Source organism: Ruegeria sp. AH12, assembly GCF_056541465.1.
Window position 1 is genome coordinate 171,130 of sequence record NZ_JBQFYL010000003.1, and the last position, 115,343, is coordinate 286,472.

Here is a 115,343-nt window from a genome sequence, read left to right on the forward strand (position 1 = left end):
CCACGATCTGGATGAAGCCTTCAAGCTGGGCGACAAGATCGCCATCCTCGAAGGGGGGCGCATCGTACAAAGCGGGACGCCAAAACAGATCTATACAGACCCCGCGAACGCGTATGTGACGGAATTTGTCAATCACATGAACCCGCTGGGCGTGCTGACGGCCGAAGATGTCATGGGGCCGCCCGGTCAGGCTGAGGGGCGCGAAATTCCGGCGGAGATGGCGGTGAAAGATGTCATGTCAATCCTGCCCGATGATGGAACACCTTTGATCGTCATGCGCGACGGATCGCGCCTGGGCGAGATTTCGAACACCTCACTGGTCAAAAACCTGTCCGAGCGGTGCTGAGCAACAGCCCCAATGACATAACGGAATATCAAGATGGACTTTCAACCAAAGGCCAGCCATTTCGTAAATGGCGCCTATATCGAGGATGCAAACGGAATCCCGATTTCCTGTGTCTTCCCTGCAAATGGCGAAGAGATCGCACGCCTGCATTCGGCCACACCCGAGATTGTCGAGCTTGCCGTCAAAACGGCGCGCGCAGCGCAGATTGAGTGGGCCAAACAAACCGGTACCGAGAGGGGCCGGGTTCTGCGGCGTGCTGCAGATCTGATCCGCGCCCGTAATCATGATCTGTCCTGGTTGGAAACGCATGACACGGGCAAGCCGCTGCAGGAAACGATCTGCGCCGATGCAACCTCGGGCGCGGATGCGCTGGAGTATTTCGGCGGGCTTGCCGCCAGCCTGACCGGCGAACATATCCCGCTGGGTGAAGATTGGGCCTATACAAAACGCGTCCCATTGGGCGTGTGCGCCGGTATCGGGGCGTGGAACTACCCCACTCAGATCGCGTGCTGGAAAGGGGCCCCTGCCCTGGCCTGCGGAAACGCGATGGTCTTCAAGCCCTCCGAATTTACACCGCTGAGCGCACTGAAGATTGCCGAGATTCTGATCGAGGCTGGCGCGCCTGCAGGTCTGTTCAACGTCATTCAAGGCTATGGCGATGTAGGCGCAGCACTGACACAGCATCCTGATATCGACAAGGTCTCACTGACCGGGTCGGCTGCGACCGGAGCCAAGGTTTATGCCTCGGCGGCAGCAGGCATGAAGCATGTGACGATGGAGCTGGGCGGCAAGTCTCCCTTGATCGTCTTCGACGACGCGTCGCTTGAGGACGCGGTTGGCGGCGCGCTGCTGGGCAACTTCTACTCGACCGGTCAGGTCTGTTCCAACGGAACGCGCGTGTTTGTTCAATCCGGGATCAAGGATCGTTTTCTTGAACGGCTGATTGAGCGCACATCCATGATCATCATCGGCGATCCCAGGGACGAAGAAACCCAGATGGGTCCAATGGTATCGGCCCGCCAGCTTGAGATCGTCGAAGGCTACATCGCCAAAGGTAAAGCCGAAGGCGCAACCCTCGCCTATGGCGGCGCACAGATCGACAGAGATGGGTTCTTTATTGAACCGGTCATCTTCTCGGATGTGCGCGATGACATGACCATCGCCCGGGAAGAGATATTCGGCCCGGTCATGTCGATCCTTGAGTTCGAGACCGAAGACGAGGTGATCACCCGTGCTAACGACACCGAATTGGGGCTAGCAGCGGGCGTTTTCACCTCGGACCTGACGCGCGCGCATCGGGTCATTGATAGCTTGGATGCGGGCACCTGTTTCATCAATTCTTATAACGACGCGCCGGTCGAAATCCCTTTTGGCGGGATGAAGAAATCGGGCGTCGGGCGCGAGAACTCGAAGGCAGCAATCGAGCATTATAGCCAGCTCAAGACAGTTTTCGTGCGCATGACACCGGTTGAGGCTCCTTACTGATCATGACCAAGCTGAATGCAGATTACATCATCATCGGCGCAGGCTCTGCCGGGTGTGCGATGGCCTATCGACTGTCTGAAAACGGCAAACATTCGGTGCTGGTGATCGAATTTGGCGGCTCGGATGTGGGACCCTTCATCCAGATGCCTGCGGCGCTGTCCTATCCGATGAACATGCCCCTATACGATTGGGGGTTCCAAAGCGAGCCGGAACCCCATTTGAACAACCGACGTTTGGCGACGCCACGCGGTAAGGTTATCGGAGGATCGTCGTCAATCAACGGGATGGTTTATGTCCGTGGTCATGCGCTGGATTATGACCATTGGCAGGATGCCGGCGCTGATGGCTGGGCCTACAAGAACGTGCTTCCCTATTTCAAACGGATGGAAACCTGGAACAGCGCCGGGCACGGGGGCGACCCGATGTGGCGGGGTACGGACGGGCCGCTTCATGTGACGCGCGGCCCGCGAAAAAACCCGCTGTTTCACGCCTTTGTCGAGGCTGGTCATCAGGCCGGATACGAGTTAACCGAAGACTATAACGGCGAAAAGCAAGAGGGCTTCGGCCCGATGGAGCAGACCGTCTACAAAGGTCGCCGTTGGTCTGCCGCGAATGCCTATCTGAGGCCAGCCCTGAAGCGCGAAAACTGCCGCCTTGTTCGCGCCTTTGCCAAACGGATCGTGATCGAAAACGGACGCGCGACCGGCGTCGAAGTGATCAACGGATCAAAAACCGAGGTTCTGCGTGCAAACCGAGAGGTGATTGTGGCGGCCTCGTCCATCAACTCTCCGAAACTGCTGATGCTGTCCGGCATCGGACCGGCCGCGCATCTGCAACAGCATGGCATCGAGGTCGTCGCCAACCGACCTGGGGTTGGGCAGAATCTGCAGGATCATCTGGAACTCTATATCCAGATGGCCAGTAAGCAGCCGATCACACTGTACAAACATTGGAACCTGATCTCCAAGGCGGTGATCGGGGCACAATGGCTGTTCTTCAAAAAGGGTCTTGGGGCGTCGAACCAGTTTGAATCGGCTGCGTTTTTGCGGTCTGATCCGTCAAAAACCTATCCAGATGTACAGTACCATTTCCTGCCCATGGCGGTGCGGTATGACGGCAAAGCCGCTGCCGAAGGTCATGGGTTTCAGGCACATGTCGGCCCCATGCGATCGCCGTCGCGCGGGTCGATCCAACTACGGTCGGCGGATCCGTTGGCCGCGCCGGAAATCCGGTTCAATTATATGAGCACTGAGCAGGACTGGATCGATTTCCGCAGGTGCATCCGCATGACACGCGAGATTTTCGCGCAGAATGCGTTCAAACCCTATGTGAAATCTGAAATCCAGCCCGGCGCGGCGCTGCAATCCGATGACGATCTGGACGGGTTCATCCGCGAACATGCCGAAAGCGCCTACCACCCCTGCGGCACCTGCAAGATGGGCCGAGCGGACGACAAAACAGCCGTGGTGGACCCAGAATGCCGCGTGATTGGAGTGGACGGGCTGCGCGTTGCTGACAGTTCGATCTTTCCACGTATTACCAACGGGAACCTGAACGCACCCTCGATCATGGTGGGGGAAAAAGCGTCTGATCACATTCTGGGCCAAACGCCCCTGCCGCCGTCAAACGCTAAGCCATGGTTGCACACGAGTTGAAAGTCAGAATGCGCGCCGACATCGGCACGCATAGAATGGGTTGGTAGAAGCAAGGTTACGATTGGATCAGGATAGGCGCGCAAGAAAGGCATCCGCAGTCGCAATGTATCGATCTCTTCTCTCTGGCTTCATTCGGGCCGCATTTCGGCACATCATAGCCCAGCGTGGATTTCGCCCGAGATTGTCCTGATGCTTAATTATGAACCGCCAATACAGGGCATCCCAGACCTCTGACCAAGGCCCTTTGGCCCAATGGCTCATTTTGCGGATGTAGTTTGAGCCACAGAAATAAGGTTTGGTCGTGATACGCCCGCCATCTGCGTGCTGGCTCATGGCATACGTATTTGGGACCATGACCCAATCGTAACTGTCCACGAACATCTCCATGAACCAGCGGTAGACGTCGTCTGGATCAATTTCACACAGAAACATAAACCCACCCAAAACCATCAGCCGTTCAATGTGATGGCAAAATCCGGTCTGAAGAACCCTCGTGATGGTATCGTCGATTGGGCCTATCCCTGTTGTGCCATCATAAAACGCTGTCGGCATCCTTCGGCTGTGTGCCCAATGGTTGGTCGTCCGCATACGTACGCCAAGGTCTTCATAGGTGGCACGCATAAACTCTCGCCAACCAATGATCTGACGAACAAAACCTTCTATGGAATTGAGCGGGACGTCTCGGGATTGCGCATAGTCAAGAGCTGCGTCGATTACTTGTTTTGGGGTTAACAACCCGATGTTCAGAGCGGGTGTCAGGACCGCGTGCCAGAGCCAGCTTTCGCCTTCGACAATTGCATCTTCATAATCGCCGAACCGATCAAAACGTCGCTCGAGAAATTGATTCAACCAAACCTCGGCGGCCTTATGAGATGTCGGGTAATACAGCCTGTCAAGCAAACCATAAGCATTTGGAAAATCTGCGTTTATACTATCCCTTGCAGCGTGATCCAGCGCGCCATGTTCCGGCCAGTCGATCCAAGGTAGACAGCCCAGAAGGGCTTTGGGAACTTTCTTGCGGTTGTCGTGGTCAAAGCTCCATTGTCCACCGATTGGTTCATCGCCATCCATCAAAACATCCAGCCGGCGCCGCTGATGCTTATAGAAGTCGGCCATGAACCAGCGTTTGTGACCACTTCGCCAAATTTCATTGTCTGCCTGAGTATTCAGAAATCCGGGAGATGGACGAAATTCGAGTTTGATACCCGCATGAAGCGCGGCCTTCTGTAGGCGCTTCTCTGCGATGAAGTCTACCGGGTCAGCCATCACAACCGAACTGACACCGTCCTGTGACAGCCCCTGGAACAAGAGACGGCACGCATCTGTTCGCATTTCATAAGAAAAGATTTTGGCATTCAGGCCTTTATCCAGCAGGTTGCGATGATACCGGGACATGCTTGCACGGTGCAACCAAAGCTTTTGCTTGTGCATCTTTGCCGGGTACTGCGCGTCGCCAAAGAACAGAGGATCCTCAAACAAGATCACACGCGCCGAAGCGTCGACTAAACCTGGATGGTCGACATAAAGCTGATTGGGAAGAATGAGTGTCGCCGCGGTCAATCCATATCTCCAAGCTAGAAAGTCAGTAGTCCCAGCTTATGAACATCTACACCGGAGCAGAAAGGTGTGTCAGTTCGCCAATGCCGTTGATAGGGCAAGAACCGAATCTTCGTAGCTGTTCACGAAATCTGCACCCTCCGGCCTATGGACAAGAGGTGGGAAGACCACATTCTGCATCCCCAACTCTTCAACAGCCCGCAACGCTGCCATTGGTGGATCTGCTTCCCAGATCAATACCTCTGCACCTGTCTGTTGTTTGAGATCAAGCAGTTCGGCCAATTGCTCCGAATTTGGAGCGGCCCCAGCCTCCCACTCAAGCGATGCGATTTCCAGACCGTAGCGGCGACCGAAATACTGATACCTTGGATGCGTCGCGATCAGAGTGACATTTGTGCCGCCCGCAAGCAGCGATTGGGCTGTCTGATCCAACGCCAGCAACTCAGCGCGGAGCGTATCGAGCCGTGCAGCAATTTCATCGGGCGGGGCAAGCGCACGCTGAGTTGCGGCCTTCGCAATTGCCTCCGACTGCGTAATTGCCAAAGTTGGATCAAGCCAGGTGTAGGATGCCAATCCCTCATGCGAGTGTTCTCCACCCTCACCATGGCTGTGGGTGATACTTTCGGTAGCGATGAATCGGTCCTCAAGCGCGGCAGAGGTGTTGACCAACCGGGATCGCGGCAGAGACACGCGATCAATCCAAGTGGCAAAGGCGGCACCGTTCAGCAGGATCAGGTCTGCCGATTGGATCATGCTGATATCGGCGATAGCGGGCCGCCAAAACGAAGGATCGACATCTGCGGGTACGGGAAACACCACATCTGCGGCATCCCCTAAAAGGCGTTCGGCAAAATACTGCAACGGATAGTTAACTGCTACAATTCTTGGCCGTTCTTGTGCGGTCGCAAACGTGGCCACCAGCAGGCCCAGAACCATCAGCGCACCACGCATGAGCATCCTATGCATGATCAACTCCCGCATTTCCGCGCTATATCTTCGGGCGTGACAATCCAGTAGTTATCGTGGCCCCCGGTATCAACCTCGATCACCAGACCAGTTGAATGATCAACACTGCTGAGGGGGATATGCGCCATGCCATCACTGTCAACCGAAAGGGTTTGCAGCAAAGCATTCTGCCCATTCAGTACGCGCACCTCACCTTTTTGGGCGGGTTTGCCGTTCGAAAACTTCGCTTCAACCGTCACCATTTTGCAATCGACCGAGGCGAAAACGACAAGTTTGTGCGCAGCCGCAGCCAAGGGGGCAGCGGCGCATAGGGCGGCTAAACCAAGTGTTCGGATCACTGACCTGTCCATTCCTCAAAATGCACCCACAGAACTGCGCCCAGTTCGACAGCCTTGTCTTCACCGTCCTGAGGCAAGGTATAGTCCGCCGTATTGAGCGCAGCAAAACCCCACCAACCATCGGATGGCGCCGCATAGGTAAAGACACCATCTGCGTCTGCCTTGACTGTCTGCGTGATCATCAACTCATCCGGCGCGGTTGCACCGGCGCCATTGTTGAAGAATTCTACCTCAACTTCGGCATAAGGTACGGGCGTCCCATCCATCTTGACGATACCCTGAAAGACATTGTGCTCCCACAGACCAAACGGTTTAGACAGGGGCACAATCTCGGTCTTGAGACCAAGCTCGGCATCCCAACCCTCATCATCTCCGTAAGCCGTTACATAGGTTTTCGTGTAGTGAATGATGAAAGCATCTTCAGCGGGTTCCCAGTAAGGTTTGGGTTCCATCGCAAAGATGTAGGTGCCCGGACGTTCAAGCGGAAAATCGAGCGTATACCCTCGTTCATCCATAACAGTGGCACCCTCAAGGCTGCTCAGGATGTCTGTTGTTTGCCCTTCATGTGTTACGGTAAAGGCTGCAGGTTGTTCCAGTGTCATCCCGTCCAGTTCAAACGGATGTGAGAAAGACATGGTCAAGGATAAGCTGCGGCCATCTTCCTGACTGATCATCGGATCATTCGGGATGATCATTCCGTAATGGGCAAGCGCAGGCGTGACGGCAACGCTGCCTGCCAATGCCGCCAGAAGAATGTTCTGTTTCATAGCCTTTCCTTTCTAATCATGTGCCGAGCGAGAGCAGCCAACCCACCCAGGTCTCAGCATGTCGTGACACCAACGCAACACCAAAGGCTGCGATACACCCTGAAATGAACAGCAGAGTGACTGTTTCGGCTGCCAGCAGACGCAAAACCATGCCCTGCCTAGCCCCCAACTTGACGGCTGTCGCAATCTCTTTTGCGCGCAGCCGATAGCTAAGGAAAACGGCCAGCCCAACGGCGGCAACCGCCGCCACAGCGATGATCGCCGTCACCACGTCCAATAGTGATTTGATCCGAAATATCCGATCGACCAGCCCTTGTATGACTTGCGACGGTTCAAACAATTGGCTGGGATTTTCGCTGTCCAGATACCGCCCTTTCAGGATCGTGGCCGATCGCCGGTCATTCGGGACCAAGATCACAGCAGTGGCCGGAAACTCAGCCTGTGCCCCATGAAAATGAAAGCTATCGATATTGTCCGGCGTGATACGCTGGTATTGCACCACAGCTGCATTCGCCAGCGCATCAGTCCCAGCTGCAATATCTGCGGCGGTCACCACATCCTCGTGGCCATGCCCAATCCCCTGAATCACCCAAGCCGTTTTGATATCAACAAAAATCGCTTGATCGTCTGGCGTGTTGGTCGGAGCCAACACCCCGACAATTGGCATCTCCAGAGGGTAAACGCCATCGAGGTCGAACAGATTCTCGGGCGCGGAGACTAACACATCGCCCACCCCCTTCCCCAAGTCTTGGGCCACTTGCGCCCCGATCACCGCTTCCCCCAGAAAGGACAGCCCCCTCCCATCTGCAAGTGCCAGACCCCTGAACTCAAAATAATCGAGTGTCGTACCTACGATCCGGTACCCGCCAGACGAAAACGCGGTATGGACTGGGATGGGAAGAGCCAAATTGCTGTCCCAGATCACATCCACCTCGCGCATTGCGATGGGATCAGGGCGTTCATCTGAGAAATAGAGGGCAGCCATTGTCAGATCCAACCGCGATCCACGATTGCCCAACAGCAGTGGCGTCGCCTCACCCCGCGCAACCAAGGCGGTCTGGCTTGTGGACAGTAAGATCTGCGTGGCTGCCGGCACAAACAGGATCAACGCCGTCGCAATCACTAGCACAAGACTGCGTGCCCAATGATAACGCAGATAGGAAAAGGCGAGGTAGAGCGCATTCATATCTCGGCCACCTCGCGATATTGCGCAAAGTCGATAACACGTTCAAAACGCGGTAAAAGCTCGTGATCATGGGTCACGGCCAGAACCGTTGTCCCTGCACTGGCGGCTTGCTCGAACAGCAAATCCAGGATGCGTCCTTTGCTTTCAGGATCCAGATTGCCGGTCGCCTCGTCAGACAGGATAAGCTTGGGCTGGGTCACCAAAGCACGGCAGATGGCGACGCGTTGCTGTTCCCCCTGGCTAAGGGCTTCGGGATGCCTGTCCAGCTTATCACCAATACCACTGGCCTCCGCCAAAGCCTCTGCCCGACCCCGCGCCGCGGAATCCAGTTTGAGCGCGGGTGTAATGCGATAGGGATATAGGATGTTTTGCCGTGCAGTCAGATAATCCAGCAAAGCAAAATCCTGAAAAACGAAACCGATATGACTGGCGCGAAACCGACGACGCGCCGCATTTGGCAACCCCGAGACATTTGTTCCGGCCACCTCGATACACCCTGTTTCAGGTGTCAGAATACCCGCGATCAGGTTCAGCAGGGTTGTCTTTCCACTGCCGCTTGGCCCAACGATGGCCAAACGTTCGCCCTCGGTCAGGGATAGCTGCGACACCCGCAGGCGAAACGCGCCGGAACTGTAACTAAAGCTAAGGTCTTCGACGCGGATCATTGATTTTCTTCCGAAACCTGAAAAACCTCACCTGCGCTGTCCCGGCTGACCTCAAGCAAGTCGAAATCTGTAATCCGCCATGCACCCTCAATCGGAGAGATCGACAAGGCGGCAAAATAGGTATTGCCGCGTACATGAAGGTGTTCAGCGTGACCGACTGTTCCTATAACCTGCCATGTTGCATCGACCTCAAGCGTCTCATCGCTTTGCGTCACGAGGCTGTCTAACAGGCTGATTTCGTGGATGGTCTGATCCGCTTGATCCAGCCCATTCCCTTCCATTGCACCAACCCGTTCGAGGTAAAGATACTCCAACGCGTCGCCATGCGTGACCTTTGCCAATTGGTCATAAATGGTGTCTTCTTGGGTCTGCGCGAAGGCCTCGTAGATCACGATCAACAACGCTGGTATCAACTCATCTGATAGCTCGTAGGCAACCGGAACCGTCATTCCGGGCATGTTTGGTACCGAATAAGCCCCGGGTGGCAATGCATCTGCCGATCTTTCGGACGATAGAAAAACAAATCCAGCAATTCCGCCAACGCCCAAGGCAAAAAATATGGCTAACAGAACGTTCTGACCCATGTATCCAAATCCCAGCTTAATCCAATTACGTTCCAGAACGTCGATTGGATCGATAATAAAAGCTCTGACCCGTATCGGGTATTGCACTGCTTGGCTTTCTTATCCACCGCCCTGCCCAGCGACCATCGAAGCGGCGCGCATCTAAGGCTGAGACCAGTCATTTGCAAAGCTGTGGCTGGGTCAAGTGGTTCTGATCAGCGACCTTCACCGCTGATCGAAGATTCCGTGACTCGTTAGACTGCGATCCTTAGCGCCAGCGTGTACCCTGTCTCAAAGACCGATTGTCTTGACGCGGTCGCGCAGTTGGAATTTCTGGATTTTGCCGGTTGAGGTCTTGGGAAGTGTTTCGAATACAACCGCTTTTGGCGCCTTGAACCCGGCCAGATGATCGCGACAGAAGGCGATGATGTCCTCGGTGGTTGCCTCGGCCCCGTCGCGCAATTCGACAAAGGCGCAGGGGACTTCGCCCCATTTGTCATGCGGCATTGCGACTACGGCGGCGGCCTGAACCGCGTCATGGCGATACAGCACCGCTTCGACCTCGACGGATGAGATGTTTTCACCGCCCGAGATGATCACGTCCTTCAGCCGGTCGCGGATCTGGATGTAGCCGTTTTCATGCATGACTGCACCGTCACCGGACCAGAACCAGCCGTCCTCGAAGGCGTTCGAGCTCGCCTCGGGGTCTTTGTAGTAACCGGCCATGACCGTGTTGCCCCGAATGGCAATCTCACCTTGTGTGGCACCATCGCGCGGTACCGGCGCGCCGCTGTCGCGGTCGATCACCGTGACCTCTTCGACCATCGGGAAGGCGATGCCTTGCTGCGCCTGCAACTCAGCCTGTTCCGCTGGGCTGAGGTCGTTCCACTCCTCCTGCCAGAGGCATTGCGAGATGTGGCCGTAAGTCTCGGTCAGGCCATAGACCTGCATGACGTCAAACCCCATCGCGCGAGTCTTTTCCAAGACCGAAGGGGGAGGAGGTGCGCCGGCGGTCAGCACCCGGATTGCGGGATCAAAGGCGGTAGCGTCGCTTTCGGCTTCGGCCAGCATTTGCAGAACGATAGGGGCGGCACCGAAATGGGTCACCCCATGGGTGTGGATAGCCTCCAGAATACGGTCCGCGGCGGGGACGCGTGTGAAGACAACCGTCCCTCCAAGCATCGCCATCAGCCAGGGATGACCCCAGCCATTGCAGTGGAACATCGGCACGACGGACAGATAGACCGGATAGGGCGGCATCTGCCACGCGGTGCCCGTACCTAACGCCATCAGGTAGGCCCCACGATGGTGATAGACGACGCCTTTGGGTCGACCAGATGTGCCGGAGGTGTAGTTCAACGCAATTGCATCCCACTCATCTTCGGGCAACTCGATGGGCAAAGGGGTGGCTGTGGTCAGTGCCTCATAGGTCTGGCCTCCGAGGCTTTGACCAGCGGCCGCAGGATCGGCGATTTCGACCACCGGTATCGTGCGGCCCAGCAGATCAAACGCTTTGGACAGAAGCGGGACAAGTTCCCGATCCACAATCACCAGCTTGGTGTCCGCATGATCCAGAATATAGGCGATGGTTTCGGGCTCGAGCCGGGTGTTGAGCGTGTTCAGCACCCCTCCGGTCAGGGGCAGGGCAAAATGCAGCTCAAACAGTTCCGGGATGTTCGGGCTGAGGACCGAGACCGTATCGCCCTTCTGCACCCCAAGCGCGGCCAACCCACTGGCCACCGCGCGAATGCGGGCGGCGGTTTCTGACCAGCTTCGTCGGATGTCACCATAGATAACGGCCGTGCGTGCGCCGTGCAGGGATTCGGCGCGGCGCAGGAAGGACAAAGGTGACAAAGGCACATGATTGGCCCCTGTCTTCTGAAGAGCTTCGAAATGGTGACGCATCCGGGTCCCGCCTGTCTTAGCTGTTGGGCCGCACGCGGGCGGCGGTCTTGTTGGCAAAGGCTTCCAACCGTTCGCGGGCGGCGGGCTGGGTGTTGACGACACCGCCGACTACGGCTTCGGCATAAGCTGCATCCATTCCGGACATGTTGTTCAAATGGCTGATCGCCGAGCAGATCGCAAAATTGGTCAAAGGCAGGTTCTGCGCGATTTGTTCCGCCAGTTCCATTGCCTTGGCCATGCTGCCGCCGTCCTCGGTGATGTACTGCGCCAGCCCCAGATCGACGGCCTCTTGCCCCTGATAGACGCGGCCGGTCAGGATCATATCGATCATGCGGTATTTGCCGATCATATCCGAAACGCGGATGGTTGCGCCCCCGCCCGTGAAAATCCCGCGCTGTCCCTCGGGCAACGCGAAATAGGTGCCGGGATCAATGACGCGGATATGGGCTGCGCTGGCAAGCTCTAGCCCGCCGCCCACCACCGCGCCTTTCAGGGCGGCGATGATCGGCACGCCGCCATATTCCATCTTGTTGAACGCCTCGTGCCAGCGCAGGCAGACATGCATGAAATCATCGGGGCTGCGGTCGGCCTTCCAGTGTTCAACCAGATCCAGGCCTGCGCAGAAGTGATCGCCCTCACCGGTCAGCACCACAGCCCGCACGCCAGCTATACGCGCGCCGCTAAAAAAGCGGATCAGTTCTTCGATCGTGGCCACGTCCAGTGCATTGCGCTTGGTCGGGCGGTTCAGGGTCACGACGAAGAGGCCGTTATCACGCTCGGAAATCGCGAGGTTCTCATAGCTGGCGGGGTTCACGACATCATTCATGTTGCGGATCCTTTTGGAAGCTTTATTCAGGGAAGGCCGCGTCAAGCAGGCTGCGCGCGCCGTGCAGGATACGGGTGTGTTCGGAACTGCAATCCGGCAGGATGTGCTGCGCAAAGAACAGCGCGGTGGCGATCTTCTGGGTCATGAACTGCGTGTTCTGCCCATCGTTCAACGCTGCCTGCGCGGGGATGACACCCTTTGCCAGTTTCCAACCTGCGGCAAGCGTACCTGCCAGCATCAGGAACGGGACCGAGCCCGCAAAAGCGGCGTCGATATCTTTGCGACTGTGTTCCAATAGCCATTCCAAGGCGGCTTCAAACGTGCCGCGTGCCTGCGCAAGGCTTGCGCCTATGGCTTGCGCGGTAGCATCGCCTTCTGCCAGCTCGGCCTCGGTCGCTGCGATGCGGGCGGCGAACCGGCGGGCGGTCTCGCCTCCGTCGCGCATGACCTTGCGACCCAGAAGGTCGTTGGCCTGAATGGCGGTGGTGCCCTCGTAGATCGGCAGAATACGAGCGTCGCGATAGTGCTGAGCGGCGCCGGTTTCTTCGATGAAGCCCATGCCGCCGTGGATTTGAACGCCCAGTGAGGCGACCTCGACCGCGCGTTCCGAGCAGAAGCCCTTGACCAGCGGAACCATGAACTCGGCAAGAGCGGCCATGTCCGGGTCATTCTGATGATGTGCGATATCCAGCAGCCCGGCTGTGGCTGCCGCCATTGCGCGCCCGCCTTCGGTGAGGCTGCGCATCCGCATCAACATGCGGCGCACGTCGGGGTGTTCGATGATCGCCACGGCATCTTTGACCTGACCATTTACGGGGCGGCTTTGGACCCGGTCCCGCGCATAAGCCAAGGCGCGCTGATAGGCCCGTTCTGAGGTCGCGATGCCCTGAACACCGACAGAAAAGCGCGCGGCGTTCATCATGATGAACATATATTCAAGCCCGCGGTTTTCCTCACCGATCAGGAAGCCCGTGGCGTCCTTGTATTCCAGAACCGCCGTCGGGCTGGCGCGCACCCCCAGCTTGTGTTCGATGCTGACACAGTTGACCGAATTCTCAGCCCCAACCGAGCCATCCTCTGCCACCATCTTCTGCGGGACGATGAACAGGCTCAGCCCCTTCGGTCCCGCAGGCGCGTCAGGGGTGCGCGCCAGAACCAGATGGACGATGTTTTCGGTCAGGTCATGCGCGCCATATGTGATGAAGATCTTGGTGCCGGACACGCCATAACTGCCATCCTCGTGCCGCACCGCCTTGGTCGCGACGCGACCCAGATCGCTGCCCGCCTGCGGTTCGGTCAGGTTCATCGTGCCCGACCAGCGTCCGGCAATCAGCGGCTCTAAGTAAGTGGCTTTCTGCGCGTCCGAACCTGTCAGCAACAACGCCTCAATCGCACCGTCGGTCAGTAGGGGACACAGGCCAAAGCTCATGTCGGCAGCGTTCAACATCTCGACCGCCGCCGCGCCGACTGTTCGCGGAAGCCCCATGCCGCCGTATTCCACAGGATGGGTCAGCGCCTGCCATCCCATTTCGACGAATTGTGCATAAGCTTGCGCATCCCCTTCAGGCATCGTTACCCGCCCGTTGTCGAACCGGGCACCCAATGTATCTCCGATATGAGATAACGGCGCGATTTGTTCACTGCAGAACCGGGCGTAACCATCCAAAGCAGCCCCAATGTCCGCCAGATCATAGTCCGAATACACCGCCAAGGAGGATACCTGATCCCAATGCGAGAGGTGTTCAATACAAAACATCAAGTCCTGCACGGGCGGTTGATAGGACATGACTGCCTCCTCCTCTCGGCAACTATGGTTTCACGTCATATATCTGTGCCAAGACTTGCAGATAAGCTCATATCTTGACAAGCTTGTATCCGATTGCGCCAAACTATAGTTGCTATGACTCGTCCCGACCCCATCTCTCTGACCACCGTATCGGCGGGTTTTATCCAAGATTGGCTAGACGCCCTGACATCGTGTTGCACCCCGCCGGAGATGTCCTCTCTGCTACGGCGCTCGGGCCTGCAACCCGGCCCGATGGCATCGACCCAGCGCGTTACGCTCTACGAGATCGCACAGCTCTATCAGTTAGCCGCGCCCGAGACCGGCGACGAGATGATGGGATTGTGGAGCCGCCCAATCCGCCCCCGCGCGTTGCAACATCTCGTGACCGTACAGCGTGAGGCGGGCAGTCTAACTTCGGCCCTGTATCGGTTTACGACATTCTGGAACCTGTTGCTTGATGATTTCCGGTTGGTCCTGGATACCGCACCCGATCAGGTGGAGCTGAAGCTGATCCCCTATCTGGATCACACCCGACCGCAGCGCTTTGGTCATATGCTGTTACTGAAACTGGCGCATGGACTTTTATCTTGGCTCAGCGGGGCAGAGACACCGGTCAAAGCTGTGCACTTTGCCTTTCCCCGGCCCGATTTTGCAGCCGACTATGCCGTGGTCTTCCCCTGCCCCGTCGAATTTGACGCGCCGTATACAAGCATTTTGTTTGACCCCTGTAAATTCAGCCGCCCGATTGCACGCAGTTCTGCCGAAGCTTCGGTTTTTCTTAAACGCGCGCCGCTTGATTGGATTTTCACCGGTTCGCGCGCGCATACCAACAGCCTGCGGGTCCGCGCCTTTCTATACAGCGCATCCTGGCAAACCTGTCAGCTACCGGATGCTGCCCTTGCCCTGCAAATGACACCCCGCACACTGAACCGGCGGTTGAGCGAGGAAGGCACATCTTTTCAGGATATCAAAGACGCTTTGCGCCGCGACATCGCCATACGTGCCTTGCAACAGGGACAGGATAGCATCGAGCAGATCGCCTATGAGACCGGCTTTTCTGCGCCAGCGAATTTTCACCGGGCTTTTCGGAAATGGACAAACCGGACCCCTGGGTCTTACAAGAAGCACACTCCTTAAAAGCACCAACCTTCAAGACCATCTGCCCCGAACCGAAGGCTTTGCAACACACGTCCTGATCACAGCGACACGGACGCGACGCTAAGTGCGTGACGCCTCGAACGCGGCCCATGCCGCTTCAAAGGCTTCAAAATCAAATCCTGCTGCGCGTGCAGGGGCAAGGATCAGTTTTTCGGTTTCAAGCAATTTGAGGATTGCCTGTTCGAGCTGGTCCACAACCTCGGGCGGGATCACCAACGCGCCGTGGCGGTCGGCGTGAACAAGATCTCCGTTCTGAATCTCCAGGCCGAATATCGACACCGGAGTACCGATCTCGCGCACATGCACGAACCCATGGCTGGGCCCGATTGACCCGGCAACAACCGGGAAATCATCGGGCAGATCACCAAGATCACGCATCACGCCATTGGTCAGCGCGCCGCTGATGCCGAACCCCTTATGGACGGTGGTATTTATCTCGCCCCAATAGGCGCCGATACAGTCGGGATAATCCAAGTCTTCAACCACCGTAACAGCCGGGCCGGTTCCGGTAGCCATATGCCGATAGTAATCCATCCGGCGTTTTCGGATCACCTCGGGCGATTCCGTAGGCGGGTTCACGGCGGCAATCTTTGCTGTTCGAGCGTACCCGACCATGGGTTTTGCATCAGGGTCCGAACACAGCATGGTTCCATGGGTAAATGCGTTGAACCCACGCTTGCCCTGCGCCACTTCGATTGCGTTGCAGACTGTCGGGGTATCGACCGATCTGAGCAGGTCCAAAAGGGTTTGTTTCATATCGCCTCCAACCAGCGGGTCAACGCCGCTGTTGTTCTCTCGGGTTGTTCCAGTGTGGGCAGGTGGCCCGCATCTTCGATGATCTCAAACCGGCTTTGGTGCATCAGACTATGCATCAGCTCGTGGCGTGATACTGGGCACAGAGTGTCCTCTCGCCCGCATAGCACCAGCGCCGCACCATCATAGGCCCGCAATGTCGCGCTTTGATCCGGGCGATCTCGGAGTGCATTGGACTGATTGACAAAAACCTCAGGGCCAAGATCGGTTGCCATCTCCATACACAGGTCCAGAATAGCCGCGCGATTTGGGCCATCGGTCAAATAGTTGGGTTTCATCTCCTCGGCCATAACGGCGCGCAACCGGCCACCCATGGCTGCGTCGATCTGAGGTTGGCGTCTGGCTTTGACCTCGTCTTTTTCTGCCAAAGGGTTGGTGTCCAATAGGGCCAGCCCACAAATGCGGTCGGGGGCCTGACGCAGAACCTCCATCGCAACGATCCCGCCCATGGACAGCCCCGCAATGGCAAAGCGCGGCGGGGCGTAGGATAGTACTTCGGCAGCCAGCGCCTCCACCGTGTCGCACGCGCCAATCGGGGCAGACAAGATAGGCCACTGCCCTGACAACGCCGCGATCTGTGGCGCAAACAAGCGCGCGTCGCACATCATGCCCGGCAATAGAACAAGCGGGGTCATTTGAGCAGGGATACCCCTTCGGACAGCGCCCCCAGCTTGGCATATGCGATGTCGGGATCAACCGCGCCGAACCCAGCGAAGGTGCCAAAGCCGCAATCCGACCCAGCAACCACACGATCAGCGCCAACGATATCAACAAAGCGTTGGGTACGTTGGGCGACCACTTCGGGGTGTTCCACGAAATTGGTCGTGGTATCGACCACGCCGGGCACCAGCACCTTGTCATCCGGTATTTCACCCTTGCGGTCGCGAAACACCGCCCATTCATGCGCGTGGCGCGGGTTCGAGGTTTCAAACAATACATAGCGCGATTTGGTGTTCATCAGCGTTGCGAAAACCTTGTCCATGCCGATATCGCAGCAATGCGGCCCTTCGTAGTTTCCCCAGCAAATATGCACGCGCACTTTGTCGGCGGGCACGTTTTGCAGCGCATGATTCAGGGCTTCGACATGCATATCGGCAACCTTGACGAACTCTTCGTCAGAAAGCTCGGTGAACAGCATATGGCGAGACAAGGCCAGATCGGGGCAGTCCAGCTGCAGGTCCAAACCGGCTGCGACAATGGTCTCGTACTCGTCCTTCATCGCATCGGCGAGCGCGGACAGATACGCCTCACGCGTGGGGTAGAAATCATTTTGCAGGAATAGCGAGATCACGCCGGGGCTTGCCGCATTCATGAACCCGCGATCAACCCCATGCTGCGCCATTGCCGCCTTAAGGTTGGCTATATCTTTCTGCAACTCTCCCTGCCCTTTCGAGCGCACCTCGCCCACACACATAGGGCGCGCATACTGCGGGGTGCCGCCATCAGCGGCCAGGCGTTTCAGAAAGCCGGGAAACATCTTCAGATCCGCTGGTGCGTTGCGAGGGCTATCCCCCGCAAATCCGGTGTAGCGGTCTTTGACATAGGTCGCGTATGAAATCTTCGAGGTTTCGCCATCCGACACGATGTCGACCCCGGCTTCGACCTGTTTGCGGACGGTTTCAGCCACCGCTGACGTCATGCACGCATCAAATGCGGCTTGGTCAAACTCTTTTTCATTCTCTCGGGCGAAGATGAAATCCACAACCTCCTGAGATCGTGGTAACGACCCAACATGTGTTGTTTTGACGGTCATGAAACCTCCTTAAATCTTGTGTGCCATCAGCACGGTATGGCTTTGGGTTTCCGGGTCTTTGGCCAGAAACCCGCTTAAGATCATCCCGTTATCTTCGAGACAGGCCGCATAACCAGCCGGAGAAAGCGAGGCGTGGTAAACCAGTTCACCACCAACGGTCCCTTGCGCCTCACCCGCGCTGTGCCCCACGGTCAGCATCAGCATACCGCCGCTGCGCAGATGGCGCGCCATTCGCACAATGCAGGCTTTTTGTTCGTCTGCGGTTAGGTGAAAAAAGCTGTTCCAGGCGATAATCCCGTCGAACCTTTGGCTCAGCTCAAAATCCCGCATGTCGGCCTGTCGCCAATCGCCTTCGGGCCAACGGCTGCGGGCTATGTCCAGCATGGCCTCAGAAAAATCAACACCCGTGACGTTAAACCCTTCGGCCATGAACCAACGCGCGATTGGCTCGCCCGCACCGCAGCCCAGGTCCAGCACATGACCACCGGGTTTCAGGTTGGCGGTGAAGCGCGCCAGCCAGCGCGCTTCGAACAGGGCCCGCGAGCGTTGCTCGTCATAGGCCCTGGCCTGCCGTTCATAGACGGCATGGGTATCGTCGGGGTTTACGGTCATCCGACCCAGGTTGCCCCAGCCGGATCGTCGGTGGCTGTGATCCGGTACAGGCCCGCCTGCCCGGTCATGGACGGTGCGACGCTGTAAGTTTCGCCGGGTAAGACCAGCGCGGTATCACCGTTGGACAATGTGGTCTCAACATCGTTGATCGCAATCCGCCAATGACCACTTGCGGGCATCAGAACCACCGGTTTTTTCGCATTCAACGGGTCGTTCACTGCCGATCCACGGGTCAGGAAATCGACCTCAAATCCCGGCCTATCTTTGATCAGGCCGTTTTCGCCAATCACCACCGCAGGATCGTTGGCCGCCAAAGCCATCAAGTCCCAATAGCGGGCGACGTATTTGCCGATCACATCCTCAACCGGAACCTCCGGGTAAGCCTTCAGTTCCTCTTCGGTCAGCAACAGCATGGGCTGCACGTTATGAGGAAGCTCCTCGCCTTTCTTGCTGTCATACAGAACGCCGTTGTTACCCAGCATCAAACCATGGGCTTGCGCATCCTCAATAACCTGCGGAGCCCAAGTGACACCGCCGCCCGCATCGTCGCCGCCAAGGATCGACATGATCATTCCGTAGTCCTGACCCACATTTTCAAACCCGCGGAAAATGCCGGTTGGAATGTTGAAGATATCGCCTTCCTCGGCGATGAACTCACCCGCCGTGCCATAACGGCCCCAGAAAAACCGCCAGCGGCCTTTGGCGACAAAGAACACCTCGGCCGTGGTGTGGCTGTGCAGCGAGTTGCGGCATTTCGGCGGTTGCCCTGCCGCGCCGATATTGAACCCGATCTTGTCGGTGATATGGACGTGCTGGTCCAGGCTTTCCGAGACACCACCGCCAACGATGGTAAAGTTCTCTTTCTGGTCCGAGCCCGGCGTGTGGGCGTCAATGAACGCGGTTTTACAGGGTTGCAACTCGCCATAGCGGACGATGCGGCTTTGAATTGTACTCATCTCTGTTTTCCTTGTGTTTGGGGTTTCTGGTTCAGAACCCCAAATCCGGGCGGGCGGTTGTTCAACCGCCGCGCACGCAGGCTGGCCCGATGGGCATGGTAGCGCCGCATCGACTGCCTGGAGTCCAGATTTGACATAAGATGTGGCATGTTACAGATCGCCGGTTTTCAGCAGGATTTGCTTCCAGACAGATGTTTCGTCGAACAGGGTGTATTCGCGGCGCAGACCCCAAGGGCCGAACTCTGCATGGCTGATGCCAAGGATAAAGACCTCGGCTCCGGTTGGTTTGCCGAACACACCCCAGCCGTCATGGGCGCCATGCAAGGTCCACCGGATCGCCGCACGCGGTGGCATCATGGGGTCCTCTCGACCAATCTGATGCTGAATGGCGAATTCGGCATTTGGGAACGAGGCGCGCAGCCCCATCCAGAACCGATCAACCGGGCCCCAGCTGTGTCCAGTTACACCACCGGGATATTCCGACTGCGCGGCCCGGTCATATTCGGCCTCAACTGCAGCCATGTCTGCGTTCATGATCCGGTTCAGGATATCGGCGTATTTCTCACCCCACTCGTTGTTATTGCCGGTACCCTTGTACGGTCCCGGCTGTTCATTTGACGGGGTATAGGGCTGCACACAGGCCTCGGGGCCGCCCTCACGCATGATCAAGTCGCGCGCATAGTCCTTGGGGTCCCAACCCATTTGCTGCACGATGGCGCTCTGATCCCGGATCAGCCATTCATCGTCGATCTTGTTGTTGATCGCGTGACAGTCGGCCAGGATACGATAGACCAGTTTCTTGCCCGTCGCGTTGCCGTAGACACCATTGCCCAAATGGGTCGCGGTCGAAATGATGCGGTGTGACGACAGCATCCCCTGTTCCGGGGTGCCCGACCAGATGACATCTTCGCCCAGAAGCGTGCGATCGGGAAACTCAGCCAAAGTTGCCATCGTGGCTGCAATCACGCCCTGATTGCCGACGACCACAGAACCGGGGGTGCGCACAACGATATCCGCACCATAATAGTCATGCAGCGTGGCAATGCCGCGATCTTCCCAGATCTCTTTGGTGATCCCGATAATATAGTCGGGAAAGTCTTTGAATTTGGGGTCAAATCCCTTCATGTCTTCCATCCTTCAGGTATGCGGGCAGACCCGCGAATGATAAGCGGTCCGTCAATCTCAAGCTGCCTGGGTTCTATCTGCGGATCGTCGATTTTGCTGAGCAATATGTCCACGGTTTCAGCCACCATGCGGTTGGCGGGCTGCCGGACAGTTGTCAGGTCATAGCTGGGCCAGGCGGCAACGGCGACATCGTCATACCCCACTACGGAAACGTCTTCAGGGATCTTCAAACCCAACTCGAACCTCAGCGTGTCCATCACGGCAATCGCCATATGGTCATTGGCGACAAAGACAGCATCGGGCGGGTCCGTGGCAAACATTCTACGGGCGGCTTCTTTGGATTCTTCAGTGCCAAAATTGCCGATCTCACGGCTGTGAAGTGTCACGCGTGCCTCGTTCAGAGCCGCGACAAACCCCGTCTCACGATCTCGCTGGGTCGAAGCCCCCTCCCACCCCGCGATGTAGCCGATTTTCTTGTGGCCAGCAGCCAACAGGAATTCGGCCACTTTCCGGCCCCCGGCCAGATTGTCCGATGTCACTGATGACATGGACGGATCGTCCTGCCCCCGGTTGAACAGAACCATGGGCACCCCGGCTGACTGGCAACGCGCAGACAGATCAGAGGAGAGAGCAACCGAGGCCGCGATGATCCCATCCACCTGAAAATCCAGAATTTCCCCAACAACCTTGTCTATGTTTTGGGCCGAGTTGGATGCCATGAACACCAACGCATGATAGCCGCGTTCCTGCAATGTGTTGGTCAGTTTTTCCAGCGCTTCCGGGTAGAACTGGTTGTTCAGATACGCGACCACAAGCCCGATAATCCGGCTTTTGCCTGACACCACTGCGCGGGCCAGAACATTGGGCCGGTACCCCAATTGGTCAGCCGCTTTGCGGACTTTCGCGATGGTTTTTGCGGAGGCAGATGCCCCAGGCGTGAACACGCGGCTGACGGCGGATTGGCTTACTCCGGCCAGTCGTGCAACATCCATCGAAGTGACTTTTTGCACTGCCATCAATCCGCTGTCCAACCTCCATCCACCATCATAGATGTTCCGGTCACCAGCCCCGATGCATCCGAGGCCAGATAGACAACCGCGCCCATGATGTCTTCGATTTCGCCCGGACGGCCCAGTTTAATCTTGTCGAGGATCCAGGCGCGCTTGTCCGGGTCATCGAAAGTCGGGCGCGTCAGATCGGTCAGAATGAAGGTCGGGCAGATTGTGTTGACGCGTATCTTTGCAGGTGCGAATTCCAACGCCATGGCTTTGCTGAATCCCTCGACCGCGAATTTCGATGCGCAATAGACCGCACGCTCGCGCCCGCCGACATGACCCATCTGGCTGGATATGTTGATCAGGGAACCAGGACGCCCTGCGGCCAACAGCCCTTTGGCCACAGCCTGCGTCAGAAAGTACGCGCCTTTGAGATTGATGTTCATCACCGCGTCGAAATCTTCGACATGTGTGTCGACCGCCTTGCTGTGACGCGCCGATCCGGCAGAGTTCAGAAGAATATCAAACGGGCCATGTTCAGCCACCGCAGACGCGGTCGCTTCGATATTGGTAACGTCCAGTTCGAGCACATTGGCAGACCAACCGCGAGAGGTCATATCTGCGGCGATCTCATTCAGGGCATCTGTGCGCCGCGCGGCAAGGGTGACCTCGGCCCCGTGCTCAGCCAAGGCCACGGCGCAGGCCATGCCGATGCCCGAGGACGCCCCGGCGACCAGCGCGTGTTTGCCGTCCAATTTGAAACTGGGTGTCGTGAGGAATTGCGCCATTTTAGATCTCGCCTACCGGGAATGGAATTTCACCCGGAACGCGGGCCTTGTTGAATTCGCGCAGACGCGCAAAGACGTCAACACCCAGCTGCCGATAGGCATCCAGCAGGTCGACCAGAACCCAGTTTTCGCGGATCAAGCCATTCTCAAGTCGCCAAAAGTCAAGCGAACGCAGGCTGATCCGCTTATCCGACGGCGCGATGCCCATCCATCCGTCATGGGTGACGGTCTGGATCATATTAGGCCAACCTGTCACGGCGGCGTAATCCGCGTCGCCGAAGAAATGATAGGTAATCTCACCGGCATGTTTTCCGCGGTCCGGCATTCCGTTGAGAAACGGTATCTGATGCCAATTGCGGAACCCGGCGATCCCGCGCCCCGTGCCGATTCCAGCGGGGCCGTACCAGTTCATACGTGGATGCCAGAACCGCTGCATCTCCATCACCCCTGGCCCGCCTTGGCTTGGGTGCTTGGTGAGGTATGCCAACATCTCCAGGACATGATCACACGAGACCTTTGACCGCGCCTCATCCCACGGGCCGGGTACCAACCCATCCTGCGTCGCCGGACCCGGCACGCAGAATTCCAACCCCAAGGACGGGGCCATCGGCCAGGCCTTGGCCTGCCTCATGACCTCAGGAATGTCCCAGAGCACCTGAACTTCGACCACCAGGCCATCTATGATCCGGTAGAATTCGTGGAACCGCATATGAGTCAGATGACCGGTCGGAGGGATGTCCAACCAGGGTGCAACAAGCGTGCCGTAGTAGTGGCCCGCGCACCCGATCCAATCGTCCCCGTGCTCGGTTCGTCCACCAACAACGATCCAATCCCGCCGTTCCAGATCGGGCATCGCCTTCAGCAACGGTGCATAGCAGGTCTGATACAGCTCTTGCGGGCCGCTCAGATCCCCAAACGGATGGGGCATATGAATGGTGGCGTCCGAGGCAAGCGCGCCATTCAACGCTGCCTGCACCCGAACATCGTCAAAATCGTGCATCGCCGCACGAAGCGGCGCAATCAGCGCTTTGTTCGCTGAATGCACATCACTCATTCTGCAGCCTCTCGATAGGGTGCGCCTTCGCCATAGGGCACATTGATCCCGCCATAGCGGCGTACCCGGATGTTGCATTGCTCGGCATGGCCCACAAAGCCTTCGAGCATACACAGGCGCGAGCCGAATTCGCCGATCATGGTCGCGGCCTCATCGGTAGTGACTTTCTGATAGCTGTGGGTTTTCATGAACTTGCCAACCCAGAGACCACCAGTATACCGCCCGGCTTTCTTGGTTGGCAGGGTATGGTTGGTGCCGATCACCTTATCGCCATTTGCCACATTGGTACGCGCGCCAAGAAACAGCGCACCATAGCAGGTCATGTTCTCAAGGAACCAGTCGTCTCGGTCGGTCATCACCTGAACATGCTCAGACGCGATGTCATCTGCCACTTGCAGTATCTCGTCATACGTGTCGCAGACGATCACCTCGCCATACTCATCCCAGCTGACCTGCGCAGTGCCAGAAGTTGGCAGGATACCCAGAATACGCTCAACCTCGGCCAACGTATCTTCGGCCAGTTTGCGCGAATTGGTGAGCAAGACGCAGGGGCTATTGTACCCGTGTTCGGCCTGCCCCAGCAGATCGGTCGCGCATAGTTCCGCATCAGCGGCGGTTTCATCGGCGATGACCATAGTCTCGGTCGGACCTGCGAACAGGTCGATGCCCACACGGCCAAAGAGCTGACGTTTGGCTTCGGCGACAAAGGCGTTGCCGGGGCCGACCAGCATATGCACGGGCTCGATCGTCTCAGTCCCGATGGCCATCGCGCCCACGGCCTGAATACCGCCCATGACATAGATCTCATGCGCCCCACCCAGATGCATCGCCGCGATCACGGCTGCATTTGGCTTGCCATTGAACGGCGGGGTGCAGGCGATAATCCGCGGCACACCTGCCACCTTGGCTGTGGCCACCGACATATGCGCCGAGGCGACCATGGGGAATTTACCGCCAGGCACATAGCAACCGACGGATTGAACGGGGATATTCTTATGGCCCAGAATCACGCCCGGTAGCGTTTCAACCTCGATATCCAGCATCGAATCCCGCTGCGCTTGCGCAAAGTTCGTCACCTGCTCTTGCGCGAACTTGATATCCGCCAGCTCGCGATCAGAGAGCGAGGCGATCAGGTCATCGATCTGCTGCTGGCTCAGGCGATAACTTTCGGGCGAGTAGTTGTCGAACTTCTCGGACAGCTCGCGCACGGCTGCATCGCCGCGCGTTTCGATATCCTTCAGCGTTGCCTCGACGACTGCGCGTGTTTTGGCGTCATCCTCTGCTCTGTCCGCCTCGGGTTTGCCGCGTTTGAGATATTCGATAGCCATTGTCCTGATCCTCAATTGTCGGGCCGGGGCGGAGTTCTCTCTCCCCGGTCGAATGTTTCCCAGCCCTGCCCGTTGAACAAATCAACGCCAAGCTGAGCAGCAACATGGGCGAAATCGACATTCACCCAATTGTCGACGATCTTGCCGTCGACGACTTTCCAGAAATCCATGTAGCGGATTTCAACCCTCTTCCCGGTTGGGGCTATCCCCAGAAACTCACCGGAATGGGTGGCTTCCTGACGGCCAAAAGCGGCAGCCCATTCGCCCATGTAAAGACGCGCCTCATCGATGCAGGTCTTGTCCGAGAACGCGGCCTGGAATGGGCGCTGCCAATTCTCCTGAAACTCCTGCAGGCCGGTCTTGGTGCCGCAGCCCTGATTGCCCATCCAGCGGAAGCCTTGGGCGAAGAATTCACCAATGTCGTCGATGCGATGGTCATTCAACCCGTCAACCATGCCTTCGATGACGGCGCGGGTTTCTTCAGTTTTGCTCAAATCCGTGTCTTTGGTCAGCACGGCCTGTTCGGGGCGGGAACCCTTCATGTTTCTATTCCTTGTTTGGTTGCCTGGGGGTTTTCTGCGTCGACTGGGAGGGTCAGCCGGCTGTCAGAAAATCCCTTGGCATCCGGTTGAGCGCCGGATGGCGCGCAACGGCGTTATGTCTGGCAGACCAGCTCATTGGGTCTGCTCAGAAATTTCGGCAAAAAGGTCGTAACCCAGTTGCAACAGCAGATGTGGAATATCGAGCATGCACCAGTTTTCGATGATCTTGCCGTCTGCGCAGCGCCACCAATCACAGTCACGCATGAAGACGCGCTTTCCCGTGGGCTCAAGGCCCAGGAACGGTTTGACGTGGACGCCGGTGATCTGCCGCCAGCCGCACAGGAATGCATAGTCGCCGTCGCCGGCCTTGCAGTTCGAACCGACGCCGGTGATGCCTGCATCCTGACCGTCGCCCCAGCCTTCGAACGTGTTTTCGAACGGGGACTGGAAACCGGCGAACGCGTCCACTGTCGCATAAGAGCCTAGCCCGCCGGGACCGTACCAGACCATTCGGTCATCCCAATAAGGTCGCCAGCTTTGGTCCTCGGTGGTCAGCTGAATTAGCATGCTCTCGACCAGATCTGCTGTGACGCGTGAATGCGCTGGATCTGATGGCCCAATGACGATACCGTCATGCGTTGCCGGACCCGGAACGACACCTTCATAGCCCTGCAGGTTCAACGGCCAGAGGCCGAGTGCGATGATCAGTTCTGCAAAACCGAGGAAGACATAGGATTCGACGATCTTGCCATCTTCCATTCGGTGGAACTCACCAAACCGCAGAAATGCCAGTTTGCCACTGGGTGGAATACCGCAAAGCGGTCGCGTGAAATGACCGTAGAAATACCCGGTCGAGGTGACCCACTCGCTTCCCAGGTATTCGCCACCCGTAACCACATAGTTCTGACGGGTGAGCCCTTCGAACGCCTCTGATATCGGCAAGATGACAGAGTTGACGTAGCCGTTGCCATCGGGGGCTGAATTGATCGGATGGCTTGTGTCGGTCGTGGCCGTAGCGGCGAAAATCTCGCTGGCGGTCGTCTCGATGGTCTCGACAGAGCCCTTATCGAAGCTTTCGAGAAACTGGCGATAGAGCCGTTTGTTTTCAAACGTTGTTTCGGTGGCAATGCCCATCGCTGGGCGATTTGCGCGCGTGTTCATGGCGCTTTCCTTTTTAGAACGTGTTCCTATTCGCTTTGACCATGTGCAGGCACGAGGGCCTGCGCGCATCAAAGCAAAAAGAATTCGTCCCGGTCGCCTGGCTCGGCGCGCAGCCAAGTTCAGGCTGGCTGCGCGTCCATGGGCAAAGATAGGCTGAGGATGCGTGCGTCCCATCGGTGTCAGCCTTTCACCGCCCCGGCGGTCAGACCGCCGACAATCTGGCGCTGGAAGAACATGACCAGGATGAATAGCGGCACGGTGGCCGAAACCACGGCAGCGACCGCAAACATCACATTGCCTTCGGTTTGCGTGGTCCCGAGGAACGCCGCGATGGCGGGCACCATGGTGCGATTGCTTTCAGACAGCAGCATCGCGCCGACAGCAAAGTCGTTATAGGCCAGCAGGAAGGAAAACAGCCCCGTGGTAATCACACCCGGCCACATAACCGGAATGATCACGCGGCGGAACGCCTGGAATTGGTTGCAACCATCAACCTTGGCACTTTCGTCCAACTCGCTTGGGATGTTCTTGAAGAAAGAATGCAGCATCCAGAGTGTGAACGGTTGGTTGATCGCCACAAGCACGATGATCGTGGTCGGTAGAATACCCCAGATGTTCCACTCAAAGAACGGCAACAGATACCCTGAAACCAGCGTGATCGGCGGCATAGCACGGAAGATCAAAGCGGTGATCAGCAGCCAGAACGTGTAGTTATAGGTCGACCGCGATAGGGCATAGCCCCCCAGCGTGCCGATGGTCAGCGAGATGGTGACCACAAAGAAACACACAATCCCGGTGTTCAGAACATTGCGCCAGAACTCCTCCTGGATCCATGCACCCTCGTACCCGGTGGTGGTGAAGGGCGAGCCATAGACGGCCTCGGTTCGGGCACCGGTCAGGGCATTGGTCCAGTCGGCGATCGAGAAGAAATCAAGCTCGACTTTGAACGAGCCCCAAACCGTCCAGAGGAACGGAAAGGCGGCCAGGACAAACCAAAGGAGCACGAACAGGGACGAGGCGACCCGAAGGCTGGTTGGCATTCTTTGTGCGCGGCTGGCCATGTTAGCGTGCTCCTTTAAAGTCGCGCCAGGTGCGGACAAGCACGGGCGACAGAAGAATGGCGACTCCGATGATTGTCATCACAGAGGTTGCGGCGGCGGATGACAGTTGGCGGGTCTCACCGCCAAGGTCGTCGAATATGAAGGTGCTGAGAGATTGCGCATGCGCCTGAGCGCTGAAGCCGATAATCGGTTCAAACACTTTGAAATTGTCCATCAGCTGGATCAGCGCAACAAATGTCACCAGAGGCATCAGGTGCGGGACGACCACAAACTTAACCTGTTGCCAGCGGGTTGCGCCGTCAATCTGCGCGGCTTCGATCTGGTCTTGTGGCAGTGTTTGCAGTCCTGCATAGAACACGACGAAGGCAAATGGGGCCGAGCTCCAAACGCCGTAGACCATCAGGGCCACCCACATCAGCCCGGTCGAAGCCTTGAGGCTGAAATTCGGATCTCCTGCCATGTACACAAGGGCGTTTCCGATGACACCACGACTGTCGATCATCCAGAACAGGATGAGCGAGCCGATCAGCGGCGTGACGATCATGGGCAGAAGCGAGAAGAAGATCATCAGACCTTTGAGGTGCCGATGCAGCGAATTCACGGCCAGAGCAATCACCAGACCCAGAAGGATCGTCAGCGGTGTCACAATGAAGGTGAACGTCAGCGTAAACGCCATCGCGCGATAGAATGGCAGGTTGCTCAGGTCCGAGAAAAAGCCACTCCAGCTTTCGTTGGCCGCCCACATCTGGTTGATTTCCTGTATCGCCAGATGGCCGCGGTCAAAATAGATGCCTAGTCCGACAAACCGACCCAAGGGCTGTGCCTCACGCAGGGCGGCGGTGGCCTGCTGGTCGATGGTTGTCTCGGTTGTGCAGCCGATCAGGGGTGTGCAGTTTTCTACTTCCAGCAGAACGGCGGGATGCGGTGCGAAGATCGATTGGATCACGACCGAGACGATGGGCATGGCGATGAACAGCAACATCGCAAGCCCTGTGGGCAGGAAGAACCAAAGAAAAGTCTTATGGCGCATGTCGCGATCCTTGCATCGGTGTGTTTGTGCGGGCGGCTACCAGCGGCGCCCGCACAAGGGGCGTCTTACTGCAGGTAGCCTTGCTCGATGGCGGCAGCGCGGTAGGCGGCCTCGACATCGGCAAGGGCCTGTTCGGCGCTTTCCTTGCCCTGCATGAAGTCGGCTAGTTCATTGCCAAGCGCACTGTGCATCAGGCCCATGTACGGCAGCATCGGATAGGCGGGTGTGCCCATTTTGGCGGCTGCAAATACACCTTCTGCATCAGCAGCGGGCTCGTAGCCTTCGATCAGCCAAACCGCCAGTGGTGTGGTCTCATCGTTCAGCATGTCCGGGCGGATACCGTGTTTCATGGCGATGAACGTGGCTTCGGCCTCTTCATCCGAGATGTTTTTGCCAACAGTCCAGCCATCCCACCACAGGGTCGATGCAGGAATTTCGCCGCCGCCAACGGTCAGCGGGGCGCCAATTGCGTGGCCATCGATCACCTCTTGCAGCACACCTTCGGTGGTCGTTTGCTGAGATGCGCGCGACCCCCACATGTTCATGATCGCGACGTTGCCCGCACGGTATTCGGCGTTGGTGGCGTTCGAGTCATGGGTCAGGAAGTCGGGGTTCATGTATTCCGACAGGGCCCTCATCATGTTCAGCGCGTTGACACCAGCCTCGGAATTCACGCTGGGCTCAGCCGTGCCGGGTTTAAAGTGCTGGCCGCCGTAACCCAGGAACATATTGTTGAATTCCTGCGCCAGGTTCCAACCCGATGCATAGGCGCCGCCAACCGGGTTTTGCATGATGCCCTGCTCACGAATGGCCTCGGCCACTTCAAGCAGTTCCTCATAGGTCGTCGGCACTTCAACACCGGCCTGCTCCAGCACGTCCTTGCGGTACATCAAGTGCTGCGCATTCGCCATAAAGGCGACGGCCATGATGTCATCACCGATCTTGATCAGCTGTCCCGGCTGCAGGTCCTGGCCATGCTGTTCCACCAAATCATTCAAGGGGCGAATGACGTCTTCGTTCATCAACGCCACAATCGAGCTGTTGGCAATGATGGCACTCGTGTATTCCGACGGGTTGCCGGACAAACCAGCCACGTTGATCGTCTGGTGCTCGGATGTCAGGTTGGATTCAACTGACGCCCCGGTACATTCTTTGGCACCGGCCGCAACCGCCTGAATGGCCGCGAATTCGTTGCCAACAATATTGACCCGCCCGCCGATTTCGCAGGCATATCCTGCGCTTGCAGCAAAGGCGGCGACTGAGCCAGCCAACGCAATTCTCTTTAGAAACATAGTACTTCTCCCTAGATGGAATGGGTGCATCTTCGAAGTCTGCACCCGGGTTTGACCCGTCGTTGCGGGCTTGGTTTCACCGTTTAACCGGTCAGACGCGCACCTGTTTGCGCATCGAACAGGTGGCAATGATCAGTGTGGATATGAATCGAAACTTGATCGTCGATTTCAGCCCGATAGGTCTTGTCGGCCTTGACCGAGACCAGCGCACCACCGATCCGAACCGAGACCATGGTGCTGTCGCCCAACAATTCTTGCGTGTAGATTGGCGCGTTGATCTCACCACCGCTTTCCACGACATTTGCATCCTCGGCGCGAAAGCCCAGCGTGATGGGGCCATCAGGCGCGTTCAGCCCGTGCACCTCGGTGCTTTGCGCGCGAAACACGCCGCCCTGAACCTCACCATCGACAAGGTTCATCGCCGGGTTGCCAATAAAGCTGGCCACAAATGTGTTGGCCGGTTCATCGTAGATATCGGTGGGTGAGCCAACCTGCTGAACCACTCCTTGTTTCATGATCACCACGCGATCCGCCAGCGTCATCGCCTCAATCTGGTCGTGGGTCACATAGATGGTGGTGACCGCAAGCTCATGGCTCAGATTTTTGATCTGAGCGCGCGTTGAAACGCGCAGCTTGGCGTCAAGGTTCGACAGCGGCTCGTCCATCAGGAACACGTTCGGTTCGCGCACAATGGCGCGCGCCAGGGCAACACGCTGACGCTGACCACCGGACAGTTCTGCCGGTTTGCGGTGCAGGAAATCGTCCAACTCAACCATCGCTGAGGCGCGACGCACCTTTTCATCATGGGTGGCCGGGTCAATGCCGCGCACTTTCAGCGGAAAGCGAATATTCTCATAGACATTCATGTTCGGATAGAGCGCATAGGACTGGAACACCATGGCGACATCACGGTCTTTGGGCTCCATGTCATTGACGCGAGCACCATCAATCAGGATGTCACCTTCGCTGGCATCTTCAAGCCCTGCAATCATGCGCATGGTCGTGGTCTTGCCACATCCTGAAGGACCAAGAAGAACCAGAAACTCCTTGTCGGCAATTGTCAGATCAAAATTGTCCACACCGACAAATGATCCCCAACGTTTACCGACATTGCGAAGTTGAATTTCGGCCATTCTGTCCTCCCTTGCGCATTCGTTATGCATACGCTTGCAGAAGCATAGACATTCAGAAAAGCCTATGGCAAGCTTTTTTTGCATGCGAATGCAAACCCGGTGAATGGCACCACCGAAACCTCGTTAACACATTGAAAGATAATAGAATGCCATTTGAATCCGAGAAAAACCTCGTCCTCGGTTTTTACGAAGCGCTGAGTCGATGCGAGGACGCAACCGTCGTGGAAACACTCTCAAAATACTGCGCTGACGGGCTTGTTTGGCGAGGATTCCACCCCTTCAACGAACTACAGGGAATCGACGAAGTCGCCCGCACATTCTGGCAACCACTCAGGGCCAGCCTGACCGGTTTGCAGCGCCGGATGGACGTGTTCATGGCAGGCGCGAACGAGATCGACGGGTTCAATTCGGTTTGGGTGGTCTCAATGGGTCATCTGATGGGCTTGTTCGACACAAGCTGGCTGGGCATCCCGCCCACTGGCAAGATGGCCTTTCTGCGATATTGCGAGTTCAACAGGGTTGAGAACGGCAAAATCACCGAAACAGCGATGTATTTCGACATCCCGCATCTGATGATACAGGCCGGTCTGCAACCCTTTCCACCACAAACCGCCGCCCAATTGGTTCAGCCGGGACCGATGACACATGATGGCCTGATGTTCGGGCCGCAGCCCACCGAGGAAGGCGACCGGACCCTTGCAACGATCAACGCAATGATCTCCGATCTTGGCCGTTGGGACAGCGGCCTGAGTCTTGAGGATGAGCTGCGCCGCACATGGTGTGAGGATATGATCTGGTGGGGCCCCTCGGGCATCGGCGCCACCTACACGATCGAACGCTATGCAAAACAACATGCCGGGCCATTCCGGGCCTCGTTTGCCGACCGTTCCAAGACCAATCACATCTGCCGTATGGCCGAAGGACATTATGGCGGCTTCTTTGGTTGGCCGAACTTCACGGCTCGCCCCACCGGTGGGTTCATGGGCATGCCTGCGACCGTTAAGGCGGGTGAGTTCCGGGTGATCGATATATATCGGCGCTCCGGGGATAAACTGGCCGAAAACTGGATATTCATCGACCTTCTTCACTTCTGGAAGCAACAAGGGGTCGATATTCTGGCCCGGATGGCCGAGGTGCCCAGAACATGACCGATTGGATCGACGCCCATCACCATCTTTGGGACCTGAGCGCAGTACACTATCCTTGGCTTATGGCGCGCGGGGTGAAACGGTTCTTTGGCGACCCGACACCTATTCAGCGCGACTATCTGTTATCCGAATTCCGGTCGGAGGCCGCAGATTGTGGTATTCGCGCCTCGGTTCATATTCAGGTGGGCGCTGAAAGCGGGTTACAGGAAGCCAGGTGGGTGCAATCCGTCGCTGATGCCAATCCCGACTGGCCCATGGCGCAGGTGGTGTTTTGTGATCTCATCTCAGCGGATTTGTCTACGCAGCTGGATACGTTTCAGACCTTACCGACGGTCCGGGGAGTTCGCCAGATCATAGGACGCGCTCCAGGGGAGGATGCGCAGACCGGCACCAACACTCTGCTGGATCACCCTGGCTTTTTGAGAGGCCTGACAGAAGCCGGTCAGCGTGGTCTCAGCTTTGATCTGCAGCTTATTCCCGAACTGATGGACAAGACCGCCCGCGTGTTGGAACAAGCGCCTGACACACCTGTCGCCCTTTGCCACGCAGGATCACCTCATAACCGAAGCACAGCCGGTCTGAAGGACTGGGCCCAGAGGCTGCGCAGCCTGTCCGAGCTACCCCATGTCACCTGCAAACTATCTGGATTGGGAATGTTCGATCATGGCTGGACCGTTGATAGCATTCGTCCGATTGTCGAAGAATGTCTGGATCAATTCGGACCCAAGCGGGTCATGTTCGGGTCGAACTTCCCCGTCGATAAGCTTTACGGCGACTACGCCACGTTGATGCGGGCATATCAGAAGCTGATCCCAGTCGACGCGCATGCGCCCGTCTTTCGGGACACAGCCGAGCACTTCTATGGTCTGGACACGTCGAACACATGACATTCATGTATGAAACAGCGCGGTCAGAATGGGCCGACTACAAGGGGCATACGCACGATGCCCAACACGATCCAAGCTTAAGTTTCACAGTGGATGTGAGTTAGAAAGCAGTCGGGTTTCATTTGTCTTCTGCACCTGGGATTTTGGTGATTCTTTGCTTTTGCGACACCACCAGCCGTCACATCCCATTCAAACAGTGCAACTATAGTCGTTCTATGCCACAAAACGGCCAACTCCTCGAACACAAGGAATTCTAATGAACACCTTCAAAGCTGTTGTTTTTGATTGGGCAGGAACCATGGTCGATTTTGGCTCCTTCGCGCCCATGGGTGTCTTTGTTAAAGCATTCGCTCAATTCGGTATCGAGGCAACAATTGAACAGGCCCGCGCACCGATGGGTGCACCGAAATGGGATCACATTCGTCAGATGATGGACATGCCCGACATCGCTGCTCAGTGGGAAAGTCAATATGGTTCAGCGCCTTCTGATATGGATGTCGACAAAGTTTATGAGGTTTTTGTGCCCATGAATGAAAAGGTCGCTGCCGATTACGCTGATCTTGTACCGGGCGGAAAAACTGCAATTGATGAGCTACGTGCCATGGGCCTAAAGATCGGCTCGACCACAGGCTATACCCGCTCCATCATGGAGCACGTGCTCCCTGTTGCGGCACGTCAGGGGTACTCACCCGACAATCTGGTGTGTTCAGACGACTTACCCGAAGGTCGCCCTGGCCCTCTGGGCATGTACAAATGCATGGTTGATCTGGTGGCCTACCCGCCTTCGGCGATCATCAAAGTTGACGATACCGAACCGGGCATCAAGGAAGGCGTCGCAGCCGGTTGTGTCACAGTCGGAGTATCCCTTTCGGGCAATGCCGTCGGCAAAACACCGGAAGAATTGAATGCGCTATCCGATACAGAAGTAGATCACCTTCGCGTGCAGGCTACCAAGATCCTCACGGACGCCGGGGCCAACTATGTCATCGACACAGTTGCTGATTTGCCAGCATTGGTCAGGCAGCTAAGCAGCTCCGCTTAGCATCAAGTCAATCGGTGCGACCTCAGTGTCATGCGTTCACTACTGTTTTATGCAGCATCAGTGAGGCCATCTGATCCAGATCATTGTCGTTGACCGGACAGGCCGCGTTTTGGGCCATACCAATATTGGCAGGGTTCCGCATTTCGGTCGCCAAGGCCTCCACTGTCACGCTGGCGCATTCTGCTGGCAGATCTGGCGATATCTGGCACCTGCGCATCAGGTTCGACAAAGCCTCTGGCAAAGCCTCGGCGCTTTCTGCTGCTCCCATCGCCTTCGCTGTGCACGCATAGTTTTCAGCACCTTCAGGATGTGCAACCAGCCACGGCAGGCTGGCCTCTAACGCCAGACCCGTCGCCAGCCCATGATGGATACGCACCAAAGACCCCAAAGCGTGGCTGATATTGTGGCCCATATGCGTGTTGCAGTTGTGCAGCGCAAGACCCGCAACCATACTGGCCCAAAGAACACGTCCGCGTGCCTCAAGGTCGGTGCCGTCTGCCACGGCCCGCGGCAAGGCATCGGTTAGAATGCGAAGCGCTTCCAAACCATAAAGCTGGCCTGCCGGGCTGGTGTTGCGCGCTGTTGCACCCTCTAGGGCATGCGCTACAGCATCTATGCCGGTCCAAGCTGTGAGGGTCGCCGGCAAGCTAAGCGTCAGTTCAGGATCCAGCACGGCCTGCGCGAACATAAGTTCTTCGCCCCAGAACCAAGTCTTGCTGCCATCTGCCTGCGAGATTACGGACGTTCTGGTCACCTCTGAACCGGTACCGGCGGTGGTCGGGATCGCTATTGCCGGGATGCCACCTGCGGGCAACGGCTGAGCCGCCAGCGCAAATTCGGCAGCAGCTCGACCGGATCGGGCAATTGCAGCCACCAGTTTGGCCGCATCCATCGCCGCACCGCCGCCGAGACCAACAACCACACCGGCCTCAATCTCGCGTGCACGCGCACTTAGACTATCCACCAACGCTTCTTTTGGCTCGCCTGACACATCGGCTGCCAACTCAAAGACAATGCCTTCCGCAGACAACCCTTTGGTCAGCTTTTCGGTGGCCCCGATTTCAGCAAGAAAGGCATCGCATACAATCAGCACCGGACCATCACCCAACTCGCGGACGATTTTGGGTATTTTCGCAATCTTGCCCGCACCGAAGGTTGCCGGAGGAACCCGGCCTACGTTGAATGGTGGCATATGCATCTCCTGCCGTCTGAGTTTCCGACAGATTGTAGCGATGCACCTTCATCTGGGTAGAAAGAAACGACACAGATGTACCTGAACCGACAAATTTTTTATTCAACCAGTGTAAATGCGCATCGAAGCCTAAATGTCCGGGCCTGACCTCTGCAAAACCACGGCGGTATCTTGCTGTTTTGAAGTCATCGATTCACATTTAGACGGGCTTGAGCATCAAACTCTTGCCCTTAGACACCTCACCATCCTCCAACCGAGAACACGCAAACTGCCCGCCGAGATCAGTGGCTTCGTCGCAGACAAGCGCAGGAAGCAACCCAACGAGTCTAAACTGTTGGAAACGGCTCAATATCAGCAATCCGATTCGCCGTCCCACCGCTCGCACAACTTGCGTTACTCTCGGGAAAACCTCATGATTTGCGAAGTTTGTGACAATTTTAATCACACATCGTCGAATGATCGACGCCAAGAAATCATCGCTCAGGCTATGGTCTCAGTTGCGGTTTACAGGAGTCATTTTGAACGTGCATCTACAGAATCTCATCAGGCTCAGACAAGCATTCCATCGGGACCCAGAGCTTGGTTTTGATGAACACCGCACTAAGGCGGTCATTGCTGCTCGTTTGCGCGAGTTGGGGCTCGAAGTGCGCGAAGGTATTGGGGTCGTCGGAACTCTAAAGGCCGGAACCGGAAACCGCGCCATCGGGTTACGGGCCGATATGGATGCCCTTCCAATCGCGGAACAAAGCACTCATGACTATGTATCCGCCAATCCCGGCGTCATGCATGCCTGTGGTCACGATGGCCATATGGCGATGCTGTTGGGGGCCGCAGAGATGCTGGTCAGTGACAAGGATTTCAACGGCACGGTCGTGTTCATCTTCCAACCAAACGAAGAACACGGGCTGGGGGCGCAAGCGATGATTGAGGAAGGGCTGCTGGAGCGGTTCCCGATTCAAGAGGTCTACGCCATCCACAATCTGCCCGGTGCCCCTGTGGGGCAGGTTTCAACCCGTCCAGGTCAAATTTGCGCCTCGGAAAGCCTGTTCGAAATTCAGATCACTGGCAAAGGCGGTCATGCATCGATGCCGCAGGTGGGGGTGGATGCGATCACAGTGGGTGCTGAAATGGTGCTGGCCCTTCAGACAATCGTGTCGCGCAAACTGGCCCCCAGTGCGGGCGCCGTGGTGTCGGTGACCGAGTTCTTAACCGACGGACAAAGAAATGTGCTGCCGGGGCATGCCGTTCTGAAAGGCGATGTCCGGGCACGTCTGCCCGAGGATCGTCAGGCCGTTGAACGCTTCATGCGCCAGATCGTCGATGGTGTGGCCGCCACCCATGGCGTGACGGCGACGATGCGATTCAACACGGAATTCATCGAAACGATGAACTCCTCCGAACCCGTCAACGCAGTTCTGCGCGCCGCGCAGGCTGCCGGGCTTGAAGCCGATGGTCAGCGCCCACCGATGAGTTTTTCGGAAGATTTCGCGCATTTCTCAGCCGCTGTTCCGGGCTGTTTCCTGTTGCTTGGCAATGGCACCGAGGGTGCGCATGGCCAACCGCTGCATGCCGCGGATTATGACTTTAACGACGCGCTTCTGCCAATCGGCGCAGCCTTCTGGGCCGCGCTGGTGCGGGATCGCCTACCTGCCAAAGAGGACAAACCGTGACCGACCTTCTTCCAAAAGCCTATCTGGGCCATGTCGCTGTGACCCGCAAAACCGGTGATGCATCAGACAGAGTCCTTACTGCCGCAGATTTCGCCACAGCCCAATCCGAGATCATGGACTGGGACAGCTATGCGCCGACGCCCCTTGTGTCCCTGAAAACCCTGGCCAAGCAGATCGGTGTTGGCGAGGTTTTGTACAAACATGAGGGCCCGCGCTTTGGCCTTGGCAGCTTCAAGGCCCTTGGCGGGGCCTATGCGGCTCTGCGTGTGCTGCAGCGCGAGATTTCAAAGCGCCTTGGCACCGAGGTTAGCCTATCGGATATCCGTCGGGGCAAATACAGCGATGAGGTGGCCAAAATCACGCTGGTTTCGGCCACCGATGGCAATCACGGACGCTCGCTTGCTTGGGGGTGTCAGCGTTTTGGCGCGCCCTGCCGCATCTATATTCACGCCGAGGTCAGCGAAGGCCGTGCCGAAGCCATGCGCGATTTGGGGGCGGACGTGATCCGGATCGCGGGCGATTATGATGAATCGGTCGTTCTGGCGAAATCCGAGGCCAAGGCGAATGGGTGGTTTGTGGTCTCCGACACCTCGTGGCCCGGCTACTCTCTACCGCCGCGCGATGTCATGGCGGGCTACGGGGTGATGACCCGTGAAATCTGTGAAGCACTGGATCAGGCACCGACCCATGTTTTCTTGCAGGGCGGTGTTGGCGGGCTTGCGGCGGGTGTAGCCGCCGCGTTGCGCCAATATTGGGGCGCGGAATCCCCACGCGTGATCATCGTTGAACCAGAACTGGCGGCCTGCCTGTTCGAAAGCGCACAGGCGGGTAAAGCCACCTCTGTTGCCATTGCTGAAGAAACGATCATGGCCGGTCTGTCATGCGGCGAACCTTCGCCTCTGGCGTGGGAGATCCTCGCCGAGGAAGCCACCGATTTCCTAACGATCCCGGAAAGCGTCGTTGCACCGGCTGTACGGCTGTTGGCGCGGCCGTTGCCCGGAGACACAGCGCTTGAAGCAGGTGAGAGCGCGGTTGCCGGTCTGGCGGCCTTGATCATGGCCCGCACGGATGACGATGTATCGGCGCAGTTGGGTCTGAACGGCGAGTCTCGCGTGTTGCTGATTGGGTCCGAAGGCGTGACAGATCCGGCTATTTTCCAGATGATCATGGAGGGCCGCGATGCAGCCTAGCGCCCCCGAACGCGGCTTCCCCGAAGCAGAATTCGCGGCGCGCACCGCAAAAGCCCAGGACCGAATGATCCAAGACGGCCTTGCCGGTCTACTTTTGATGACAGAACCCGAGGTCACCTACTTTACCGGCTTCCAGACATTGTTTTGGCAAAGTCCGACGCGCCCTTGGTTCCTTTTTGTTCCTGCCGCGGGCAAACCTATCGCGATCATCCCCGAGATTGGGGCAGAGCTGATGCATCAAACCTGGCTGGATGATATCCGCACATGGAGCGCACCCTGCCCCAAAGATGACGGCATCAGCCTGCTGACCGATCTTCTTGCGCCGCTGGCAAAAGCTGGTGACAGGATCGGTGTGATGAAAGGGCATGAGACGCAGCTGCGCATGCCTCTTGGAGATTGGGAACGGCTGGTCGTTGACCTGCCCGGCCTGCACATCGCCGACGCAACCCGCATGGTGCAACATCTGCGCATGGTGAAATCCGAGGCCGAGATCGAAAAACTCGCCCATATCTGCGCCATCGGATCAGCCACCTTTGCACGAGTGCCAGACATCGTGTCCGAGGGCATGCCACTGGAAGATGTGTTCCGCGCCTTTCGCCGCGAAGCGCTGGCACAAGGCGCAGATAATGCGCCCTATCTCGTGGGGGCAGCCGCACCTGGCGGATATGCAGATGTCATCTCGCCGCCTTCTCGTCGCCCTCTTCAGACGGGTGATGTGATGATGCTGGATACCGGCTGTGTCTGGGATGGGTATTTCTGCGATTTTGACCGCAACTGGGCCATTGGCCACGTCACTGACGCGACCCGTAGGGCGTACGATACGCTCTGGCGCGCGACTGAGGCCGGGTTGGAGGCCGCAATACCCGGTAACACCTGCAAAGATTTGTTCCGGGCTATGTCAGACGTGATCGCTGAAATCGACCCCTCAGGCGGTGATATTGGCCGCCTGGGACATGGGTTGGGACTGCAACTGACCGAACAACCCTCACACGCGGCCTTCGATGAAACAGTTCTTGAAGACGGTATGGTGCTGACGCTTGAGCCGTCCCTTTCTTACGGATCCGGGTTGATGATGGTGCACGAGGAAAACATCGTTGTCCGCAAATACGGCGCAGAGCTTTTGACCACCCGCGCACCCCGGAGCCTTATCGTGATCTAAAGATTTGCTATCAGCGCGCTTCCCGACTTCAACGTCTGGGGCGCGCAATCGCGCCGTCACAGGATATCAAGCGATACTTTTACACGGTCCATAACAATGGAAGAGGTGAAGCCGTTCACATTGGAATCGTCAAAGAAATACTCCTGTGTAAACGCCTCATATTCCTTAATGTCCGCTACAACGACGATCACAACAAAATCTGCCTCACCTGTCGTATAGTAGCATTGCTGGACCGCCGGGCTGTTCCGCATCAACCGCTTGAAATTGTCCAGATGCAAACGGCTTTCCCGAACCAACTTAACTTCGACGATAACAGTCAGTTCCCGCCCAAGCTTGGGCGGCGAGAGAACCGCAATTTCTTTCTCGATTACGCCCGTTTCGCGTAACTTTTTTAAACGTTTCTGAACCGCCGGGGTCGACAAACCTATTTCCAAACCCAAGGACTCAGCGGTTTGACGTGCGTTTTTCTGCACCAGCGCGAGCAGCTCTAAGTCTTTGTCATCCATGCGATCACAATGCTCTTACTCGGCGCCACTGGCAACGCGAAACCTCATCTACCAAATAGAATTCGACGTTAAGCCTCGCCATCATTGTCTACGATGAAGACAGAATGTTTCTTGAATAAATGCTCAATCCAGCGCACGACGGAAGCCATGTTGGCGGAAACAAACCCAAAAAATGCAATCGAGTCTTTGCATCTGAGGGACGGTTTTGTCCTGAACGGCAAGCGTATCTCCATCTCCCCCACCATGATGAATTCATATCAAAGGTTGCTTTGCGAATTGTATGCTGGCTCATGAGGCATGCACGTCGCCCTACCCTTTGTGGAACGATGCCAGAGGACGAAACGCGCAAGGAAATTCTGTATGTTTGACGAAAGGCTGTCCCGGTTTCAAACCAAACTGGCCAAGGCGGGAATCGACATCGCACTGATCACCGATGACGACAATGTCTACTACCTGACCGGATATTATGACTATCTGCATATGGAGTTTGGCCGTCCAACCATATTGGCAGTTCCAAAAGATGGTCCTTCGCTACTGATCACACCGACGATTGATCTGAATGCGGCCAGGTATTCTGCGCGTGTGGACCGGATCGCAGCCTGGAATGATGGGATGGGCGAAGAATGGCGCGCGGAACTGCCCAACGCGGTCAAAAACGCCATCAAGGTTGGGATTGAACCGAACCATATGCCGCCCATTGTACGCGCATACGTGGAGGAGCTTGTCGGAACCGACCGATTGGCCAGCGCAACTCCAATCCTGACCGACATGCGAATGATCAAATCACCTTACGAGCTGCAACTGGCCCGTCACGCGGGTGAGGTCGCTTCGACCATGGTGGCGGCGGGTCGTGCAGCCATTGGGGATGGGGTGCCCGAGTATGAGGTCGCAATTGCCACCTCGCAAGCAGGAACCCGCAAAGCGGCAGAGCTTTTGGCGGCGCATTATGAAGACAGCGACATGTCCCCCAACATGCATTTTCTGCAGATTTTGGCCTCAGGCGATCAACTGATTAAGACCCATCATCGCGCCACAAACCGCATCATGCGCCATGGCGAGCCGGTGTTTATGTGCTTCTGCGGGTTAGCCAATTTTCACCGGTTCAAAATCGGTTTTGACCGCATGTTCTGGATTGGTGAGCCGGACCCAAAACAGGTGGTCATCTATGAGGTCGCCGTGGCCAGCCAGAAAGCCGCGCTTGATGCGCTGAAACCGGGCGTCACTGCGGAAACTGTGCACGCAACCTATGCCGAAGTCATTCAGGATGCCGGGTTTGGATACCCATTCCGCTGCGGTCGGGCCACCGGCTTCAGCTTTCTGGAGGCGCCGCAGCTGGTCACCGGGGACGAAACGATCATTCAACCCGGTATGGTCTTTGCCGTCGATGGCGCGGTTGCGACCGATGATTTCCGCGCGCAGGTTGGCGATACGTTCATCGTGACTGAAACCGGCTGGGAACAGATCACACATCACCCCAAGGCAATTGAGGAGGTCATCGTCTGATGTTTAAGACCGGAGATACTGTACACTCGATACCTCGCACGCCGCTTATGGGCGGCGGTATCGCTCATCGTGGCAGCTTGGGCTTCATTTTGATGTCGACCGATCTTGCCAGCGAGGCGGATTTGAATGCAATGGCCCCCGAAGGCGTCGGCATTCATATCACCCGTCTGAAGACTGACGACTATACAACAAATGAAACCCTGGCACGCCACATCGATCACATGGCCGACGCAGCCTCGCGCCTACAGCCCGACGTGAAACCATCCGTTATCAGCTACAGCTGCACGTCGGGATCGATTGTGTGCCGCGAAGAGAACGTCTTTCGAGAAATCCGCAAAGGCGCGCCATATGCGCAACCGATGTGCATTGTCACTGGCGTCATGGACGCCCTGCGTGAGGTTGGTGCCAAAAAGATCGTCGTTGGCACACCTTATTTGGATGACGTCAACACCGCCGAGGCCGAATATCTATTTGCCGCAGGGTTCGATGTTCTGGACATTCAAGGCCTGTGTCTTGCAACCGGTGTTGAGTTCGGCAAGGTCGAGCCATCTTATTGGAAAGAATTCGCCCTAGAGATCGACCAGCCCGAAGCCGATGCAATCTTCTTGTCCTGTGGGGGTATCAGATCATTGGAAGTGGTGGATGAGATTGAACAGGCAGCAGGCAAACCGGTCATCACATCGAACCAGGCGCAATTCTGGTCCTGTCTACGCCGCGCCGGAATTATGGATAAGCTTGAGGGTTTCGGACAAATCTTCGAACATCCCGGCAGGCATCTAAGCAAAACTGGTTAAGTTCTTCAAATTCCAAGCACTACTCAATCTCAGATACATCGAGATTCAGCTCTTTGAAACCGCTTCCTTCTTCAATACGAATTTGAACGCGATCCCCCACTGAAAGCTTCAGATCATCAGTATCCGAAGGCAGTCGAAACAACAGCATTGCACGTTCCTGTGCCGTCGATCCGGCCCCTCTGCCATACAAAGTTGCGCTGCCGATCTGACGCTCATTCTCGTTTGCATCAATATGCCAGGCCTGAAGAAAACCACCCGCTTCCGGGACACGGCGCAACCAGATCCTTAGAACCCTGTCTTTGACAGCTTTGTCCGTAAGTTTAACGTCCAAGGATCCAGCCCCACCCGTTTAGTTTTTGGCATAGGTACGCAAGGAACACTGATCATAAACCAGCGCCTCGGGCGCGGCGGCCTCACCTTTGTCATCCAGCGTAACAAGGTAAATCTTCAGTTCTTTTACAGTCTTTTTTCGGCCAATGAAGCGCCGCAAGCCGCGTGTGATGTCCAGCCGATACCGCGTATGCTCATATCTGAGCGGATGCTTGTATCTTTGGTCATAATCATCACGGACTGCCAAGGCCGGGTTACAATGACCCGGCGCACCCGGACAGGTGCCGTGACCAAAAAAGACAAGGCGCCCTGCATAGCTTTTGTCTTTGTACCCTGTCGAAGCATCACAACTGGCATTGTCGACATAGGCGCGCAGCTCAAAGCTTTCCGTTGGCGGGCGCATGCGATGGAATTCAAGTTCCGCCCTGACAAACCCGGCTTTCACTGTGCCCAGCCGAACCTCGGTCACATTGCTGGCCGCCGCTGACAATGCGGCCGCGGGCGCGCTGTCTGCGGTGCCCAAAGCACCAATCGCGGCTTCAACGGAATCCTCGGAATAGATGTAGCGAAGTGAGGTTTCCGCATCGATCAGATCGCGGCCCACCCGACCATCATATACAACTGTGTCCAGAACATGCTGTGGAACATTGGCCGCTGGCCATAACGCCTGCCAATCTGCCCAAACCTTGTCGCACATCGCATGGTGCAGCCAGAAAACGGGATCGTAAGACGCGGACACTGTGCTGCCCATATCTCCAATCGAGCGGGGCAATGGCGACGATGTATCCGTGCCACCCGTTAAAACGTGGATACCGCCATGAGCCGCAAAGTTGAAGTCGGCCTGGAAGGCTTCAAAGTTTGGATTGGTCAGGTAACGCTCAACCTCATCCTCCAGCAATGGGATATTGCTGCGCAGGCGCGTTGTGTATCTGCGTGTGAAGATCTCATCACCAGTCAAACCCAGGGCAATGCTACGATAGAGGCTGTGTGCGCGGGCCAGCGGGTTTGGAACATCATCCCCGGCACTGTTTGTGTAGGTCGCATCGTCCACTACTTTCGGCAGCCCGTTCGAGGCGTGCGTCGCTGTGGCAAACTGCCTCCAATCCCAATAGGGAAGCGTAGGTTCGAGTTCGTCGTCCACGCGCCACCGTTTCAGCGCGCTGTTAAGTGCTTTTTCGAATGAATAGACCTAGGACCGGCGCCAGGTCAGAAACGTGCGGTCATCGTCATGGCAAAGGTCTTGATCATAACCATGCCCGCGCGCCAGAGCGAAATATCCGCGCTGATCACCCATCGCGATGTCAGAGATTTCGTACATCGCAGCATATGCGTCGCGCAGGTCCTGAATATCTTCCTCGCGCAATCTGATCAGGTCGAAACGGATCCGCGGCAACCCAGCTGGTTTTCTTAGAAAGTTCAGTTTGGCAATCGCTGTCATCTAAAAATCCGCCTTAAGGAGCGCTTCAATGCGCTCAGTATGGCACAAAACCACCGCCGATGGCGGTGGCTCGCCCAAACACTAAGCTCAAATAGATGGCTACTGGCGAATCTAACGCTGCTCTTTCTCATGCAGCACTCGCCCGATGATGTTCATTAGCAACTGGGCCGCAAGGATTTGGGTGGAGCTGGTGGCGTCATAGTTCGGGGCGACTTCAACCAGATCGAGACCAACAATGTCGCCCCGCTTGGCCAGACCTGCCATGAGCTCTAGCACTTCGTAGTAAATGAACCCGCCATGGCTTGGTGTGCCTGTTCCCGGGGCGATGGACGGGTCAAAGGCATCAATGTCGATAGTCACATAATACCGCGCGCCTTCGGGAATGCGGGCCAGCATCCCATCGACCCCCATTTTGCGGAATTGCCGGACAGATTGGATGTCTGATCCCATGGCGCGGGCATCCACATAGCCATCCTTGGCGGTGGACGATACATTGCGAATGCCGATCTGACTGAGGCCCGTGACATAGGGTTTTTCAGCGGCACGGCGCATCGGGTTGCCATGACCATAGCGCACCCCATGCCGTTCATCGACAAAATCCAGGTGCGCATCAATTTGCACCACATGGATCGGTTCCTGATCATCAAAGGCATTGATGCAGGGGATATTGATCGAATGATCGCCGCCCAAGACGACCGGTAGCGCCCCGGCCTCCAGTATTTTGCGCACCCCAAACTCGATATTTGCGTGGCTATTCATCGTGTCGGTATGCACGATGTCTGCATCGCCGATATCAACAATGGTTACTTTGGCCGGATCCAAATAGGTGACATCATCTTCGTGATCATAGGCCCCTGCATGCCCGAATGAGAACAGCGTCGACGCCTCACGGATCGCGCGTGGCCCCATCCGCGCCCCGGACCGCCATTGACAGCCAAAATCAAACGGGGCGCCAAGAACCGCAACGTCGGCGTCAATTGCGTTCCAATCCTCTACATAGGGATACTTGCCAAAGGTACAGATACCAACGAAGGGCAGGTTCAATCGGCCGGAGTCGTAGCCATGGTTCGACATATTAGCGTTCTTTCTGTTCAGATCTTCAACATTTGCTAACATTAAGGCACCCGAATGCCACGCCCTGTAAAGACCCCTAAGGGTCGAACCCGCGATCTCTTCAACTTTGACAAACCTTTTCCAGCGATGATCAGATTGCATCCGAACCCGATGGACATAGTGATTTGCGTATGAGACAGTGTTTATGATGGTGTCCGGCTCGGTTCGAGTCGGCTGAAAAGGGAACACGGTGCGGGTTCATACCCAATTCCGTGACTGCCCCCGCAACTGTAAGCGGCGAGCGACCCCGTTGAAAACCACTGAGCCCTAGGGTTCGGGAAGGAACGGGAAAGCGTTGACCCGCAAGTCAGGAGACCTGCCATCTACGGTGTATGATGACATGCGCCGCAGTCAACTTGAACCCGGGCGGGGTGCCTTGGGAACGGCAGAGACGACCGAAGGACCAAGCGTCCCCGGCACATCACCGTGACCAGCCACACTCCTCCCCTTGCGCGGAGGGCGCGATGTTATTGGAACGGACGATTATTCAACTCGACACAGGTCCCATGCCTGTAGATGAAGCACGTCAGATGGGACAGCTTGGCTATATGCAATGGATCGCGGGTGTTCCAGGCAATGCCAGCTATGCAGTAGCTGCGAGGCATGCTTACGAAACAGCTGCACCATTTAAAGATCACTCACCTGCCGTTGCAGCGTTCTGCGAATTGCTTCTGACTTCGCTGGAACAGCCGTTCAGACCTTTGCCACTTGCCATGCCAAAACGTGAAAGGCGCGGCGGCGCACAGGCCCGCCGATCCTTTCGCATGCCGCTGTGACATCGAACGGGCTGCGGGATCATCGCACAGCTTTGTGCTCTTGGACGAGGTCGAACACTCAGCTCCGGCGACTACAACTTTCACCGGCACAACAGGTTTGATTTGCCCAGTCCGGTGTTTGCGTGGATAGTCCAGAATTGTAAGCTTGCTTGCACCCGCTGACCCACACGTAAACGCCAAAGGACATGCTATGGACCAGGTGAAATTCACGCAGATGAAGGACGGGGACAAAGAGGATTACACCTTCCTCGATACTCTGGAGCGTGAGTACTGCAAAGGAACGGCAGATCGTTTGCTGGAGGCAATGGAACGGCTCGACAAAAGCCTGTCCGGTTATCAAGTCACACGTCTTGGCCATTCGGTGCAATCGGCCACCCGCGCCTGGTTTGACGGGGCAGACATAGATTGGATCGTTGGCGCCCTGCTGCATGATATCGGTGACATATACGCGCCGCATAATCACGATGAATATGCGGCCTCAATCCTCAAACCCTTCCTGCGCGAACAGGTCACGTGGTGTGTGCACACCCATGGGGATTTTCAGCTTGTTTACTTCGGAGAGCACGTAGGCGCGAACCCCGAAAAACGCCAAGCTCATCGTGACAGCATCTATTTCTATGACTGTGCCGAGTTCTGCGAACGCTGGGATCAATCCAGCTTTGATCCCGCTTATCCCAGCAAACCACTGTCTTTCTTTGCAGATATGGTGCGTGAGGTGTTTGATCGCAAACCCTATGATCCGGCAGTTGTTCAACCTGGCGTCCGGGTTCCACTCATCGATGACGCCGTTGCTGAAACGCGGCGGGCGTAGGATGTATTCGATTTAGTTAAATCACGGCCTGCTTTGTTCAAACATGCGGAGTTGGTAGAGGTGATTTGATACTCGTTCAGCGCAAAACGGGCCAATCGCCACTACAAAAATCGAAGGATTCAGTTGTGGCAAGTCAGGTTGCAAAAATGCAGATGCGCCACGATATCAGTTCAACGCCAGCTATCAACGCCTAAGAACAAACCTTTGCAACAGAAAAAGCTATGTTGTCCTGATCGGGATCATCAAGGCCGATCAAGGCTCTGATCAGCGCGTCCGCAATAGCGTCGCAACCCGCTTCATAGTTGCGCGTGACGACCTCTTGAATGTCCTTGTCTTCTAGAAACTGAAGCCCATCCGAAGCTGCAATGAGAACATCATCTGACAGAAGCTGAAACGGGTCTGAGGGGCAATCGATCTTTGCGATGTCGCCACCATGTATGACCGATGTAAGCATGTTTCTGTCGGGATGATTTCGGGCCAAATCGGGATCCAACATGCCAAGTTTCGCCATCATATCGATTTGTGGCGCCATTGAATGATCCTCGTTCAGCTGTATTAGCTCGCCAGACCGCCAGAGATAGAGCGGCGAGTCCCCGACGGAAAACCAAAACGCGCGATCTTCGATGCAGATCAATATGAGAAGCGTAGCTCCCATTCCCCTTACATTCAGATCGTTGCGACTGGCTTCGAAAATCTGCTTGTTCGCGCGTTCGGCACTGTCATGCAAGAATGCGACGACTTCTGAATTTGATGAGTCTTTGTTCAGCCCGGCGGCTAACCAGCCTTTCATCACCTCACAAACGATCAGGTTAGAGGCAACATCCCCCGCCGCGTGGCCACCCATACCATCTGCCAGGACCACGAACCCTATGTCCGATCCGATCGGCTTTTCAGAAAGAATGGCATCTTCCTGATACTCACGGGCACCCTGGTTAATCACGGTTGAAATATCGAAGACATCACGCAGGCGTTCCTCCGCCTGATGAAATCTGGGCTCGTGAACTTGCATCAGATATCTTTCAGAATGAGACACTTGAATTTCCTTCAAGGCAATGTAGGCGGCTCGTAATTATAAGAGCCGCCAAGCATTAATGCGTAAGTGGCAGATCCACCGATTGCAGTTCGCCATTCCGCGCGATGGTCAGCAACGCAAGCTCCGCACCTGTACTGCTAAGCTCTTCGAACAACTGGGTAATACCGTTCTCACCCTCGACCGAAATCTGCGAAGCGGTTTCTGACACGACAATATCGCCCACGCGAACTGATTTGGCCGAAGCCGGAGCGCGCAATACCTTGCTGACCCATTTCCCATTGCCATTGGTGACCGTAATGAACTGAACTCCGTTTGTGAGCTCGACCACCTTACCAGTTTGAAGGGTCAGGTTCTTTTCAGAAACCGGGCTATCTTCTTCGGTTCTGACCCGCATATCCACCAGAATCTCGCCACTTTCGGGATTAGCCTCACGCGATTGGATTGCACGAATGATCGAGTTGTCATCCACCACCAAATGACCATTTACGGAATAGATGATCGTGCCGGATTTCAACCAATCCGTTGTCGCCTGATCAAGGTCAGATCGCACCAGCGATACCATCGAGAACCTGCCCTGCGGCTGCGATGTTGTAACGGTCGCAAACGGCAGATCCACAGCGGGGCCAGTCCACGCTATCCAGTTTGAACCTGTCGTCACTGGTTCCGAAGCAACACTCTCCACTTCTGGCTCTGCGACTACAGGCCGGGGTTCCGGCTCCTGTGCCGTCGCACTGCTGCTTTCGGGCTCTTCATCGGTGGCTGATTGCGGAGCCGCCTGCTGGGTATCAGCAATCGCGACCACATCCTGATCCGCTTCTCCGCCCTGGCTGAAATAGTACCCTGCTCCACCGATTACTCCGGCGACGATCAGCGCGATCATCAGCATAGAGTTTGAACGTTTGCGCGGCGCTTTGCTGTTGACCGCGACTTTATCGTTGAAGTCGACCGCAGCGACCGGTTCGGGCTTCGCTTCGATCGGCATCCTTTCTTCAATCGCATCCTGCCATTCCTGAACAGATTGGAACCTGTCTTCGGGCGGAATACTCAGGGCACGATCAATCGCTCGCAAAAAACTGACAGGATAACCCTCAACCGCACCTTCAAGCGGTTCGTAGCAATCTTTGCCATTCTGGGCCAAAGCCGCCAACCGGGTCTGGCTGTCCTGCGGGGCAGCCCCTTTGATGACATGATAAAACGTAGCCGCCAGCGCATAAAGATCGCTTGACTGATCCTGCTCCGCGCCTTGCAGGTAAAACTCTTGCGGCGAATACCCTTCCTTTACGACCCTCAGCATCGACATTGCGCGGTCAGATTTGGCGGCGCTCTCACGGGCGGCGCCGAAATCGATAATCATCGGTTCGCCGTCTTGGTTGATCAGAATGTTGTCTGGCGAGATATCCCGGTGCAGCATGCCTTCGCTATGGATGAAACCAATGGCTTCCAGCGTGGTGCGCAACAGCCGCTCAACCTCTTCGGGCGGTATCGTCTTACGTTCTTCGATCGTGTCCAGAAGATCTTTGCCCTCGATGAAATCGATCGCCATATAGGCGGTCTCATTGTCTCTGAACACCTGGTGGACACCGGCAATGTTGGGATGCACAAGTTTTGACTGATTGCGTGCTTCTTTTTCGAAGGATTTCACCAGCGCTTCGTACGAGGATGTATGCGACTGGGACCGCGGGCGAACCGCGGTCTGGCTGCGACGGCAGATCGCCTCGGGGAAGCATTCCTTGATCACGATCGTGCGCTCAAGGCTGTCCTTGGCAAGGTAGGTGATGCCAAAGCCACCGCTGTTGAGAAACCGCATGATCGTGTATTGACCGGACAGCAATTTGGTACCCGGGGCAAGCTCGTCCGGGAACTGATCGTTTGTGTGGGCTGATTGTACCATAAGAAACACTTACCTTGCTGTAGCCGGATGCAGATGCGCCCGTGCTTTTTTTACGACCGAAGCTTGAGGGAAACTGACCTCAGAAACCGCAATTTTGTTCATTATCCACCCCATGCGCGTATCTCCGCATTAGGGCCGCTCACTTCACTCCAGACTTCGACACGGCGGTTTTTTGCACGACCCACTGGGTTGGTGTTGCATGCAACCGGAGCCATTTCTCCATATCCGCGTACTTCGATCACTGTGTTAACGGGACCGCTGGCATCCATGCTTGATGAAAGCTCCCTCAGGACCTGCTTGGCGCGGGCGAGCGAGAGCTGACGGTTCTTTCCGTAGCTGCCGCCAGCATCCGCAAATCCCGCCAAGACGATTTTGTGGGGTTCGACATCGCGGATGTATTCGGCAATCCGCTCGATATCCCGTTTCGCCTTGTTGTCCAGAAACGAAGACCCAGGCGAGAAGCGGAAGGTTGTCGACAGACGTGTGGTTGTCAGCTTGTCACTCACATACGAGCGGAGTTCGGACGCATTGGCCGAGACCGTCATCTCGGCAACGTCTGATTTTAGTCTGGCAAACTTCTCGTCTTCACTCTGAGCGATAACCGAAAGGCTGGTGATGCCGGATTTGGACACGAACCCATCTATTCTCGGGCTGTCCAGAAATTCGACCAATGCCGTGCCCACACCCGAAAGATCGCTGCCGTTGTAAACGGTCACCCGATTCTGCAGCCCATATTCCTCAGTCTTCATTGAAAACTGGTTAGGCTGATGAATAATCCCGCATTCACTGCGCAACGGCACCGGGCGTGAATCACGAATATTCGAAAACCGCATGACGGCGAAGCCATATGGGTCAGTTTCAATCGCTCGGGAAAGCTCTCGGTTCGAGTTTACGATGTTGCCATCGGCCAGAAAATCGCGTTCGAAGGGCGAAAGGATAAGCCCATCGACCCTGTGAAACGCTTCCGAGTTTTGCGGTAACGTGTAGACGTTGATCTTGTGATCAGGCCCACCAAACTGGGTCCAGTTTACAATCTCACCCGACAGGATTTGCGATATCTGCTCGATTGTCAGAGACAACAGATCGTTCTCGGGATTGACAGTAGCCGTATAGCCATCAACCGCCAGAACATGTTCCTGCTGAAATGAGGTCAGCTCGCCCAGGCCGCTTTTTCTGGCCTGCGTATTGTTCTGAGACGAGACCGGTTCTTCGCTGACGATCAGATCACTTTCACGGGTCATCAGGGATTCAAAGAGGTTCTGACCCGAAGCCTCTTTCACAAGAATGCTGTGAACTGGGCTGGCCTCTTCATCCATGATAAGAATGTCGAAAGCATCAGATCCGATCGCGCCAGAGACTGTATCGTCTTGCCCAAAGGCATGCTGTTCGCCCAGAGGTACACCTTGCAGATCAAAAACATCCGAGAAGAGTTCCTGTTCAGCGGCAAAACCTTCGGCAAGCAACGGAAGAAGGATGTCTGCCAAACCGGCGCCACCGGCCACAACGAGGTCGGTATCTGTTGGCAGGCTTGCTGGGCAAGCCGCGCCGCTGCAATGAAACTCTGCTGTATTTAGGGAAAGAACCCCGACATTTGATCGTACGATGAACTTGCCGGGTTGGATCGTAACCAGCTCGCCAGTCACTGACCTAGAGCCGTCTTTCGAGGTCAACGTTACTTCCTGCGCAAGCCCCGAAGACGCGATGCAACCAAAGGCTATTGCTGCAGCATATTTTGACCAACTTTTCATACTCGCCTCGAACCCTGAAGAAACTACACCTGTGATGCGCAAGCCGCGACGTGATCGCCGCGGCTTGCCTTTTCTCAACTTAACCGGCGATCCATACTTCGACGCGACGGTTGATCGCGCGGCCACGTGGGCTGTCATTGCAGGCGACAGGCTCAAGTTCGCCATAACCCGCTGCCTTCAGGGTGATCCCGTCCAGTTCGCCACCGGTGGCAACCTCGACCAGATGGTCCAACGCAGCCTGAGCACGTTCCTGTGAAATCAGCAGGTTCGAGTCGAAGGGGCCCTTGTTGTCAGTAAACCCAACAATCACAACTTCGCTCGGTTTGGTTTCGGCCAGGTAACGCACCATGCGCGTCAGGTCACGTTCGGCTTTGTTGTCGAAACGCTTCGAGCCAGGCGCGAAACGGAACGTTGTCGACAGGCGCTCATGAGTGTTCATGTTTTTCAGCAGGTCTTCGACAAGCTCTGCCTCATACTCATTCTCACCCTCTTCCAGCTCGGCGACCAGACGTTCTGCGGCGCGCTCTTGGCTGTCCGAAGTGATCGACAGGTCGATATAGCCTGCTTTAGCAACAAGGCCGTCCAGGCTGCCATCATCCAGGAAATCAACCAGTTCACGGGCATAGCCGTCAATATCCGAGCGGTTATAGGCCACAACACGTTCCTGCAGATAGTACTCCTCGGTCTTCAGATTGAAGAGACTGGGGTCTTGAACGATGCCGCAGGTTGTGCGCAGCGGAACTGCACGTGCATCGCGCTTAGCAGCGTAGTTGACGATACCGAAGCCAGCCACATCTTCCATGATCGCGGTCGTCAATTCCGTGCGGTCGTGCACAATGCTCGACTCGTTCGTCAGCGTCTTATCGGACTTCTTGAACAGAAGCTTTTCGATGTGATGATACGCTTCGGTATCAGGGTCGAACGAGTAGACATGGATGGGTGCATCCGAACCGCCAACCTCGGACCAGTTCACGATATCACCGGACATGATGTCACGAGCCTGCTTGACGCTCAGATCAGGGATCTGGTTCAGCGGGTTCACGATCATCGCAAATCCGTCCACCGCGATAACACGCTCCTGATCAAAGTCGCGCAGGTTGCCACCGCTGCCTTCGGACACGATCGAGCGATCAGCCTTACCTGCAGACGTTTCGGTAAAGATGATCGAGGCATCTTTCTTGGCAAGACGCTCGAACAGGCGCGCGCCATTGGCGGTATGGATACCAAATGTCGCAACATCATCGCCTTCCAGATCGGTCAGCAGCAATGCAAAATCATGCTCCTCGCCGTATTTGTGGTCACCCACGTCAACGGTCTCGGTATCTACCGGCTCTCCGTTTTCGTCATAAAGCTGCGCCTCTGCTTCCAAAGCGGCAGCGGCATATCCTTCTGCGATGATCGGAACCAGAACCTCTGCGATTTCATCGGGGGCAGAGATTTCAAGGTCATAGACATAAGTCTGTTCGGTCGGGCAAGCCTCACCTTCGCAGGTCACCAGATCCTGATTGATCACAAACTCGCCGATATCCGTTTCGACCAGATACTTACCGTCTTTTGACGACAGAAGATTGCCGATCACGTCGATATTGCTGTCCTTCCCAATCAGGCGAACCTCTTGTGCAAATGACGCGGTGGTGACAGCGCCTGAGATGATCGATGCGGCAACACAAAGCCGTGTGAAGGGTGAATTTAACATTTTAACTCCTCGAGTTAGCACTCATTTGGTATTTTTCCGATGCATGTTTTTGGGCATCAAAGTAGTCGCAATTTGGTTTTGCTACGGGTTCCGTTCAGGTGCTGTAGTTTGGGGCCAAATCACGCGAAACATGGTTAGCGTTCAGGAATCCAGCTTGATGGCCTCTTCATAGAGAAGCGCGGCCTTTTCGGACTCGATTTCAAGCACATCCATCTCGGCACAGAAGTGTGTCACGTCATCGACGTTTGGCACATCCACGCTATCAAGCTGCTCGACAACCGGCTGCAGTTTTGCCCAATGGGTCTGGACTTCGGTCAATGCCTCAAGTGCCGCGTTGCTTGGCGGTTTCGCCATCGTGATCGAACTGCTTCCACCTTCAATCAGAACGTCGACAATCTTGCCGAATTTCTTGGCGTTCTTCTTGAATTTCTTGTGGTGCTCTTCGGTGTCCTGACCTGTTGCTGCCAGTGCGATTTCCTTGCAGATCTTCTGTGTCAGCATTCTCTGACGTCCTGCAAAATCCAGTGCCAGCGCCAGTGCCAGATCGATATCCACGTCGCCATAAGCCTCTTCCAGCTTACGAACGACTTCGTGGCAGGTTTTTTCCAAAACCTCATCATTGTCGATAATCAGGTGCAGATGTTCATCATCCACCGATCCCGCCTCGATGATCTCTTCGATCGCCTTGCGATAAGGCATCCAAAGCTTTTCGACCTCTTTCAGCGCGTTGTTCACGGAAACAAACCGCTCACGGTCAACGCCCGAAGATCCCTTGCCCTCGCGAAAGCCCAACAGAATGTCGTCGAACTCGTCATGGGCTTCTTGCAGTTCAGCAAGATCCTTTTCAACTTCGGCACCGAGGCTTAGCAGTACAACTGCCTTCGCAACCTTCTCTGTCAAGAAACTCAGTTTGTCTGCGGCCAGTATGCGATGCGCAACCTGCCCTGCAGCCATCGCCAGCGCACTTCCCCCCACGGGTACTATCGCGACACATGCGGCCAACGATGCGCTGTTAAGAAATACTCGTCGGTTCATTTCCATAGTGACTAACCTTACCTTTTCTCACTTTTTACCCACCGATTGTGTTAACAATGACGAGAAATTGAGCTGTATTGTGGTTGGCCCAAGAAAAGTTTGTGTTGATTTCTTGACTTACCTTAAGATCGAGCTAGGCGTTGAAATTATTCAATATTTTCCGACTATCGCTATCAATCTGATGCGCAGAACGAAGAAAAGCACTCCACATTTATGCGAAGCACTCTTCTTTAAGGAGAGTTTAGTTTAGATCAACTCAACCTTCTTGCCAGTCGAACTCATCATCGCAAAACGCGGTGAAGCGCATCGTGGTGTCACTGATGCGAATATCGTCGCCACTCGACAATGGAACGGTGCTAAGCACGGGGCCCGAATTCAGGCGAACCAAGTTCGCTTTACCCCCATGACCCAAATAGCACTTTCGGGCTTCTGGGTCATAAGCGATAACCGCGTGGTTGCTGCGAGAGATACCGTTGTCGCCAAAATCGAGTTGGATGGCTTGATCGTCATTCCGACCGATCTGCATCAATCCACCTGTGAGCATCACACTTGTTCCACGGCCGGGGCCTTTGGTCACAACCAACCAACCGACCGGGTAGGCTTCGTGTTGTTGGGTATTGTTTTTCACAGGCTCCGCGGTTTTTAGAATGTCTTCGATCGGATCCGCCTGGTTGCCAAAGCCCAAGAAAGTTGTTTTGACCCGCCGGCTGCGTTTTGCATCCGAAGCAGTGGCTTCAGGGTCCTCGACACTTTCGCCGGGCACCTCAAGAGGATCGGACATCGGAGCCGGTTCAACTATCTGAGGCGCCAGGGCATCAAGGGTGTCTTCCGCATTGGGCATATTCAGCGCCTCCAGTCTTTCCGCAAACGCCAGAGATGCAATCGCATCCGATCCGGCCAACTGTATTTCGGATTGAAGGGTCACTTCCGCCTGAGGCGTTTCAGGTTCTATAAGTTCAGAAGTCAATTCTGAATCTTCGACAACCATTGCACCACTATCGACCGTTTCGTCTTCGGCGACGCTGGGCATATTGGTTCCATCAAGAATACGGCTGAGCGGACTTTTGTATTTGAACATCTGTTTCACCATCTAACTTTTCACAACACTTGGACCAATCCTATGATGGCCAAACGCGACTGGACGTAGGAGCAAGGCTCGCATCAGGTCCAAGTTCAGACGAGTTAGCGAGTACAACAACCACCCCAGAATCCGGCGCCAACCCAAGGAATCCCTTCAATGTGCCCAAAGTTTGTTTTCTTCCTGCCTTCATTGGGGAATTGATTAAGATAGAAGTAGCGCCCCGAAATCACCGTTTCGCCCATGGAGCGGGCGAGCAGACTGAATGAGAACGGCCTGCATTCTCACTTTTGTGATTTCATCATGACAGACGACCTGCCCTCTTATGGTTGAACCCGGCAGAGCTTTGCGTGCTATTGCAGCATTGCGGGTTAGAGGTGTTGCAAATGCGGGATCGTCGTCCACAATCCTTGAAAAACTTCACTATTGGCGGGACAACCGCCTTCATCAGTGTTTCGAATTTGTCGACAATCTATCAAATTTAAAGCATTATATCGTAATACACTATGCTTTGGCCTGGAGGATTGGGCTGAGCATAATTGGAAGATCGCACAAGTGGGGGAACGTGCAATCAGATATCTCATTCCCGGATTCTGGCCCCGAATTGGGATTTAGATACCTAACAGTCTTGGTTTTGATGTTTTTCAAAACGACGCCGCTGTAGCCAATAGCTGTTTCCCCGTGTGCAGAGTCAAAAAGACCCTGAGGAAGCTGGCCAGATGAGTGAAGTAATATGTAAGCGGTGCGGAATTCCTTCTCAGGCTGGTGGGAATTTCTGTTCAAGCTGCGGCGCCCGTATCGGAGAAGCCAGCGAAGCAAGATCCCAATACATGACCGTTCTCTTCGTAGATCTCGTCGGTTCTACAGATGCAACGCAGAATTTTGGCAATGAGGCCATGTTCGAGGTCATCCAGAGCTTTCAAAGCCAGTGCCAGCAGGAAATCCAGAATGCGGGCGGCTTTGTTGCGAAATATTTGGGCGACGGCGCCATGGCCTATTTTGGGTATCCAAGGTCGATCAAAAACAGCGCCGCCACTGCAGTTGCGTGCGCAATTAAGATCATCGAAATCGCCTCTGCCCTGAAGATAAAAGGAAAGCTTTTGCAAGCCTGCTGTGGCATCGCAACCGGATGGAGCGTTGTAAACATCGTGCGCGCCGGCGAGGCGGCTCAGGAAGCATTGGCTATCGGTAACGCGGTGAACCGCGCTGCGCGACTGCAATCGCTGGCGAGCCCAAGCAGCATCTTCTTTTCATCCGAGGTCAGGCGATCCATTGATCAGGCGGCGCTTAATCTTAGAGAGGTTGGCGAGACAGCGCTCAAAGGCTTTCGCAATCCCATTGATATTTGGGCGATTGACGTTCCGCACCTGACAGGTGATCAGGCCACGCTGGCGACAGGCGATATACTGCATGACCAACAAGGTTTTCAGGATCAACCTGCGCTTTGGGACGGGCAAGTAGAATTGAACCCGATCGGACAGCCGATGCTGGGCCGCTCTGACCTGATGAGCCAGATCAGCACTTGTTACGCCGACGCTGTATCGGGCCGCTTTATATTTGCAGATGTTATGGCCCCCGGAGGCTATGGTAAGACAATGCTGGCCGAGCAATTCCTAGCATCAGTTCCGGATGCAAACGTCATACGCGTCGCGGGATCCCTTCACCGCAGTGAACAGAGTTTTGCATGTTTCAACGCCGCGATGCGTACGTTGATCGCTCAAGAACAGAACGGGACGGACCCGACCGCATCCCTCGAGGAATGGGCCCCGGAAGGTATGCTAGACGGTCTTCAGCGCCTCTTGAATATGTCGCAAATACCTGTCGCCCCAGTCGTCCGCCAAGGCCGGATCACAGAAGCATTGCAAGCAATTCTCGAACGCGAGCTTGCCAAGGGGCCACTCATACTGTTCATCGACGATGCCCAATGGCTTGATGAGGATTCTGTTGCATTCCTTACCCTACTTTCGCAGGTTTTTCGCAACCAGCCGCTGTTTTTGTTGGCGACACACAGGCTGGAAGGGCGAAATCTGCAGGTAGAAGCAGACTTGCGTATCGATCTGACCCCACTTGCAGATCACGATGCGGGCAGACTGATAGGTTTTCTCGATCCAGATACCCGGCTCAACCAATCAACACGCGACAAAATAATCGAACGCGCGAATGGCATACCGCTTTATGTGTACCACTACACGATGACCCTGCTGGAGCAGCCGCAAGCCAGTATCGAGGCCGCCATACCACAAACACTGATAGAAGCGCTTCAGCAACGGCTAGATGTCGATGAGGATGAAAGGCAGTTGGTCGAGGTCGTCGCCGTCCTGCAGGACTATGCAACAACGGAAGTGGCTGCTGCCATGATGAACAAACCAGTGCACGAGGTCCAAAAGACCACGGACACGCTTGTATATCGTAGTTTGCTTAAGCAAAGGGGTGCCAACGAGCTTGCGTTCGATCATGCGCTGCTGCGCGATGCGGTGGTCAAATCCATGTTGAGCACACGCGCCCGCAAGCTGCACGGGGACGCGCTGCACGCCTATCGGGAGGTTTCACCCGAATCTCTAGTGGCCAATCCGATCATCGAAGCAAAGCACTTGATGGGGTGCGAAAACTATGCGCAAGCCGTCCCGAAACTAGCCGAGGCCGCTCAGGTCGCAACCATACGCGGTGAGATCGCCGAAAGCGTGCGTGTTGCTAAAATTGCAAAGGGGCTACTAGAGAAAATCGAAGACCGGGATTTGCGCAATCGCCTGGAAATGTCGACCGAATTTGTACTTGGCAACGCGCTGGTCCAGCAGGAGGGGTTTGGCTCCCCTCGTGCGGCGGCAGCCTATGGCAATGCACTGGCACTATGCGAAACTATCGCCGGGGGTGGAGAGCTTGAATTCCAGATCGCGTGGGGCGTATGGACTCACGCTTACACCTTGTCAGATGTATCGGGCACCGTGCGGATGGTTGAGCGCATGGAAAACATCGCCAAAGTCGAGCCCAAGCTGGGCGTTGTTTCAAACTGCGCACGATCGGTTACGAGCTTCAGCCTTGGTGAATTCGTAGAGCAAGAAGCATCCTATCAGCGCACCGCCGAACTGTATGACTTTGACCAACATAAGCTGCATGTAATGACCTATTCGATGGATTGTCTGGAACTGGTCCATCTATTCCGGGCGCACGGGCGCTTTATTGCGGGTGATGCTGATGGCTGGGAGCAAGCGTTGGCCTCGGCCCGCGCGCATGGGGAAAGGTTGGATGTCGCGCCACTTGTCCCATATATTCGCGTTTTCCGAACAGCAGCGCGCTGTTACGCGCCAAGCGGCCTACCGATCCGCGAAGAACTGGAACAGGCCAAGGCACTGGCTGAAACATTTGGGCAGCCCTTTTGGATTGTCGGCGCAAATCTCTGGATGGCTGCCGCGCGCTATCACAACGAAAGCCCTGCCGCGGCGCTGGCGGACTTGGAAGTGGCAATCGCGGGGGCTGAGGCTCTGGGCATTCGATTTTTGACCAGATACCACGAAGCATTGCTGGCACATGCCTATGCCTGCGTAGGACAACACGAAGACGCCGAAGGATTGTGGGCAACGATTGACACGCCCGAAAACGCCCAGGGCAACACGATGATCTGGCCCGAGATTCTGCGGCTGCGTGCAGAATCTCGCTATCTGGCAAAAGCACCTGCAGATGTACTGGTTAGAGATCTGGACCATGCAGAACAAATGGCCCGAGATATCGGGGCACTTGCCTGGTTCGCCCATATTCTAGACAGCCGTAGACGCCTGCAGCTGTCTTCGCCGGATGAAGTCCTTTCAGCACTTCAAGGCATTATGCCAAGCGGCGCGGAACGCCATCCTTCATTCAAGCTACTTCTAGAGTAGTTTTGGTCTGCCCGCCTGACGGGGGCAAACCCCAACTTAGATCAGTCCGCGCATTAGGCATCTGCCAAGACAAGATCGCTCGCTTTTTCACCGATCATAATCGCCGGTGCATTGGTGTTGCCACTGACGATTTCGGGCATGATCGAGCAATCCGCTACGCGCAGGTTCGATATTCCATGGACCTTCAGTTTTGCATCGACAACTGATGTCTCAGCCTGTCCCATCGCGCAGGTACCTGTCGGGTGATAGATTGAAGCGGTGTTCGATCTGGCCCAATCCAATGTACCTTCATAATCGTCAAGGCTCAGCTCTGCCGACGGTCGAAACTCCTCAGAAATCTTCGAGGCAAGTGGATTCTGCTTGGCGATCCGCCGAGCGATGTTCACCGCATCGACCATGGTACGGCAATCGGTTTCTGTTGATAGGTAGTTCGGTATGATTTTGACATGCGTGGATGGATCAGGGCCGTTTAACCTAAGCTCCCCACGGCTTTCCGGACGCAACTGGCAAACAGACATTGTGAAGGCTGAAAACGGGTGCACGCCCTCCCCCGGGCTATCGGCGGACCAGGGTTGGACATGGAATTGAATATCCGGCGTTTCTACATCTGGGCGGGTTTTAATGAAACCTGTGGCCAGGCTGGCCGCCATGGTCATCGGGCCCGCGCGAAAAAGGGCGTATTTTAATGCGATACGCGCTTGATTGAATAGGCTGCGCACCTCGTCATTCAGTGTAGGTTCATTGCATTTGAAGACCAGCCGAGCCTGAAGATGATCCTGAAGACCTTTGCCAACACCCGGCAGCGCGTGCAGTGGTTCAACGCCGTTTTCCTTGAGGTGATCCGGGTCTCCGATCCCTGACAACATCAAAATCTGCGGCGAGTTGATCGCGCCACCTGACAGGATAATCTCGCGCCGCACTTTCAGAGTGTGCTCCACCCCAGATCTATCCTGGTACACCAACCCAACGGCCTTTTTGTCGTCCAGGATCACGCGCGACACCAAAGCTTTGGTGATGATGTTCAGGTTCTGGCGATTGCGAATGGGCTTCAGATAGGCGACGGCGGCACTACAACGGCGACCATTGCGCGTGGTTAGCTGAAAATACCCAACGCCCTCTTGTTCGGCGCCGTTGTAGTCGGGATTAAAGGGATAGCCTTCGGCCTGCGCGGCGGCGACCCACGCGTCACAGATTGGGCGCTGAATGCGCATGTTCGACACAGACAATGGCCCGCCAACACCGTGGAATTCATCCACACCCCGTTCCTGATCTTCGCTGCGTTTGAACAAGGGCAGCACATCGTCCCAGCCCCAGCCTTCATTGCCCATCTGGCGCCAACGGTCATAGTCTTCTTTTTGTCCGCGGACATATAGCAGCCCGTTCAGCGAAGATGAGCCACCCAAGACCTTGCCGCGCGGCCAGTCGATGGATCGACCGTTCAGGCCGGGGTCGGGTTCGGTGCGATAACACCAGTCAACTGACGGATTGTGCATCGTTTTGAAATACCCGACGGGAATGTGAATCCACGGATTTGTATCGCGCCCGCCGGCCTCTAGCAGAGCCACTGTGCTCTTGGGATCAGCGCTGAGCCGATTGGCAATAACGCAGCCCGCAGACCCCGCGCCAACAACCGCATAATCCACTTCCATGACTGCCTCCTCCAAAGTCGTTGAAAAAAACTCTATGCAAGATGCAAGAATTATACTAGCATTTTTTGATACAAATAGTCTCATTATTTGCGATCAGGGAGGTAAGCAATGGAGATTGGTCGGAAACTAAGTGGTATTTCGCGGCGGGATTTCTTCCGCGTGGCCGGACGCTACGGCATGAGTTCGACGCTGCTAGCAGCAGGCGGGTTCGGTGGCGCGATGAGCCTGGCGAATTTGGCGCAAGCCGCTGAATCAACCTATGAAAAGCGCTTTTCAAAAGAACCGAAGCACACGCTGAAATTCGGCGCTTCGGGCTTCAACACCCGAAACCTTCTGATCGAACGCGCCGGAGCCATCGAGTTTGCGCGTGATCTGGAAGAGCGCACGGACGGTGAGATTCGCATTGAGTTCATCGGCGATAACCAAATCTGTGGGCAGCTGAGCTGTGTCGAGAAGACTCAGCAAGGAATCGTCGACATCTACGCAGCTTCGACTCAGAACTCTGCAGGTGGCGCGCCCTATCTGAACGTGCTGGACTATGCCTACATGTTCCCCAGCCGCGCGGCGCAGTATCACTTCTTCTACAGCCCCGCGAGCCAACGCATCCTGCGCGATCCGCTTGAGAAACGGCATGGGCTCAAGTTCCTGTTCACCCATTGCGAGTTGCGTGGTCTGCAAATGGGATCGAACTTTGCCGACAAACCAACCGTGACCAAGCTGGAAGAACTGTTTGGCACCAAAAACCGTGTAACAGGTACACAGCTGGGCCGGATCGCAATGCAGTTGCTAAATCTGAACCCCGTGCCTGTCGCCTGGGAAGAAACCCTGGACGCGCTTAAAACCGGTCTGATCGACGGAGCGGAAACATGGGCCTCGGCCGTGGCCTACGCCAACATGGCGCCGGTGGTTTCGCAGTCGGTGAACCTGAAGTTCTTCTGCGGCACCGAACACACATCGATGTCTTCGAAGGTCTTCGACAGCCTTGGTGGGGAATTGCAGGATGCGGTTATGGAATCGTCCTACTTCACACAAGCTCTGATTCAGGGCGCTAATGAAGCTGCGCTATTGAACACAGTCGGGTTCTCCGAGCCGCAACTGCCGAATACGATCTTCGCCGAGAACGGTGTGCGTCCCGCCTTCCTGGCCGATGACCAGATCAAACTGGCTGAGGAAATGTGTGCGCCCAACTACAACCCCGAGCCTTGGGCGCAGTGGCGCGAACGGATCAACAAGTGGGCAGGCGGTATCGACACTTATCAGGAGATCTACGACATCGCGCGCGAGATCCCGGCTGATACCATCGCGGAAAACGTTGAGCCACGTCGCTGGTGGAGAGGCGAAGCCTAATTTAAGCTCTTCAAGAACCGGCCCGTTTGGGCCGGTTCCACAAAACACCGACTGGGAGGACGGGGCTCATGTCATTTTGGGCAGACATAGGCGCTATCTTTAGCGCTCTTCTCACCTTTGATTCATTCGAGATACAATCTGCACTGGAATCCGACGCGACATGGGTTTTGGGCGCAATCGTCGCGGCCTTGGGTGGGCTTCTCATCATGTGGGTTTACCGGAAAGTGCCCTTTGTCGAACGCCATTTTGAACGATCCGTGATGGTCTATTCCTACCTGGCGATTGCCTTCATCATCTTCTGGGGCGTGATTGATCGATTTGTGTTCAACGATCAAGAACCCTGGTCAACGACCATTCCGCCCCTGCTGTTTATGGTGATGGCATGGTTCGGCGCCTCCTACAATGTTCGCCTGCGTACACATCTGAGCTTTAGTGAATTCCGCACCTCCATGCCCCGCGGCGGCCAACTGGCCTGCCTGATCCTGGATGCGGTCCTTTGGTTCATCTTTGCAGTGATCGTCATCGTGACCACGACGCGGTTGGTGGCGCTGTCGGCTTCGAACTTCCAGATTGTCCTGGGGACTGACAACATCATGCAGTGGTGGTTCCTTCTGGCCGCACCGCTATCGTTCTTTCTGATGGTTGGACGGGTGTTTCAAAACCTCGCCGACGATCTGCATAACTGGAAAACAGGCGAGCCGCTGATCAAGCAGGCCGTGATCGGAGCAGACTGATGACAGATGGAACCATGGTCACACTGATCTCGCTGGGGGTCACCTTCCTGTTCATGCTGGGCGTGCCCGTTCTGCTGGTCATCGGCTATTGGGTCATCGGTTGTTCCTTTGTCCTCGGCCTGACGCTGGACAACATGGGCGCAGAGCTTCTGAATGTTTTTAATAAAGGCTTTGCCCTTCTGGCGATGCCCCTCTTCATTCTGACCGGTGACCTGATCAACAAGTCTGGTATCGCCCGAAGGCTTAGCGACTTCGCCTATGCATGTCTCGGATGGATACGCGGCGGGCTTGCGATGGCGTCATTGGGCGCTTGCGGATTGTTCGCCGCAATCTCGGGATCAAATTCCGCAACCACCGCTACGATTGGTTCCATGTTGCACCCGGAGATGGTCAAGGGTGGTTATGACGAACGGTTCAGTGCGGCAACCGCTGCGGCGGGCGGCACGGTGGGGATTATCATTCCTCCCTCGATTATCTTCATCGTCTACGGGTTCCTGATGAACCTGCCGATTTCTGAGCTGTTCGTCGCGGGCATCCTGCCCGGCGCTCTAATGGTCTTTGGCATGCAGTTTGCCTGCTGGATCATCTGCCGCATGAACGGCTGGGGCCACTTGATCCCGCTGCAACTGAACCGGGTGCTAAAAACCGCGTTCGGAGCTTGGCTTGGCTTCTTCGCCATCGGCCTGGTGCTGTGGGGCATCTACACTGGCAAATTTTCCCCTACCGAGGCGGCGGGCGTGACCGTAGGTTTTTGCGTCATCGCGGGTCTCGTCAGCTATCCGATCAACCGCATCATGGGCGCGCGGAACGACATTTCACCAACCGAGAAAACGTTTGCTGAGATGTTCGTGGTCGAAGGCTTCACAATTCCAGAAATCCCTTCGATCGTGATCCGATCGGCTCAGATCACAGGTATCCTCGCACCGCTGATCGCAATTTCAGTCGTGATGCAGCAAATTCTGTCTTTGCTTGGTGCACAGGAGACCATCGGCAATTTCGTAACCTCAATGGGTGGCTATTACGCGGTTTTGTTCACCTCGATGGTAATCGTCTTCTTCTCGGGCATGGTGTTGGAAAGTCTGCCGGTGACGATCATCCTAGCCCCGATCCTGGCTCCGATTGCAGCCTCGGTTGGCATTGATCCGATCCACTTCTCCGTGATCTTCCTGGTCGGCGCGTCCATCGGCTTCATCACACCGCCTTACGGGTTGAACCTGTATGTCGCTTCGGGTGTGACCGGAGTGCCCTATTTCCGGCTGCTCAGATACACCGTGCCTTATCTGGTATCTTTGCTGTCGGTATGGATTCTGGTTTCGCTTGTGCCCGATCTGGCCTTGATCCTGCTGCCAAATAACTAGACTGTTGCGGGATGGCCCTGACGGAAACACAAGAAAAAGAAACTCAAATCCCGACTAACTTGCGCCTTCTCCTCATACTAGAGGAGGTGGCGCGGCGCGGGGTTGCCGTAAAACCATCTGATCTTATCGACGCATTGGGATTGGCGAAACCAACGGTCCACCGCTTGTTGCAAACCGCCGAGGCCGAAGGGTTCCTGCAACGCGATCTGGATGGCCGCTCATACGGCCCCGGCCACCGGCTAAGGTTGCTTTCAGTCAATACGATGTCTTCCGAGTACCTGCGTACAGCGCGTCTGGCGATCTTGCGCAGCGTGGCCGAACAGGTGGGTGAGACCTGCAATCTCGCCACCCCGGACCGTGAAGGTATGATCTATCTGGACCGGGTCGAAACCAAATGGCCATTGCGCATTCAATTGCCCGTCGGTACACAAGTGCCCTTTCATTGCACCGCCAGTGGCAAGATGTACCTGTCCACATTGCGGCAAAAAACACTGGATGGCTTTCTTTCCGCCGGCAATTTGCAACCCCAGACCGAACGCTCTTTGACCGACCCCGACGCTTTACGCACAGAAATCCAACGTGTCGCCGACAACAGGTACTCCACTGATGATGAAGAGTTCATGACCGGGATGACCGCTCTTGCGGTGCCTGTTCAGGATAGGCAGGACAGGTTGGTTGCAACACTTTCCGTTCATGCGCCAACTCAGCGTCATGACGTAGAAAGTCTGATGTCTTTCTTGCAGATTTTGCAAAAAGGCGCGGCTGATCTTTCGGCGCTTCTGGCGGAATGATCCGTTTCGCAAACACCAATCACGACGCCGGTTGGTCTGCTGATTTGTCAACGTGAACCGCTGATGAGCCTGATCCACCGATCTTATACGGTGCAGAACAATCACCGCAATCGATGAGCGAAGGGCCATCTGTTTGGGTTTCATCATCTTCTTCTGAAAAACCGCCTCAAACGCTGGCAAATCGGAAAATTTCAAAGCCACATATCACGTGTACCAGTGTCGCGTTTACAGCTGTGCCTAAAATGTTTCGCTGTCTTTGACAGATTGCATTGAGACATGGGTCGACGTGCTGGCGACGTTAGGCAGAGACGAGATGGTTTTTCCCAGCACTTGGCGAAATGTCCTCATGCTCGATGTACGGATCTTGATCAAATAATCGAATGCCCCCGCAATCATATGGCACTGTTCAACCTCCGGTACCTTGCGAACCGCTGCATTGAAAGCGGACAAAGCGGGCTCGGTCGTGTCGGACAGCTTGACCTCGACAAAGGCCACTTGCTCTAGGTCCATCTTGGCCGGATTGATGACGGCCTGAAAACCAAGGATGATCTCATCTTCCTGCAAGCGTTTCAGCCTGATCTGGCATGGGGTTTTAGATAAACCAACCCGCACAGACAACTCTGTAACAGGTATCCTGCCTTCCCGCGCAAGAATCGCAATGATCGCACGATCGTAACGATCTAGTTGCCTATCTTTGTCAATTTTTATCATCATCACGCCTGCGAAATTTATACTATTTAGCTAATTCTTCTATCTTTTGCCCCCTCTTTAGGCAACATGCATTCCGAAACTCTGGTACCCTGCGCGGCAAGCGTCAAAGCGCAAAGAACTCAGGAGAGCTGCAATGTCAGAGTTGGCTAAAATCAGGAACCGAATGCGCCAGAACCATTTGCGTGACGAATCCGAGGTTCTGAGAGAACTCACCCAAGCGGCTGAGCTGACAGCATCTGATCGTGCAGCGGCACGCAACCGTGCAGTCGCCTTGGTGAAATCGATCAGGGCAGACGACAAACCCGGCTTGATGGAGGTCTTTCTGGCCGAATACGGCCTGTCCACCAGCGAAGGCGTTGCCCTGATGTGTCTGGCCGAGGCGCTGTTACGCGTGCCGGATGCAGATACGATCGACGCCCTGATCGAAGACAAAATTGCACCTTCGGCCTGGGGTCAGCACCTTGGCAACTCCTCTTCCTCACTAGTCAACGCGTCGACATGGGCGCTGATGCTGACCGGCAAGGTTCTTCAGGAAGGCAGCGGCCTTGTTGCGACCCTGAAAGGTGCCGTCAAACGACTGGGTGAGCCTGTCATCCGCGCCGCTGTCGGACGTGCGATGAAAGAAATGGGGGCTCAATTCGTTCTCGGCCAAACCATCGAAGAGGCGGTCAAGCGCGGCAAGAAGAAGGAAGCCCAGGGTTATACCTACTCCTACGACATGCTGGGTGAGGCTGCGCTGACGGCAGCCGATGCAAAGGGGTTCTTTGTCGCCTATCAGGACGCCATTGCCGCTCTGGCCCAGGAATGCCGTTCCAAGGATATTCGCGACAACCCGGGCATTTCGATTAAGCTGTCCGCGCTACACCCTCGCTATGAAGTCGGTCAGAAAGACCGGGTCATGGCCGAGCTGGTGCCGCTGACGCTGAAGCTTGCGCAACAGGCAAAAGACGCAGGCATGGGCCTGAATATCGACGCGGAAGAGGCGGACAGGCTCGACCTGTCGCTTGACGTGATCGAAGCCGTTCTGCGTGATCCATCGCTGGCAGGCTGGAATGGCTTTGGGGTTGTGGTTCAGGCCTACGGAAAACGTGCGTCGCATGTTCTGGACTGGCTGAACGCGCTGGCCACCGAACTTGATCGCAAGATCATGGTGCGTCTGGTCAAAGGTGCCTATTGGGATACCGAAATCAAACGGGCACAGGTCGAAGGGCTTGGCGGTTTCCCCCTATTCACCCGAAAAGCAGCAACTGACGTATCCTATATCTGTTGCGCCAAGAAACTGCTGGAGATGACAGATCGCATCTATCCGCAATTTGCCACGCACAATGCACATTCGGTCGCTGCCATTCTGGAAATGGCTGACGATAAGCGCGCGTTTGAGTTCCAGCGCCTGCATGGCATGGGGGATTCACTACACGATCTGGTGCTGGAAGGCGAAGGCACCCGCTGCCGGATTTACGCTCCGGTTGGCGCGCATCGCGATCTTCTGGCCTATCTGGTCCGCAGGTTGCTGGAAAACGGCGCGAACTCTTCCTTCGTGAACCAGATTGTAGATGAGGCCGTTCCGGCCGAAGCCATCGCCACCGATCCGTTCGAAACAATTGCCACCCCCAACCGCAACTCATCTGTGCTGATGCCGAATGCCTTGTATGGGACCGAACGCCCGAACTCGCGCGGCTGGGATTTGCATGACACAACCGATCTGGCAGATATTGAACAGGCCCGCACCCCCTTCCAAAACACCGTTTGGAATGTCGGCCCAATCATCGAAGGTGAGGTCATCGGTGACCGCGTTCTTGACGTAATCAACCCGGCTGATCACGCGGACAAGCTGGGAACTGCAAAGCAGGCCGCTGCAGAAGACATGGAAACAGCGCTGAGCGCGGCAAAGGCCTGGGGCGCGGATGCCCAGACGCGGGCAGACGTTCTGAATAAGACTGCGGATTTATACGAGAAGAACTTCGGCGAAATCTTCGCAGCCCTGACCCGGGAAGCTGGCAAAACCCCGATGGATGCGATTGCCGAGCTGCGCGAAGCCGTCGATTTCCTACGCTACTACGCAGCGCGCGCATTGGAGCTCAATCGCCCAGCGCGCGGGGTGATCGCGTGTATTTCGCCCTGGAACTTTCCTTTGGCGATTTTCTCGGGCCAAATTGCGGCGGCACTTGCAGCAGGTAACGGCGTGATTGCAAAACCCGCCGAACCGACCGCAATCATCGCCTCAATCGGAGTTCGTTTGATGCATCAGGCGGGTGTGCCTATCAGCAGTCTGCAACTGATCCCCGGCCGTGGTTCCGTTGTCGGCGCCAAAATGACGTCTGACCCCCGCGTTAACGGTGTGTGCTTCACAGGTTCGACCTTCACGGCCCAAACCATCAACCGCGCAATGAGCCAAGAGATCGAACCCGGCGCGCCGCTGATCGCGGAAACTGGCGGGTTGAACGCAATGATCGTCGACTCTACGGCGCTGCCCGAGCAAGCGATCAAGGACATCGTCGCATCGGCGTTCCAATCCGCTGGTCAGCGCTGTTCGGCCCTGCGTATCCTCTATGTTCAGGAAGATGTCGCAGATACGGTTCTCGAGATGCTCTATGGCGCGATGGACGAACTGGTCATCGGCAACCCATGGGATCTACGTACAGATGTCGGCCCGGTCATCGAAAGTGGTGCCCAGAAAGAAATCCTGGACTATATTGAGGTTGCACGCGGTCAGGGCCGCGTCCTCAAACAACTTACGGTGCCCGACACAGGCACATTTGTGCCGCCCACCGTGCTGCGCGTTTCAGGTATCGGCGACATGGAGAAAGAGGTCTTTGGCCCGGTCATGCATGTCGCGACCTTCAAAGCCTCCGAGCTGGACCAGGTTGTCGATGCGATCAACCAAACCGGATTCGGACTGACCTTTGGCATGCATTCGCGGATCGATGACCGGATCGAGCAGGTCACATCGCGTGTGAACGCGGGCAATATGTATATCAACCGCAACCAGATTGGGGCCATCGTCGGGTCGCAACCGTTCGGGGGCGAGGGTCTTTCGGGAACCGGGCCAAAAGCAGGCGGCCCCTCTTATGTGAAGCGCTTTACCCAAGGCACCACCAGCCAGCTTCCAGCTGAAACCGGGACCATGGCGTCGCTGGCCGATGTTCAGAGGGTGATTGACGCAACAGCGGCCCCTGAAAGGCTGGCACTCAGTACTTATGAGTTGCCAGGACCAACCGGAGAATCCAACGTTCTGTCGACCTATGGCCGTGGTAAGGTTCTGTGCTTGGGGCCAAATCTTGTTGCAGCGCAGCAGCAGGCGTCGATTGTTCGCGCACACGGCTGCGCTCCGATCACGGTCGCACCCGGTGCACAAGGCATCGTCGCAATAGACGGTGTACTCGACCCGGCTTCTCTTACCGCGCTCCGTGGCTTTGACCTCGTCGTTTACTGGGGATCAGAGGCTGAACAGCGTGCCATAAGAAAAGCGCTGGCAGATCGCGACGGCGCCCTTATCCCGTTGGCTACTGAGAGCGATTTCGGCGAACGCTGCGTAATGGAGCGCCACGTCTGTGTCGACACCACGGCCGCAGGCGGCAATGCAAGCCTACTTGCAGAGGCCAGCTGATGTTTGTGTTCTCAGGCGGCTAAAGCAGCGGCATTGCTTGACAAAGACGATAGATAATCACGCGCCAGATCTAACTCTGTCTGGCGCGTGACCCGCGATACCTACAACATCAAAGTTGAATATCAGTCGCCGTCAGCAACCCCTTTGGCGCGCGCTACGGCCCGACGCTGACGGTAGCTTGGAAGCAAAACCAATATGACAGCGATCGCCAGAAGCCCTAAAGTCATCGGCCGCTCCCAAATAAAGCCCATGCCATCATAAAGCTGCATCGCCCGCGAAAAGTTGTTTTCAAGCAGCGGCCCAAGGATGAACCCGATCAGCAGCGGCGCCAGCGGATAGTCTGCAAAGCGCAAGATCGTCGCGCAGACACCGAAGCCGACCAGTATCAGCAGCTCTGTCGCGTTGTTCTGCCCGATATACGCCCCCATGAGCGTAAAGAATAAAATGAAGGGGATCAGGAAATTGCGCGGCACCGCCAAGACCTTGGCGATGTACGGGATCAGCGGCAGGTTCAGGATCAGCAGTACCAGATTGCCCAGATACATCGAAATGATCACGGCCCAGAAAATCTGTGGTTCATCGATCATGAGGCGTGGGCCCGGGCTGACATTCAGGGCGATCAAAGCCCCAAGCAGAATCGCGGTTGTACCGGACCCGGGAATACCCAGCGTCAACAAAGGCACAAACGATCCGGTACAGGCGGCATTGTTGGCACTTTCAGGCGCGGCAATGCCTTTGATCTCACCCTTGCCAAAGCGTTCTTGTTCTTCCTTCGGTGCAATATTCCGTTCGACCGCATACCCAAGAAAGGATGCAATGGTCGCGCCTGCCCCTGGCAAGACGCCAATAAAGAAGCCTTGAATTGATTGGCGTCCAATCACCGGTGCAATCTTCTTGGCCTCTTCCCGGTCGATGCGCAGATTGCTGATCTTGCCGCTGTCACCATCGCCGGTTTTGGACCGATTGGGATCAAGCACCAGGTAAATCGCCTCGGGCAAGGCAAACATGGCCATCGCAAGCGTAATGAAGCCAAAGCCCGATTGCAGGTCCATGATCCCCATGGTGAAACGCGGCGCATTGAACAGAACACCTTCGCCCACCGTGGCCATGATCAGACCTAAAAACGTCATCAACAACGCTTTGCCAACCTGCCCAGTACCGGCAAATGCTGCAATGGCGGACAAGCCGACGACCATTAGCGCAAAATACTCTGAGGAATGGAACAGCAACGCCACCGAGGCCAAAGCTGGGGCAAAGACCATCAACAACACCGCCCCAATCGTACCACCCGCAAAGGATGAGATCGCGGCAACGGTCAGCGCCTTACCCGCTTGGCCCGAACGAGCCAGCGGATAGCCATCGAAACTGGTGGCCACTGTCGATGCCACCCCCGGCGCGTTGATCAAGATTGATGAAGTCGAGCCACCAAAGACTGCGCCGTAATAAACCCCTGCCAGAAGGATCAGTGCCGCTGACGGGTCGCCGATCGTGATCGCGACCGGGATCATGATCGCAATGATCGACATCGGCCCCAAACCCGGCAACATGCCAATGAAGGTTCCGATCAAACACCCACCGATCACCATCAGGATGTTTGTGAGTGTAAAGGCCGTTGCGAGGCCTGTCATAAGTCCCTCAAGCATATCAGCCTCCGTTTGCCATAGCGGTCAGAAATCCGGGGAACGGGCTCAGGAAAATCCCAAGCACCACATCGACAAGATACCAGACAACACCGGCAGCGACGCCGCCGACAACAGCCATCAGAACGTATCGCCGTTCCCCCAGTATGAAACTGCCAATGCTTAGAAACAGGAAGGTCGACGCCAAAAATCCCAAAGGGCGCAGCATAAGCGCATAGGCGACCATCAGCGCCAGTAACATCACAGCCTGGCCGACCTTGTATTCATGCAATTTCGCAAGGTTGATATCTGCGGGTTTTTCTTTCTCGGGCGTCTTTTCCAAACCCAAAATGATCGAAAGGGCCATCAAAATGGCACCGATAACCAGGACCTTGGGGAAGCTCGATGGCCATATCGGGCTGCGCCGCATGATCGGCGGCAGCAAATCATCCATGGTAAAAAAAGCCGCATAGCCATAGGCCAAACAGATCAAAAGAATGACAAGCGCAATCCAGCGATCCAGTGCCATTTCATCCCCTCCCCAAATTGCCTGAGGCGCCCGGCTTAGGGCCGGACGCCTGTCTTAGCTGTGAACAGTCGACTTAGAGGAAGCCAAGCTTCTTCATCAGATCCCCGATTTCCTGTTCCTGCTGTTCCAGGAAGGTGCGGAAGTCATCACCGTTGTTGTGGATGTCGACCCAGCCGTTGCGATCACGAACTTCGACCCATTCCGGCGTGCCGTACATCTGGGTCAAAGCGTCCTGATAAGCCGCCAGCTTGTCGTCAGGCAGACCAGGGGCCGCGAAGAACCCACGCCAGTTGACGAACGCGGTGTCGTTGCCCTGCTCTTTCATGGTCGGAGCATCTGGATATGCGTCCACTCGATCATCCGAGGTCACGCCAATGATGCGCACCTCACCAGCCTTGGCCAGTTCGACCGCTTCGGAGAAGCCGGTTGAGACTGCCTGAACTTCGCCCGACAGCAGGCCTGCCATAGTGGCCCCACCGCCATCATAAGGGACGTATTTCATGGCCACTGGATCAGCGCCCGCCGCCTGGAAAACCATAGCTGCAACCAGATGGTCCATCCCGCCGGGAACTGATCCGCCACCAACGGCGGTCGAATTTGGATCAGCATTGAACGCTTCGATCAGCCCGTTCAGGTCCTGAATTGGCCCGTCCGCCGCAACCACCAGCGCCGCATAGTCACCGATCGTTCCGGCCACAAGCGTTAGATCGCGGAAATTCTGTGGGAACACGCCTGTCAGCGACCGGATCACGATGGGCGTTGAGTTGACCATCAAGGTGCCATGATTGCTGTCCGCGTTCTCGATCAGATAGCCGATGGCCTTACCGCCACCACCGCCGGACATATTCTCGTAGCTCGCAGTTCCGACCAACCCTGACTTTGTCAGTGCCTCGCCAGTACCGCGGGCTGTGCCGTCCCAGCCGCCGCCAGCGCCGCCAGGAATGAGAAAGTGGATGCTCTCCACGACTTCCTGCGCTTGTGCAAGCGTCGGCATCCCCAGCGACATCGCTGCCACCGCAGCAGCCGCAAAGGTCCGGCGTGTAAGTTGAAATTTTGCCATTGTTTCCTCCCATTGGTTGGCATTTCGTTATCTTTGTTAGATCGGATTCTGTGCCACCAGAATTCCGTCTTGATCACAGTAGATGTACTGCCCCGGCTCAAACAGCGTTCCTCCGAAGGCGACGGGAACATCGATTGCCCCAATGCCGCTTTTGCCTGATCGAACCGGCGTCGTCCCAAGCGCTTTGATACCAAGGTCAAGACGCGCAAGACGTTCACTGTCACGAACCGCCCCGTTCATGACGATCCCTGACCATCCGTTGGCAATCAGCCGTTCTGCCATCATGTCTCCCAGCAATGCCGTGCGCAGTGATCCGCCGCCATCCAGAACAATGACACCGCCATTTCCCTGCAAAGTAAAGAGTTTCTCTTGAACCAGCTTGGTATCTTCAGCCGTGACTGCGGTGTGGATACGCCCCGCAAAGCTTCTTTTTGCTCCATAATCCGTGAACTGTTGACGCACCGGCCAGAGCTTGTTGGGATGCGCATCGCTCAGGTCTGCTGTGGGTTTATCGTTCGCATTGATCAAAGCGCACCCTCCGCCAATTCGGCCGGATACAGCACCGCACCTTCCATGAGGCGCCTTTGGGTTCGAAACGTTCCGGCAGATATCGCCTCGGGTCCAGATGGGCGAGTCTGGACATTCGCAGTGGTCGGCAAATTACCCGATGGGTTGCCGATGCGCAGGCCCTGAGTTGTGGGTTGCGCAATCCTTTGCACCAGCGTGCCCGGTATCTGGGCAGCGACTGCAGTGCACATCGCTCCGGTCAGTGTAATGGCACGATGAAAATTCCCCATCGAGACAAGCCGTACATTCACGTCATGGCTGTCCGCTCCATGCACACGTCCATCAAGGGCCGTGAATTCCTTGGGTTCACCAAGCATGGCGACCTTCGGGCTTGAGCGTGTCACGCCCTCAACAGATGAGGCCATCCCCATCGCCACAGCCCCCGCGGCACGAATTTGTTCTATCAGCGCCATGAATTCAGGATCACCATCCAAATCCTGCGGAGGTTCGGTGGCCGTTTTGTTCAGATCCGCAGCACGGCAAAACACCACCGGATTGGCAGCATCGATCAAAGAGACCTCAAGCGCCCCGAACCCGTCAATCTGAAGAACATCAACAACATTACCTGTTGGCAGCAGAGTCCCGGTGCCCGCACCACCGGGGGCCAGAAAGTCAATTGTGACCTTTGCCCCAGCCCCGGACACACCGGGAATCGCAAACGAGCCTTCTTCCACGGGTTGGCCATCGCGCACTGGAAAGCGCGCGTGATAAATACTGTCGGTATTGGTGCTGTAGATGCGAACAAGCGCTTCGTTTTGGTCTGCTGCAACCGGAAGCATCCCTTCCTCAACCGCGAAGGGCCCGACACAGGATGACATGTTTCCGCAGGCCGAGCCGTAATCGGCAACCGGCTCATCCACCGCAATTTGTACGAAGGTGTACTCCACATCCGCATCGTCCCGGCTCGACGGTTCAACAATCACCACTTTGGACAGCGATGACAGCCCCCCGCCCATTCCGTTCAACTGCCGGCCATAGGGGTCCGGGCTACCCAGGACGTGAAGGAATATGCGATCACGCAACGACTGATCCTTGGGCAAATCTGCACCGTTGAACACAACCGCCTTCGAGGTCCCGCCCCGATAAAACGCCGCTCGCAACCGCTCTGCCATCAGGCCGCCCCCGCCAGAAAACCGCGAAACGCGCGCGGCAACAACCCGCCCTCGGCAAAGGTCGCGCGCTCACCGTCATTATACAGCCGAAGGTCTAGCGGCGTGGTTTGGGTACGACCATCCTTTCGATGGATGGTCAGAGAGGCAGTGGTGAGGTCCTCACTGAAATCGATATCAAAGGTCTCGGACCCGTCCAGTTGCAGGCTTTTGCGGTCTACACCTTCCGGGAAACACAGCGGCGCGATCCCCATATTCACAAGATTCGAGCGGTGAATACGTTCGAAACTTTCTGCGATGACGGCACGAATGCCGGCCAACCAAGGGGCTTTGGCCGCTGTGTCCCGGGAGGAGCCGCAGCCATATTCCTTGCCCCCGATCACGACGAGTTTCTGATCCCGGTCCAGATAGGTTTCGATCGCCTTGAAAATCGATGTCACCTGCCCCTCGGGCTCCACCCTGGTCCAGGACCCTTCTTTGTCGGGGGTCATTTCATTGCGCAGGCGATAGTTCGCGAATGTCGAGCGAATAACAACGTCAGAACAACCGCGTCGGGTTCCAAAAGAATTAAAGTCGCGTTGCGCTACGCCTTGTGCCTGCAGAAACTGGCCCGCTTCTGACTCGGGCGTGATGATACCCGAAGGTGAGATATGATCTGTCGTTACGCTGTCACCCAGAATAGCCAACGGGCGCAGACCCCGCAGAGGTTCAAGCCCGATCTTCTTGGGGCTGATGTCTTTTACGAAAGGCGGGAAAGAGACATAGGTCGAAGGCTCCCATGCATAGGTCCCTGTCCCAACACCCATGGCATTCCACCGATCGTTGACATCCCCGATGGCCGCGTAATTTTCGCGGAATTCGTCAGGCGTCACGTAGGTCTCAACAATCCGCGCTACCTCATCCGCCGAGGGCCACAAATCATCCAGCATCACGGGGTTGCCATCTTGATCGGTTCCCAGCGGTTCGGTTGTGATGTCTTTCAGGATCGTTCCCATCAAGGCATAGGCCACGACCAGAGGCGGCGACGCGATCATGTTTCGCGATGCAAGCGGATGAATCCGCCCGGCAAAATTCCGGTTTCCTGACAAGACCGCAATACCTTTGACATCATGCTTCTTGATCGCCTCTTCATGCGCGGGCTCAAGGGGGCCGGACATCCCATTGCAGGTCGAGCAGGAAAAGGCGGCAACCTCAAAGCCAAGCGCATCCAACGGATCTTGCAGGCTACTTTCAGACAGGTATTTGGCCACTACGCGCGAGCCCGGCGCCAAGGAGGTTTTGACATGCGGTTTAACAGTCAACCCACACGCTACTGCGTTGCGGGCGACAAGGCCAGCCAAAACCATGTTTCGAGGGTTCGCTGTGTTGGTGCAGCTGGTAATAGCCGCAATGATCACATCACCATCGCCAATGTCATGTGCCGCATTGGGCACGGGCACTCTGCGCTCGACCTCACCTTCGAAACTCAGGCGGTCCGTTGCAGCCGAGAGGTCGATCCGCTGTTCTGGGCGCGACGGGCCGGAAACCGAGCGGCCAATCTGATTGAGATTGAGTTCAACAACCTGCTCATAGTCAACCGAAGCATCCATACCCTCGACCCATAGGTTCTGCTCTTGGCAATACAGCTCGGCCAGTTTGGCACTGTCGTTGCGGCCGGTCTGTCGCAGATATCCGATTGTACGCTCATCCACCGGGCAGAATACCATGGTCGAGCCATATTCCGGGGCCATATTGGCAATGGTGGCACGGTCGGCCACACTCAGTTCAGCATAGCCGCTGCCAAACAGTTCGACGAAGGTGTCGACCACCCCAATCGCGCGCAGCTTCTCGGCGATGACCAGCGCAATATCCGTGGCGGTTACATGGTCTGACGGCTTACCCGTGACCTCAAGCCCGATCACGCGCGGCACGTTGACCGGCGTGGTTTCACCGAACAGCAACGCCTCGGCCTCGAGTCCGCCAATACCCCAGCCCATGATCCCAAGCGCATTGATCATTGGGGTATGGCTGTCAGTGCCCAGGCTAGAATCCGGGATCAGTATATCCGGGTTCTCATTGGACGGCAGAACCGTCTGCCCAAGATATTCAAGGTTGACCTGGTGGCAAATGCCCCCTCCGGGTGGGATAACCCGCAGCTTTGGGAACCTCGCCTCACAGGCTTTCAGAAACGCAAAGCGTTCGCGGTTCACCTCAAACTCGCGATCCATGTTCTTGGTCAGCGCAAGCTTTTCAGCCCAATGATTGATGGACATGGAATGATCGATCACCAGATCGACCGGCAAACTCATATCAACCACGCTCGGGTCGCCACCCACCTCTTCCAAACGGTTGCGCATGGCCATGATATCGATCAGCGCGGGAATACCCAGCATGTCATGTAGCAACATGCGTGCAGGGCGAAACGGAACCGCATCCCCGGCCCGCGCGAGTACGTCCAGCGCCGCTGAACCACCCTCGGAATGACGCGCTGCATTCTCCGCCAAGACCCGCAACGAATAGGGCAGCGTCCGATAGTCGCGCCCCAGCAAGGCACAATAATCCACGGCCCGGAACGACGTATTGGCGATTGGTTTGTGCATAGCGTCTGTCACGGTGGCCTCCAGAATTGCCACCAAGCTAGACAATACCAAAGAGATACAGCAAGGTTGATCCAGTATCGTTTCATCTGACAGAACGCCATGCCATCGAACAGAACGGAATCCGTCGAGCGCGCCATGTCAATCCTAAGCGCGTTTTCGACCCAGCACCCCATCATGTCTCTGGCCGAGTTGGCCGAGGAAACCGGGCTGCACAAAAGCACCATCCTGCGCATAACAAATTCCATGAGCATCTATGGTTTCATCCAGCGTGACGAGGACGGCCGGTTCAGTGTGGGGCCCAGTGTCTGGCGGCTTGGGTTGATTTTCCGGCGTGATTTCACCAAACGCGAACATGTCGCCCCGTCGCTGAAAATCCTGGCTGAAGCGACGGGGGAAACCGCCTCTTTCTATGTGCGTTCTGGCAATGAACGCATTTGTTTATACAGAGAAAACTCACCAAACCTACTGCGCTTTCATGTCGAAGAAGGCATGCGCCTGCAATTGTCGACCGGGGCCTCAGGACTGGTGCTGCGACACTTCTCGGGCGAGGATGTTGGTGACCTGGCGAAGTTCAACAAAAACGGCACAGCCAGTTCCGAGGGCCAAACCAATCCGAACATCTCATCGGTGGCCACTCCAGTCTTCGATGCCGAGGGGCATCTAATCGGCGCACTGACGGTCTCGGGTCTGGCCAATAGGTTCGACGCCGAAACAAGGGCAAACACGATCCCGTTGCTAGAAAGTCTGGCGCGCAGCCTTACCACAAGTTGATGGTTTTGTTTCATCTGATAGAACGCGTAGTTGCTCAACTTGCCACATTAAGCGGGCTTCGGTAGGCATTCAGGTAACGCCACAAGCCGGAGGGCGCGCCGATGATGAACCATGAAATCAATAAAGCATTCCGCGAACGCCTGAACACGGGCAAAGCGGTTTTGATACCCGGTGCTGCCAATGCCCTCGCCGCGCGCGTGATTGATCAGCTGGGTTTTGAGGCGGTCTATATTTCGGGTGCCGGCCTGACCAACACAAACTTAGGCATGCCTGATCTGGGCTTTATCTCGCTCCCCGAGATTGCGCAGCATACATCGGCCGTTCGCAACAGCACGGAACTGCCCATCGTGGTTGATGCAGATACCGGGTTCGGCAATGCTCTGAACGTGCATCACACCGTGCGCACATTGGAGCGTGCAGGCGCCAGTGCCATTCAGCTGGAGGATCAGGTCAATCCAAAACGGTGCGGCCATTTCACGGGCAAGCATGTTGTCGATCTGGTCGAAGCGCGCAGCCGGATCAAGGCCGCCGTGGACGCGCGTCAGGATCCAAATTTCCTTGTGGTTGCCCGCACGGATGCCTGCGCGACACAAGGGTTCGATGCGGCGATCGAACGCGCCCAGGCTTTTATTGAAGACGGGGCCGACATTACATTTGTCGAAGCGCCCCAAAGCATGGAAGATATTCGCAACATCCCCAGGCGTTTGAATGGCACTCCGCAATTGATCAACCTGGTTGTTGGCGGCAAAACCCCAATCATCGATTTTTCCACACTGGACGAGATGGGGTTTGGCCTTGTGCTTTACGCCAATGTCGCGTTGCAGGGTGCGCTGAAAGGCATGCATGATGCGCTGTCTTTGCTGAAATCCGATGGTCGGATGGATGAAAGCGGACCAGTCGCCAGCTTTGAGGTGCGTCAGGGTGCGGTTCAGAAAGCCTACTATGACGAAATGGAGAAGCGATATATGGAGTGACGTTTGGCACTCCGGTTGCCGACCATGTATTTGACTACAGCGAGCTGCAAGCGTGGTCCTGAACACACAGCAAAACAAGATTGGGTGACAGAGCGCGAAGCCGAAAACAAAATACCTGAGTTTCGCCAGCGGCAGCCGGGATACATCTGCGACAGCTTTGATACGATCTCAGCCGCCGGTGCCAATGTCGCCATGTGCCACTACGCGACTGACCCGAACAATGCTGTTCCTATTCTGCCGGACGGACCCTACAGTGCGCCGACGGATCGAGGCGCATTCCTCATAGGTCAGACAAGGCTGTTCTACATAGACATCCAGATTGGAAATCGCCCTCCCACGCGCGCGGCTTGATGCCGGGTCCAGCCGGTATTGGCATCCGCCACCAACAGGTCTGTCTTTTTCAGAACCGCGCTAGTAGCATGGATACGGTCAATATCCTCATTGGCCGCGCCGCCAACTTTCAGTTGGAACTTGGTATAGCCTTCAGCGGCATGGCCTTCGATCTTTCTGGCCATCAGGTCGGGCGCGTCCTGACCGATGGTGCGAAACAGTACCACGTCGCCCTGAGCCGCACTCCCGAGAAGAGTATATAGCGGTTGATCCGTGGCCTTGCCCAACAAATCCCAACACGCAATGTCAACGGGTGCCTTGGCATAAGGATGGCCGCGCAAAGCGGCACCCATAGTGCGGTTGATCTGCCCGATATTCAGTGGGTCTTGCCCGATCAGATGCGGGCCAGTTCGGCCAACCCCGCCAGGACCCCCAAAAAGCGAATGATGGCGAATATGCCGAACCCAACGGGCAGCATTCGGCATATCCGCTCAGACCTTCATCTGTGATGACATCCAGGACAGTGCTCTCAAAGACCTCAACAAAGTTGCCATTGGACCAGCTTTACCGACCCTCTTTCAGCGGCAGATCCTGCTGATAGACATTCATTCCGGTGATCTTCATCGGCCATCCTCCAGATTAGAAACGCGTCGAGGCATAGGGCGCCATGTCTATATCCGGCTCGTTACACACGGCCAGATCAGCGATCAGCTCAGCTGTGCCCGCCGATTGGGTTAGCCCCAGATGGCCATGCCCAAAGCCATACAGAACCTGCGGAGACCGGGCCGAACGATCAATGACCGGAAGGCTGTCCGGCAGCGACGGGCGAAAACCCATCCATTGCGTGCCACCATCTGTGTTCAAGCCCGGCATGAAGCGTTTTGCCTTGTTCAGCAACGTATCAGCCCGCTTGAAGTTGGGCGCTAGTTTCAACCCTCCCAGCTCGACCGCACCACCAACGCGCACACCACCATTGATCCGCGAGACAACAAAGCCATGCCCGCCAAAGGTCAGATGAGTCCGCAGATCAAAGGCCCCTTTGGGTAGAGTCGTGTTGTATCCGCGCTCGGTCTCCAACGGGATGCGGTCTCCCAAGGTTGCAGCCAATCGGTGCGACCATGCGCCCGCACAGACAACGACTTGTTTCGCAGTCAACTCCCCCGTGCTGGTCGTTACCCTTGCTCCGGCTTCAATGGGTATCAGCGCAGAAACATCCGCAATCTCGATTTGCCCTCCGCGCGATGTGAACTGCTTGGCCAAATGGGTGGTCCATTGAGCGGGGTCTATGGTGTTCAACCAGGTCGGCGTGAACCCTGCATGGGTGAACCCGCGATCCAGACCCGGCTGAATCTCGGCGATCGCCTCGGGGCCCTCAAGCAGGTCAAATGGAATCCCATGGTCCTTGCGCAGCTCCCAGGTGAGTAGGCTGGCTCGAAACTCGGCCTCGCTTTCGAACAACTGCAATTGGCCGTCGCGCTGAATGAATGCCTCGCCCTTCACGTCCGCGATCTGACGCTCCAAAGCGGCACGACAGTGGTTCATCAACTCTGCCTGCGCATTTAGCGACGCGATGTAACGATCCCGCCAGCTGGCCCGCCAAAACCGCAGCATCCATGGAACTATGTTCAGCGCGTAGGAAGGCGGGATCGACAACGGCCCTAGCGGGTCAATCAGCCATTTCGGCGCCTTGCGCATGATCCCCGGCGTGGCCAGCGGCTCGATCTCAGTAAAAGCAAACGCCCCGGCATTGCCTTGCGAGGCCCCTGCCGCCACCCCGTCACGATCCAGCACCAACACCTGTTTGCCGCGCTTTTGCAATGCCAGTGCCGTGCTGATCCCGATCAGGCCTGCTCCGATCACAATAATATCCGGTTGAATGCTAGACTGCATGGTTGAGTGCTTTCACATTGCGTTTCCCATAGGGCCAGATCGCTCTGCCCCCAAAAGAGCCTATCAAAAGGATATACCTGCCCGAAACGGATCATCTTGCGCGAAAATCAACTTACCTTCCCCCATGACATGGGCCTGCCCGGTCAGGCTGGGAATAACGCCGCCATTTGCACCTAGCTGATAGCTCAGCCGATAGGGGCTGCCGATAACGCTTTCCTGCACGATCTCTTCACCCGGCGCCAACACCCCATCGGCCGCAAGGCAAGCCAGTCGGGCGGAACTGCCGGTTCCACAGGGCGAACGGTCATATTCATCGTCGGGGCACAGTACAAAGTTGCGGCTGTGGATACCTGCGACATCGGATTGTCCCTGCAACACCACATGGTCCACAAGCTCACCGTTTTCGCCCGTCACACCTTGCGCGATACACGCTTTGCGAATGGCGATCGCCAGATCGCTCAGGTCACGGATGTTGCGCGGCTCCACAGCGATCGGACTTGGGTCAACGATAAAGAACCAGTTCCCGCCATAGGCCAGGTCTCCGATCACCTGCCCATGGCCCGCAACTTCAACCGCAACCGAGGCGCGGACGCGGCGACTTTCAACATTGGTGACACGCACGGTATTTGCATCTAACAGGTCTACCGAAATCAGACCGGCCGGGGTCTCAAAATTGTGCCTGCCGGGGGCGATCCGGCCGTGATAGGCCAGCGTGACAGCCAAACCGATAGTGCCATGGCCGCACATGCCCAGAACCGCATCAGCGTCGAAATAGATCACGCCTGTTTCGCTACCCGGGTCCTTCGGATCAACCAGCAGCGCCCCAACCATACCAGGCTGACCGCGCGGTTCCAGCAGGACAGATTTGTAAAACGCCTTGTGCGCGTTCGCCAAACGATGGGCGCGTTCGGCCAGAGACCCTGAACCCAGATCAGGGCCGCCATCCAGGATTACACGCGTGGGCATCCCGCCTGTGTGGCTGTCGATTACATGCATTCAGCTATGATCCCGCCCTGTTTGGACCAATCTTTGAACCAAGCACGGAACAGGGCATATTGCTGTTCGCAATAGTTGCGTTGCGCGTCCGTCAGTTCGTCTGTTTCGTTGAAATGCAAGCGGTATTCCTCTTCACCGTTCAGCACCAGAAGGTATTTGTAGTAGAGCACCAGATCCGTACCTTCGTCAAAGCTGGCCAGCACGCCAAAAGCCTCTTCCAGTTCCAGCGCACGCTGACGTGCCTCGGCATGACCTGCGGCTGCCTTTTGGCACAGCGCCGCCAGCAACAGCGCCTCGCGCGGCAAGGCTGTGCCAATGCCGGTAATCGAACCGCTTGCACCGCAATTGACGAAGCCATGATAAACCTCGGTGTCCACACCAACCATCAAAGTGACCTGATCATCTTTGGATGTGATATGTTCCGCTGCATAACGCAGATCGCTTTTGCCGCCGAATTCCTTGAACCCAACCAGGCTGGGGTGTTCAAAGCGCAGTTCCAGAAACAGATCGGCACGGGTTGCAAAGCCATAGACCGGGCTGTTGTAGATAATTGCAGGTATGTTCGGAGCCGCTGAGCGGATCGCCTTGAAATGGTTCCGCTGTGCCGCAATAGACGAGCCGCGCGACAGCACGCGCGGGATCACCATTAAACCTGCTGCCCCGACCTTTTGCGCATGTGCCGCCAGCGCCACGGCGGATTTTGAATTGATCGCGCCCGTTCCGACGACAACGGGCAGCCCGGCGTCGATCAAACGCTCAACCCCTTCCATACGCTCGGCATCTGACAGCAACGGCCAGTCGCCCATCGAACCGCAATACACGACAGCCGACATACCTGCCGCGATCATTTCCTTGCCCTTTTTCACCAGCGCGTCGAAATCCGGTGTCCGATCCGGTTTGCACGGGGTCATCAGGGCCGGCATCGTGCCGGTGAAAACATTCTGGGACATAAACGTAACCTTCCTTAACGTGTCGTTTTGGCCAACTGTTTAGCGTACATTGGCCAGAAATTTGCGTGTATTCTCGGACTGTGCATCACCAAAGATCTGACCGGGTGAGCCAATCTCTTCCATCACGCCCTGATGGAAAAAAGCAACCCTGTCCGACACATCCCGTGCAAAACCCATCTCATGTGTCACACAGATCATCGTCATGCCTTCTTCTGCCAAAAGGCGTGATGCTAAAAAAACAGTACCAGATGGACGTTGAGTGGACCTGAACGAAATTTGGCCAGAACAGGGGCTAGCGTGAGCTTTGCCGTCAGCTTACCCTCGTAGCGATTCCAACCACATATTTTGCCAACTGCTGTACCCATGGAATTCAATAATAGCGAAATCCAAAGCATCCTCAGCACGGCTTCGCCCAGAAACTGCAGATTGTTGATGTTGAAGAAGCTGACCGTGGGTTCCATTCACGCCCCTTCAGCATCTGAACAGCCCCGCCGGACGTCTACACCTTTTGAGCGTCTCAGATTATAGCATCAACAGTGCATGCTGACCCACTCAAGACCAGCTATGGATTGACTTCACCCAATCCGAAAACGCACGCACCTCGTCACGTCTTTCCGTCCCCTCACGTTCGACAATGAAATGAGCCGGTCGGATCGCAAGCTTTTCTGGAATCGGCCTTACGACGGCGCCGCGATCAAGAAACGCGCTGGCGAAGCTTTCGACAACAATGGCCGTCCCGTAGCCGGAACTTACAAATTGCAAAGCCATCAACGACGAATCAAAGCGCGTCACCTTTTGCGAGACCGGCGGGGTTAAGCCCAACTGTTCCATCAGCTGCGGCCAATCCGCTTCTGAGCCATGGATGGTTGTGATGTGATCGGCTGCAAGCTGATCAAAGGTGGGAGCGTTTCCAAACCGCGCAAGGTGGTCCCTGTGGCAGACGGGAATGGCATATTCATGGCCCAGATGCGCAACGTGACCATCCGTCCAATCGCCATGGCCGAACCGGATGTCGACATCCCCCAAGCCCTGCTGAAAACGGCCTGCCCAGACAAAGGTTGAAAGCTCAACATCAATATCTGGATGCTCGGCTAGAAATTCGTTCAGGCGGGGCGCGATGATGAGGGTGGCATATGAGATCGAGGCCCTGACCTTGATCTGTCGCTTCCTGGCAGCACCAAACAACCCGGCTGTAGCGGTGCGCATTTCGGCAAGGCTTTGGCGCACCGGTTGCGCATAAGCTTCGCCCATATCGGTGAGTGCAACACCACGCGGCAATCGTTCGAACAGAGTGGTCTTCAGGTGATCTTCCAACAAACGCATCTGCTGGCTGACAGCCGCAGGGGTCAGGCCCAGCTCATCTGCAGCAGCCGAAAAGCTGGCAAGCCGGGCGGCAGCCTCGAAGGTTCTCAGCCAAGTTGGATGAGGCAGGTCCATATCACATAACCGTTAAGTAAACTTTGGCCTATATCCTAAAATCCATTGTTTGATTTAACAATACTTCTGCCAGAAAGATGCCCCCAAGGATCGTGGATGCCGGTTGCGCGCCACGAAAGAGAGGCAGGTTGTCGCGATGGACAGCTACGATTTCATCATTGTTGGCGCCGGGTCTGCGGGCTGCGTTTTGGCTGACAAACTAACAGCTTGCGGAGATCACAGGATCTTGCTGATCGAAGCGGGCGGATCGGATCGTCGTTTCTGGATTAAAATGCCTCTGGGCTATGGAAAAACCTATGACGACCCAAAGGTCAATTGGTGCTACACAGCCGCATCTGATCCGGGCTTGAACCAACGACAGGCCTTTTGGCCGCGCGGGCGTGTGATCGGCGGGTCAAGCTCGATCAATGCAATGGCCTATGTTCAGGGCTTACCGCATGATTATGACGATTGGGAACATGCAGGTGCCAAGGGATGGAATTGGGCCGCTGTTTCAGAAACGTTTTCCGCGCTTGAAACGCAGCACACCGAAACAGGTGATACCGGAAACGGCCCAATTCACGTCTCTGATCTGAGCCAGAAGATGCATCCGTTTTCGAACCACTTTCTGGCCGCATCGCGTCAGGCGGGCTGGCCTATCCTGGATCATCTGAACGGGTCTGCGCGCGAGGGTATGGCGCGTCTGCGCAGCACCGTCAGAAACGGCAGGCGCTGGTCAGCAGCAGACGCGTTTTTGCAAAAGGCGCGAGGCCGAACCAACCTGCACATTGTCACTGACGCTCTGGTCGAACGGATTGCCGTCGAAAACGGCACCGCAACAGGAGTCACGTATCGGCAGGGCGACCGCAGTATCGTGGTGCACGCCGCGCGTGAAGTTATCGTCAGCGCCGGGGCCGTGAACTCGCCGCAAATTCTGCAGCGCTCGGGCATCGGCTCCGTTGCATTGCTGAAAAAGCACGGGATCGATGTGCAGCATCAGCTTGAGCAGGTGGGCCAGGGTTTGCAGGATCATCTGGCAGTCTCTTATCAGTTTCAGGCCACTGAACCGACACTGAACAATCGCTTGGGCAACTGGCCAGGCAAGATCATTGCCGGGGCGCAATATGTTTTGACGCGGCAAGGCCCCCTGGCCGTACCCATCAATCAGGTCAGCGGCTTTGTCCGATCCGGGCGCAACAGGCATGCCGATTTGCAGATGTATTGCAATCCGATGTCCTATCGGGTGAATGCTGCCGGAAAACCCGATGTGGACAAGAAGGCCGGCTTTTTGATCTGCGCGCAGCCCTGCCGACCCACGAGCCGTGGCGAGGTTCTGATCACGTCAGCGGACCCGCGTCTAGCGCCCGAAATCCGACCAAACTCGCTGTCGACGAATGAAGATTGCGCCATGGCAATCGCCGCAGGGCGCAATATCCAGAAACTGGCGAACACGCCTGCGATCCGTGCCGTGGTCCGCAGAGGGCCCGATGTCGCCGTACACTCAGACGATGCACTGCTAGAGGATTTCCGTGAGCGGGCCAATTCGGTATATCACGCCAGTTGCACCTGCCGGATGGGGAACTCGGCCGCAGACTCAGTTCTCGACTCGCGCCTGCGGGTCCATGGCATGACGGGGCTGCGCGTGATCGATGCGTCTTCGTTTCCGAACGTCACCTCTGGCAACACCAACGCGCCCGTCATGATGCTGGCCGCGCGCGGGGCCGAGATGATCCTGGCAGATGCAAAAATTTCGGGCATGCAGAGGCGCCCGGCATGAAATGCGATCGGCTGACAGGAGCATCAGTGCTGGACCGAGGTCTTTCGAAAGGCATGATCAACATGAAAAACCTGAACACCCACTATATCGACGGTGCCTGGGTCGCACCCTTGTCGAGCACAGGCTTCCCGATCAGGAACCCGGCAAATGACTCAGTGATCGGCACGGTTGCGCTCGGATCGGCTGCGGATGTAGACCACGCAGTGGCCGCTGCGTCGCGCGCCTTTGCAACCTTCTCGAGAACCTCCAAGGCCGAAAGGCTTGCCTTGCTGGAGCGTTTGCTGGAGGTCTACACCGCACGTCTTGAGGACATGTCTTGGGCCATCACAAGCGAGATGGGTGCACCTATCGATATGTCGCGCCAAGAGCAGGCAGGCTGCGGGATCGAACACATCAAGGATTTCATCCGCGTGCTCAAAGACCACGACGCGCGCGAAACCCTGCCCAGTGGCGATGTACTGTATCGAGAGCCAATTGGCGTTTGTGGTCTGATCACGCCCTGGAACTGGCCGATCAGCCAGATCGCCCTTAAGGTCCTGCCCGCGCTTGCCGTTGGGGCCACCTGCGTGTTGAAACCTTCGGAACACACGCCCCTGTCCGCCGCTATCTTTGCCGAGATCGTTCACGAGGCCGGGTACCCTGCGGGCGTTTTCAACCTTGTGTTTGGCGACGGGGCTCAGGTCGGCTCTGCCATGTCGCGGCATCCGGACATCGCGATGATGTCCTTTACCGGTTCGACCCGCGCAGGCATCCTTGTGTCAAAGGACGCCGCAGACACGGTCAAACGCGTGGCGCTGGAACTGGGAGGCAAATCCCCCAATCTGGTCTTTGCTGACAATAGCGCCGATCTGAAAGCGCGCGTCGAAGCGTCTGTTATCAGCTGCTTCCACAACACAGGCCAATCCTGCAACGCCCCAACCCGGATGCTCGTCGAACGCAGCTGCTATGAAGAGGTCATCAACATCGCCGCTGCGGCCGCACAGGCGCAGACCGTGGGGGACCCCGCCCAACCCGGCGATCATATCGGTCCGCTTTTCGATCATATCCAATATGACCGTGTGCAGCGGATGATCCAGATCGGCATGGACGAAGGCGCGCGACTGATTGCCGGTGGCCTCGGCAAACCGGATGGATTTGAAAGCGGTTGGTACGCACAACCCACGATTTTCGCAGATGTGACAAACCAGATGGCCATCGCGCGGGAAGAGATTTTTGGCCCGGTTCTTGTTCTGATCCCGTTCGAGACCGAGGACGAGGCCATTCAGATTGCCAATGACACTGTCTATGGCCTGGCGGCTTACGTTCAGACGGGCGACGCCGAACGTGCCGAACGTGTCTGTGCCGCATTGCAGGCAGGTACTGTCACCATAAACGGACAAAGCACAAACTATGGCTCGCCATTCGGTGGTTACAAACAATCCGGCAACGGACGTGAAGGCGGGATCTTCGGGCTTGAAGACTATCTGGAACTGAAGGTCCGGGGCGGGCTTGGCCTGCCTGTCTAACCCATACGCAACAGGCCAGCCCCCGGCACTTTCCGCTGAGGGGGCTGGCTTTAAACACCGGACACAGCTTGCGGGCAACTTCGGTCAAAGAAACTTTTTTGCTTGGGAGGAAGCAATATGTCCGACATGGACCTCAACCTGGCTCTAGAGCCAAGCCCCGCAAGTGACACGCCGCAAAACCCCTGGTTTGCGTTTCGTGATGATGCCCCGATTGAGGGCGGTTTCGACCCCAAATTCGGAGATGTCACCTGGAGAACACTGATCTGCAAAGATCGAATGAACTCGGACGATATCGTGCTGGGCACAGCCCATCTTCCGGCGTTCGGTCGCTTGCCGCTTCATCGTCACGATCCGGCCGAGTTCTACTATTTTATGTCGGGCCACGGCGAAGTCACCATCGAAGGCAAAGCAACCGCTGTGTACCCGGGCATGGCGGTGTTTGTGCCTGGCGGTGCCGAGCATGGCGTGACCGCCAGCGAAGAGAGCCTTGAGTTTGTCTATGGCTTCGCCCAGCATCGTTTTGGCGATGTGGTCTACAACTTTTCAGAACAACAGGACGCAGAACAATGAAAATCGGATTTATCGGCCTTGGCAATGTCGGTGGCAAGCTGAGCGGCAGCCTGATCCGCAATGGGCACGATGTGATGGTCCACGACCTGAACGCCGAATTCGTAGCTGAAAAAGTTGCGCAAGGAGCGACAGCCGGGGACAACCCCGCCCAGATGATGCGGGAGTGTGACGTGGTCATCACCTGCCTGCCATCGCCTGCGGCCTGCGACGCCGTGCTGCAACAAATGATGCCCGAGGTACGCGAAGGTAAGATCTGGATGGAAATGTCCACCACCGATCAGGCCGAGGCCGTTCGTCTGGGCAATTTGGTCATTGCAGCCGGGGGCGCCGCGGTGGATTGCCCGGTTTCGGGCGGCTGCCATCGCGCAGATACAGGCAATATCTCGATCTTTGCAGGCTGTGATCGCGCCACGTTCGAACGTGTCCTGCCTTTGCTGACAACCCTCGGTCGTCGTGTACTGCACACGGGTGAGTTGGGCTCGGCCTCGATGCTGAAGGTGCTGACCAACTATCTGGCCACTGTTCATCTGGTGGCCAATACTGAGGCGCTGGTCGTGGCTAAGGCCGCCGGGATGAACCTCAACACCGCCTATGAGGCCATCGCGATATCGTCTGGCAATTCCTTTAGTCACGTAACTGAAAGTCAGGTCATCCTGAACGGGTCGCGCGATATCTCATTCACTATGGACCTTGTGAAAAAGGATATCGGGCTGTTTCAGGAGATTGCCGAGCGCAACAATGTGCCGCTGGAAATCTCGCCGCTGATCTGCAAAATCTTCGACGATGGCATCGCCCGCTACGGCGACCGAGAGCTTTCACCAAACATCATCCGCCGCCTGGAAGACGCAACTGGTCTGGACATCCGCGCCCCTGGCTTCCCAGCCGAGATGACAGATGATGAGCCTGAGGAACCCGGTTACGAGGTCACGCCAACCGGACTGGGACGTTAATAACGAGCAGGAGCTTGGGATCGGACATCTTGGTTCAATCAACCGATGGATTGGTCCATGTCGATGGCCGAAACGGTCGCTCAAGAGCGCGATCCACAAGACTCAGGTGGTCCTGCCCATAAAACGGGTCGCCATCCACGATATAGGTTGGTGACCCAAAGATGTTGCAAGCTCGCGCCCAGGCCGAGTTGTCGCGCAGTTTTTGTTGAATCTGCTCCGATCCGGCCTGATCCAGCAGCGTGGTTGGATTGTGACCCAACTCTGCCGCCACGGCCGCAAGCGTCTCGGTATCGGACAGGTCTGCGTCGTCGCGCCAATGGGCCTCGAGCAATCTATGAGCCATGGCGTCAGTCCCCTGCCCCGTCTCCCCCAGCGCGATGATCATGCCAGATGCCAAGCTGTAGTCCGCATCGTGATATGTCGGCCTGGACCGAATGACCGGGACATTGCGATACTCGGCCCATCGCTCGATTTCACGCCCGAAGAAGTAGTCCACATGAGCCTGCGTGCGCGCATGGAAAGGCAAACTTCCCTGCGCCTCAACTACTGGTGACAACAGGACCGGTTTGTGGATCAGAGTGACATCGTACTTGGCGCATATTCGGGCAAGTTCGGCAGAGCCCAGATAGGCAAAGGCAGAATGCGCGGAATAGACATATTCGATTGCTGACATATCGCTTTTATGTGGAAAGCCCACGGGAATGTATAGCGCGATTGCGCGTGACGTTTCTACGCGGACGCGCAGATCTCAAGATGCGGTTGGAATAGTTAGACGAAACCCGAAAATTGGACCCCACCAGGTCTGCGCCTAAAGCTTTCGAATACCGTGGACTGTCAGAGTGCAGACGAGGTCAGCATATTCTGTGCGCGCCTTTGTTCCGGCCCCGGTGTTCCACATGTAGTACCAGTTGAGCATCCCGAAGACCGACATGGTGGCGCCGCGCAGCTTGTCTTTGTCATCACGCAAGGTCTCTGGGGAAAGCTCCTTCAGGAGTTCGCGGATAAAGCTCACCATGTCCAACTGGTAGGCGCGCAGTGTTTTCTGCTGGTCTTGGGTCAAGGACCCCATGCCGCTGATCTGCACGCGATGTTCGTCATCGGCCCCTTGATAAGCGTAAAGGATTTCGCGCACAGCTTTGCGAAGTTTTTCTTCTGGGGTGAGCCCGCTCAGATCGACATTGCAAATGCGATCACGCAACTCACGAAGATAGGTCTCAAGGATGTCATAGAGAATGGCATCCTTGCTATCGTAGTAGTGGTATATGTTCGCCTTTGATATCCCGCATTCTTTTGCCAACAAAGTCATGGAGGCGCGGTCAAATCCCTGATCCGCAAAAATCTTTGCAGCGCGTTTCAGGATCTGTTCCCGCTTCTGGTCATGGTCTTTGGCGATTGTTCGGGCCATGGCCTATTCCTTGTCGCGGTTGTCGATGATGCGCTTTGCCTTGCCCTGAGAGCGTTCGACCTCGCCGGGATCACCTACAACAATTTCCGTTGAGACACCAACCATGTCCTTGATGCGTTTCGTCAGCATACGTGCCGCTGCCGTTTTGGACATTTCATCCGTCGACCCCTCGGTTGCCTCGACAAACACCCGCATCGCATCCATGCGACCGGATTTGTACAGCTCGATCTGATAGTGAGGGGCCAGACCGCCCGTCGCCATGACTTGCTCTTCGATCTGGCTGGGGAATACGTTGACACCCCGCAGGATCATCATGTCGTCACTGCGGCCCGTTATCTTGGCCATCCGCCGCATTGAACGCGCCGTTCCGGGCAAAAGGCAGGTCAGATCGCGCGTGCGATAGCGGATCATGGGTAACCCTTCTTTCGTCAGGGTGGTAAAGACCAGTTCGCCCGTTTCGCCATCCGGCAGCACCTCTCCAGTCGCAGGGTCGATGATCTCGGGCAGGAAGTGATCTTCCCAGATCACAGGGCCGTCCTTTGTTTCAACGCATTCGCTGGCCACACCCGGACCCATGATCTCGGACAGACCATAGATGTCGACCGCATGCATATCGAACGCGGCTTCGACCTCAGCGCGCATGGCATCGGTCCAGGGTTCCGCGCCGAAGATACCAACCTTGAGAGAGCTGTGCCGGGGGTCAAGCCCCGCCTTGTGGAACTGCTCTAGGATGTTGAGCATGTATGACGGAGTCACCATGATCGCGTCGGGTTGGAAATCTGTGATCAAACCAACTTGTTTTTCGGTTTGACCACCGCTCATCGGCACAACGGTCGCGCCCAGCCGTTCAATCCCGTAATGGGCGCCCAGACCACCGGTAAACAGGCCATAGCCATAGGCGTTATGGATCATATCACCTTTTCGCAAACCTGCAGCGCGCAGCGACCGCGCAACTAGATCCGCCCAATTGTCGATATCCCCTTGGGTATAGCCCACGACAGTTGGTTTGCCGGTCGTGCCGGATGACGCATGCAGTCGCACCAATTCCGAACGTGGAACCGCAAAAAGGCCAAAAGGGTAGTTGTCGCGCAGATCGTTCTTGTAGGTGAACGGGAATTTCGACAGGTCCGAGAGGTGCTGCAGATCATCGGGATGCACGCCTGCTTCGTCAAAACGCTGCTTGTACATCGTGACGTTATCATAGGCATGTCGAACGGACCATTTCAGGCGTTCAAGCTGTGTTGCACGGATTTCATCAATCGAGGCAATTTCTATCGGATCCAAATCCGCTTTGCTCGGTGAGAGGTCATCCATAGTGTTGCTCCTCCGACGTCGTTCTATTCTTCAAAATTCTGTCCGCCAATTGCACGTGACATGCCACGGAACTCGGCGATTACGGTGTCATCCTGGTTGGTGACGCGCACGTCATACACTCCGCTACGACCCGCAACCGTGGTTTCGGTGGCAGTTGCGGTCAACCGATCACCCAATTGCCCGGGCGCCAGATAGCTCATCATGGTGTGCTGTCCGACCGTCGCCACATTGCGGCTGTTGCACGCAAAGGCAAACGCGCTGTCGGCCAAAGCGTGGGTCACGCCACCATGGCAAATCCCATGCCCGTTGCAGTGATGCGGCGCGACGGTCAACGCCAGAACGGCGCGGCCTTCGTCAACTTCGACAAGCTCCATGCCAAACCACTTGCTGGCGGCATCATGGGCCCACATGGCGGCAGCGGATTTGGCTGCTCGTTCTTGAGGGGTCATTGTCATTTTCCCTGAAAATGCGGGGCACGCTTTTCAAGGAAGCTGGATACGCCTTCGGCATAATCCGCGCTTTCCCCACAGATTTTCATGGCATCTGCTTCGATTTCAAGGTGATCCGAAAGTGTGGTTGTCGCGGCAGTCTGAATGCACTGTTTGGTTTTGCCCAGCCCAACGGTTGGGCCATTGGCCAATTGGTTGGTCAAGGAACGAGCCTCGGTTAGCAACTCCTCATCAGGAAGCGCCTTCCAGATCAGACCCCATTCCTCTGCTTGGCGTGCGGACAAGGGTTGAGCGGTTAGCGCCAAACCTTTGGCTCTGGCCTCTCCAACCAGATGAGGCAAATGCCAACTGCCGCCCGTGTCAGGGATCAGTCCGACCTTGGCAAAGCTCTGAATGAATTTGGCACTTTCACCGGCCAGGACCACATCGCAGGCCAGTGCCAGATTGGCCCCGGCCCCGGCGGCGACCCCGTTCACTGCGCAGACAACGGGAACATTCAGCGACCGGATCAATCGCACCAACGGCGCGTAGTAGGTCCGGACGGTCACGCTCAGATCAGGTGGGCCATCCATTTTCGACGGGTCGCGGTCGCCAAGGTCCTGCCCGGCACAAAACCCACGGCCCGCGCCTGTTAGCAATATTGCGCGCGCACCGCTGTCGCGGGCGGACTTCAGGGCATTCTGTAACGCCTCATGCATCTCGTCATTGAACGCATTCAGCTTGTCGGGTCGATTCAGGGTGATTTCCACCCAATGCCCGTGGTTTTCCACTAGAATCGTATCGCTCATGACTGTCCCGTGTGGTGCCTGTTGAATTAAAGCATTGCATTAACCGAACGGTTGGTCAATATATGATTCAGTTTCGAATCCGAACCATCTGAAGGGCGCAGACATGCCGCATTCGTCACCTGTGAGCGTTGAACTAAGGGGCGATGTTGCGTGGGTCACCATTGACAATCCGCCTGTGAACGCGACCTCGGTCGGCGTTCGTCAGGGGCTGGTCGATGCCGTTGCCGCAGTCAAAGGCGCACGGGTTGCAGTGCTGCGATGCGCTGGCAGAACCTTTGTCGCAGGTGGCGACATGTCCGAGTTCGACAGACCGCCGGTCGAGCCACATCTGCCCGATGTCATTCAGATGATTGAAGACAGCGAGGTTCCGTTCATCGCCTGTATGCATGGCAATGTTCTGGGCGGTGGGTTTGAGATTGCGATGGCCTGCGCATGGCGCATTGCAGCACCCGGCACGGGCTTCGGACTGCCCGAGGTCAATGTCGGGCTGATCCCCGGCGCGGGCGGCACGCAGCGTTTACCCCGCCTTGTGGGGATGGATCTGGCGATTGACCTGGCCTGTTCGGGCAAGATCCTGAAAGCCGAGTCTATGCAACAGCACGGTGCCGTCGATCTGGTGGCAGATGCTTTGGAAGATGCGGTTGATCGCTTTGTCTCTGATTTGCCAGAACGCCCGGTGCCCGTCAGCCGGCGCCCTGTTGCTGGTTTTGCGCCTGACCTAATCGAGGCCTCGCGCAGTAAATTGGAGAAGCGCGCCAAGGGGCAGCAATCACCGATGGAAAACCTGACCGCACTAGGCTGGGCGACGGAACCATTTTCTGTGGGGCAACCGAAAGAACGCGCACTTCATATGGCGCTGCGACAAAGTTCAGAAAGCCGCGCCTTGCGGCATGCATTTTTTGCTGAACGCACAGTCTCAAAACCCGCGATGATCAAGGGTATCGAGGCGCGCGAAATTCATCGCATTGCCGTTGTCGGCGGCGGTTTGATGGGGGCTGGCATCGCAACTGCCGCGCTGAGCAGTGGATTGTCCGTTACGTTGATTGAGCGGGATACCGAGGCTGCAAATGCCGCTCATGACCGGGTTGACGGTCTGTTGAACGGTGCGGTCAAACGCGGAAAGATGACAGAGGCTGAATTCCAGAACGCCCTGTCCCGGTTTCGCGCCGTTGACAGCTATGCTGAGGCGGCCGACGCGCAACTGGCAATTGAGGCTGTGTTCGAGGATATCACGGTCAAACAACAGGTCTTTGCCGAATTGGCGCAGCACATGAGCGCCGAAGCCATTTTGGCCACCAACACCTCATATCTCGACCCGGTTGAAATTGTTGCGGGTATCGAAAACCCGGCGCGCTGCATCGGTTTGCATTTCTTCAGCCCGGCCCATGTGATGAAACTGCTCGAAATTGTGCATTCGCCCCAGACCGCTCCCGAAGTAGTAGCCACAGGCTTTGCACTGGGCAAGAAACTCCGCAAGATTTCCGTCCTATCGGGCATTTGCGACGGGTTCATCGGCAACCGTATGCTGGCAGCCTATCGCCGCGCAGCCGACTATCTGCTGGCAGATGGTGCCCTGCCCTATCAGGTAGACCAGGCGATGCGCGATTTTGGAATGCCCATGGGCCCTTACGAACTGCAAGATCTGACCGGACTACAGATCGCATGGGCCAATCGAAAACGCAATGCGGCAACGCGCGATTCGAACGAACGCTATGTAACCATCGCCGATCAACTCTGCGAGATGGAGCGATTTGGCCAGCGTTCGGGAAAAGGCTGGTATCGATATAACGCTGAGGATCGCAAACCGATCCGCGACCCCGAGGTTGAGGCGCTAATCGAAACCTATTCAGCCACCGAAGGTATTGCTCGGCGTAGTTTTAGCGCTCAGGATATTTCTTCGCGTCTTCTGGCCGTATTGGCCAACGAGGGCGACCTGATCATAGAAGAAGGGATCGCCGAAAACGCCGAGGCCGTCGATATGGTTCAAATCCACGGCTATGGCTTCCCGCGCTGGCGCGGAGGACCCATGAACTATCGCAATGAAATCGGAAGCCGCACGTCAGCGGCGACCATGCGGGTTGTGGCGAAAGAAAGCCCCGCGTCTTGGGTCATCGCAGCCCAAGCGAAACGCCAATAACATGTTGATAGTTACAAAAGTAACCATTAGCGCATTCTGAATGCATGTTTCAAAGGGAGGCACTGAACATGAAACTCACCAAGTTAAGCACCTTGCTGGCATCGGCCGCTTTGGCCGTTTCAGGCACCGTGGCACTGGCCGCAGATTATACGCTGACGATTTCCAGCTGGGCGCCGCCGACCCACGGCATCAACGCCAAGATGTGGCCAAAATTCGTTGAGATGGTTGAAGAGGCCACGGATGGCCAGGTCACCGCGGAACTGAAGCTGGGCATTGCGCCTCCGCCTGCGCAAATGGACCTGATCATGGACGGGGCGGCGGATGCCTCGATCATCTTCCACGGCTATCAGCCCGGTCGCTTTGTCACCACCAAAATGATCGAACTGCCCGGCTATGAGGGCTCGGCCGAGGCCGCATCGGTTGCCTATTGGCGCGCCTATGACACGCACCTGAAAGCCGCAGACGAACATCGCGGCGTGAAAGTGATTGCCCTGCACACCCACGGACCGGCGCAGCTGCATTCCAGCAACCCGGTTACCTCGCTGGACGAGGTTTCGGGTCTTAAGGTCCGTATCCCGGGCGGTGTCGGCGGCGATGTCGGTGCAGCACTTGGCGCAACCGGCATCCAGGTGCCGGCCCCGAAAGTGTACGAGACACTGGCGTCAAAAGCAGCAGATGGCGTTGTGATGCCGTTTGAATCCCGCAAGGGCTTCAAGCTGACCGAAGTGGCGCAGAACGTCTATGAAGTTCCTGGCGGTCTGTACCGCGGATCCTTCGCGTTCATCATGAATGAAGACACGTTTGCTGATCTGCCTGCTGAGCTGCAGCAAGCGCTGGAAGGGCAGGTATTTGGCGAACCGCTGAGCCGCGAAATTGGTAAAATCTGGGACGAAATTGATGCCATCGGGCGCGAAGCTACCGAGGGCACCGATGGCAATGCGATCAACACCGCGTCTGCCGAAGACCTTGAAAAGTTCAACGCGATTGCCGTGGATGTCCGTGCCAAGGTCATTGATGAAGTCAATGGCGCAGGCGTCGATGCGCAGGCAGCCTATGACCTGATCGTCAACGAAATGGCGTCGCAGTAACCAAGCCTGGCTGGCGGGAACGAACCGCCAGCCACCCTCAGCCTGCAGGAACTATACATGCAATCCTTTGTGACCTTTGCGCGTCGCGTCAGCGTCGCCCCGACGATACTTGCCTGTCTGGCGCTATTCGTGCTGATGGTGATGACGTTCTTCGACGTCGTGTTGCGATCAATCTTCAATGCACCGATTGAGGCGGCAACCGAACTGACGCGCATTCTGATGGCCATCCTCGTTTTTTCGGTCCTGCCAATGGTGTCCGCAGGAAAGGGCCAGATTGCCGTTGATCTGACCGACGGGCTGTTTTCACAATTCCGGCTTAGCCGCGCCAGGGATGCGATTGTCTATCTGATCTCGGGCATCATGCTGTTCTGGCCGATTCAGCGAGTCTGGATCCTTGCTGAACGGGCACGGGACTATGGAGATGTGACCGAGTACCTGTCGATCCCCGTTTTCTACATCGGCTGGTTCATCGCTGCATCCACTGCAGTCACTGCCGTTGCAATGATCACAACCGGGTTGCTGTACATCTTCGCGCCCCAAGTTCTGACGGAGAACCAGCAATGACTGCTGCGCTGATCGGTTTTGCCCTTGTTCTTGTTCTCGTACTTCTGCGCCTGCCAATCGTGTTTGCAATGGGTCTGGTCGGAACGCTCGGTTTTGCATACGAACGCGGAGGCAGCATCCTATCCGAACGCGGTTTGAAAGCGGCCATGTCGATGGTCGGTCGTCAGATCACCGACACGGCACAAGACTACGGCCTTTCGGTTATTCCGCTGTTCATCCTGATGGGGTTGTTCGTGAACAAAGGCGGGCTGGCGCGCGAACTTTACGCCGTATCAAATGCGTTTCTTGGCCACTTCAAAGGCGGCATCGCGATGGCTACGGTTGCGGCCTGTGGTGGGTTTTCTGCGATCTGCGGCTCGTCTCTGGCCACCGCAGCCACGATGTCCAAAGTCGCGATGCCGGAAATGCGCCGCTATCGGTACTCGGATGAGCTGTCGACTGCCTCAATCGCGGCAGGTGGTACGCTAGGTATCCTGATCCCACCCTCTGTGATCCTTGTGATCTACGGTTTGTTGACCGAAACATCTATCGGCAAACTGTTCGTCGCCGGGATCATCCCCGGTGTACTGGGCATCATCTTATACCTGTTTGCAGTCCGCTGGACCGTCTGGCGCAAACCGGAATCGGGACCGGCTGGCGAGAAGCATGGTTGGGGTGAGAGATTGAAGGCCCTGCGCTCGGTCTGGGCTGTGTTACTGCTGTTCTTTCTGGTCATTGGCGGGCTCTATGGTGCCTTTGATTTTCACCCACTGAACCTGACATTCAGCCCGACGGAAGCCGCTGGTATGGGGGCCATGGGCGCCTTTCTGATCGCCCTGTCGCGTGGCGGGCTGAGCCTGAGTTCCACGTTTGAAGTTCTGAAAGAAACCACGTTTACCGCAGCAGCCCTGTTCTCGGTCCTGATCGGGGCGCAGATATTTTCGAACTTCATCAATCTTGCGGGTTTGCCTGAAGCGCTGATCGCGTTGGTCACCGCATATGATGTAGAACCCTTTGTGGTGATCCTGATGATCCTATGCATCTACATCATCTTGGGCTGCGTGTTTGAATCGCTGTCGATGCTCCTGCTGACCGTGCCGATCTTCTTCCCACTGGTGACATCACTTGGGTATGATCCGATCTGGTTCGGCATCGTGGTTGTTGTCGTGACAGAGATCAGCCTGATTACACCGCCAGTTGGCCTGAACGTGTTCATACTGAAAGGCGTGGTCGGGGATGTCTCGACCGGAACGATTTTCAAAGGTGTAACGCCTTTCTGGATCGCCGATATCTTCCGTCTGGCCCTGATCGTTCTGGTGCCGTGGCTTGTACTGGTCCTGCCTGAGCACATGGGGGCGATGGGTCACTGATGTTTTCCCTGACCGCGCTTCCAGACGGGTTTCACCAGGACCCCTATCCAACCTATGCCGCATTGCGCGAGGACATGCCGGTTTGCCCGCAGCCTGACGGCTCAGTGATCCTGTCGCGGTACGCGGATCTGGATCTGGTCTATCGGGATACAACGCGGTTCATCTCGGACAAGAAGGCGGTGTTTGGCCCGAAATATGGGGTCCACAGTCCCCTATACGAACACCACACCACCAGCCTGGTATTCAATGACCCGCCCTTGCATACCCGTGTCCGAAAGGTGATGGTCGGGGCGATGAACCCGCGCGCTTTGGCGCAGATGGAGCCGGGTTTGATCGAGCTGGTCGATGCTCTGCTGGATCAGATGCAGGCCAAGGGCAGCGTCGAGTTAATCCAGGATTTTGCCGGAGCAATCCCGATTGAAATCATAGGCAACCTGCTGGGCATTCCCCGATCCGAACGCGGACCCTTGCGCGATTGGTCTCTGGCCATCCTTGGTGCGCTAGAGCCCCAATTGACACCCGAACAGGAAAACTGGGGTAATCGTGCGGTTACCGAGTTCAAAGAATTCCTGCGCCATGTCGTTGACGACCGAAGACGCAATCCCGGCAACCCGGACACGGATGTTCTGACCCGGTTGATGCAGGACGACGCGGAAGGTGGCCTGACCGAGATTGAGCTGTATCAGAACTGCATTTTCATCCTGAACGCAGGGCACGAAACCACGACAAACCTGATCGGCAACGCGCTGGAGCTGCTGCACCGACACCCGGATAAACGGGCCGAGTTGCTGACCTCTCCTGACCTCATCACCCCAGCCGTGGACGAGTTCCTGCGCCTGGAAAGCCCAAACCAGTTTGGCAACCGCCTGACGACCGAAGAGGTCACGTTTCATGGTCATGCCATCCCGGCGGGTACAGATATTCATCTATGCATCGGGGCCGCCAACCGGGACCCAAGGCAGTTTGACCGGCCTGATAACGTGCAGCTGGACCGCAGGCCCAACAAACATCATGCGTTTGCCGGTGGTCCACATACCTGCGTCGGCCTGACCCTTGCCCGGATGGAAGGCAAGATCGCGATCAGCCGCTTTTTGAACCGTTTTCCAAACTATCAGATCACAGACGGCGCAATACGCGGCGGGCGCATCCGTTTTCGCGGCTTCGCCCAGTTACCCGCAGAGGTTTGAATTGACCAGAACAACAAACAGGCAGTCGTTAAATATTGACCGACCATACGGTTAAATAATATGCTTATCTTTACCGCGCGCAAGCCCGCGCAGATCATCTCAGGACTGAGGAGTGGCTCATGACAATCCAGCAGATTTCAAGTTTCGCAGCGGGCGTATGGATTGCCCCGGGCGACGGCGCCCGCACTATTGCCAGCGCCGTAACGGGCGAAGTGATCGCGACCGCTGGCAACAACAGCTTGGATGTGCAGGGCATGCTGGACTATGCCCGAAACACTGGCGGGCCTGCGCTGCGTAAGCTGACCTTTCACGAACGCGCCAAGATGCTCAAGGCGCTGTCTCTGCATCTGGGGCAGCACAAGCAGGCCATGTATGACCTGTCGTTTAATACAGGGGCCACGCAATCAGATCACCTGATCGATATCGATGGCGGGATCGGCACCATGTTCGTTTTCGCATCAAAAGGCCGCCGCGAGATGCCGGACGGACACGTGTATCTGGACGGTGACGTCGAGCAGCTGTCGCGTAACGGCACATTTTTGGGCCAGCACATCTGCACCCCACTGCAAGGCGTGGCGGTCCATATCAATGCGTTCAACTTTCCGGTTTGGGGCATGCTGGAAAAGCTCGCCCCGACTCTGCTGGCCGGTGTTCCAGCGATCGTCAAACCGGCGACGAATTCCTGCTATGTCACCGAACTGTGCGTGCGACTGATGCTGGATTCGGGCATTTTGCCAGCCGGAGCACTGCAGCTTGTTTCAGGCGGTTTGGGGGATATGCTGGATCGTCTGACTTTGCAGGATATGGTCAGTTTTACTGGTTCGGCCGACACGGCACTAAAACTGCGCTCCAACCCTGTCATTCTTGAGAATTCGGTACGGTTTGTTGCCGAACAAGACAGCCTGAATTGTTCGGTTCTGGGCCCCGATGCTGAACCGGGAACGCCGGAATTTGACCTGTTCATCAAAGAAGTTCAGCGGGAGATGACCACAAAGGCGGGTCAGAAATGTACCGCAATCCGACGGATCATCGCGCCTAAACCACAGGTACAGGCGGTGATCGAAGCCCTTTCCGCGCGCCTGTCCAAAACGGTCATCGGCGACCCGAGACTTGAAACCACGCGCATGGGAGCGCTGGTCTCGAATGCTCAAAAACGGGATGTTCTGGAAAAAGCCGCGACCATTGGGCAAGAGGCCGAGCGTGTGTTTGGCGATCCGGATGACTTTGCCGTTGACGGCGCAGATGTCGAAAAAGGGGCATTCCTGCCACCGATGCTGTTCCATTGCGCCAATCCAGATGCGGCAACGCGCGTCCATGACACCGAGGCCTTCGGCCCGGTCAGCACCATAATGGGATACCGAGATACCGATCACGCGATTGAGCTGGCGAACAAGGGACAGGGCTCTTTGGTTGCATCGGTCATCACCCATGACACGGATGTCGCTTGCAAATTCGCCATGGGCGCGGGGGCCTATCACGGGCGGCTTTACTTCAACAACCGCGACTCGATGAAAGAATCCACCGGCCATGGCTCACCCCTGCCCCATATGGTTCATGGCGGCCCCGGTCGCGCAGGTGGCGGCGAGGAAATGGGCGGCGTGCGGGGTGTAAAACACTATATGCAGCGCACGGCCATTCAGGGGTCTCCGGACATCCTGGCCGCGATCGGGTCCAAATGGGTTCCGGGCGCAACCGAAATCAAAGGGCCCGCCCACCCCTTTACCCGACGCTACAACGATCTTGAAATCGGCGAGACACTCGTCACGGCGCCGCGCGTTGTAACGATGGATGATATCGAACATTTCGCCGAATTCACGGGCGATACATTCTATGCGCACATGGATCAGGCCGCGGCGGAGAGGAACCCGTTCTTCCCCGGTCGCGTCGCGCACGGATACCTGCTGTTGTCCTTCGCCGCCGGGTTGTTTGTCGAACCGAACGAGGGCCCTGTCCTGGCCAATACTGGCCTTGATGGGTTGCGCTTTATGAAACCGGTTGTGCCGGGGGACACCATCAAGGTGCGCCTGACTGTAAAGTCGAAGACGAAACGCAATGATCAGTATGGCGAGGTACGCTGGCACGTCACGCTGACCCAGCAGGATGATGAACTTGTCGCTGAATACGAACTGCTGACCATGGTGGCCTACTAAAGGCTTCGGGCCGGATGGCAATTCAATCCGGCCCGCCTATACTGCGGTCATGAAAGACGCACCCAACGACTGGTTTGACTCCTGTGTCGGTCGACTGACATCCACCGACTCCCTGCGGGTGTGGTCGGTCTTGGTCACGATTTTTGGCGATCTTGCGCAAAACAAATCGGACCAGATAAGCGGTTCACTTATTACAGCGTTGACGGGTCGCGTTGGCATCAAGGCTGAGGCAACAAGGGTTGCCTTGCATCGCTTGCGCAAAGACGGGTGGATCGAAAGCACCCGCATCGGGCGCGCAAGCACCCATCACCTCACGGACTATGGGCGCAATCAAAGCGCTGCAGCCGCACCGCGCATTTATGGGCGTGAAGTCAGCATGCCGGATATCTGGCACGTGCTGATTGCAAACAACTCCGACACATCCCGTAAAGAACTGGCTGACCTATTGTTGACCGGGGATTATGTGTCACTCAACCCGGCAACAGCTATGGCGCCGGGGCCGATGCCGGATGATCTGGAGGATTTGCTGGGCTATGAGACCAGCGCCATTTCTGTTCCTGACTGGTTGCAAGACCTGTTCGGGCCGCAGCCGTTGAAAACCGCATATGCTGATTTCCTAGAATCTGTTCATATCGTCGATGGCCTTCTACCTAGAACCGGTGCGGATGATCCGATGGAAACCGCGATGTTACGCGTTCTCATCGTACACAATTGGCGCCGCATCGTATTGCGCCACCCGGTGTTGCCAGCAGATTTCCTTCCCGCCGATTGGAAAGGGCCTGAATGCCGAGCGGCCGTTTCTGATCTTCTGGACCGGTTGCCCCGGCCAAAGCTCTCTGCGCTGGAAGCTGAATTGAACAGCTAAGCTTGATCACGGCCAACTCGTGCCAAGCATCGGTGGTGACGATTCGATATGTTACCGTTATTTCCGCAACCGCCATTTCTTGGTAACATGATACTTGCCTCGAATCGGTAGAAACCCTATAAACCGACCATACGGTCTATGAATAACGTGAACACCTAGGAGACCTCACGGATGGATGCATTCATTTGCGATGCGACGCGCACTCCGATCGGGCGGTATGGAGGTGCGTTGTCCGCGATCCGCACGGATGATCTGGCGGCCATTCCGCTAGCCGCTTTGAAAGAGCGGAACCCGCAAGTGGACTGGTCCAGCGTGGATGACGTCATCTATGGGGATGCCAATCAGGCTGGTGAAAGCAACCGGAACGTAGCGCGGATGGCTGCCTTGTTGGCCGGATTGCCGGTCGAGGTGCCAGGAACCACAGTGAACCGTCTGTGCGCCAGCAGCATGGATGCGGTTGGGATGGTGGCTCGCGGGATCAAGGCAGGAGACTATGACCTGGCAATCGCGGGCGGGGTCGAAAGCATGTCCCGCGCGCCTTTTGTGATGCCCAAAGCGACATCCGCGTTCACGCGCAACAATGCGGTTTATGACACAACGATTGGCTGGCGCTTTGTGAACCCCAAGATGCAGCAGGCCTATGGCATTGATTCAATGCCACAAACCGCTGACAACGTGGCCGAAGACTACGGCGTCAGCCGCACAGATCAGGACAGTTTCGCCGCGCGCAGTCAAGCCCGGTGGGCCGCCGCGCACAAAGCAGGTCTGTTCGCGGATGAGATCACCCCGGTCTCGGTTCCACAGCGCAAAGGCGATCCGGTTGTGATCGATACCGATGAGCACCCGCGCCCGGGCACAACGGCAGAAAAACTGTCGGGCCTTAAAGGGGTGAATGCACCAGACAATACAGTAACGGCAGGCAATGCATCGGGCGTCAACGACGGCGCGGCAGCGATACTGATGGCGAATGAAGGGGCGGCCGCAAAGAATGGCCTCACTCCGATCGCGCGCGTTGTGGGCATGTCGGTTGCCGGGGTTGAACCGCGCATCATGGGGATTGGCCCGGTACCGGCCAGTCGCAAGGTGCTGGCCCGGGTCGGGCTAACCATCGAACAGATGGATGTGATAGAGTTGAACGAGGCCTTTGCCTCCCAGGGATTGGCGACGCTCAGAGAGTTGGGCCTACCCGACGACGCAGCGCATGTGAATCCAAATGGAGGCGCAATTGCCTTAGGTCACCCGCTTGGCATGTCCGGCGCGCGATTGGTGCTGACGGCTGCGTATCAACTACGCCGGACAGGCGGTCGTTACGCGCTATGCACTATGTGCGTGGGCGTTGGACAGGGTGCCGCTTTGATTTTGGAACGGGTTTGACGGGCAGATCACCGAACGGGCCGTGCTGATCGGTTCAAGTCTGGGTCAACCCGAACGGAGGACACAAGATGTACGCACAAATGGTTAAATCCGAGGCCACAAATGATGACCCCGAAAAGCTTGCGGAATTTCAGGCAAAGATCGACGCGGACATCAAGATCGAGCCGAAGGATTGGATGCCGCAAGGCTATCGCAAAACGCTGATCCGCCAGATCGGTCAGCACGCCCACTCTGAGATCGTTGGACAACTGCCCGAAGGCAACTGGATCACGCGCGCGCCCACATTGGAGCGCAAGGCAATCCTGCTGGCAAAGGTTCAGGACGAGGCCGGGCACGGGCTGTACCTGTATTGCGCGGCAGAAACACTGGGCGTCAGCCGGGACGAGTTGACCGAAATGCTGCTGGACGGCCGCATGAAATACTCATCGATATTCAACTATCCCACGCTGAACTGGGCCGATATCGGCGCGGTCGGCTGGCTGGTCGATGGGGCCGCGATCATGAACCAGGTGCCGTTGCAGCGCACGTCTTACGGGCCGTATTCGCGCGCCATGATCCGGATCTGCAAGGAAGAAAGCTTCCACCAGCGTCAGGGCTATGATGCCATTCGCAAGATGGCCGAAGGCACGCCCGAGCAGAAGAAGATGGCACAGGATGCCCTGGACCGGTTCTGGTACCCATCGCTGATGATGTTCGGGCCATCGGATAAGGACTCGGTTCATTCGACCCAATCGATGGCCTGGAAGATCAAGATGAACACCAATGACGAGCTGCGTCAGAAATTCGTCGATCAGACCGTGCCGCAGGCCGAATTCCTAGGCCTGACCATCCCCGATCCAGACCTGAAATGGAACGAAGAACGCGGCCACTACGATTTCTCGGAACCCGACTGGTCCGAGTTCTTTGACGTCATCAAAGGCAACGGGCCTTGCAACACAGATCGTCTGGCCGCGCGGAACAAAGCCTGGGACGACGGGCAATGGGTGCGCGACGGCCTGCTGGCCCACGCAAAGAAGAAACGCGCTGGTCAAGTGGCCGCTGAATAAGCCTGACCTGAGGAGGAAACCCGATGAAAAACGAATGGCCCCTGTGGGAAGTCTTTATCCGCGGTCAGCACGGTATGAGCCATCGCCACGTCGGCTCGCTGCACGCGGCTGACGCGGAAATGGCGATCAAGAACGCACGCGATGTCTACACCCGCCGCAACGAAGGAGTGTCGATCTGGGTGGTCGAAGCGAACAACATTTCGGCCTCATCCCCCAGTCACAAGGGCCCGCTATATGAGCCCAGCGAAAGCAAGGTCTACCGTCACCCGACATTCTTCGACATTCCCGATGAAGTGGGGGCGATGTGATGAGCCGCAACGAAGCCTTCCTGCAGTTTCTGCTGAGAATGGGTGACAACACGCTCATCCTGGGTCATCGCGTCAGCGAATGGTGCGGTCATGCGCCTGTGCTGGAAGAAGATATCGCGCTGGCCAACACTGCGTTGGATCTGATCGGCCAAACCCAGATGTGGCTGGGGCTTGCGGGCGAAGTGGAAGGCGGCAAAAGCGCGGATGACTTGGCGTTCCTGCGCGACGTTTGGGATTTTCGCAACGTTCTGCTGGTCGAGGTTCCAAACGAAGACTTTGGCCGGACGCTGATGCGCCAATTCCTGTTTGATGCATGGCATTCGATCATGCTAGGGCGTCTGATCAAATCGTCAGACGACCGTGTCGCGGCCATTGCGGCCAAGGCCAGCAAAGAGGTCGCCTATCACCTGGAACGCTCAAGCGACACGGTTGTTGGGTTGGGCGACGGAACGGCGGAAAGCCATGACCGGATGCAGGCGGCGCTGGATTATCTGTGGCCTTATGTGGGTGAGATGTTCGCCAGCGATGAGGTGGACTCCGAGATGGTGGCAGCGGGTATCGCGCCCAACCCTGCCCATCTGCGCGCCGAATATGACACATTGGTCCAACGTGTTCTGGCGGATGCGACGCTGACCATCCCCGACAGCACATTTGCGCACAAGGGCGGGCGTACCGGGCAGATGCATACCGAGCACCTTGGACACCTGCTGACTCAGATGCAATGGCTGCAACGCGCCTATCCCGGCGCTAGCTGGTAGGCCCACATGGAACGGGTGCCAACTGACCAGATTTGGGAATGGCTGGATGCAGTTCCTGACCCTGAAATCCCTGTGATTTCAGTGGTCGATCTTGGGATCGTGCGCGATGTGCACTGGGATGCGGGCACACTGACTGTGACGGTTACCCCAACCTATTCCGGTTGCCCTGCGACCTCAGTCATCAGCATGGACATCGAAACGGCGCTACGGGATCACGGGATCAAGGATCTGAGGATCGAAACCACCATCGCACCCGCCTGGACCACAGATTGGCTGAGTGACAAAGGCCGCGCCAGGCTGGAAGAATACGGGATCGCCCCCCCGCAACCGGCAGGCGGCCCCAAGCGTTGCCCGCATTGCGGCAGCAAGGCAGTTGAAAAAGTCAGCCAGTTTGGCTCAACCCCGTGCAAGGCGCATTGGCGTTGCACCCACTGTCTGGAACCCTTCGATTACTTTAAGTGCATCTGAGGAGAAGCACCGGATGGCACGTTTCCACGATCTGAAAGTTACCGATATCCACAAAACGATCCGCGATGCGGTGGTTGTGACGCTCGAACCTGTGAATGGTGCAGCTGAAGAATTCAACTTTACCGCCGGTCAGTACCTGACATTCCGGCGCGACTTTGAGGGCGAAGAACTGCGCCGGTCTTATTCGATCTGCGCAGGCAAAGACGATGGCGTTCTGCAGGTAGGCATCAAACGGGTCGATGGAGGCGCGTTCTCAAACTGGGCCAACGCTGAGCTGAGTATCGGTGACATTGTGCAGGCCATGCCGCCCATGGGCAGCTTTCATGCTCCGATAGATGAAAACGCCGCAAAGCAGTATCTCGGCTTTGCCGGTGGGTCTGGCGTGACACCGGTTCTGTCGATCCTCAAAACCACCCTCGCCCGCGAACCCCAATCGCGGTTTACGCTGATCTATGCCAACAAAGGCATCAACACGATCATGTTCCGCGAGGAATTGGAGGACCTCAAGAACCTCTATATGGGCCGCTTGAATGTCATCCATATTCTGGAAACGGATTCCCAGGAAATCGACCTGTTCACCGGGTTAGTCACACAGGAAAAATGCGCTGAGTTATTCAAGCACTGGGTCGATATCGAAAACGTCGATACAGCGTTTATCTGCGGGCCCGAACCGATGATGCTGGGCATTGCCGCCGCCCTGCGCGACCACGGGTTGGAGGACAGCCAGATCAAGTTCGAGTTGTTCGCCAGCGCGCAGCCCGGTCGTGCAAAGCGCAAGGCAAGCGCGGCGGATGCCTGCCGGACGGACAATCAGACCAGTGCGTCCATTACTCTGGACGGCTCAACCCAGACACTGACCATCCCCAAGGACATGTCTGTGCTTGATGCCGCCCTGGAAAACGCGATGGACGCCCCTTACGCCTGCAAGGCCGGCGTGTGTTCAACCTGTCGCTGCAAGGTGCTGGAAGGTGAGGTTGAGATGCTCGCCAACCATGCGCTTGAGGATTACGAGGTTGCGAAGGGCTACGTGCTTAGCTGTCAAGCCTATCCGCTGACAGACCGCGTGGTCGTGGATTACGATCAGTAGCGAGGAACCCGATATGAACGACGCCATGACCCTCGACACCTATCTTGCCTCGGGCGGTGTGCTGACCAACCCGTCAAACGTTCCGCCACGCTATCGCGCGGAACTGTTGAAACTGATGGCGACATTTGTCGACAGCGAGCTGGCAGGCGCAGCAGGTTTTGCAGATGTGATCAATCTTGGACCGGGTATCAAGGAACGCATCGCCGCCTCAAGGATCGTGCTTGAAAAAACGGATCATGCAGACCGCATTTTGAAAATCATGAGCGAGTTCGGCGTCGACACGGACCGCTATGCCAACCATCATCCCTGGATGGCGCGGCTGAACCGGGATGCGGATATCGGAGCAACCCGGTCCGAACACGACATGCGTCTGGCTGTGTTCAACTATCCGTTTTCGGGCTGGTCGGACGCAGTGATCATGAACCTGCTCATGAGCGGTGCTGTGGTCGAACAACTGGCCGAATACTCAACAATTTCATATCAGCCGCTCGCCGAAGCTTTCCGCGCAATTGCTCCAGTCGAAGCGCATCATGGTGAATTGGCGAAAGAGGGGGCGATCAAACTGATCGAACAAGGCGAGGCTGAGCCTATGCAAGCTTCAGTCACCTACTGGTGGCCCCGCGTTGCTGGCTCATTCGGTGGTGACGATGAAAGGCGGTTCGCGCTTTTGAAATCACTTGGGCTGCGGCGGACCACAAATGCTTCGTTGCGCGACCGTTGGCACAAGACGACGGCTGAAACCCTGAAAACGCTGGGATTGTCGGCGCCTTCCTAAAACAGGGGGATGGCTTCAGGTCTCAACACCGTCCAGATCCATGGCCGAGCGCGCCTTGGCCTGCGGGTCCTTGTCCAGAACATGATGCATGCGCTCCATGACTGTATAAAATGTTGCCAATTCGTCGGGGCTTGCAACCGCCAGCAAACGGTCTTCGATCTCTCTGGCAGCGGGCAATATCTCGGCCAGCGCTTGGTGACCGGCATCGGTCAGCGAAATCGAAACAAGCCGCGCATCATTATCACCGGGCACCTTCGTGACCAGCCCGTCAGCCTCGAGTTTGGAAACCGCACGACTGACCCGTGGCTTTTCAAGGTTCACATAAGTTCGGATATCGCGGACCGATGCGGTTCCACAGCGCTGAAGATGCACCAGCACCCGCCATTCTGCAGCGGCCAGCCCATGCGTCCGGTCGTATTCGACCGACAAGCGGCGGCTGACCCGTTCGGACAGTATCGCAAGCCGGTATGGTAAGAAGGAAGACAGGTTAAATTTGTCTGGCATTTCGGCAAAATCCACGATCGTTGCATCTAAAACGATATTGACTTTTGCCTCATTTGCAAAGACAAACAACTCGTTGCAGATGAAACAAACTGTCGCTTCGCATGCAATCGGGCGGCCGTATCAGGGAGAAGCCGATCATGGCCAAAGCATTCGCAAGCCAAGGGGATATGTCCGAAAAGAACATCTCTTTCACCGAGATCGGCGACGGACTTTACGCATTCACCGCTGAGGGCGATCCGAACTCGGGTGTGATCATCGGTGACGACAGTGTCATGATCATAGAGGCCCAAGCCACCCCGCGCCTTGCGCAAAAGGTGATCGACTGCGTGCGCGGCGTTACCGACAAGCCAATCTCTCATGTGGTTCTGACCCATTATCATGCTGTACGTGTGTTGGGTGCGTCGGCCTTTGGCGCAGATCAGATCATCATGTCCGATGCGGCGCGCGCCATGGTGGTGGAACGCGGGCAGGAAGACTGGGACAGCGAATTTCAGCGTTTCCCGCGCCTGTTTGAAGGGCATGAAAGCATCCCCGGTCTGACCTGGCCCACGACAACCTTCAACGATCAGATGACGGTCTATCTGGGCAATCGTAAGGTTGTGATCAAGCAGATCGGGCGCGCGCATACGGCGGGTGATAGCATCATCTGGGTGCCCGATAGCCAAACGATGTTCACTGGTGACATCGTCGAATATCACTCGGCCTGCTACTGCGGTGATGGCCATTTCGAAGATTGGGGCGCAACACTGGATGCGGTCAAATCCTACGATCCGCAAAGCATCGCGCCCGGACGTGGGGACGCGCTTGTCGGGCGTCAGATGGTCGACGCGGCCTTGGCCAATACGCGTGATTTTGTGGATAGCACCTATAACGCTGTAAAACCCGTTGCCGCCAAGGGCGGCTCCCTCAAAGCCGCATGGGATGCAGTCCGCGCAGAATGTGATCCGAAGTTCAAAGACTACGCCATCTATGAACACTGCCTGCCCTTCAATGTCGCACGCGCCTATGACGAGGCCCGCGGCATCGACACACCCCGGATCTGGACCGCCCAGCGCGATCTGGACATGTGGGAGGCCCTGCAGGGGTAAGTCGGCATGGTTGCAGCACGATATCAAACGGCCTTTCAGCTTTATCCCTATGAAAGGGTCCCCGATCAGGATGCACCCAAACCCAGCCGCTATCCGGTTGTGATTGTGGGTGGTGGCCCCGTTGGCATGGGGCTTGCACTGGATCTTGGTAAGAAAGGCGTTGGGTGCCTTGTGCTGGATGACCATGACGGCGTGGGCATGGGTAGCCGCGCGATTTGCTTTTCCAAACGCACATTGGAAATTTGCGACCGTTTAGGCTGCGGGGAACCCATGGTCGAGAAAGGCGTGGTCTGGAATCTGGGCCGGGTCTACCGTGACACGGAAGAGATTTACTCGTTCAACCTGTTGCCAGAAGAAGGCCACAAACGCCCGGCCTTCATCAACCTGCAGCAACCTTACTTTGAGCAATTCATCGTTGAGGAAATTCGCCGTCAGCAAGATTTGGGCGCACCGATTGAGATTCGCGGGCAGAACCAGCTTACAGCGCTGACACAAAACGAAGACTACACACTTTTGGATGTCGATACGCCAGACGGCCCCTATCAGATCGAAGCCGACTACCTTGTAGCCTGTGACGGCGCGAGCTCGCCCACGCGCGAGATGCTGGGGCTTGGTTTCGAAGGTCGCGTGTTCGAAGACAACTTCCTGATCGCGGATATCAAGATGAAGGCGGATTTCCCGGTCGAGCGTCGGTTCTGGTTCGATCCGCCGTTCAATCGCGGTGAAACCGCCCTGATGCACAAGCAGCCTGATAATGTCTGGAGACTTGATTTCCAGCTTGGATGGGACATTGATCGCAAGGCCGAACTGGACCCTGATAAGGTGGCCTCCCGCGTATCAGCGATGATCGGAGAAAACGTAGAGTTCGAGCCGGTATGGTCATCAATCTACACGTTCCGCTGTTGCACGATGAAAGAGTATCGCCATGGTCGGATATTCTTCGCAGGCGACAGCGCACATCAGGTCAGCCCCTTTGGCGCCCGAGGGTGCAATGGCGGCATTCAGGATATCGACAATCTTGGGTGGAAACTTGCCGCAGTGATCCAAGGCGATGCGCCAGATGTGCTGCTCGACAGCTACCATACCGAGCGCAAGCATGGCGCGATGGAGAACATCAAAAATTCCAGCCGCAGCGCTGATTTTCTGACGCCTCGGAACCCTGCACACGCGCTGTTCCGCGATGCGGTGCTTGATTTGGTCACCGATTTTGATTTTGCGCGCCCTTTGGTGAATTCAGGTCGCCTGTCTGTACCCTGCACCTATGATATTTCGCCGCTAAATAGTGACGACGGGATGCCCGATGGGCCAGCTTGCACACGACCCGGCAGCCCGCTACCTGATACACCTTTGGAAGATGGGTTTCTGCTGGATTGTCTCAACACTGGTGCATTCTCAATCCTCGCTCTGAACTGCAATCTGCCCACGCAGATAGATGTAGCTGAGCAGTCGCTGGATTGTCTTATCCCACAGAACGTCACAGGCCATTTGGCTGAACGCTATTTGGGCGAGGCTCAATCAGCGGTTTTGTTGATCCGCCCCGATCAGCATGTCGCCGGTCGTTGGCCAGAGTTTGATCCAATTGCCATTGAAGCAGCAATGCACAAAGCCTTGGGGAGGGGCTAAGCCATGTCACACCTGATCTTGACCCCGAACTTCGACAATGGCGACGATTTCTATGAGGCGCTGCTGAATGCCCATGACGGGCTAAACGAGGCTGACGTTCACGCTCTGAACGCCCGATTGATCCTGATCCTAGCCAATCACATTGGCGATCAGTCGACACTGGAGGCTGCATTGCATGCGGCCCAAAAAGCTACGAGTGGATAGGTGCTTAGACGCAAACTGCCCCATGTCCGGACGCGCAGAATGGCATTTCACCTGAAAGATCATCCTGCTCCAGGAAGCAAACCACCCACTGGATGGTTTGCTTGACACGTTTCAATAGATCCGCGGCTATTGCATTGCGCACAGCCTGTCGACTTTCCGAGCCAAATCAGTCGTAACCGCCGACCAGGCCCCACACGTCAAAGTCTCGGTGCAGCGTGTTCGACGCCAGCGTCAACGCTTCTCCTTGACGTTCGATCAATTCCGCCCGGCGGGCCGGATCGCGGGTTATTTCAATGGCGCCCCAGATCGCAGCCAGTGTTTCAGCCGCGTCGCGCAGACGGACCAACGTATCGGCATCTGCTGCTGCCGACGCAATCGCAGAGGCGGATACTTTGCCGACTCCGGCGACAGTATGTGCGCCGCCGCTGGTATAACCCTCGGGGATATCACCTTTGCAGTTGATCACTTTGCGATAGCGAATAGCCGACAGGATCTGATCGACCGCTTGCTTGGCCCCTTCAACGCGTGAGGTATGCTCGGTATCCGCTGCCGCATGGGGGAGCAGCTCCAATCGCCCCGGATAGGCGTCGATCAGCAGACGGTAAGGCACCATCGGGCCAAACAGGCTGCCATCCTCTGCAATGAACAGATCAGCATCGATCGCGGCATAGGCCACTTTGCCCGAGGCCATCGCGTCATTCAGCGCGTCTGCATCGACAACCTCGCCACGGTCGTAGTTGACCAGAACCGCGCCATCATTCAGGGCATTCAGAACCGACGCGCCAACAAGCCCCGCATTAGCAAAGACACCATCCGCACCCTTGGCACCAAGGCCAGTATGAGGCGACAACACATCAGCGCCTGCGGCGGCCTCTTCCGGAGTTGCAGCGTAGATGAAACCTTCGCTTTCAATCCATTGGCGATGGCGCTCGCGGGCGTAGATGGCGACGGTCATTCCAAAGGCTTTGCCCAGCTTGGCCACTTCGCGGCCGATATTGCCGTAGCCGATCACGCCCAGTCTTTTACCTTCCAGCTTTTCAGTCGGGTAATCGCGCAGGTGCTTGCCGGTGTCAAAATCGCCGTCAACGACACGCTTGTGCATCTCATCAACCTTCAGATCAGGCAGAACACGCAGCAGAGCCTTCATCGCGGTCTGCGCCGTCGCGCGACTGTTGAAGCTGGGGGTGTTCATCAGCGGGGCAGAACCGCCCACGCCGTCGCCGCCACCCCAGCAGGCACAGGCCATGTTGCCGGTTCCTGCACCAATACGCACGCCGCCTTCGGGAAAGGTTGCATTCTCGGGAAAGAAGGTCGCCGCCGCGATGACGGCGTCATACTGGTTGCCGCAGCACGCCGCCGTCAGTTCCTCATGCGTGGACAGATCCGGCAGATAGAAAAAATGCTGGCCAGCAGGCAGATCGGACCCATCCCAGCCACCATAGGTGAAGGTCGCTCCCTGTTTCTCGACATAGGCCTTGACCGCCGAAGCATCCGGTTGCCCATCGGCACCAAACTTCAGGCCGACCAGATCCGCGACCAGAATGCGATAGGCGCGGTTTGGGTCGTCCTGACGCAGGTCCGCCCCGCCTGTTGCCGAGGCGTCGAAAGTGGTCCCTTGCGCGGCCAGCTCCTCTTCCAGCACCACGACTTTGGCACGGTGATAGGCGTAAGAGATGTTGTCCAGCAGACGCACGATATCCTCGGGCTCGCGAATACCGCCGATCCAAGCGCGATAGTCACCGGGGGTGCCGGGGAAGGCATTTACGTAGCGGGCCGCGTCCAGGCCCGGTTCATAGTCGCCATTGGGATGGGTCAGCCCTTCGAAACCCAACAGTTGCTTCGACCGCGCGATGATGCGCGCGTGGATGGCGGAATCGGTGATGCCCGGATCATTCACCGCCAGCAGGGTCACCGCCGCGCCCCGTTTCTGAGCGTCGCTTACACCGGCAACCAGCAGGTTCTGCCCGGCCAGCCATGTATTGATCTGCGCACGGTTGGCAGCAGAGCGCTGGTTCATCACTCCAACCGAGCCAAACATCTTTTCGACACGCAACAGGCCATAGGTCGTTTCAGCGAAAGCCAGCGACGAGAACGTATTGATCACTCCACCCGTCATCCTGTCCGCCGCCGCATCATAGAACGGGCCAAGACCCACAGTTTTGTCACCGGTCAACGGCTTTTTGGCATCGGTCGGAACAACCAGCTTCAGCTGGCGCGCAATCGCCCAGGCCGGGTTCTTTTGGTTGTCTTCGATCAGCTGCATTGCTGCTGGGGTGAACGACGCCAGGAAGTAACCCGAAATCCCACCGATTGCTTTCTGGAACGGGGTGAAAATGTTGCATTTGGCCATGAAGGCCTCGACCACGTCCTGCGGCCAGGGCATCCCGCCCAGCATCGACGTTGCATCAATCATCGCGTGGCGGTTTGCCGGGTCGCGGTCCAACCATTCCAGAAGCGAGGTGACTTCTTCGGTGGTATATGTGGTCGCCCCGGTGGTTTCGTGCCCAACGCCGACAAACAGGGTGATACCCATAGCCTCCAGCTCGTCCGCTGAGGGGATCGTGCCTTCAGCGCCCGCGAAGACGACCTTGTCTTCGTGCCCATTGGCGGCAAACTGTTGCAATTCCAGGATCTGTGTTCCCCAGCTTTGGCGAAAGAACCCGCCCTTGGTGGCTTCGTCCGATTCCGGGCGCGGGGTGTCAACAAACAGTTTCTGACCATCCAGATTCGGGTTCATCAAGTGCATGATGGCGACGGTAAAACCACTATGGCCGCCGCCAAGACCCACAGCCATCGGGTTTGATTTGGGGAAGCCAAAATACCGATGGATATGGAACATCATGTCCCGCAGGATTGCATCCGCCGGATAGCCACGGTGCATCGAACGGCCGATTTCTGCGGAGGTGAACGGCCCCAGATCGTTGCCGTTGTCGTCAAGCTTGCGATAGGTGGATTCCAACCAACGGTCAAAGTCGAAACGGTTTTTACGCCCTTCAGCCTCATCCTGAATCACATCGGTGATGGGCCCGACGCCAAAGAACGGGTTGATCGTCCGTGGCGGAGGCCCGCTCTGTGTCGCTTCGATGGAAATTTTGCGCTGCGCTTCAAGTTCGCTCATGGTCTATCTGTCTCGTTTCAACTTCATCTGATTTGCGCACATCGTAGGCCGTTGTTCACTATGGGAAACATCAAATTGCGAAGTTTTAGCGCTGCCAAACGTCAAGTTCGTGCCAACCATGAATTTTGGGTAGGTATTAAGGAATGGGACGGAGCTTTTGCAGTTTGAACAGGTTTCAGCATGATCTCACTGAAAGGCTGCCATTTCCCCAAGGATGCGGTTTTGTACGCTGTGTACTTCTATCTGCGGTACACGGTATCTTATCGGGATTTGGAAGAGACTTACATACGTGTGCGCGGCAAATGGACGTATCTCTATCGAGCAGTCGACAATGCGGGAGACACCCTTGATTTCATGCTGTCTGAGCGTAGGAACCCTCCAGCAGCAGCCAGGTTCTTCGCCAAAGCGCTGTCGTCAAATGGAATTCCGAGCAAGATCGTCATCGACAAAAGCGGCGCTAACGCGGAGGGAATCCGAGAAGTGAACAGAATTCTGCGGTGATTTGGATGCCCAGCCAATGTTCAGATAATCAAGTCCAAGTATCTGAACAACATGATCGAATAGGATCATCGGTTCATCAAGCGGCGTGTTCGGCACATGTGTGGGTTTAAGTCGTTCGAAGCCGCCTCAGCCACATTGGATGGCATTGAGGTGGCCAACATGATCCGAAAACAGTAATTCTCTAGCGCTACTACGTCGGGCTTTCGGATGTTTGCTGAGATCGCAGGATAGATGTGTCCAGCAGTTGGCTGGCTATAGCCGGTCCAAAAATTTGCGACACATCCGATTTGCTGCGCATGAGCGGTTTGCCGCGTATCTGACAAGAGGTGAAACCACGTTTTCGGCGGAAGGCCGCGTGTCCTTCTGGTTGTGGTTTGCCTGCCTACTCGCGCCGGATATTTGTGGGCGAGACGATTCATATCCGTGAACAATATCTGGTACAGGGCATGACGTTACATCTTGCACGATCCGGTCTCGTTGGCATTTCGCTATTGATAACCTCTGGTGTAGCGGCAGAGGAAGATGGTTCGTTTTTTGATCCGTTTGACGAGCTGATGAAAAGCCGCTGGTTTGTCTCAAGCGGTTGGGCGAATGGCGATCATCAGAGCTGTCTCTGGCACAAGGACCGCGTGAAGGTTGAGGATGGGAA

Annotated in this window: 103 protein-coding genes, 3 pseudogenes and 1 riboswitch (2 of these 107 only partly in view); of the genes and pseudogenes, 46 read left to right on the forward strand and 60 right to left on the reverse strand. The window is 56.5% G+C overall.

The genetic code is table 11. From position 1 onward, the window contains the following. The 3 genes in view from choV to betA are tightly spaced (at most 33 nt apart) and all read left to right on the forward strand, a layout consistent with a single transcriptional unit that may run on beyond the window. Window positions 1–346, forward strand: partial view of a choline ABC transporter ATP-binding protein gene (choV, locus tag ACR0EL_RS07560; RefSeq protein WP_480499168.1) — the end only. 677 nt of this gene lie to the left of the window's left edge; the window shows 346 of its 1,023 coding nt (coding positions 678–1,023); its start codon lies beyond the left edge, outside the window; the stop codon is at window positions 344–346. Window positions 347–379: 33 nt separating this feature from the next. After that, the gene (gene betB, locus ACR0EL_RS07565; protein ID WP_480499170.1) at window positions 380–1,831 is read left to right on the forward strand and encodes a betaine-aldehyde dehydrogenase; all 1,452 of its coding nucleotides are present in this window, start codon (window positions 380–382) and stop codon (window positions 1,829–1,831) included. Window positions 1,832–1,842: 11 nt separating this feature from the next. Beyond that, the gene (gene betA / locus ACR0EL_RS07570; protein ID WP_480499458.1) at window positions 1,843–3,486 is read left to right on the forward strand and encodes a choline dehydrogenase; all 1,644 of its coding nucleotides are present in this window, start codon (window positions 1,843–1,845) and stop codon (window positions 3,484–3,486) included. Window positions 3,487–3,552: 66 nt separating this feature from the next. Here the strand turns inward: betA and ACR0EL_RS07575 are convergent, their stop codons facing one another. The 10 genes from ACR0EL_RS07575 to ACR0EL_RS07620 form a co-directional block, all read right to left on the reverse strand. Beyond that, complete coding sequence (locus tag ACR0EL_RS07575) at window positions 3,553–5,046, reverse strand: cryptochrome/photolyase family protein (RefSeq protein ID WP_480499172.1); 1,494 nt, start codon at window positions 5,044–5,046, stop codon at window positions 3,553–3,555. A gap of 69 nt (window positions 5,047–5,115) precedes the next feature. Continuing rightward, complete coding sequence (locus ACR0EL_RS07580) at window positions 5,116–6,009, reverse strand: metal ABC transporter substrate-binding protein (protein ID WP_480499174.1); 894 nt, start codon at window positions 6,007–6,009, stop codon at window positions 5,116–5,118. Window positions 6,010–6,011: 2 nt separating this feature from the next. Beyond that, on the reverse strand, window positions 6,012–6,347 hold the full coding sequence (locus ACR0EL_RS07585) for a hypothetical protein (RefSeq protein WP_480499176.1): 336 nt from the start codon (window positions 6,345–6,347) through the stop codon (window positions 6,012–6,014). Beyond that, a complete protein-coding gene (locus ACR0EL_RS07590; protein ID WP_480499178.1) occupies window positions 6,344–7,114 on the reverse strand; it encodes a DUF4198 domain-containing protein in 771 nt (256 codons plus the stop codon). Before ACR0EL_RS07590 ends, ACR0EL_RS07585 begins: the two co-directional genes overlap by 4 nt. 16 nt (window positions 7,115–7,130) lie before the next feature. Further along, window positions 7,131–8,300: an ABC transporter permease gene (locus ACR0EL_RS07595; protein ID WP_480499180.1), complete on the reverse strand. Its 1,170-nt coding sequence runs from the start codon at window positions 8,298–8,300 to the stop codon at window positions 7,131–7,133. Continuing rightward, a complete protein-coding gene (locus ACR0EL_RS07600) occupies window positions 8,297–8,965 on the reverse strand; it encodes an ABC transporter ATP-binding protein (protein ID WP_480499182.1) in 669 nt (222 codons plus the stop codon). Before ACR0EL_RS07600 ends, ACR0EL_RS07595 begins: the two co-directional genes overlap by 4 nt. Further along, window positions 8,962–9,636 (reverse strand): hypothetical protein, encoded by a 675-nt coding sequence (locus tag ACR0EL_RS07605; RefSeq protein ID WP_480499184.1) that lies wholly within the window; start codon window positions 9,634–9,636, stop codon window positions 8,962–8,964. The genes ACR0EL_RS07600 and ACR0EL_RS07605 overlap by 4 nt, the downstream gene beginning before the upstream one ends. Before the next feature lie 183 nt (window positions 9,637–9,819). Continuing rightward, window positions 9,820–11,433 carry an AMP-binding protein gene (locus tag ACR0EL_RS07610; RefSeq protein ID WP_480499186.1) on the reverse strand — a complete coding sequence of 538 codons (1,614 nt, stop codon included), beginning with the start codon at window positions 11,431–11,433 and terminating at the stop codon, window positions 9,820–9,822. A 16-nt stretch (window positions 11,434–11,449) separates the two neighbouring features. Continuing rightward, complete coding sequence (dmdD, locus tag ACR0EL_RS07615; protein WP_480499188.1) at window positions 11,450–12,259, reverse strand: methylthioacryloyl-CoA hydratase; 810 nt, start codon at window positions 12,257–12,259, stop codon at window positions 11,450–11,452. 22 nt (window positions 12,260–12,281) lie between these two features. Next, complete coding sequence (locus tag ACR0EL_RS07620) at window positions 12,282–14,045, reverse strand: acyl-CoA dehydrogenase family protein (protein WP_480499189.1); 1,764 nt, start codon at window positions 14,043–14,045, stop codon at window positions 12,282–12,284. Between the two features lie 210 nt (window positions 14,046–14,255). On the opposite strand from ACR0EL_RS07620, the gene ACR0EL_RS07625 reads away from it, so the two are divergent. Beyond that, on the forward strand, window positions 14,256–15,182 hold the full coding sequence (locus ACR0EL_RS07625; RefSeq protein ID WP_480499190.1) for an AraC family transcriptional regulator: 927 nt from the start codon (window positions 14,256–14,258) through the stop codon (window positions 15,180–15,182). Window positions 15,183–15,263: 81 nt separating this feature from the next. Here the strand turns inward: ACR0EL_RS07625 and ACR0EL_RS07630 are convergent, their stop codons facing one another. The 16 genes from ACR0EL_RS07630 to ACR0EL_RS07705 all read right to left on the reverse strand — a co-directional run bounded on the left by ACR0EL_RS07630 (window position 15,264) and on the right by ACR0EL_RS07705 (window position 30,846). Continuing rightward, window positions 15,264–15,959 (reverse strand): RraA family protein, encoded by a 696-nt coding sequence (locus ACR0EL_RS07630; RefSeq protein ID WP_480499191.1) that lies wholly within the window; start codon window positions 15,957–15,959, stop codon window positions 15,264–15,266. Then, window positions 15,956–16,651, reverse strand: a complete 696-nt coding sequence (locus tag ACR0EL_RS07635; protein ID WP_480499192.1) for an alpha/beta fold hydrolase — start codon at window positions 16,649–16,651, stop codon at window positions 15,956–15,958. Before ACR0EL_RS07635 ends, ACR0EL_RS07630 begins: the two co-directional genes overlap by 4 nt. Next, a complete protein-coding gene (locus tag ACR0EL_RS07640; protein WP_480499193.1) occupies window positions 16,648–17,769 on the reverse strand; it encodes a cobalamin-independent methionine synthase II family protein in 1,122 nt (373 codons plus the stop codon). Before ACR0EL_RS07640 ends, ACR0EL_RS07635 begins: the two co-directional genes overlap by 4 nt. Window positions 17,770–17,778: 9 nt before the next feature. Beyond that, window positions 17,779–18,381: a class I SAM-dependent DNA methyltransferase gene (locus ACR0EL_RS07645; RefSeq protein ID WP_480499194.1), complete on the reverse strand. Its 603-nt coding sequence runs from the start codon at window positions 18,379–18,381 to the stop codon at window positions 17,779–17,781. Then, complete coding sequence (locus tag ACR0EL_RS07650) at window positions 18,378–19,337, reverse strand: cupin domain-containing protein (protein WP_480499195.1); 960 nt, start codon at window positions 19,335–19,337, stop codon at window positions 18,378–18,380. The genes ACR0EL_RS07645 and ACR0EL_RS07650 overlap by 4 nt, the downstream gene beginning before the upstream one ends. A gap of 150 nt (window positions 19,338–19,487) precedes the next feature. Beyond that, window positions 19,488–20,462 (reverse strand): nuclear transport factor 2 family protein, encoded by a 975-nt coding sequence (locus tag ACR0EL_RS07655; protein WP_480499196.1) that lies wholly within the window; start codon window positions 20,460–20,462, stop codon window positions 19,488–19,490. Continuing rightward, window positions 20,459–21,478 carry a LacI family DNA-binding transcriptional regulator gene (locus tag ACR0EL_RS07660; RefSeq protein ID WP_480499197.1) on the reverse strand — a complete coding sequence of 340 codons (1,020 nt, stop codon included), beginning with the start codon at window positions 21,476–21,478 and terminating at the stop codon, window positions 20,459–20,461. The genes ACR0EL_RS07655 and ACR0EL_RS07660 overlap by 4 nt, the downstream gene beginning before the upstream one ends. Further along, complete coding sequence (locus ACR0EL_RS07665) at window positions 21,478–22,245, reverse strand: SDR family NAD(P)-dependent oxidoreductase (protein ID WP_353009831.1); 768 nt, start codon at window positions 22,243–22,245, stop codon at window positions 21,478–21,480. Before ACR0EL_RS07665 ends, ACR0EL_RS07660 begins: the two co-directional genes overlap by 1 nt. 1 nt (window position 22,246) lies before the next feature. Then, complete coding sequence (locus ACR0EL_RS07670) at window positions 22,247–23,299, reverse strand: ester cyclase (protein WP_480499198.1); 1,053 nt, start codon at window positions 23,297–23,299, stop codon at window positions 22,247–22,249. Beyond that, entirely contained in the window at window positions 23,296–24,627 is a 1,332-nt protein-coding gene (gene hisD / locus ACR0EL_RS07675; RefSeq protein ID WP_480499200.1) for a histidinol dehydrogenase, read from the reverse strand. The genes ACR0EL_RS07670 and hisD overlap by 4 nt, the downstream gene beginning before the upstream one ends. 11 nt (window positions 24,628–24,638) lie before the next feature. Next, entirely contained in the window at window positions 24,639–25,169 is a 531-nt protein-coding gene (locus ACR0EL_RS07680; RefSeq protein WP_480499201.1) for an ester cyclase, read from the reverse strand. A gap of 132 nt (window positions 25,170–25,301) precedes the next feature. Next, window positions 25,302–26,330, reverse strand: a complete 1,029-nt coding sequence (locus ACR0EL_RS07685; RefSeq protein ID WP_480499203.1) for an ester cyclase — start codon at window positions 26,328–26,330, stop codon at window positions 25,302–25,304. Between the two features lie 179 nt (window positions 26,331–26,509). Then, window positions 26,510–27,391 carry a carbohydrate ABC transporter permease gene (locus ACR0EL_RS07690; protein WP_170742330.1) on the reverse strand — a complete coding sequence of 294 codons (882 nt, stop codon included), beginning with the start codon at window positions 27,389–27,391 and terminating at the stop codon, window positions 26,510–26,512. A gap of 1 nt (window position 27,392) precedes the next feature. Then, window positions 27,393–28,421: a carbohydrate ABC transporter permease gene (locus tag ACR0EL_RS07695; protein ID WP_480499204.1), complete on the reverse strand. Its 1,029-nt coding sequence runs from the start codon at window positions 28,419–28,421 to the stop codon at window positions 27,393–27,395. 65 nt (window positions 28,422–28,486) lie between these two features. Beyond that, window positions 28,487–29,713, reverse strand: a complete 1,227-nt coding sequence (locus ACR0EL_RS07700; RefSeq protein ID WP_480499205.1) for an ABC transporter substrate-binding protein — start codon at window positions 29,711–29,713, stop codon at window positions 28,487–28,489. Between the two features lie 83 nt (window positions 29,714–29,796). Next, window positions 29,797–30,846, reverse strand: coding sequence for an ABC transporter ATP-binding protein (locus ACR0EL_RS07705; protein WP_170535381.1), 1,050 nt, complete (start codon window positions 30,844–30,846; stop codon window positions 29,797–29,799). A 146-nt stretch (window positions 30,847–30,992) separates the two neighbouring features. Between ACR0EL_RS07705 and ACR0EL_RS07710 the strand changes: the two genes are divergently transcribed. The 3 genes from ACR0EL_RS07710 to phnX all read left to right on the forward strand — a co-directional run bounded on the left by ACR0EL_RS07710 (window position 30,993) and on the right by phnX (window position 33,923). Further along, window positions 30,993–31,994 carry a nuclear transport factor 2 family protein gene (locus tag ACR0EL_RS07710; protein WP_480499206.1) on the forward strand — a complete coding sequence of 334 codons (1,002 nt, stop codon included), beginning with the start codon at window positions 30,993–30,995 and terminating at the stop codon, window positions 31,992–31,994. Beyond that, window positions 31,991–32,881 carry an amidohydrolase family protein gene (locus tag ACR0EL_RS07715; RefSeq protein ID WP_480499207.1) on the forward strand — a complete coding sequence of 297 codons (891 nt, stop codon included), beginning with the start codon at window positions 31,991–31,993 and terminating at the stop codon, window positions 32,879–32,881. The genes ACR0EL_RS07710 and ACR0EL_RS07715 overlap by 4 nt, the downstream gene beginning before the upstream one ends. 256 nt (window positions 32,882–33,137) lie before the next feature. After that, a complete protein-coding gene (gene phnX / locus ACR0EL_RS07720) occupies window positions 33,138–33,923 on the forward strand; it encodes a phosphonoacetaldehyde hydrolase (protein WP_480499209.1) in 786 nt (261 codons plus the stop codon). Window positions 33,924–33,951: 28 nt separating this feature from the next. On the opposite strand, the gene ACR0EL_RS07725 is transcribed toward phnX, so the two are convergent. Further along, window positions 33,952–35,115, reverse strand: a complete 1,164-nt coding sequence (locus tag ACR0EL_RS07725) for an iron-containing alcohol dehydrogenase (protein WP_480499210.1) — start codon at window positions 35,113–35,115, stop codon at window positions 33,952–33,954. A gap of 518 nt (window positions 35,116–35,633) precedes the next feature. Here ACR0EL_RS07725 and ACR0EL_RS07730 point away from each other — a divergent pair. From ACR0EL_RS07730 to ACR0EL_RS07740, 3 genes are read left to right on the forward strand one after another with little or no spacing between them, the layout of a single operon-like run. Then, the gene (locus tag ACR0EL_RS07730; protein ID WP_480499211.1) at window positions 35,634–36,785 is read left to right on the forward strand and encodes an amidohydrolase; all 1,152 of its coding nucleotides are present in this window, start codon (window positions 35,634–35,636) and stop codon (window positions 36,783–36,785) included. Beyond that, window positions 36,782–37,975, forward strand: a complete 1,194-nt coding sequence (locus tag ACR0EL_RS07735) for a diaminopropionate ammonia-lyase (RefSeq protein ID WP_480499213.1) — start codon at window positions 36,782–36,784, stop codon at window positions 37,973–37,975. The genes ACR0EL_RS07730 and ACR0EL_RS07735 overlap by 4 nt, the downstream gene beginning before the upstream one ends. Further along, the gene (locus tag ACR0EL_RS07740; protein WP_480499215.1) at window positions 37,965–39,134 is read left to right on the forward strand and encodes a M24 family metallopeptidase; all 1,170 of its coding nucleotides are present in this window, start codon (window positions 37,965–37,967) and stop codon (window positions 39,132–39,134) included. The genes ACR0EL_RS07735 and ACR0EL_RS07740 overlap by 11 nt, the downstream gene beginning before the upstream one ends. 56 nt (window positions 39,135–39,190) lie before the next feature. Here the strand turns inward: ACR0EL_RS07740 and ACR0EL_RS07745 are convergent, their stop codons facing one another. After that, window positions 39,191–39,640 carry an Lrp/AsnC family transcriptional regulator gene (locus ACR0EL_RS07745; RefSeq protein ID WP_353009789.1) on the reverse strand — a complete coding sequence of 150 codons (450 nt, stop codon included), beginning with the start codon at window positions 39,638–39,640 and terminating at the stop codon, window positions 39,191–39,193. A gap of 360 nt (window positions 39,641–40,000) precedes the next feature. Between ACR0EL_RS07745 and ACR0EL_RS07750 the strand changes: the two genes are divergently transcribed. Both ACR0EL_RS07750 and ACR0EL_RS07755 read left to right on the forward strand, forming a co-directional pair. Continuing rightward, window positions 40,001–41,143 (forward strand): M24 family metallopeptidase, encoded by a 1,143-nt coding sequence (locus ACR0EL_RS07750; RefSeq protein ID WP_480499216.1) that lies wholly within the window; start codon window positions 40,001–40,003, stop codon window positions 41,141–41,143. Further along, window positions 41,143–41,937 (forward strand): maleate cis-trans isomerase family protein, encoded by a 795-nt coding sequence (locus ACR0EL_RS07755; protein ID WP_480499217.1) that lies wholly within the window; start codon window positions 41,143–41,145, stop codon window positions 41,935–41,937. Before ACR0EL_RS07750 ends, ACR0EL_RS07755 begins: the two co-directional genes overlap by 1 nt. Before the next feature lie 19 nt (window positions 41,938–41,956). Here the strand turns inward: ACR0EL_RS07755 and ACR0EL_RS07760 are convergent, their stop codons facing one another. The 4 genes and pseudogenes from ACR0EL_RS07760 to speB all read right to left on the reverse strand — a co-directional run bounded on the left by ACR0EL_RS07760 (window position 41,957) and on the right by speB (window position 44,779). Further along, window positions 41,957–42,268 (reverse strand): hypothetical protein, encoded by a 312-nt coding sequence (locus tag ACR0EL_RS07760; protein ID WP_480499218.1) that lies wholly within the window; start codon window positions 42,266–42,268, stop codon window positions 41,957–41,959. An 18-nt stretch (window positions 42,269–42,286) separates the two neighbouring features. Continuing rightward, window positions 42,287–43,444, reverse strand: a pseudogene (locus tag ACR0EL_RS07765) (tyrosinase family protein); the annotation flags it as partial. Between the two features lie 12 nt (window positions 43,445–43,456). Further along, window positions 43,457–43,705, reverse strand: a complete 249-nt coding sequence (locus ACR0EL_RS07770; RefSeq protein WP_480499219.1) for a hypothetical protein — start codon at window positions 43,703–43,705, stop codon at window positions 43,457–43,459. Between the two features lie 111 nt (window positions 43,706–43,816). Next, window positions 43,817–44,779, reverse strand: a complete 963-nt coding sequence (speB, locus tag ACR0EL_RS07775; protein ID WP_480499221.1) for an agmatinase — start codon at window positions 44,777–44,779, stop codon at window positions 43,817–43,819. 171 nt (window positions 44,780–44,950) lie between these two features. Further along, window positions 44,951–45,156: riboswitch (cobalamin riboswitch) on the forward strand. 126 nt (window positions 45,157–45,282) lie between these two features. On the opposite strand from speB, the gene ACR0EL_RS07780 reads away from it, so the two are divergent. Together ACR0EL_RS07780 and ACR0EL_RS07785 are read left to right on the forward strand one after the other, a co-directional pair. Then, on the forward strand, window positions 45,283–45,594 hold the full coding sequence (locus ACR0EL_RS07780; RefSeq protein WP_480499222.1) for a hypothetical protein: 312 nt from the start codon (window positions 45,283–45,285) through the stop codon (window positions 45,592–45,594). Window positions 45,595–45,784: 190 nt separating this feature from the next. Then, window positions 45,785–46,405, forward strand: coding sequence for an HD domain-containing protein (locus tag ACR0EL_RS07785; protein ID WP_480499224.1), 621 nt, complete (start codon window positions 45,785–45,787; stop codon window positions 46,403–46,405). Window positions 46,406–46,595: 190 nt separating this feature from the next. On the opposite strand, the gene ACR0EL_RS07790 is transcribed toward ACR0EL_RS07785, so the two are convergent. The 6 genes from ACR0EL_RS07790 to ACR0EL_RS07815 all read right to left on the reverse strand — a co-directional run bounded on the left by ACR0EL_RS07790 (window position 46,596) and on the right by ACR0EL_RS07815 (window position 54,886). Then, entirely contained in the window at window positions 46,596–47,414 is an 819-nt protein-coding gene (locus tag ACR0EL_RS07790; RefSeq protein WP_480499225.1) for a PP2C family protein-serine/threonine phosphatase, read from the reverse strand. 79 nt (window positions 47,415–47,493) lie between these two features. Then, complete coding sequence (locus ACR0EL_RS07795) at window positions 47,494–49,329, reverse strand: serine/threonine protein kinase (protein ID WP_480499226.1); 1,836 nt, start codon at window positions 49,327–49,329, stop codon at window positions 47,494–47,496. Between the two features lie 101 nt (window positions 49,330–49,430). Further along, window positions 49,431–51,077 carry a phosphate ABC transporter substrate-binding/OmpA family protein gene (locus tag ACR0EL_RS07800; RefSeq protein ID WP_480499227.1) on the reverse strand — a complete coding sequence of 549 codons (1,647 nt, stop codon included), beginning with the start codon at window positions 51,075–51,077 and terminating at the stop codon, window positions 49,431–49,433. A gap of 79 nt (window positions 51,078–51,156) precedes the next feature. Further along, window positions 51,157–52,773 (reverse strand): phosphate ABC transporter substrate-binding/OmpA family protein, encoded by a 1,617-nt coding sequence (locus ACR0EL_RS07805; RefSeq protein ID WP_480499228.1) that lies wholly within the window; start codon window positions 52,771–52,773, stop codon window positions 51,157–51,159. Window positions 52,774–52,914: 141 nt separating this feature from the next. After that, window positions 52,915–53,748 carry a type IV pili methyl-accepting chemotaxis transducer N-terminal domain-containing protein gene (locus ACR0EL_RS07810; RefSeq protein WP_480499229.1) on the reverse strand — a complete coding sequence of 278 codons (834 nt, stop codon included), beginning with the start codon at window positions 53,746–53,748 and terminating at the stop codon, window positions 52,915–52,917. Between the two features lie 316 nt (window positions 53,749–54,064). After that, window positions 54,065–54,886, reverse strand: coding sequence for an FHA domain-containing protein (locus ACR0EL_RS07815; protein ID WP_480499231.1), 822 nt, complete (start codon window positions 54,884–54,886; stop codon window positions 54,065–54,067). A gap of 830 nt (window positions 54,887–55,716) precedes the next feature. On the opposite strand from ACR0EL_RS07815, the gene ACR0EL_RS07820 reads away from it, so the two are divergent. Further along, complete coding sequence (locus ACR0EL_RS07820) at window positions 55,717–58,755, forward strand: AAA family ATPase (RefSeq protein ID WP_480499232.1); 3,039 nt, start codon at window positions 55,717–55,719, stop codon at window positions 58,753–58,755. Between the two features lie 53 nt (window positions 58,756–58,808). Here ACR0EL_RS07820 and ACR0EL_RS07825 read toward each other — a convergent pair whose 3' ends face one another. Beyond that, a complete protein-coding gene (locus ACR0EL_RS07825) occupies window positions 58,809–60,404 on the reverse strand; it encodes a GMC family oxidoreductase (protein WP_480499233.1) in 1,596 nt (531 codons plus the stop codon). Window positions 60,405–60,512: 108 nt separating this feature from the next. On the opposite strand from ACR0EL_RS07825, the gene ACR0EL_RS07830 reads away from it, so the two are divergent. The 4 genes from ACR0EL_RS07830 (at window position 60,513) to ACR0EL_RS07845 (ending at window position 64,634) form a co-directional block, all read left to right on the forward strand. After that, window positions 60,513–61,751: a TRAP transporter substrate-binding protein gene (locus tag ACR0EL_RS07830; RefSeq protein WP_170535418.1), complete on the forward strand. Its 1,239-nt coding sequence runs from the start codon at window positions 60,513–60,515 to the stop codon at window positions 61,749–61,751. Between the two features lie 68 nt (window positions 61,752–61,819). Then, the gene (locus tag ACR0EL_RS07835) at window positions 61,820–62,485 is read left to right on the forward strand and encodes a TRAP transporter small permease (RefSeq protein ID WP_480499234.1); all 666 of its coding nucleotides are present in this window, start codon (window positions 61,820–61,822) and stop codon (window positions 62,483–62,485) included. After that, a complete protein-coding gene (locus tag ACR0EL_RS07840) occupies window positions 62,485–63,843 on the forward strand; it encodes a TRAP transporter large permease (protein WP_353009741.1) in 1,359 nt (452 codons plus the stop codon). The genes ACR0EL_RS07835 and ACR0EL_RS07840 overlap by 1 nt, the downstream gene beginning before the upstream one ends. An 11-nt stretch (window positions 63,844–63,854) precedes the next feature. Next, window positions 63,855–64,634 (forward strand): IclR family transcriptional regulator, encoded by a 780-nt coding sequence (locus ACR0EL_RS07845; protein ID WP_353009738.1) that lies wholly within the window; start codon window positions 63,855–63,857, stop codon window positions 64,632–64,634. A 237-nt stretch (window positions 64,635–64,871) separates the two neighbouring features. Here ACR0EL_RS07845 and ACR0EL_RS07850 read toward each other — a convergent pair whose 3' ends face one another. After that, a complete protein-coding gene (locus ACR0EL_RS07850; protein ID WP_480499237.1) occupies window positions 64,872–65,348 on the reverse strand; it encodes an Lrp/AsnC family transcriptional regulator in 477 nt (158 codons plus the stop codon). 130 nt (window positions 65,349–65,478) lie between these two features. Here ACR0EL_RS07850 and putA point away from each other — a divergent pair, with 130 nt between their 5' ends. Next, complete coding sequence (gene putA, locus ACR0EL_RS07855) at window positions 65,479–68,952, forward strand: bifunctional proline dehydrogenase/L-glutamate gamma-semialdehyde dehydrogenase PutA (protein WP_480499239.1); 3,474 nt, start codon at window positions 65,479–65,481, stop codon at window positions 68,950–68,952. A 122-nt stretch (window positions 68,953–69,074) separates the two neighbouring features. Here the strand turns inward: putA and ACR0EL_RS07860 are convergent, their stop codons facing one another. The 6 genes from ACR0EL_RS07860 to acnA form a co-directional block, all read right to left on the reverse strand. Next, window positions 69,075–70,595 (reverse strand): tripartite tricarboxylate transporter permease, encoded by a 1,521-nt coding sequence (locus ACR0EL_RS07860; RefSeq protein WP_353009730.1) that lies wholly within the window; start codon window positions 70,593–70,595, stop codon window positions 69,075–69,077. A 1-nt stretch (window position 70,596) separates the two neighbouring features. After that, window positions 70,597–71,100: a tripartite tricarboxylate transporter TctB family protein gene (locus ACR0EL_RS07865; protein ID WP_353009728.1), complete on the reverse strand. Its 504-nt coding sequence runs from the start codon at window positions 71,098–71,100 to the stop codon at window positions 70,597–70,599. Window positions 71,101–71,173: 73 nt separating this feature from the next. Next, window positions 71,174–72,160, reverse strand: coding sequence for a tripartite tricarboxylate transporter substrate binding protein (locus ACR0EL_RS07870; RefSeq protein WP_480499242.1), 987 nt, complete (start codon window positions 72,158–72,160; stop codon window positions 71,174–71,176). A gap of 36 nt (window positions 72,161–72,196) precedes the next feature. Further along, window positions 72,197–72,688: a ribonuclease E activity regulator RraA gene (gene rraA / locus ACR0EL_RS07875; RefSeq protein WP_480499244.1), complete on the reverse strand. Its 492-nt coding sequence runs from the start codon at window positions 72,686–72,688 to the stop codon at window positions 72,197–72,199. Beyond that, window positions 72,685–73,839, reverse strand: a complete 1,155-nt coding sequence (locus tag ACR0EL_RS07880) for a PrpF domain-containing protein (RefSeq protein ID WP_480499246.1) — start codon at window positions 73,837–73,839, stop codon at window positions 72,685–72,687. Before ACR0EL_RS07880 ends, rraA begins: the two co-directional genes overlap by 4 nt. After that, entirely contained in the window at window positions 73,839–76,427 is a 2,589-nt protein-coding gene (gene acnA, locus ACR0EL_RS07885; RefSeq protein WP_480499248.1) for an aconitate hydratase AcnA, read from the reverse strand. Before acnA ends, ACR0EL_RS07880 begins: the two co-directional genes overlap by 1 nt. Window positions 76,428–76,514: 87 nt before the next feature. Here acnA and ACR0EL_RS07890 point away from each other — a divergent pair, with 87 nt between their 5' ends. The 3 genes from ACR0EL_RS07890 (at window position 76,515) to ACR0EL_RS07900 (ending at window position 78,511) form a co-directional block, all read left to right on the forward strand. After that, complete coding sequence (locus tag ACR0EL_RS07890) at window positions 76,515–77,186, forward strand: IclR family transcriptional regulator (RefSeq protein WP_480499250.1); 672 nt, start codon at window positions 76,515–76,517, stop codon at window positions 77,184–77,186. 101 nt (window positions 77,187–77,287) lie between these two features. After that, on the forward strand, window positions 77,288–78,160 hold the full coding sequence (locus ACR0EL_RS07895) for an isocitrate lyase/PEP mutase family protein (protein ID WP_480499252.1): 873 nt from the start codon (window positions 77,288–77,290) through the stop codon (window positions 78,158–78,160). 24 nt (window positions 78,161–78,184) lie between these two features. Beyond that, window positions 78,185–78,511, forward strand: a complete 327-nt coding sequence (locus ACR0EL_RS07900; protein WP_480499254.1) for a M24 family metallopeptidase — start codon at window positions 78,185–78,187, stop codon at window positions 78,509–78,511. On the opposite strand, the gene ACR0EL_RS07905 is transcribed toward ACR0EL_RS07900, so the two are convergent. The 7 genes and pseudogenes from ACR0EL_RS07905 to ACR0EL_RS07935 all read right to left on the reverse strand — a co-directional run bounded on the left by ACR0EL_RS07905 (window position 78,463) and on the right by ACR0EL_RS07935 (window position 83,763). Beyond that, complete coding sequence (locus tag ACR0EL_RS07905; RefSeq protein ID WP_480499256.1) at window positions 78,463–78,975, reverse strand: enolase C-terminal domain-like protein; 513 nt, start codon at window positions 78,973–78,975, stop codon at window positions 78,463–78,465. The two genes, ACR0EL_RS07900 and ACR0EL_RS07905, sit on opposite strands and share 49 nt — an antisense overlap. 154 nt (window positions 78,976–79,129) lie before the next feature. Next, a complete protein-coding gene (locus ACR0EL_RS07910) occupies window positions 79,130–80,380 on the reverse strand; it encodes an NAD(P)/FAD-dependent oxidoreductase (RefSeq protein ID WP_480499258.1) in 1,251 nt (416 codons plus the stop codon). Between the two features lie 63 nt (window positions 80,381–80,443). Continuing rightward, entirely contained in the window at window positions 80,444–81,376 is a 933-nt protein-coding gene (locus ACR0EL_RS07915) for a 4-hydroxyproline epimerase (protein ID WP_480499260.1), read from the reverse strand. Further along, a complete protein-coding gene (locus ACR0EL_RS07920; protein WP_480499262.1) occupies window positions 81,367–82,326 on the reverse strand; it encodes a dihydrodipicolinate synthase family protein in 960 nt (319 codons plus the stop codon). Before ACR0EL_RS07920 ends, ACR0EL_RS07915 begins: the two co-directional genes overlap by 10 nt. A 39-nt stretch (window positions 82,327–82,365) precedes the next feature. Beyond that, window positions 82,366–82,545 (reverse strand): annotated as a pseudogene (gene glnQ / locus ACR0EL_RS07925) (glutamine ABC transporter ATP-binding protein GlnQ); the annotation flags it as partial. Between the two features lie 11 nt (window positions 82,546–82,556). Continuing rightward, window positions 82,557–82,787 carry a hypothetical protein gene (locus ACR0EL_RS07930; protein WP_480499264.1) on the reverse strand — a complete coding sequence of 77 codons (231 nt, stop codon included), beginning with the start codon at window positions 82,785–82,787 and terminating at the stop codon, window positions 82,557–82,559. Between the two features lie 91 nt (window positions 82,788–82,878). Then, a complete protein-coding gene (locus ACR0EL_RS07935) occupies window positions 82,879–83,763 on the reverse strand; it encodes a LysR substrate-binding domain-containing protein (protein ID WP_480499265.1) in 885 nt (294 codons plus the stop codon). A gap of 136 nt (window positions 83,764–83,899) precedes the next feature. On the opposite strand from ACR0EL_RS07935, the gene ACR0EL_RS07940 reads away from it, so the two are divergent. From ACR0EL_RS07940 to ACR0EL_RS07955, 4 genes are all read left to right on the forward strand, one after another. After that, window positions 83,900–85,519, forward strand: a complete 1,620-nt coding sequence (locus tag ACR0EL_RS07940) for a GMC family oxidoreductase (protein WP_480499266.1) — start codon at window positions 83,900–83,902, stop codon at window positions 85,517–85,519. Between the two features lie 62 nt (window positions 85,520–85,581). Then, window positions 85,582–87,024, forward strand: coding sequence for an aldehyde dehydrogenase family protein (locus tag ACR0EL_RS07945; RefSeq protein ID WP_480499459.1), 1,443 nt, complete (start codon window positions 85,582–85,584; stop codon window positions 87,022–87,024). A 117-nt stretch (window positions 87,025–87,141) separates the two neighbouring features. After that, on the forward strand, window positions 87,142–87,594 hold the full coding sequence (locus ACR0EL_RS07950) for a cupin domain-containing protein (protein WP_480499267.1): 453 nt from the start codon (window positions 87,142–87,144) through the stop codon (window positions 87,592–87,594). Then, complete coding sequence (locus tag ACR0EL_RS07955; RefSeq protein ID WP_480499268.1) at window positions 87,591–88,544, forward strand: NAD(P)-dependent oxidoreductase; 954 nt, start codon at window positions 87,591–87,593, stop codon at window positions 88,542–88,544. The genes ACR0EL_RS07950 and ACR0EL_RS07955 overlap by 4 nt, the downstream gene beginning before the upstream one ends. Before the next feature lie 34 nt (window positions 88,545–88,578). On the opposite strand, the gene ACR0EL_RS07960 is transcribed toward ACR0EL_RS07955, so the two are convergent. The 5 genes from ACR0EL_RS07960 to paaG form a co-directional block, all read right to left on the reverse strand. Continuing rightward, window positions 88,579–89,217, reverse strand: coding sequence for a DsbA family protein (locus ACR0EL_RS07960; protein WP_480499269.1), 639 nt, complete (start codon window positions 89,215–89,217; stop codon window positions 88,579–88,581). A gap of 135 nt (window positions 89,218–89,352) precedes the next feature. Further along, a complete protein-coding gene (locus tag ACR0EL_RS07965) occupies window positions 89,353–89,949 on the reverse strand; it encodes a TetR/AcrR family transcriptional regulator (protein WP_353009688.1) in 597 nt (198 codons plus the stop codon). 3 nt (window positions 89,950–89,952) lie between these two features. Beyond that, window positions 89,953–91,263, reverse strand: a complete 1,311-nt coding sequence (gene paaK, locus ACR0EL_RS07970) for a phenylacetate--CoA ligase PaaK (RefSeq protein ID WP_480499270.1) — start codon at window positions 91,261–91,263, stop codon at window positions 89,953–89,955. A gap of 23 nt (window positions 91,264–91,286) precedes the next feature. After that, window positions 91,287–91,712, reverse strand: coding sequence for a hydroxyphenylacetyl-CoA thioesterase PaaI (paaI, locus tag ACR0EL_RS07975; protein ID WP_480499271.1), 426 nt, complete (start codon window positions 91,710–91,712; stop codon window positions 91,287–91,289). 2 nt (window positions 91,713–91,714) lie between these two features. Continuing rightward, window positions 91,715–92,500 carry a 2-(1,2-epoxy-1,2-dihydrophenyl)acetyl-CoA isomerase PaaG gene (gene paaG / locus ACR0EL_RS07980; RefSeq protein WP_480499273.1) on the reverse strand — a complete coding sequence of 262 codons (786 nt, stop codon included), beginning with the start codon at window positions 92,498–92,500 and terminating at the stop codon, window positions 91,715–91,717. 103 nt (window positions 92,501–92,603) lie between these two features. On the opposite strand from paaG, the gene ACR0EL_RS07985 reads away from it, so the two are divergent. The 14 genes from ACR0EL_RS07985 (at window position 92,604) to ACR0EL_RS08050 (ending at window position 107,656) form a co-directional block, all read left to right on the forward strand. Continuing rightward, the gene (locus ACR0EL_RS07985; RefSeq protein ID WP_480499274.1) at window positions 92,604–94,637 is read left to right on the forward strand and encodes an FAD-dependent oxidoreductase; all 2,034 of its coding nucleotides are present in this window, start codon (window positions 92,604–92,606) and stop codon (window positions 94,635–94,637) included. 68 nt (window positions 94,638–94,705) lie between these two features. Further along, window positions 94,706–95,725 (forward strand): TRAP transporter substrate-binding protein, encoded by a 1,020-nt coding sequence (locus ACR0EL_RS07990; RefSeq protein ID WP_480499275.1) that lies wholly within the window; start codon window positions 94,706–94,708, stop codon window positions 95,723–95,725. Between the two features lie 57 nt (window positions 95,726–95,782). Next, a complete protein-coding gene (locus ACR0EL_RS07995; protein WP_480499276.1) occupies window positions 95,783–96,289 on the forward strand; it encodes a TRAP transporter small permease in 507 nt (168 codons plus the stop codon). Next, window positions 96,286–97,638, forward strand: a complete 1,353-nt coding sequence (locus tag ACR0EL_RS08000; RefSeq protein ID WP_480499277.1) for a TRAP transporter large permease — start codon at window positions 96,286–96,288, stop codon at window positions 97,636–97,638. Before ACR0EL_RS07995 ends, ACR0EL_RS08000 begins: the two co-directional genes overlap by 4 nt. Beyond that, window positions 97,638–98,825 (forward strand): cytochrome P450, encoded by a 1,188-nt coding sequence (locus ACR0EL_RS08005; protein ID WP_480499278.1) that lies wholly within the window; start codon window positions 97,638–97,640, stop codon window positions 98,823–98,825. The genes ACR0EL_RS08000 and ACR0EL_RS08005 overlap by 1 nt, the downstream gene beginning before the upstream one ends. A 119-nt stretch (window positions 98,826–98,944) precedes the next feature. Next, window positions 98,945–100,975 carry a phenylacetic acid degradation bifunctional protein PaaZ gene (paaZ, locus tag ACR0EL_RS08010; RefSeq protein WP_480499279.1) on the forward strand — a complete coding sequence of 677 codons (2,031 nt, stop codon included), beginning with the start codon at window positions 98,945–98,947 and terminating at the stop codon, window positions 100,973–100,975. 49 nt (window positions 100,976–101,024) lie between these two features. Further along, window positions 101,025–101,840, forward strand: a complete 816-nt coding sequence (locus tag ACR0EL_RS08015; RefSeq protein WP_480499280.1) for a PaaX family transcriptional regulator C-terminal domain-containing protein — start codon at window positions 101,025–101,027, stop codon at window positions 101,838–101,840. 171 nt (window positions 101,841–102,011) lie between these two features. Next, on the forward strand, window positions 102,012–103,214 hold the full coding sequence (pcaF, locus tag ACR0EL_RS08020) for a 3-oxoadipyl-CoA thiolase (protein WP_480499281.1): 1,203 nt from the start codon (window positions 102,012–102,014) through the stop codon (window positions 103,212–103,214). A gap of 68 nt (window positions 103,215–103,282) precedes the next feature. Beyond that, window positions 103,283–104,260 (forward strand): 1,2-phenylacetyl-CoA epoxidase subunit PaaA, encoded by a 978-nt coding sequence (paaA, locus tag ACR0EL_RS08025; protein WP_480499282.1) that lies wholly within the window; start codon window positions 103,283–103,285, stop codon window positions 104,258–104,260. A gap of 23 nt (window positions 104,261–104,283) precedes the next feature. Next, complete coding sequence (paaB, locus tag ACR0EL_RS08030; RefSeq protein WP_480499283.1) at window positions 104,284–104,568, forward strand: 1,2-phenylacetyl-CoA epoxidase subunit PaaB; 285 nt, start codon at window positions 104,284–104,286, stop codon at window positions 104,566–104,568. Beyond that, entirely contained in the window at window positions 104,568–105,326 is a 759-nt protein-coding gene (paaC, locus tag ACR0EL_RS08035; protein ID WP_480499284.1) for a 1,2-phenylacetyl-CoA epoxidase subunit PaaC, read from the forward strand. Before paaB ends, paaC begins: the two co-directional genes overlap by 1 nt. A gap of 6 nt (window positions 105,327–105,332) precedes the next feature. Continuing rightward, window positions 105,333–105,794 carry a 1,2-phenylacetyl-CoA epoxidase subunit PaaD gene (gene paaD, locus ACR0EL_RS08040; RefSeq protein ID WP_480499285.1) on the forward strand — a complete coding sequence of 154 codons (462 nt, stop codon included), beginning with the start codon at window positions 105,333–105,335 and terminating at the stop codon, window positions 105,792–105,794. Between the two features lie 13 nt (window positions 105,795–105,807). Beyond that, a complete protein-coding gene (locus ACR0EL_RS08045; protein WP_480499287.1) occupies window positions 105,808–106,881 on the forward strand; it encodes a 2Fe-2S iron-sulfur cluster-binding protein in 1,074 nt (357 codons plus the stop codon). Between the two features lie 13 nt (window positions 106,882–106,894). Continuing rightward, window positions 106,895–107,656: a Phenylacetic acid catabolic protein gene (locus tag ACR0EL_RS08050; RefSeq protein WP_480499288.1), complete on the forward strand. Its 762-nt coding sequence runs from the start codon at window positions 106,895–106,897 to the stop codon at window positions 107,654–107,656. Window positions 107,657–107,671: 15 nt separating this feature from the next. On the opposite strand, the gene ACR0EL_RS08055 is transcribed toward ACR0EL_RS08050, so the two are convergent. Next, window positions 107,672–108,160, reverse strand: a complete 489-nt coding sequence (locus ACR0EL_RS08055; RefSeq protein WP_480499290.1) for a MarR family winged helix-turn-helix transcriptional regulator — start codon at window positions 108,158–108,160, stop codon at window positions 107,672–107,674. A gap of 137 nt (window positions 108,161–108,297) precedes the next feature. Here ACR0EL_RS08055 and ACR0EL_RS08060 point away from each other — a divergent pair, with 137 nt between their 5' ends. Genes ACR0EL_RS08060 through ACR0EL_RS08070 form a run of 3 tightly spaced genes read left to right on the forward strand, consistent with a single transcriptional unit; the run spans window position 108,298 to window position 111,075 of the window. Continuing rightward, window positions 108,298–109,248, forward strand: a complete 951-nt coding sequence (locus tag ACR0EL_RS08060) for an MBL fold metallo-hydrolase (RefSeq protein ID WP_353009638.1) — start codon at window positions 108,298–108,300, stop codon at window positions 109,246–109,248. Window positions 109,249–109,254: 6 nt separating this feature from the next. Then, window positions 109,255–110,871 carry an FAD-dependent oxidoreductase gene (locus tag ACR0EL_RS08065; protein WP_480499291.1) on the forward strand — a complete coding sequence of 539 codons (1,617 nt, stop codon included), beginning with the start codon at window positions 109,255–109,257 and terminating at the stop codon, window positions 110,869–110,871. Window positions 110,872–110,874: 3 nt separating this feature from the next. After that, window positions 110,875–111,075 carry a DUF2783 domain-containing protein gene (locus tag ACR0EL_RS08070; RefSeq protein WP_480499292.1) on the forward strand — a complete coding sequence of 67 codons (201 nt, stop codon included), beginning with the start codon at window positions 110,875–110,877 and terminating at the stop codon, window positions 111,073–111,075. Window positions 111,076–111,241: 166 nt separating this feature from the next. Here ACR0EL_RS08070 and ACR0EL_RS08075 read toward each other — a convergent pair whose 3' ends face one another. After that, window positions 111,242–114,193 (reverse strand): NAD(P)-dependent oxidoreductase, encoded by a 2,952-nt coding sequence (locus ACR0EL_RS08075; RefSeq protein WP_480499293.1) that lies wholly within the window; start codon window positions 114,191–114,193, stop codon window positions 111,242–111,244. 180 nt (window positions 114,194–114,373) lie between these two features. Here ACR0EL_RS08075 and ACR0EL_RS08080 point away from each other — a divergent pair. Further along, window positions 114,374–114,871, forward strand: a pseudogene (locus ACR0EL_RS08080) (IS6 family transposase). 269 nt (window positions 114,872–115,140) lie between these two features. After that, window positions 115,141–115,343 carry the 5' end (the start) of a family 16 glycosylhydrolase gene (locus tag ACR0EL_RS08085; protein WP_480499294.1) on the forward strand. Its footprint extends 571 nt past the window's final position, so the window shows 203 of its 774 coding nt (coding positions 1–203); its start codon is at window positions 115,141–115,143; its stop codon lies beyond the right edge, outside the window.

Coding starts and splice junctions, on each gene's coding strand:
- ACR0EL_RS07725 (WP_480499210.1), bottom strand. CDS start 35,115: ATGCCACCATTCAACGTAGGCCGGGTTCCTCCGGCAACCTTCGGTGCG.
- ACR0EL_RS07740 (WP_480499215.1), top strand. CDS start 37,965: ATGCAGCCTAGCGCCCCCGAACGCGGCTTCCCCGAAGCAGAATTCGCG.
- dmdD (WP_480499188.1), bottom strand. CDS start 12,259: ATGAATGATGTCGTGAACCCCGCCAGCTATGAGAACCTCGCGATTTCC.
- ACR0EL_RS07890 (WP_480499250.1), top strand. CDS start 76,515: ATGCCATCGAACAGAACGGAATCCGTCGAGCGCGCCATGTCAATCCTA.
- ACR0EL_RS07830 (WP_170535418.1), top strand. CDS start 60,513: ATGGAGATTGGTCGGAAACTAAGTGGTATTTCGCGGCGGGATTTCTTC.
- ACR0EL_RS08015 (WP_480499280.1), top strand. CDS start 101,025: ATGAAAGACGCACCCAACGACTGGTTTGACTCCTGTGTCGGTCGACTG.
- paaZ (WP_480499279.1), top strand. CDS start 98,945: ATGACAATCCAGCAGATTTCAAGTTTCGCAGCGGGCGTATGGATTGCC.
- betB (WP_480499170.1), top strand. CDS start 380: ATGGACTTTCAACCAAAGGCCAGCCATTTCGTAAATGGCGCCTATATC.
- ACR0EL_RS07690 (WP_170742330.1), bottom strand. CDS start 27,391: ATGGCCAGCCGCGCACAAAGAATGCCAACCAGCCTTCGGGTCGCCTCG.
- ACR0EL_RS07800 (WP_480499227.1), bottom strand. CDS start 51,077: ATGAAAAGTTGGTCAAAATATGCTGCAGCAATAGCCTTTGGTTGCATC.
- ACR0EL_RS07655 (WP_480499196.1), bottom strand. CDS start 20,462: ATGAAGGGATTTGACCCCAAATTCAAAGACTTTCCCGACTATATTATC.
- ACR0EL_RS07790 (WP_480499225.1), bottom strand. CDS start 47,414: ATGCAAGTTCACGAGCCCAGATTTCATCAGGCGGAGGAACGCCTGCGT.
- ACR0EL_RS07815 (WP_480499231.1), bottom strand. CDS start 54,886: ATGTTCAAATACAAAAGTCCGCTCAGCCGTATTCTTGATGGAACCAAT.
- paaC (WP_480499284.1), top strand. CDS start 104,568: ATGAGCCGCAACGAAGCCTTCCTGCAGTTTCTGCTGAGAATGGGTGAC.
- ACR0EL_RS07680 (WP_480499201.1), bottom strand. CDS start 25,169: ATGAAGGGTTCCCGCCCCGAACAGGCCGTGCTGACCAAAGACACGGAT.
- ACR0EL_RS07805 (WP_480499228.1), bottom strand. CDS start 52,773: ATGTTAAATTCACCCTTCACACGGCTTTGTGTTGCCGCATCGATCATC.
- paaD (WP_480499285.1), top strand. CDS start 105,333: ATGGAACGGGTGCCAACTGACCAGATTTGGGAATGGCTGGATGCAGTT.
- ACR0EL_RS07880 (WP_480499246.1), bottom strand. CDS start 73,839: ATGGCAGAGCGGTTGCGAGCGGCGTTTTATCGGGGCGGGACCTCGAAG.
- ACR0EL_RS08055 (WP_480499290.1), bottom strand. CDS start 108,160: ATGCCAGACAAATTTAACCTGTCTTCCTTCTTACCATACCGGCTTGCG.
- ACR0EL_RS07935 (WP_480499265.1), bottom strand. CDS start 83,763: ATGGACCTGCCTCATCCAACTTGGCTGAGAACCTTCGAGGCTGCCGCC.
- ACR0EL_RS07995 (WP_480499276.1), top strand. CDS start 95,783: ATGCAATCCTTTGTGACCTTTGCGCGTCGCGTCAGCGTCGCCCCGACG.
- ACR0EL_RS07595 (WP_480499180.1), bottom strand. CDS start 8,300: ATGAATGCGCTCTACCTCGCCTTTTCCTATCTGCGTTATCATTGGGCA.
- ACR0EL_RS07965 (WP_353009688.1), bottom strand. CDS start 89,949: ATGGCCCGAACAATCGCCAAAGACCATGACCAGAAGCGGGAACAGATC.
- paaB (WP_480499283.1), top strand. CDS start 104,284: ATGAAAAACGAATGGCCCCTGTGGGAAGTCTTTATCCGCGGTCAGCAC.
- paaI (WP_480499271.1), bottom strand. CDS start 91,712: ATGACCCCTCAAGAACGAGCAGCCAAATCCGCTGCCGCCATGTGGGCC.
- ACR0EL_RS07825 (WP_480499233.1), bottom strand. CDS start 60,404: ATGGAAGTGGATTATGCGGTTGTTGGCGCGGGGTCTGCGGGCTGCGTT.
- ACR0EL_RS07870 (WP_480499242.1), bottom strand. CDS start 72,160: ATGGCAAAATTTCAACTTACACGCCGGACCTTTGCGGCTGCTGCGGTG.
- ACR0EL_RS07990 (WP_480499275.1), top strand. CDS start 94,706: ATGAAACTCACCAAGTTAAGCACCTTGCTGGCATCGGCCGCTTTGGCC.
- ACR0EL_RS07950 (WP_480499267.1), top strand. CDS start 87,142: ATGTCCGACATGGACCTCAACCTGGCTCTAGAGCCAAGCCCCGCAAGT.
- ACR0EL_RS07915 (WP_480499260.1), bottom strand. CDS start 81,376: ATGCATGTAATCGACAGCCACACAGGCGGGATGCCCACGCGTGTAATC.
- ACR0EL_RS08050 (WP_480499288.1), top strand. CDS start 106,895: ATGAACGACGCCATGACCCTCGACACCTATCTTGCCTCGGGCGGTGTG.
- ACR0EL_RS07695 (WP_480499204.1), bottom strand. CDS start 28,421: ATGCGCCATAAGACTTTTCTTTGGTTCTTCCTGCCCACAGGGCTTGCG.
- ACR0EL_RS07930 (WP_480499264.1), bottom strand. CDS start 82,787: ATGGAACCCACGGTCAGCTTCTTCAACATCAACAATCTGCAGTTTCTG.
- ACR0EL_RS08060 (WP_353009638.1), top strand. CDS start 108,298: ATGGCCAAAGCATTCGCAAGCCAAGGGGATATGTCCGAAAAGAACATC.
- phnX (WP_480499209.1), top strand. CDS start 33,138: ATGAACACCTTCAAAGCTGTTGTTTTTGATTGGGCAGGAACCATGGTC.
- ACR0EL_RS07795 (WP_480499226.1), bottom strand. CDS start 49,329: ATGGTACAATCAGCCCACACAAACGATCAGTTCCCGGACGAGCTTGCC.
- putA (WP_480499239.1), top strand. CDS start 65,479: ATGTCAGAGTTGGCTAAAATCAGGAACCGAATGCGCCAGAACCATTTG.
- ACR0EL_RS07850 (WP_480499237.1), bottom strand. CDS start 65,348: ATGATGATAAAAATTGACAAAGATAGGCAACTAGATCGTTACGATCGT.
- ACR0EL_RS08045 (WP_480499287.1), top strand. CDS start 105,808: ATGGCACGTTTCCACGATCTGAAAGTTACCGATATCCACAAAACGATC.
- ACR0EL_RS07840 (WP_353009741.1), top strand. CDS start 62,485: ATGACAGATGGAACCATGGTCACACTGATCTCGCTGGGGGTCACCTTC.
- ACR0EL_RS07635 (WP_480499192.1), bottom strand. CDS start 16,651: ATGACCCCGCTTGTTCTATTGCCGGGCATGATGTGCGACGCGCGCTTG.
- ACR0EL_RS07745 (WP_353009789.1), bottom strand. CDS start 39,640: ATGGATGACAAAGACTTAGAGCTGCTCGCGCTGGTGCAGAAAAACGCA.
- ACR0EL_RS07900 (WP_480499254.1), top strand. CDS start 78,185: ATGTATTTGACTACAGCGAGCTGCAAGCGTGGTCCTGAACACACAGCA.
- speB (WP_480499221.1), bottom strand. CDS start 44,779: ATGTCGAACCATGGCTACGACTCCGGCCGATTGAACCTGCCCTTCGTT.
- ACR0EL_RS07755 (WP_480499217.1), top strand. CDS start 41,143: ATGTTTAAGACCGGAGATACTGTACACTCGATACCTCGCACGCCGCTT.
- ACR0EL_RS08000 (WP_480499277.1), top strand. CDS start 96,286: ATGACTGCTGCGCTGATCGGTTTTGCCCTTGTTCTTGTTCTCGTACTT.
- ACR0EL_RS07940 (WP_480499266.1), top strand. CDS start 83,900: ATGGACAGCTACGATTTCATCATTGTTGGCGCCGGGTCTGCGGGCTGC.
- ACR0EL_RS07960 (WP_480499269.1), bottom strand. CDS start 89,217: ATGTCAGCAATCGAATATGTCTATTCCGCGCATTCTGCCTTTGCCTAT.
- ACR0EL_RS08075 (WP_480499293.1), bottom strand. CDS start 114,193: ATGAGCGAACTTGAAGCGCAGCGCAAAATTTCCATCGAAGCGACACAG.
- ACR0EL_RS08070 (WP_480499292.1), top strand. CDS start 110,875: ATGTCACACCTGATCTTGACCCCGAACTTCGACAATGGCGACGATTTC.
- ACR0EL_RS07845 (WP_353009738.1), top strand. CDS start 63,855: ATGGCCCTGACGGAAACACAAGAAAAAGAAACTCAAATCCCGACTAAC.
- ACR0EL_RS07750 (WP_480499216.1), top strand. CDS start 40,001: ATGTTTGACGAAAGGCTGTCCCGGTTTCAAACCAAACTGGCCAAGGCG.
- hisD (WP_480499200.1), bottom strand. CDS start 24,627: ATGGCTATCGAATATCTCAAACGCGGCAAACCCGAGGCGGACAGAGCA.
- paaK (WP_480499270.1), bottom strand. CDS start 91,263: ATGGATGACCTCTCACCGAGCAAAGCGGATTTGGATCCGATAGAAATT.
- ACR0EL_RS07580 (WP_480499174.1), bottom strand. CDS start 6,009: ATGCATAGGATGCTCATGCGTGGTGCGCTGATGGTTCTGGGCCTGCTG.
- ACR0EL_RS07865 (WP_353009728.1), bottom strand. CDS start 71,100: ATGGCACTGGATCGCTGGATTGCGCTTGTCATTCTTTTGATCTGTTTG.
- ACR0EL_RS07710 (WP_480499206.1), top strand. CDS start 30,993: ATGCCATTTGAATCCGAGAAAAACCTCGTCCTCGGTTTTTACGAAGCG.
- ACR0EL_RS07820 (WP_480499232.1), top strand. CDS start 55,717: ATGACCGTTCTCTTCGTAGATCTCGTCGGTTCTACAGATGCAACGCAG.
- ACR0EL_RS07630 (WP_480499191.1), bottom strand. CDS start 15,959: ATGAAACAAACCCTTTTGGACCTGCTCAGATCGGTCGATACCCCGACA.
- ACR0EL_RS07590 (WP_480499178.1), bottom strand. CDS start 7,114: ATGAAACAGAACATTCTTCTGGCGGCATTGGCAGGCAGCGTTGCCGTC.
- ACR0EL_RS07640 (WP_480499193.1), bottom strand. CDS start 17,769: ATGACCGTCAAAACAACACATGTTGGGTCGTTACCACGATCTCAGGAG.
- ACR0EL_RS07780 (WP_480499222.1), top strand. CDS start 45,283: ATGTTATTGGAACGGACGATTATTCAACTCGACACAGGTCCCATGCCT.
- ACR0EL_RS07625 (WP_480499190.1), top strand. CDS start 14,256: ATGTCCTCTCTGCTACGGCGCTCGGGCCTGCAACCCGGCCCGATGGCA.
- ACR0EL_RS07700 (WP_480499205.1), bottom strand. CDS start 29,713: ATGTTTCTAAAGAGAATTGCGTTGGCTGGCTCAGTCGCCGCCTTTGCT.
- ACR0EL_RS07610 (WP_480499186.1), bottom strand. CDS start 11,433: ATGCGTCACCATTTCGAAGCTCTTCAGAAGACAGGGGCCAATCATGTG.
- ACR0EL_RS07670 (WP_480499198.1), bottom strand. CDS start 23,299: ATGAGTGATGTGCATTCAGCGAACAAAGCGCTGATTGCGCCGCTTCGT.
- ACR0EL_RS07665 (WP_353009831.1), bottom strand. CDS start 22,245: ATGGCGCAATTCCTCACGACACCCAGTTTCAAATTGGACGGCAAACAC.
- ACR0EL_RS07650 (WP_480499195.1), bottom strand. CDS start 19,337: ATGAGTACAATTCAAAGCCGCATCGTCCGCTATGGCGAGTTGCAACCC.
- ACR0EL_RS08005 (WP_480499278.1), top strand. CDS start 97,638: ATGTTTTCCCTGACCGCGCTTCCAGACGGGTTTCACCAGGACCCCTAT.
- ACR0EL_RS07600 (WP_480499182.1), bottom strand. CDS start 8,965: ATGATCCGCGTCGAAGACCTTAGCTTTAGTTACAGTTCCGGCGCGTTT.
- paaG (WP_480499273.1), bottom strand. CDS start 92,500: ATGAGCGATACGATTCTAGTGGAAAACCACGGGCATTGGGTGGAAATC.
- ACR0EL_RS07895 (WP_480499252.1), top strand. CDS start 77,288: ATGATGAACCATGAAATCAATAAAGCATTCCGCGAACGCCTGAACACG.
- ACR0EL_RS07770 (WP_480499219.1), bottom strand. CDS start 43,705: ATGACAGCGATTGCCAAACTGAACTTTCTAAGAAAACCAGCTGGGTTG.
- pcaF (WP_480499281.1), top strand. CDS start 102,012: ATGGATGCATTCATTTGCGATGCGACGCGCACTCCGATCGGGCGGTAT.
- ACR0EL_RS07985 (WP_480499274.1), top strand. CDS start 92,604: ATGCCGCATTCGTCACCTGTGAGCGTTGAACTAAGGGGCGATGTTGCG.
- ACR0EL_RS07905 (WP_480499256.1), bottom strand. CDS start 78,975: ATGCCGAATGCTGCCCGTTGGGTTCGGCATATTCGCCATCATTCGCTT.
- paaA (WP_480499282.1), top strand. CDS start 103,283: ATGTACGCACAAATGGTTAAATCCGAGGCCACAAATGATGACCCCGAA.
- ACR0EL_RS07920 (WP_480499262.1), bottom strand. CDS start 82,326: ATGTCCCAGAATGTTTTCACCGGCACGATGCCGGCCCTGATGACCCCG.
- ACR0EL_RS07785 (WP_480499224.1), top strand. CDS start 45,785: ATGGACCAGGTGAAATTCACGCAGATGAAGGACGGGGACAAAGAGGAT.
- ACR0EL_RS07955 (WP_480499268.1), top strand. CDS start 87,591: ATGAAAATCGGATTTATCGGCCTTGGCAATGTCGGTGGCAAGCTGAGC.
- ACR0EL_RS07835 (WP_480499234.1), top strand. CDS start 61,820: ATGTCATTTTGGGCAGACATAGGCGCTATCTTTAGCGCTCTTCTCACC.
- ACR0EL_RS07685 (WP_480499203.1), bottom strand. CDS start 26,330: ATGAACACGCGCGCAAATCGCCCAGCGATGGGCATTGCCACCGAAACA.
- ACR0EL_RS07715 (WP_480499207.1), top strand. CDS start 31,991: ATGACCGATTGGATCGACGCCCATCACCATCTTTGGGACCTGAGCGCA.
- ACR0EL_RS08065 (WP_480499291.1), top strand. CDS start 109,255: ATGGTTGCAGCACGATATCAAACGGCCTTTCAGCTTTATCCCTATGAA.
- ACR0EL_RS07945 (WP_480499459.1), top strand. CDS start 85,582: ATGAAAAACCTGAACACCCACTATATCGACGGTGCCTGGGTCGCACCC.
- ACR0EL_RS07860 (WP_353009730.1), bottom strand. CDS start 70,595: ATGCTTGAGGGACTTATGACAGGCCTCGCAACGGCCTTTACACTCACA.
- ACR0EL_RS07705 (WP_170535381.1), bottom strand. CDS start 30,846: ATGGCCGAAATTCAACTTCGCAATGTCGGTAAACGTTGGGGATCATTT.
- ACR0EL_RS07620 (WP_480499189.1), bottom strand. CDS start 14,045: ATGTCCTATCAACCGCCCGTGCAGGACTTGATGTTTTGTATTGAACAC.
- ACR0EL_RS07660 (WP_480499197.1), bottom strand. CDS start 21,478: ATGGCAGTGCAAAAAGTCACTTCGATGGATGTTGCACGACTGGCCGGA.
- ACR0EL_RS07645 (WP_480499194.1), bottom strand. CDS start 18,381: ATGACCGTAAACCCCGACGATACCCATGCCGTCTATGAACGGCAGGCC.
- ACR0EL_RS07910 (WP_480499258.1), bottom strand. CDS start 80,380: ATGCAGTCTAGCATTCAACCGGATATTATTGTGATCGGAGCAGGCCTG.